The sequence below is a fragment of the Geodermatophilus sabuli genome (genome assembly GCF_010686765.1).
Taxonomy (GTDB): domain Bacteria; phylum Actinomycetota; class Actinomycetes; order Mycobacteriales; family Geodermatophilaceae; genus Geodermatophilus; species Geodermatophilus sabuli_A.
This window is the reverse complement of sequence record NZ_JAAGWF010000023.1, coordinates 1-112,822: the sequence shown is the minus strand read 5'-3', so window position 1 is coordinate 112,822 and position 112,822 is coordinate 1. Positions and strand designations below refer to the sequence as shown.

The following is a 112,822-nucleotide window of genomic DNA, read 5'->3' as shown; positions in this document are numbered from 1 at the left end:
TCACCACGTCGGGCGTGCTCCGCCCCACCACCCGCGCCCCCGTGCTCGTCTGCGCCCGCGCCGACCTGACGGCGTTCGCCGGCGGCCGCGTCCTGCCCGGGCTGGCCCGGGTGACCGGCTCGGCCGGCGGCCCCGGCACCCTGCAGCTCGTCGTCCGGGACGACGTCCCCACCGGGCTGGCCGTGCTCGACGCGCCGGACGTCGACTCGGTGGTGGAGACCAACCGCGAGCTGGCGTCCCAGCTGCTGGCGGCGGCCGACCTCTGGGTCTTCGTGACGACCGCCTCCCGCTATGCCGACGCCGTGCCGTGGGACGTGCTGCGGACGGCGCAGGAGCGGGGCACCGCGCTGGCCGTCGTCCTGGACCGCGTCCCACCGGAGGCCGTCGCCGAGGTCGCGCCCGACCTGAGCGGGATGCTGCACCGCGCCGGGCTGGCCGCGGCCCGCCTGTTCGTGGTGGAGGAGCGGCCGCTGGTCGAGGGCCGGCTGTCCGAGGACCAGGTCGCGCCGCTCCGGCAGTGGCTGCACGCGCTGGCCGCCGACCAGGAGCAGCGCGCCGCCGTCGTGCGCCAGACCCTGACCGGCGCCCTGGCCAGCCTGACCGACCGGGTGGCCGGCGTGGCCGCCGCCGTGGACGAGCAGGCCGAGGCCGCGGCGACGCTGCGCGCCGCCGCGGCGGCCGCCTACACCGCCGCCTACGACGGCATCGACGACGGTGTGCGCAGCGGCAGCCTGCTGCGCGGGGAGGTGCTGGCCCGCTGGCAGGAGTTCGTCGGCACCGGCGAGTGGATGCGCTCCCTGCAGACGTCGATCGGCCGGCTGCGGGACCGGGTGACCGCCGCCCTCACCGGCCGGCCCTCCCCCGCCGACGACCTGACCGGCGCCCTGGAGTCCAGCGTGGAGACCCTGCTGCGCGCGGAGGCCGACCGCGCCGCGGAGCGCACGGTGACGGCGTGGCGCGCCCTCCCGGGCGGTCCGGCGCTGCTCGCGGACACCGACGAGGACCTCGAGCGGGTGTCGCCGGACTTCCCCGAGGCGGCCGCCGCGCAGGTCCGCGACTGGCAGGGTTTCGTGCTCGACCTCGTGCGCGACGAGGGAGCCGGCAAGCGCACCCGCGCCCGGGTGCTGTCCTGGGGTGTCAACGGAGCCGGTGCGGTCGTCATGGTCGCGGTCTTCGCGCAGACCGGCGGGCTGACCGGTGCCGAGGTCGCCGTGGCCGGTGGGACGACCGCCGTGGGACAGCGGTTGCTCGAGGCGGTCTTCGGCGACGCCGCCGTCCGGTCGCTGGCCGTCCGGGCCCGGGAGGACCTGCAGGCCCGCGCCGACGCCCTGCTCCGCTACGAGCAGGCCCGCTTCGACGCGTTGCTCGACGACGCCGGACCGGCACCGGACGCAGCCGCCGCCCTGCGCGCCGCCGCAGCTGCCCTGCCGGCGGGGCGGGCCGGGGCATGAGGGGTCGCACCGAGCCGCTGGCCGACCGGCTGGCGGCCCTGCGGGAGGCCGTCGACGTGGCCGGGGACCGGCTCGAGGTGCCGGAGGTGGGGCAGGCCCGCGCGCTGCTGGCCAAGGCCGGGGCCCGGGAGGCGCTGGGCGACGCCACCGTCGTCGCGCTGGCCGGGGCGACCGGCAGCGGCAAGTCGACCCTGTTCAACGCGCTGTCGGGCGGCGAGGTCAGCACCCCGGGCGTGCGGCGGCCCACCACCGGCGTCGCACACGCCACCGTCTGGGGGGAGGACGGGGCCGACCGGCTGCTGGACTGGCTGGAGGTGCCCCGCCGCCACCGGCACGCCCCGGACCCGACGCTGGACGGGCTGGTCCTGCTCGACCTGCCCGACCACGACAGCGTGCGCCTGGAGCACCGGCTGGAGGTCGACCGGCTGGTCCAGCTGGTCGACGTGCTGGTGTGGGTGCTCGACCCGGAGAAGTACGCCGACGGCGCGGTGCACGAGCGGTACCTGGTGCCGCTGGCCGGGCACGCGGGCGTGCTGCTCGTCGTCCTCAACCAGGTGGACCGGCTGGACCCCGCCGCGGCCCGCGCCTGCCTGACCGACCTGCGGGCCCTGCTGGACCGGGAGGGGCTGGCCGGCACGCCGCTGCTGGCCGTCTCCGCGCGCACCGGCGCCGGCCTGGGGGAACTGCGCGCCGACCTCGCCCGGCGGGTGTCGGCCCGGCGGGCGGCCACCGACCGGCTGACCGCCGACGTCCGGGGCGTGGCCACCGCGCTGGCCGGCCACTGTGCGGCCGACCCGGCCGCCCGGGGCGCCGGCTCCGGGGTCGGCCGGGCCGACCGCGACCAGCTCACCGACGCCCTGGCCGACGCCGCCGGCGTGCCCGCCGTCACCGCCGCGGTGGAGCGGTCGGTCCGCCGCAGCGGTACCGCGGCCACCGGCTGGCCGCTGGTGCGCTGGACCCGGAAGCTGCGCGCCGACCCGCTCGACCGGCTGCACCTGGGCGACGACCGCGCCCGGACCTCGCTGCCCGCGGCCGGCGCCGTGCAGCAGGCCGGCGTCACGCGGGCGGTGCGGCAGGCGCGCGAGGCCGCCGGTGAGGGACTGCCCCAGGCCTGGCGGGACGACCTGCGGCGCACCGTGGCCGACGCCGAGGACCGGCTGGTCGACCGGCTCGACCGTGCCGTCGGCGGCACCGACCTCGGCCCGCAGCGCACTCCGCTGTGGCAGCGCGGGGTCGGTGGCCTGCAGTGGTTGCTCATGCTGGTGGCGCTCGCCGGGGCGCTGTGGCTCCTGGCGCTGGTGGTCCTCGGCCTGCTGCAGCTCGACGACGTCGTCCCGCTGCCCCGGGTGGAGGGCCTGCCGCTGCCCACGCTGCTGCTGGTCGGTGGCCTGCTGGCCGGCGCCCTGCTCGCGCTGGTGGCGCGGCCACTGGTCGGGGCGCGGGCCCGCCGGCGCGCCCGGCGGGCCGAGCAGCGGCTGCTCGCCGCGGTCGACGTGGTCGCGCAGGAGGAGCTGCTGGCCCCGATGGCGGAGGTGCGGGAGGACCACGGCCGCTTCTGCGCCGCCGTGGGCCGCGCCGCCCGCTGACCGCGCCGTCCACAGGGATCCCCCGGGCCTCCCGCGGAGGGGCCCGGGGCACGGGCGCGGGATCAGGGGCCCTTGTTCAGTCGCCGGGCGGAGCCTCCGGCGCGCGTGGCTCGGGGACGCGGTCCTGCGCCGCTGCCAGGGGGCTGCGGCCGCTGGGCAGTCGCGCCCAGACGTGCTTGCGCCCCGGCCGGCCCTCCCAGCCGTAGTCGAGCGACAGCTGGGCGACCAGGTGCAGCCCCATCCCGCCGAAGGCGGGGTCGCGGTCGACGGCCGGCACCGGTGGGCGGTCCGGTGCCTCGTCGCTGAGGTCGAGCAGCCAGCCGTCGGGTCCGGCCACGACCAGCGCCCGGACGGCGCCACCGCCGTGTCGCAGGGCGTTGGAGGCGAGCTCCTCGAAGACGAGGAGCAGCCCGTCGCGGGCGTCCTCGGTGGACGAGGAGCTGACCGAGGGGTGCCCGATGCGGGCCCGGAGGTCCGACCGGACGCGGGAGACGACGTGCATGGCCTCCAGCTGCCAGTGCCACACGTCGCCGGGGACGGAGGGAACGGGTGCGTTCGGCCAGCTCTCCTGGCCCATGGCAACCTCCTCCGCCGGTGCGCGACGAGCAGACCGGCGGCGCCGGGCCAGCTCCATCCTGACCGAAACCGGCCGTCTCCGCAGCCGAGGACGCGGTGGCGTGGCGTGCTGCCACTGCCGGACACCGCCCGCCCCGGTGCAGACTGACCCGATGCAGGACCTGTTGCGCGACCTCAGCCGCGTGGTGCTCGCCGGGCGCAGCCTCGACGAGGCCCTCGGTGACGTCACTGACATCGCGTCGCGCGGCATCCCGGGGGCCGAGTCCACGTCCATCACGCTGATCCGCGGCGAGAAGGCCTTCACCGCCGCGTACACCGGCGAGATGTCGCTCGCGGCCGACGAGCTGCAGTACGACCAGGGGTACGGGCCCTGCATGGACGCCGGTCGCGGCGGCGTCGTGCTGCGGATCGACGACATGCGCACCGAGCAGCGCTGGCCGGACTACGTGTCGCGGGTGGTCGGGGTGGGGGTGCTGAGCTCGCTGTCGGTCCCGTTGCCGTTCCAGGGCACGTCGATCGGTGCGCTGAACATCTACTCCTCGCAGCCCGCCGCCTTCGCCACGCCGGAGTCGCTGGACGCCGGTTCCCAGGTGGCGGGGGCGATCGCCGTCGCCGTCGCGAACGCCGACGCGCACGCCCGCCTCGGGGAGCACGCGCGCAACATGCAGCTGGCGATGCAGTCCCGCGCGGTCATCGAACAGGCCAAGGGCGTGCTGATGGCCCAGCGCCGGGTGGACGCCGAACAGGCCTTCGAGATCCTCCGCGAGGCGTCCCAGCGCTACAACCGCAAGCTCCGCGACATCGCCGTCGGCATCGTCGAGTCGGCCCAGACCCGCTAGCCGACCGCGCGGGCGAGCGACTCCAGCCGGCCGACCAGGAACTCCACCGCCGCGGCGCTGTCCACCGTCTCGGCGACGTCCACGGCGGTGGGGGAGCGGGAGACGGTGCGGCGGTCCACCAGGGTCTGCCCGCGGCCGGCGCCCAGGGTGGTGTCGACGACGACGTCGCGACGCACGGTGCCCAGCGTGCCCGGCACGATCGCCTCGGTGAGGGCCAGCGCGTCGTGGACGACGACGCCGGGGGTGCCGTACGCCGTCCGGGCGTGGTCGAGGTACTGCTGCAGGATGGCGGCCGCCGTCGCGCCGGCCGGGCCCGCCGCGGCGAACCGCTCGATGCCGGCCGCGTCGAGGACGGTGGGCAGGGTGACGTCCAGGCCCACCAGCACCGTGGGCACGGCCGAACCGAGCACCTTCTGCGCGGCCTCCGGGTCGGCCCAGACGTTGAACTCGGCCGCCGCGGTGACGTTCCCCCCGCGCGCGGCCGAGCCGCCCATCAGCACCAGCCGGCCGATCCGTTCAGCGGCCTCGGGATAGGTGGCCAGCAGCAGGGCGATGTTGGTCCACGGGCCGATCGCGGCCACCGTGACCGGCGCGGCCGATGCCAGGAGCAGCTCGGCGAGGGCGACCACCGCGGGGCGGGGGTCGACGGCGGCCGGGGACGGGGGCAGCTGCACCCCGCCGAGCCCGGCGGCGCCGTGCACGTGGCCGGCCCGCTCCGGCTGGCGGTACACCAGCGAGTCCCGGGCTCCGGCGGCGACCGGCACGTCGCTGCGACCGGCCAGGTGCAGCACGCGCAGCGCGTTCTCCGTCGTCTGCGCCAGCTCCACGTTGCCGTGGACGGTGGTGACCAGCCGCAGGTCGACCTCGGGGCTGGCCAGCGCCAGCAGGATCGCCAGTGCGTCGTCGATGCCGGGGTCGGTGTCGATGACGAGGGGGACGGGGCCGGTCACCGGACGCCGTCCTGGGCGGAGGCCACCGGCTCCCGCTCGGGACCCCGCCGCCGGCGGACGGCCTGGGTGCCGGCGTGCAGCAGGATCCCGACGGCCAGCAGGATGCCCGCCCGCAGCCAGGTGCCGGCCTCCTGCTGCCAGAGGAGCAGCACGCACGAGGCGATGGCGAGGACCGGCAGCACCACCGGCGTCCGGAAGTGGTCGGCCTCGACCCGGTCGCGGCGCAGGACGAGCACCGCGGTGTTGGTGCTGAGGAAGACCAGCAGCAGCAGGAGGACGACGGTGTTGGCCAGGGCGGCCAGCGATCCGGTCAGAGTCAGCGCCATGGCCACCGCCGTGGTCACCGCGATCGCCACCCAGGGGGTACGGCGACCGGGCAGCACCCTGCCCAGGGCGGAGGGGAGCAGGCCCTGGTCGGCCATCCCGAACGCCATCCGGCTGGCCATGATCATCGTCAGCAGGGCGCCGTTGGCGACCGCGATGAGCGCGATCAGGCTGAACAGCTGGTCGGGGATGCCGGCGTCCGCGGCCTGGACGACGGCGAGCAGCGGACCGCTGGAGCCGGCCAGCTCCTCGGCCGGCAGCACGATCGCCGCGGCCAGCCCGACCAGCACGTAGACGACCCCGGCGGTGAGCAGCGAGCCGAACAGTGCCCGCGGGTACACCCGGCGCACGTCCCGGACCTCCTCCGCGACGTTGGCCGAGGTCTCGAAGCCGACGAAGGAGTAGTAGGCCAGCAGCGCGGCGGCCAGCACCGCCGACCCGGCGGACACGCCGTCGGGGAACTGCACGGTGCGCCCCAGGTCGCCGTCCCCCCGGCCCAGGACGACCGCCCCGAGCACGATGACGAGCACCAGCCCCGAGGTCTCGACGAGCGTCATCACCATGTTGGCCCGCAACGACTCCTGGATGCCGCGGGCGTTGAGCAGCGCCACCAGCGCGAGGAACACCAGCGCCGCGGGGACGGCCGGCACGTCGAGGAAGACGCCCAGGTAGTCGCCGGCGAAGGCCAGCGCGAGCCCGGCCGCGCTGGTGACCCCGGCTGCCAGCATGCAGAAGCCGACGAGGAAGGACACGACCGGGCGGCCGAACGCGCGCTCGGCGAACACCGCCGAGCCGCCCGCCCGCGGGTACTTGGTGACCAGTTCCGCGTAGGAGGCGGCCGTCAGCAGGGCGAGGACCAGGGCAGCGGCCAGCGGCACCCAGATCGCGCCGCCCACCTCGGTCGCCATCTCCCCGACCAGGGCGTAGACCCCCGCCCCCAGCACGTCGCCGAGGATGAACAGGTAGAGCAGCTTGCCGCTGACTGCCCGACGCAGCTTGGTGTCCGGTTCGGCCTGGTCTGTCACCCGTCGAGTCTGGGCAGCGGCCGGCGACCCGGCAAACCGGGGTGGCCGGACGTCCCCCGGACCGACACGCCGGGTCCGGCGCGGTGTGTCCCGGCATGACCGGCGCCCTGATCAGGGCGTTCCACGCTGAGGGGGCACCGGCTTGTCGACAAGTGATCATCGCCGGGGAGGGGTGACCGACCGGTCCGGCCCATCGGTACAACGGTTCGGTCACGCGGTCTCCAGGAGGTGTCCGGACGGGCCGGTCCCGGCGTCGGCGTTGCCTACGTTTCTCCTCGTCCGCGGCGCCTTCCCCAGCCGCGGCAACTACCTGGAGGAGGACGCCATGGCGCTGGACCGGACCCCCGCTCCCCGCTCCTTCCGCGTGGCCGACGACCTCACGCTCAGCGGTCTGCTCGACGTCCTGGACCGGGCGGAGGAGATCCCCCCGCGCCGCACCCGCCCGGGTCGTCCCGCGGCGCACCGCCCCGGCGGCCGGCGCCTCGCGGCCGGTCCGCTGCCGGTCGCCCGGCCGGTCCCCGTGCCCGCGACCCGTCCCCGGCCGGCCGCGACCGCGCCGGGCACGGCGGCCCCCGTCCTCGCCACGCAGCCGGCCGAGGTCCAGCCGGCCGAGGTGCCGGCCCCGCGGCCGCCGCTGCGCGTCCGACTGGGCGCACTGGTCCGCCGGCTAGCCCTCTGGGGCTCCGGGCCCGGCGGCGCCCACCTCGCGTGGGGACGCCCCGCCGCGCCGGCCGGCCGCACCCCCGCCGTCGCTGCGTCCGCCGCCGTGCCCGCGCCGCGCAGGGACGGCCCGGTGCTGCTCACCGAGCTGCCCAGCACCCCCACCATCCAGCCCGTGGCGCCTTCCCCCGCCGCGGCGCTCGTCCCGGCCCGGACACGCCGGCCGGTCCCCTCCCCCCGCGTCCCGGTGGTCGCCCCGCTCGCCCGGCAGGTGCCGGCACCGCGGTCCCGTCCCGCACCGGTGACCGCGCAGGCAGGGCACCGCCCGCGTGCCGCCCGGGCCTCCTCCCCGGCCCGGTCACGCGGCGACCCGGCCCCGCCCTCGGCCCGGGGATCTCCTCCGAGCTGACCCCGGCGCGACCACGGCACCCGCCGCGGACGCCGTCCTCCGCACCGCCCGCCAGCCCGCCGGCTGACGGTCGCCGCCTCCTCCGGTGACCGCCTCCGTCGCCTCGGCACTGGTCCTCCGCACCTCCTGGCCGACCTCGCACCGCCCCTGGCCGTCCCCGACGGGGTCCTCCCGCCGCCCAGCCGTTCCGCACGACCGGTTCCTCGCCTCGACCCTCCGCCGACTGCCCCGACGCAGCGCGCGGACCCCTCCCGGGAGGCGCAGACGGTCCCGCGGCCCGGCCGGACGGCGAACCGGACCCGTCCTCCGGGACGACAGGTCCTGCCGGTACCCGTGACCTCGGGTCTCTGACCGGCACGACCTGGCCGGGCGCCGTCGAGGGACGAGCCGCCGGTCCACCACCGGCGACCGGGAGACGACGGAGCAGACCGGGCCCGGGCCACGACAGCCGGAGCGCCGACGGACGACGCGACGCTGGACGCCCGCGGAACCGCACCTGGTCCCCGCGCCGCGCACGACCCGCACCACCCGCCGCGCGGCGGGCGCCCTCCGCCGGCCCGGAGGGCGCCCGCCCCGGCCACCGCGCCCGGCCCGGACCTGGCTGCGAGGTTGTCCCGGGCGCCCCGACGTGAGACAAAGGAACTCCCAGTCCTCCCGGTGGCGCCGGGCGGTGCCGACGCGGCGTACCCGCCGGCCCCCGGCCCGACAGATGCGAGGAACCCCCCACCGTGAGCCTGGATCGTTCGCGCCTGCACGGCGTCGACCCGGAGCTCGAGGCGGCGCTGATCCGCTCCGACCTGGCCATCGAGGCGGCCGGCATCGGCAGCTTCGACTGGGACCTGCGTACCGGCCGGCTCACGTGGGACGACCGGCTCATGGCGATCTTCGGCTACGCCCGGGGCGAGTTCGACGAGACGATCGACGCCTTCGAGTCCCGCTGCCATCCCCACGACGTCGACCGGGTGCGCGCGGCGCTGCAGGGCGCCATCGACACCTGCGGCGTGTACGACGCCGAGTTCCGGGTGGTGCTGCCCACCGGCGAGATCCGCTGGGTGCAGGGCCGTGGCCGGGCACTGACCGGCCCGGACGGCACCGCCGTCCGCTTGCTGGGCGCCGGCTTCGACACCACCGCCCACCGGCACGCCGACGCCCGGGTGGCCCGGGTGCTGGAGACGATGACCGCCGCGTTCTTCGCCGTCGACCGGGAGTGGCGCTTCACCTACGTCAACGCAGAGGCCGAGCGGGTGCTCGGCCGGCGGCGGGAGGAGCTGCTCGGCGGCTCCCTGTGGGAGCTGTACCCGGCGGCGGTCGGCAGCGACTTCGAGGTTAACTACCGCGGCGCGGTGTCCACCGGCAGGGAGCGGGTCTTCGAGGCCCACTATCCCGCACCCCTCGACGCCTGGTACGAGATCCGGGCGTCCCCGGGACCCGACGGGTTGTCGGTCTACTTCCTCGACGTCACCGAGCGGCGGGCGGCCGAGCGGCGGGCCCGCGGCAGCGCCGCCCGCCTGGCGCTGATCGCCGCGGTCAGCGCGGTCACCGGGGGACCGCTGAGCGCCGGTGCGGGCGAGGCGGTGGTCCTGCAGCGGCTGGCCGAGGCTGTCGTGCCGGTGCTGGGGGACTGGGCGATCACCAGCCTGATGTCCGAGGACCGCCGGATGCGCGACGTCGGCAGCTGGCACCGCGACCCCGCCGCGCGGACGACGGTCGCCCGGTACGCCGACCTCCGGCTGGCCTCCATCCGGCCGGACGCGCCGGTCCTGCAGGCGCTGGCCTCGGGTCGCACGCTGACCGTCGAGGACGTCGGCGCGGTCGTGGGCAGCACCCTCCCGCCGGGTGAACCGAGCGAGCTGTTCTGGGCCCTCGCGCCGCAGTCCGCGGTGACCCTGCCGCTGGCCGCCCGCGGGCGCACCCTGGGCGCGCTGAGCGTCTACCGCTCCGCCGACCGGCCCCGCGCCGACGCCGACGACGTCGCCGCCGCGCAGGAGGTGGCCGCGCGCGTCGCGCTCGCCCTGGACAACGCCCGCCTCTACGAGCAGCAACGCCGGCTGGCGGAGGGGCTGCAGCGCAGCCTGCTCACCGATCCGCCGTCCCTCGAGGCCGCGGAGATCGTGGTGCGCTACCGGCCCGCGGTGGAGGTCGCCGAGGTCGGCGGCGACTGGTACGACGCGTTCGTCCAGCCGGACGGGGCGACCGTGCTGGTCATCGGGGACGTCGTCGGTCACGACACCGAGGCCGCCGCGGCGATGGGGCAGCTGCGCGGCCTGCTGCGCGGCATCGCCTACCGGCCCGACACCGGGCCGGCCCGGATCCTCACCGACCTCGACCGGGCCGGGCAGGGCCTCGGCATGACCACCATGGCCACCGCGGTGGTGGCCCGGGTGGAGCAGTCGGCGCAGCAGCGGGCCGCCGGGCTGACCAGCCTGCGGTGGTCCAACGCCGGCCACCCCCCGCCGCTCCTGCTGCACGCCGACGGGCGGGTGGAGGAGCTCGCCGGCACCCGGCCGGAGCTCATGCTCGGCGTCGACCCGGCGGCCGCCCGCACCGACAGCGTGGTGACCTTCGCCCGCGGTGCGACCGTGCTGCTCTACACCGACGGGCTGGTGGAGGGCCGCGACCTGCCGCTGGACGACGGCATCGCCGGGCTGCGGGCGGCCCTGGCGGAGCTGGGTGACCAGCCCCTGGACCGGCTGTGCGACGCCGTGATCGAGCGGCTGCGGCCAGCGGGTCTGCAGGACGACATCGCCCTCGTGGCCATCCGGCTGCACCCGCAGGACTGACGGAGGACGCCGAGGAGGACTCCCTCCCCCCACCGCCCACCGCACACCGCCCGCCGTCCGCGGGCCCGCGGCGGCCTGGAGGGCCTCGCTGTCAGCGGGCGAGCACGGCCCACACGGTCTTGGCCCCGGCGCTGACGAACCAGCCGTGGGCGGAGGCCAGCTCGGCGATCAGGTAGAGGCCCAGCCCGCCCTCGCTGGGGTCCCGGCCGACCGCCGGCGTCGGCGGGGTCGCCGCGTTGGAGTCGGAGACCTCGATCAGCCAGCCGTCACCGGTCGGGCCCACGGCCGCCCGCACCGCGCCGCCGCCGTGCCGCAGCGCGTTGGAGGCCATCTCGTCCAGCGCCAGGACCAGCCGGTCGCGCAGGTCGGCGAGGTCGGGCGCGGGGAGGTGACGCCGCAGCTCGGCACGCACCCGCGGCAGCTCGGCGACGTCCGCCAGGTCCCAGCGGAGCGCTTCGTGGGCGGTCGGCGGGGTCGCGGTCGGCCACACCGCCCCGGCCGTTTCCCATGTCACGCCGCTGGTCCCCTCACGTGCTGTAACCGCCCGGAGGCGCGCTCGGCCCTCGGCCCGCCGGCGGGCCGAACACCTGCGTATGCGTCGGGAAGAGGCCGCCTAAACCTCGGTGCGAGCCGCGTCACACCGCGGCCAGCTCGGCGAGCTTCGTGACGGTGTTCCAGTTCCGCGTGGTGCCCGGCACGGCCAGCAGCGTGTCCCACCGCCAGGACGCCAGCGGGGTGTCGGCGATCCCGTCCGGCAACCACAGGAAGAGCTCGCGGCCGACCACCCGGTACGCCCCGAGCTCGGCGGGCGGCAGCGCGGCCACCCTCCCGGGCTCGGGCGGCCGCACCATGAAGGTCACCGTGTAGCGCGCGGGGTCGGTGGCCACCCCGGCGAACGGGTCGGCGGCGACCACCGCGGCGAGCTCGTCGCGGGTCCGCACGACGACGGGGACGTCGAAGCCGAACCGCGCGCGGACGGCCTCCTCCACCTCCCGGACCAGCTCGTCCTCGCCGAGGTCGCTGTCGAGCAGCACGTTGCCGCTGCGCAGGTGGGTGCGCACCCCGGCGTGACCCTGCCCGGTCAGGGTCTCCCGGAGGTCGGCCATGCCGACCTGCCGCGCGCGGCCGAGGTTGATGCCGCGCAGCAGGACGACGTACCGAGCCACGACGGAACCGTATCCCCGCCCCGCTCCGACGGCTCCCGGACCGCGACCGCCCGACCGCCCGCCCGGTCCGGTGTCAGGCCGCGGCGAGCGCGGTCAGGTAGGCCGCCACGATCGACGGGTCCCGCATCACCGGGCCCATGACGGCGATGCCGGCGGCCCCGGCCGCCAGGAGCGCGGGGACGACGTCGGGGAGCACCCCGCCCAGGGCGTACGCCGGGGGCGCCCCGGGCAGCAGCCGGGCGAACCCCTCGACGCCCAGGGCCGGCCCGTAGCCGGGCTTGGACCGGGTCGGGAAAACCGGTGACAGCAGCACGTAGTCGCAGCCCTCGGCCCGCGCCGCGGCCAGCTCCCCGGCCGAGTGGCACGACCGCCCGACCAGCCGTGGCCGGGGGGCGGGGAACGGGTCGCGGGCGGCCAGGTGCACCGCGTCGTCCCCCCGCGGGCCGGCGCACACCAGCTGCCCGCCGACCGGAGCGAGCACCGCCCGCAGCTCCCCGGCGAGGGCGTCCCGCTCCCCGTCGGGGAGGTCCTTCTCGCGCAGCACCACAGCCCGCGCGCCCGCGTCGACCGCCACCGCGACGACGTCGGCCAGCGGCCGGTCGCACTGCGAGCGGTCGGTGAGCACGAGCAGGCCGGGGAGGCTCACAGGTCGGGCAGGCCGAGCATGGGTGTCGACGCCTGGGCGTGGACGCGGCGCGGGATGCGGCCGGCGCGGAGGGCCAGCCGGCCGCCCTCGACCGCCGAGCGCATCGCCAGTGCCATCCGCTCGGGATCGCGGGCCCGGGTGACCGCCGAGGCCAGCAGCACCGCGTCGCACCCCAGCTCCATGGCCAGTGCGGCGTCCGAGGCGGTGCCGATGCCGGCGTCGAGCACCACCGGGACCGACACCGCCTCGCGCAGCAGGGCGATGTTGTGCGGGTTGCGGATGCCCAGGCCGCTGCCGATCGGTGAGCCCAGCGGCATCACCGCGGCGCAGCCGGCGTCGGCGAGCCGGCGGCCGAGAACGGGGTCGTCGGTCGTGTAGGGCAGCACCGTGAAGCCGTCGGCCACCAGCTGCTCGGCGGCGTCGAGCAGCTCCACCGCGTCGGGCAGCAGGGTGTGCTCGTCACCGATCACCTCGAGCTTCACCCACGACGTGCCGAACGCCTCCCGGGCCAGCCGCGCGGTGAGGACGGCCTCCCGTGCGGTCCGGCATCCGGCGGTGTTGGGCAGCAGCCGGACGCCGCACCGGTCGAGCACCTCGAGCATCGAGGCGCTCGAGGAGGCCTCGACCCGCCGCAGGGCCACCGTGACCAGTTGCGTCCCCGACGCCCGCACCGCCCGCTCCAGGACCTCCAGGCTCGGGACGCCGCCGGTGCCCAGCAGCAGCCGCGAGCTGAAGGTCTCCCCGCCGATCGAGAACGGGTCGGCGGCCTCCTGCTGCCCGAGGGCGGGCGCCAGTTCCGAGGTCGTCATCGGTCATCCTCCTGCCGTGGGGGCGAGCACCTCGACGGTGTCGCCGGGGGAGAGCCGGGTCGCCGGCCAGCTGCTGCGCGGGACGACGTCGCCGTTGAGCGCCACAGCGACGCGGTCGTGTCCGCCGCCGCGCTCGGCGACCAGGTCGGCCACCGTCGCGCCGTCGGCCAGCGGCGTGGGCGAACCGTTCACGGTGAGCTGCATCAGGAACGGCTCCTCATCGGGTCGGGCGCCGATCGGTCGGCGGTGAACGGAGCGGCGAGCGCGGGCAGCTCGCCGGTGACCAGGAACTCGGTGACGACCTCGGCGGTCACCGGGGTGAGCAGCACGCCGTTGCGGTGGTGGCCGGTGGCCAGCACGAGGCCCGGCAGGCCGGAGGGCCCGAGCAGCGGCGCGTTGTCCGCCGTGCCGGGTCGCCAGCGGGCCAGGGTCTCGGCCAGCTCCAGCTCGCTCACTCCCGGCACGACCTCGATGGCGTCGTGCAGCAGCTCGTGCACGGCCCCTGCGGTGACGGTCGCGTCGAAGCCGCGGTCCTCGGTGGTCGCCCCGACGACCAGCCGGTCCCCGGCGTAGGGCACCAGGTAGACGTGCCGGCCGCGGACCAGGGCGCGGACGGTCCCCTCGAGCAGCCCCGCGGCGCCGGCCAGCCGCAGGATCTGCCCCTTCACCGGCCGGACGGGCAGCGGGGGGACGCCGGGCAGCCCGGCGCTGTGCGCCCCGAGCGCGAGGACGACGGCGCCGGCCGGGACCTCGCCGCCGCCGGCCAGTCCCACGCCCGCTGCCCGTCCGCCGTCGACCAGGAGGGCGGCGACCCGGGCGGGTACCACCGCCACCCCGGCCGCCCGCGCGGCGACGAGGAGCGCGGCGTGCAGGGCCCGGCCGTCGACCGAGTGGTCGCCGGCGACGAACAGCCCGCCCCGGACCCGAGGCGTCAGCGAGGGCTCCCGCGCCCGGGTGGCCCGCGGCGTCAACCGCTCGGCCGCCAGGCCCAGCTCACGCTGGAAGGCGTGCAGCGCGTCGAGCTCCCGCACGTCGTCGTCGTCGAACCCGACCACCAGCGTCCCGGCCGTGCGCAGCCCCACCGGCAGCCCGCTGGCCCGTTCCACGTCGGCGGCGAAGCCCGGCCAGCGCTGCAGCGACGCCAGCCCCAGCCGCAGCAGGGGCTCCTCGGCGTAGCCGGCCTCGGTGACCGGGGCCAGCATCCCGGCCGCGGCCGCGGAGGCGCCGGACCCGGCCGCGTCGTCCACGACGGTCACCGACAGCCCCCGCTGTGCCGCTCGCCAGGCGGTCGACAACCCGATCAGCCCGCCTCCGGCGACCACCACGTCGGCGGTCATCCGCTGCCCTCGAGCGCCCGCAGCAGCGCGCGGGTGGCGGCTCCCGGGTCGGCGGCCGCGGAGACCGCCCCGACCACCGCCACCCCGGCCGCGCCCGCGGCGAGCAGGGCGGGGACCCGGTCGACGGTGATCCCGCCGATCGCCACGACGGGCACGGCGACGGCCGCGGCCACCGCGCCCACGCCGGCCGGGCCGATGGCGTCCGGCAGCCCGGACTTCGTCGTCGTCGGGTACGCCGGGCCGACGCCGAGGTAGTCGGCCCCCTCGGCCACCAGCCGGCGGCCCTGCTCGGCGTCGCGGGCCGTCCCGCCGATGAGGTGCCCGGGACCGGCGAGGCGCCGGGCCGCGGCCACCGGCAGGTCCGCCGCCCCCAGGTGCGTCCCGGCCGCACCGACGGCGAGGGCGACGTCGACGCGGTCGTCGACCAGGCAGGTCACCCCCGCGGGGGCGCAGATCTCCACCACCTGGCGGGCGAAGTCGTACAGCGTGCGGTCGGTGCAGTCCTTCACGCGGACCTGCACGACCGGCGCCCCGGCGGCCACAGCCGCGCCGACGGCGGCCAGCGCCCGCGGCCCGCCGCGCGCGTCGGTGAGGACGTGCAGCCCGCCGAGGCGTGGGGTCACGGGCGGACCGCCCGGCGCCGGCGCACGAGGGCGGGCAGCACCAGCGGCACGGTGAGGACGGCGGCGACGCCGAGGCTCACCAGCGAGGCCGACCAACCGTTGCCGGGGTCGATGCCCAGGTCGGCCTGGCGCGCGCCCCACCACGCCGTCCAGCCCGCCCCCGGGCCGGCGAAGAAGGTGGGCAGCGTCAGCTGGTAGGCGAGGAAACCGGCGGCCCAGGGCAGCAGGAACAGCAGCCGCGCCGGTGCGGTGTCCGAGGTGTCCCACCCGCCGCGCGGGGTCGACCAGTAGGCGACCACGAAGACGCCGATGAGGGGGACGAACACCGCGCCGATGAGGAAGAGGAACGGCTCGTACGCGGCGATGTCGAACGACAGCGCCAGGCCGGTGGCGAGCACCCCGACGACGACCGCGAGCACCCGCCGGTCCAGCCGCGCGACGACGTTCTGCGCCGACACCGCGGTGGAGTAGACGTTCGCGAAGGCCTCGTCCAGCTCCACGGAGACCAGCACCAGCACGGCCACGGCGCCCAGCGGCACCAGCAGCAGCGCGTCGATCACGTCGAGACCCGTGCTCCCGTACGCGGCCAGCGCGAGCACCCCCAGGGTGAACATCGCGACAGTGGCCAGCCCGTAGCCGACCGAGGCCCCGACGAACGCCGCGCGGCCGCTGCGCACGTGCCGGGTGTAGTCCGCGACGAGGGGGAACCAGGAGACCGGCAGCGCGATCACGATGTCGGCCGCCGTCCAGAACGACGTCGCCCCGCCGCCCTCCAGGGGCGGCAGCGGCTCGGCCAGCACCTGCACGTACAGGTAGCCGATCGCGAGCAGGGCCGCCCACACGGCGTACCGGGCGAGCAGCCGGACGACCCCCAGCGGGCGCAGCGCCATGGCGGTGGCGAGGACGCCGGCGGCCAGCACGAACGGCCAGCGCGGCGCGTCCAGCACGCGCGAGGCGGCCTCGGCGATGATGACGATCTCGAAGGTGGCCCAGCCGACGCACTGCACGAGGTTCAGCGCCGTCGGCAGGTACGACGTCCGGCGGCCGAGCAGGCCGCGCAGCAACACCATGCCGGGGACGCGTTCCCGCGCCCCCGCGGCGGCCCCCAGCCCGAGCAGCACCGCGCCGATCACCGCCCCGACCACGATCGCGCCGAGGGTGGCCGCGAGCGAGCGGCCGGGCAGCACGACGAAGACCGCGGCCACCGGCAGCAGCAGGCTGACGCCGAGGTTGCCCCACAGCCCCAGGGAGTCCCGCAGGCCGAGGGTCGCGGGGGGCGGCGCGGTGAGGGTGAGCGGCGCGTCCGCGGAGGGGGCCGAGGTGGTGGCGGTGTCCGACGTGCTCAAGAGAGGCTCCCTACGCCGGCATTACCCGGACAGGTTCCGACGGTCGGCGGCGCGTCCAGCCGCCCTCTCAGCCCGGTCGCCCGAGCTCCCGCACACGGCACCAGAGCCGTGACGCCGCCACCATAACCACCTCGTACAGTTCCCGCCGTGCCGGTCGCCGAGCTGCTCGAACGCCACGCCGAGGCCTGGCGCCGGGCGACCCGCCACCCGTTCCTCGACGGCGTCCGCGACGGCACGACGACGGCCGCGGCCTTCGACACCTGGCTCGTGCAGGACGCCCGCTTCGTGGCCGACCTGCTGCGCTTCCAAGCGCGGCTGCTGGCCCGGGCGCCCCGGCCGGCGCAGGCGGTGCTGGCCGGCGGAGCGGTCGCGCTGGTCGAGGAGCTGGCCTGGTTCGAGGAGCGGGCGGCCGTCCGCGGCCTGGACCTCGGCGCACCCGCCCTGCCCGCCACCACGGCCTACACCGCGCTGCTCGACCGGCTCGACGCCGCCGACGTCCCGACCGCGCTCACCGCCCTGTGGACGATCGAGCGGACCTACCTCGACGCCTGGTCGGGCGCGCGGCCCGGCGCGCCGGCCTTCCGCGAGTTCGTCGAGCACTGGACGGTGCCCGGCTTCGCCGGCTACGTCGCCGGGCTCGAGACGGCGGCCGACGCGGCCGGCGGAGCGGACGACGCGGTGTTCCTCGAGGTGGTCGCCGCCGAGACGGCGTTCTGGGACATGACCGGAGCCGCGCCGTGACCACGGGTCCGGCCGCCCGGCTCTGGGCGGCCAACGCCGATCTCGCGAACGCGGCGCTGACCTCCCCGTTCGTCGCGGGGATCGCCGACGGCACGCTGCCGCGCGAGCGGTTCACCGGGTACGTCGCGCAGGACGCGTTCTTCCTCGAGGCGTTCGCCCGCGCCTACGCGCTGGGGCTCGCCCGCAGCTCCGACCGCCCGACGCTGGAGGCGTTCGCCGACCTGCTCGCCGGCGTGCGGGAGGAGCTGCGGCTGCACGACGGCTACGCGCGCCGGGAGGGGATCGACCTGGCCGCCGTCGAGCCGGTGCCGGCGACGCTGGCCTACACCGACTTCCTGCTGGCCACCGCCTCGCTGGAGGGCCCCGGCGTGCTCTGCGCGGCCATGACGCCGTGCATGCGGCTCTACGCGTTCCTGGGCCGGTCGCTCGCCGGGCGGTCGGCCGGGCCGTACGTGGACTGGGTGACCGCCTACGCCGACCCCGCGTTCGAGGAGCTCGCTGTCAGGTTGGAGCTGCTGCTGGACCGGCACGCGGACGACGGCCCCGGCGTCGCCCGGGCCTACCGGCGGGCGATGACCCTGGAGCTCGCCTTCTTCGACGCGGCCTGGCGGGGCTGAGCCCGCGGTCTCCCGCCGGGTGGTGGTTACCCTGACCGGCGACACGGGGTGTCCGCCCGCCGGACTGAGAACACACCCGTCGAACCTGCCCAGGTCATGCTGGCGAAGGGATGTCACGCCGTGGATGCCGATCAGCTCCGCGCGGCCCGGACGGCGCTGCGCGACTCAGCACCGCTGGTGCACTGCCTGACCAACACCGTCGTCCAGACGCTCACCGCGAACGTGTTGCTCGCTGTCGGCGCCGCGCCGGCCATGGTGGACGCCCCCGAGGAGGCCGGCGAGTTCGCCGCGGTCGCCTCCGCGGTGCTGGTCAACGTGGGCACCGTGCACGCCCGCACGGCCGAGGCGATGCGGATCGCCGCGCGCGCGGCCGGGGAGGTGGGCACCCCCTGGGTCCTGGACCCGGTCGCCGTCGGCGGGCTGCGCTTCCGCACCGACCTGGCCGGCGAGCTGGTCGCGCTGCGCCCGACCGTGGTGCGCGGCAACGCCTCGGAGGTGCTGGCGCTGGCCGGCGCCGGGTCCGGCGGGCGTGGGGTGGACAGCACCGCGACGGCGGACGACGCGCTGGCCGCCGCCGAGGAGCTCGCCACCCGCACCGGCGGCGTGGTCGCCGTCAGCGGCGAGGTCGACGTCGTCACCGACGGCACCCGCACCGTGCGGATCGGCGGTGGGTCGGTGCTGCTGACCCGGACCACGGGGGCCGGCTGCGCGCTCGGCGCGCTGGTCGCCGCCTACGTCGCGGCCACCGGCGACGCGCTCGGCGGCGCGGTCGCCGCGCACGCGCACGTGGCGCTGGCCGCGGAGATCGCCGCCGACCTCGCCGACGGGCCGGGGACGTTCGCCGCCCAGTGGCTCGACGCCCTGGACGCGCTGGACGGCGACGCCCTGGGCGAGGCCGACGTGCGGACCTCATGAGGGCCGGGTTCGACCCGCGGCTGTACCTGGTGACCGACACCGCGCTGTGCGCGCCCCGGTCGGTGCCGGACGTCGTGGCCGCCGCGGTCGCCGGTGGCGTGACCGCCGTCCAGGTGCGGGACAAGACGGCGAGCCGCCGCGACCTGCTGGCCCTCACCCGCGCCGTCCAGGCCGTGCTCGCCGACCGGCCCGACGTGCGGGTGGTGGTGAACGACGCCGTGGACGTCGCCCTCCTGACCGGCGCCGACGTGCACGTGGGGCAGGAGGACCTGCCCGCCGCCGAGGTGCGGGCGCTGCTCGGGCCGGGGCCGCTGGTCGGGGTGTCGGTGACCGGGGCCGCCGACCTCGCCGCGGTGCGGGCCCTGCCGTCGGGCACGGTCGACCTGGTGGGGCTGAGCCCGGTCTGGGCGACCCCGACCAAGCCCGACGCCGGCCCCGGCCTCGGGCTCGACGGCGTCCGCACGCTGGCTGCGGCCGCGCGGGACGGCGGGTTGCTGGCGGTGGCGATCGGCGGCATCTCCGCCCGCAACGCCGCCGCGGTGGCGGCGACCGGGGTGGACGGCATCTGCGTGGTGTCCGACGTCTGCGCGGCGCCCGATCCGGCGGCCGCCGCGCGGTCCTTGCGGGCCGCCCTGGAGCTGGTGCGCACGTGACTGCGGCGGTGGCCCTGACCGTGGCCGGCAGCGACCCGAGCGGCGGCGCCGGCATCCAGGCCGACCTGAAGACCTTCAGCGCGCTGGGCGTCTTCGGCACGTCGGTGCTCACCGCGCTGACCGCGCAGAACACCCGCGGGGTGACCGGTGTCCACCCGGTGCCGGCGGAGTTCGTCGGCGAGCAGCTGCGCACGCTGTTCGACGACGTGGCCGTGCACGCGACCAAGCTCGGCATGCTCGGCTCGGCGGACGTGGTGCGCGAGGTCGCCCGCGTGCTGGCCGACCGGCCCGGTGGCGCGGTGGTCTGCGACCCGGTGATGGTGGCGACCAGCGGCGACCGGCTGATCGGCGAGGACGCGGTGGACGCCGTCCGCAGCGTGCTGCTGCCGGTCACCGACCTGGTCACCCCGAACGTGCCCGAGGCCGCGGCGCTGCTGGACGTCGCGCCGGCCACCCGGGCCGAGGAGCTGCCGGATCAGGCGACCGCGCTGCTGGCGCTGGGGCCCGGTGCGGTGCTGCTCAAGGGCGGGCACCTCGGTGGGGAGGAGAGCGTCGACGTCCTGGCCACCGCCGCGGGGGTGGTGCGGACCCGCCGGCCGCGGGTGACGACCACGGCCACCCACGGCACCGGCTGCACGCTGTCCTCGGCGATCGCGGCGCTGGTCGCCCGCGACCGGGCCGGTGCACCGGCGGACTGGGCGCCGCCGGTGGAGGCGGCCCGCGACTACCTGCAGGCGGCGCTGGTGGCGGGGGAGTCGCTGGGGGTCGGGTCGGGACACGGGCCGGTGCACCACTTCGCCGGCTGGTGGCCCGCCTGACCCCTGCCGCCGTCCCCACCCGGGCTCGTCCGCGGAAGAGCCCAGGACGACGGTGCTCAGCCGAGGACGAAGCCCAGCAGCAGGTGGCCGTTGAGGCCGATGATCAGCGCGGCGACGACGGAGCCGGCGATCGTGGTGACCCGCCGGTTGACCCAGCCGCCCATGAGGTCCCGGCTGGCGGTCAGCCACAGCAGCGGCACGAGGGCGAACGGGATGCCGAAGGACAGCACGACCTGCGACCACACCAGCGCGGTCGTCGGGTCCCCGCCGAGGACCAGCACGGCCAGGGCCGGGGCCAGGGTGATCAGCCGGCGGGCCAGCACCGGGATGTGCCGGCGGAGGAACCCGGCCATGACCACCTGGCCGGCGTGCGTGCCGACCGAGGAGGAGGCGAACCCCGACGCCAGCAGGGCGAGGGCGAAGGCGATCGCGGCACCGGAGCCCAGCTGGTCACCCAGCCCGGCGTGCACGCCCTCCAGCGTGCCGGCGTCGTCGGACCCGGTGAACAGCTGCGCGGCGATCACGAGCATGGCCGCGTTGACCAGCCCGGCCAGCCCCATGGCCAGCAGGACGTCGAGCCGCTGGGCCTTGAGCAGCCGGCCGCGGCCCGCGGCGGTGCGCCCGGCGGTGACGGAGTCGCCGTACCGGCCGGGGGTCAGGGCCGAGTGCACGTAGATGACGTGCGGCATGACCGTCGCGCCCAGGATGCCGGTCGCGAGCACCAGGCTCTCCGGGCCGTCGAAGGAGGGCACCATGCCACCGGCCATCCCACCCAGGTCCACCCCCGAGCCGACCAGCGTGTAGCCGAAGCCCAGCCCGATCACCAGCAGCAGACCGGTGATCACCCGCTCGAAGGGCCGGTGACCGCGGGACTGCGCGCCGAGGAGCAGGAAGGCGACGACGGCGGTGATCAGCCCCCCGATGGGCAGCGGGACGCCGAAGAGCAGGTTGAGCGCGACCGCTCCGCCGACGATCTCGGCCAGGTCGGTGGCGATGGCGACCGCCTCGGCCTGCACCCACAGGCCCCAGGTGACCGGGCGGGGCAGCCGCTCCCGGCAGAGCGTGGCCAGGTCACGGCCGGTGGCCAGGCCCAGCTTCGCGGTCAGCGACTGGATGAGCATCGCCATCAGGTTCGCCGCGACGATGACCCACAGCAGCGTGTAGCCGAACGCGGCACCGCCGGAGAAGTTGGTGGCGAAGTTGCCCGGGTCGACGTAGGCCACCGCGGCCACGAAGGCCGGGCCCAGCAGCGGCCAGATCCGCCGCCGTCCCGCCGGCTCCGGAGCACGTCTCGGAGTGCCGACCAGGGTGGTCGGGAGGACGGCGGCCTCGGTCTTCGACAGGTACACGGCGGCCTCGCAGGGCGACGGAGCGGGTGGGCGGTCGCTCCTCGTCGTGCCCGGCCGGGGTGACACGTCCGGGCCGTGCTGTGGCCCCCGAGGGCCAAGCTGAGGCTGCCCTTCCGGAGGGGGACGGCGCCAGGCTCGGCCGCGCAGTCCTTGAACTGTCAAGCACTGCGGCGCACACTGCTGGCGTACCCGCACCGGAGCAGGAGCCCGCCATGCCCGTCCAGCGCCTCAACCACGCCGTCCTCTACGTCCGTGACGTCGCCCGCAGCCACGCGTTCTACCGCGACGTCCTGGGCTTCCGCGCGAAGATGGAGATCCCCGGTGCGGCGGTGTTCCTGCAGGCGGAGGGGTCGACCAACGACCACGACCTCGGGCTGTTCCAGATCGGCGCGGGGGCGGGCGCCTCGGAGGCGGGCCGCCGCACGGTCGGGCTCTACCACCTGGCTTGGGAGGTCGACACCCTCGCCGAGCTGGCCCGGATCCGCGACGCGCTCGTGCAGGCCGGTGCGCTCGTGGGGGCGTCGGACCACGTGACCACGAAGGCCCTCTACGCCCACGACCCCGACGGCCTGGAGTTCGAGGTCTCCTGGCTGCTGCCGGCGCAGTTCGTCACGCCGGAGCTCATGGAGGGAGCCACGATGACCGGCCCGCTCGACCTCGACGGTGAGATGACCCGCTACGGCGCGCAGACCCGCGGCGGGGTGGGCGTCTCCACCCCCGCCTGACCCGCGCCCGGGCCTGGAGCGCGGTCAGCAGCCGCAGGTGACCGTCGTCGGCGCCGTGAGCGGGTCCACCTCGGGCCGGGAGACGCCGTCGGCGGTCTGCACCGGCAGGCCCTCCCGTGCCCAGTACTCGAAGCCGCCGATCATCTCCCGCACCCGGAAGCCGAGCCGGGCCAGCGCCAGGGCTGCCCGCGTCGCACCGTTGCACCCGGGGCCCCAGCAGTAGGTCACCACGGGGACCGACCGGGCCAGCTCGGCTGCTGCGCGCCCGGCGATCTCCGTGCCGGGCAGGTGCACCGCCCCGGGCACGTGCCCCTGCGCCCAGGCCGCCGGGCTCCGGCTGTCGAGCAGCACGAAGCCGGGCGTCCCGGAGGCCAGCGCGGCGGCGACGTCGCTGACGTCGGTCTCCACGGCCAGCCGGTGCGCGAAGTGGCGGACGGCGTCGGCGGGGTCGGTCGACCAGTCGAGGGGCACGGTCGCGATCCTCGGTCGAGTCCCCCGCCGGCACGAGACCCCCTGCTGCCAACGACCGCAGCGCCAGCGCCAGCAGCCTCGGCGGCGGACCCCGGCCGCGGCGCGCACCGGTCAGAGCGGGACGGCGAGGTCCCCGCGGTCGAGCGCGGCGCGCAGGTCGGCGCGCTCGGGCGCCAGCCCGGCGCCCGGGAGGACGGCGTCCCGGACGAACGCGTGCCACACCGGCGCCCGCCGCACCATGCTGTGCCCGCCGGCGATGGTGAACCGGGCGATGCGGGCACCCGCGGACCGCGCCCGGGCGGCGAACTCGGCCGACAGCTCGGCCGGCACCCAGCGGTCGCCGCGGCCGTGCAGCACCGTCACCGTACGGCCCCGCAGGTGGTCCACCGGCTCGCCCAGCGGCGTCCACGGGGCCAGCGCACAGACCGCCCGGACCGACGGGTCCCCGCCGGCCCGCAGCACCGCCCGGCCACCCATCGAGTGCCCGACGAGCACGACCGGGACCTCGTCGCCGTGCCGGCCGCGGATGTCGGCCAGCGCCCACCGCACGTCGGCGAAGGCGTCGGCCGCCGCGCCGTTCCAGCCGGCCACCCGGTAGCGCAGCAGGTAGGTGGCCAGCCCACGGTCGGCCGCCGCGCGGCGGACGAACTGCTCCACCGCCCGCATCCGCAGCAGGGAGAGGGCCCGCTCGCGCGGCGGCTCGACGCTGGCCACCGTGCCGCCGTGGCAGAAGACCGCCACGGCCCGGACCGGGCGCGACGGTGGGACGTGCTCGAGGACGGGGGACGAGCCCGCCGTCACCGGCGGCGGCGCCCGCCGCGCAGGGTCGCGCGGGCGCGGTCCCCGAGGTCGCCGGCCTTGAGCAGCGCCCCGCTGACCTGGGTGGGGCCGGTCCGCCGTTCCAGGGCTCGCCCGGCCCGCCGGAGGATGCCGGTGGCCAGGGGGACGACGACGGTCAGGAGCAGCCACATGCGCAGCCGGCGGGTGAGGAAGAGCCACATGTCCGCTCCCTGCCCGCATCCGGGCCATGGCAACCCGCCGGTCGCCGTTCCGCCGGTTCCCGCGCGTGAGCTGGGGGTTGCCTGACGCGCCTACGCTCCCAGCATGTCCTCCACCCGGGTCACGACCCAGCCGGTGGCGGCCGCGGACGCACTGCCGGGCCGCTCCGGGGCGCTGCCGAACGTCCCCGAGGTCCACGCGGTCAACGGCAACCGCATCCAGCCACCGTTCCCCGAGGGCCTGCAGACCGCCGTCTTCGGCGCCGGGTGCTCCTGGGGTGTGGAGAAGGCCGGGCACGGCGAGACCACCACCGAGATCGCGCCGCTCGGCGACTTCCACCACGCCGAGGGGTACCACCAGCAGTACCTCTACGAGCTCCCGAACGGGTACTGCCCGGTCCACTCCACGGGGGTCTCCTGCCCGGTCGCCCTCCCCGGCGTCTGATGAGGGACCCCGTCGTCCCCACCGTCCGCGAGCTGAGGGCGGGGCCCGGGACGGGGCCGCAACAGGCGGCGGGCCCCTGCAGGGGGGCCAGGGCCGGGGCCGTGGCCCCCACCGACCATGACTGAGACGGCTGAGGTCCTCTCCCAGCTCCGGCGGGCTCCCGACGTGGAGGCGCCAGAGCTGGTCGCGGTCGACGCGACCGACCGGCTGCTGCTGGACACCGCCGCCGAGCTGGTCGCCGGCTGCGGACCCGGCGCGGTCGCCGTCGTCGACGACGCGTACGGGGCGCTGACCCTGGGTGCGGTCACGATGGGGGCCCGGGACGTCCGCGTCGCCCAGGACCTGCTGGTGGGGGAGCGGGCGCTGGAGCGCAACGCCGAGCGGACCGGGCTGACCGGCACCTCCCGCCCGGTCCCGCTGGGCCCGGCGCTGGCCGACGGCGCCCGGCTGGTGCTGGTGCAGGCCCCGAAGGGGCTGGAGGCGCTGCGCGAGATCGCCGAGGTCCTCGCCGCTTCCGCGGCGCCCGACGTCACCGTCCTGGTCGGCGGGCGGGTCAAGCACATGACGCACGCGATGAACGACGTGCTGGGGGAGTCGTTCACCGAGGTGTCGGCGACGCTGGCGCGGCAGAAGTCGCGGGTGCTGGTCGCCCGCGGTCCGCGCCCCGGCGTCCGGACGACGTTCCCGCGCCGCCAGGAGCACCCCGACCTCGGGCTGACCGTGTGCGCGCACGGCGCCGCGTTCGCCGGCACGAAGGTCGACATCGGGACGCGGACGCTGCTGCGCTCGCTGGACCGCATGGCGCCGGACGCGGAGGTGGCACTCGACCTCGGCTGCGGCACCGGGGTGCTCGCGGCTGCCCTCGCGGCCGCCCGCCTGACGGTGCGGGTGGTCGCCACGGACCAGTCCGCGGCGGCCGTCCGGTCGGCCACCGAGACGGCGGCCGCCAACGACCTCGGAGACCGGATCGACGTCGTCCGGGACGACGCCGCGGAGTCGCTGGCCGACGGCGGTGTCGACCTCGTCGTCCTCAACCCGCCGTTCCACGTCGGCGCGGCCGTCGTGACCACCGCCGCCGATCGGCTGTTCGCCGCGGCGGCACGGGTGCTCCGGCCCGGTGGCGAGCTGTGGACGGTCTACAACTCCGCGCTGCGCTACAAGCCGGTGCTGAGCCGGCTCGTCGGGCCCACCCGGGTCGCCGAGCAGACCCCGAAGTTCACCGTCACCGTCTCCACACGCCGCTGAAGCCGGGGCCGGGGCCGGGGCCGGGACCGGGCCGGGGGCCGGCACCGGGGTCGGGCCGGAGGGCCCTGGCCCGCGTCGCCGTCGCGGGCCACGGTCGGCGGGCATGACCAGCACCGACCTCCCGTCCGTCACCGCCGGCATCCCCGTTCCCGCCGCACCGCCCGACACGGCCGCCGCGCCGCAGCCCCTGGCCGACCGGCTCGGCGCCGCGGTCCTCGCCAGCCTGGAGCTCGCCGCGGTGCACCTCGGCAGCGAGCTGGGCTGGTACCGGGCGCTGGACGAGGCTCCGGCCACCGCCCCGGAGCTGGCCGCCCGGACCGGCACCGACGCCCGCTACGCCCGCGAGTGGCTGGAGCAGCAGGCGGTCGCCGGCCTGCTCACCGTGGACGACCCTCAGGCGGGGCCGGAGCAGCGGCGCTTCGCCCTGCCGGCGGAGCACCGCCCGGTGCTGGTCGACGAGCTCGACCTGGCGTTCACGCCGCCGTTCGCCCGTGCCGCCCTGGCCTTCACCCGCAACGTGCCGCGGCTGCTCGAGGTCTACCGCAGCGGTGGCGGGCTGGGCTGGGCCGAGATGGAGGACGCGCGGGACGCCCAGGCGGCCGCCAACCGCGCGTACTTCCTCGGGCCGCTGGCCACCCGGGACCTCCCGTCGGTGCCCGGACTCGATGCCGCGTTGCGCGCCGGTGGCCGGGTCGCCGACGTCGGCTGCGGGATGGGCTGGTCCTCGATCGGCATCGCCCGCGCGTACCCGCAGGCCCGCGTCGACGGGTACGACGTCGACGCTCCGTCGGTCGAGGCCGCCCGGCGCAACGCCGAGGAGGCCGGCGTGGCCGACCGCGTCGGCTTCCGCGTGGCCGACGTCGGGCGGCTCTCCGCCGCCAGGGGCCGCTACGACGTGGTCACGGCGTTCGAGTGCGTCCACGACCTGGCCGACCCGGTCGCCGTCCTGGCCGCCATGCGGGCGATGGTCGCGCCCGGTGGCACCGTCCTGGTCGTCGACGAGCGGGTGGCCGAGCGGTTCACCGCCCCCGGGGACGAGGTCGAGCGGCTCATGTACGCCTACAGCCTCACCTGCTGCCTGCCCGACGGGCTGTCCACCCGCCCGTCGGCCGGCACGGGGACGGTGATGCGGCCGGCGGTGCTGGAGGGCTACGCGCGGGCGGCGGGGTTCGCCGGGATCGACGTCCTCCCGGTGGAGCACGACGTCTTCCGCTTCTACCGGCTCCGGCATTCCGGAACAGTTGAGGATTGAAGGTGTGCGGACTTCGGCTGTAGCGACTCCAGTGAGCTGCCGATGAGGGGACCAGCAGTGTGAGGTCTCACACTCGATGGCCCTGTCGCAGGAGTGCCCCATGGCGCGCAACCTCTGGTCCGACCGCCCGCTCGGCGTCAAGCTCGCCGCCCTCGTGGCCGTGGGCGCCGTCGTCCTGGCCGTCTTCGCCGTCATCACGGTGCAGGCCCTGCGCGCGACGGGGGAACGCACCGACGAGCTGCTGGCCACGACGCGCGCCACCGGCGCTGCGCTCGAGGCGGACATGATGCACGACGCGGTGCGGGGGGACGTCCTGGCGGCGCTGCTCTCGGGCGCCGGGCCGGAGTACGCCGCGGCGCGCGGCGACCTGCAGGACCACGGCGACACCTTCCGGGCGTCCCTGGCCGCGGTCCTCGCCGACGGCCTGAGCGCCGAGGTGACCGCGGCCGTGGAGTCGGCCACCCCGGCGGTGGAGGCCTACCTGGCCTCGGCCGCGGACATCGTGACGCTCGCCGGCACCGACCCGGTGGCGGCGCGGGCGGCCTACCCCGGCTTCGGGGCGGCCTTCACGGCGCTGGAGGAGGAGCTGCCGGCCGTCGGTGAGGCCGTCGGCTCCGAGGCGGCCACGGCCGCCTCGGACAGCGCCGAGCAGCGGTCGACGGCGATCACCCTCGCGGTGCTGGTGGCCGTCGTCGGGGTGCTGGTGCTCGGCGGACTGGGCTGGGTCGTCACCCGCTCGGTCGTGCGGCCGCTGAACCGGGTGGGCGCCGTGCTGGCCGACCTGGCCGAGGGCGACCTCCGCGCGACATCGGGGGTCACCAGCCGGGACGAGGTCGGGCGGATGGCCGCCGCGCTGGAGGCCTCGATGGCCACCATGCGGGGGGTGCTCACGAGCATCGGGGACACGTCGACGACGCTGGCCTCCGCCACCGAGGAGCTGTCGGTGACCGCGCAGGACATGACGCGGCTGGCCGACGAGTCCTCGGTGCAGAGCGGCGTCGTGGCCGAGGCGGCGGGGCAGGTCTCGGTCAATGTCCAGACGGTGGCCGCCGGCTCGGAGGAGATGGGGGCCTCCATCCGGGAGATCGCCCGCAACGCCAGCGAGGTCGCCCGGGTGGCCGGACAGGCCGTGCACGTCGCCGACGCCACCACCGCGACGGTCGCCAAGCTCGGGGAGTCCTCCCTGGAGATCGCCAGCGTGGTCAAGGTCATCACCGCGATCGCCGAGCAGACGAACCTGCTGGCCCTCAACGCCACCATCGAGGCCGCCCGCGCGGGAGAGGCGGGCAAGGGCTTCGCCGTCGTGGCCAACGAGGTCAAGGAGCTGGCCCAGGAGACCGCCAAGGCGACGCAGGACATCACCGCCCGCGTCGAGGCCATCCAGGCCGACACCGGCGGTGCGGTGCGGGCGATCGGCGAGATCTCGCAGATCATCGGCCTGATCAACGACTCGCAGGGCACCATCGCCGCGGCGGTCGAGGAGCAGACCGCGACCACCACGGAGATGAACCGCAACGTGGCCGAGGCGGCGATGTCGGCCGGCCAGATCGCCGAGAACATCGGTGCGGTGGCCGGCGCCGCGGGCGCCACGACGGCGGCGATGACCGACGCGCGGACGGCGATGGACGAGGTGGCCCGCATGGCCGCGGCGCTCAGCGCGTCGGTGGGCCAGTTCCGCTACTGACGGCGACTCCCCCTGCCGGCTCGCGGCCGGTCCCTGCAGGGGGCCGGACGCGCCCGTCGACCCCGGGGTGGCGCACTGGGCAGCGGCGTGCCCGGCGGGCAGGCTGGGGGCATGAGGACGACGCGCTCGCTGCCCCCCGCCGTCCGGAAGGCGCTGCCCTGGCTGCTCGGCTGGGGGGCGTTCCAGGCGGTGCTCGCCGTGACCGGCCGGCTGGTCGCCCGCCGCAAGGACGAGGGCGACGAGGGCACCGCGGGCATCCGGCGGGTCGTCGTGGTCGGCGGCGTGCAGCTGAAGCCGACCAACCCGGAGCTGTCGCGGGTCCGACTGGACCTGGTCATGGGCGGCGCCGGGCTCGACCTCACCGCGCTGCCGAGGGTCCCCGGCGGCATCGACGTGACCGTGCGGGCGCTGATGGGCGGCGTGGGGGTGGAGGTGCCGGCCGGCTGGCGGGTGTGGTGGACCCTGCGCGGAGTGGGCGGGGTCGGGCTCTCCGAGGGCGGGCGGACCACGCGCACCGACGACCAGCCCGGCGCCGATCTGCGCATCCACGCCGACGTCCTGTTCGGCGGGGTCGGCATCGACAGCCCCGGTTGAGCCCCGCGGCGCGCCTTCCCGGGGGCTCAGCAGAAGCCCGGCGTCGCCTGCCAGGCGGCCTCCGCGGGCGGGACGTCGTCGCGCAGCACCACCCCCTCGATCAGCCCGTACGGGCGGTCGTCGGCGTGGTAGACGACGTCGGGGTTGTCCAGGCCGAACGCGGACAGGTCCTGGAGGAAGTGGTGCCGGTTCGGCATCGACATGCGCACCTCGGCGACGGCCGGGAAGCGCTGCAGCACGGCCTCGCCCATCGCGTACAGCGTCTGCTGCAGGGCGAGGGAGTGGGTCGCGGCGAAGGTCTCCAGCAGCGTCGTCCGGACGCCGTCGAAGGCGTCGTCCCAGTCCAGGTCGTCCCCGAGGTGGCGCCAGCGGGCGGTCACCGCGGTGGCGAGGATCCGCTCACGGGTCTCGGCCAGCGTCGTGTACTCGTCCCGCGGGAAACCCCAGAACTCCGAGCCCGTGGTCTTGAGGACGACGAGGTCGTGCAGTCCGGACAGCACGTGCACGTCGTCGCCGTCCACCGTCACCACCGCCGTCCGGACCTCTCCGCCGTCGCGCCGGAACGCGTGGTCGTGCGGCCGGCCGCCCACCGTGATCCGGTCCCAGCCGTAGGACTCGACCGCCACGCGGGCGCCGCTGATCCAGTCGTGGCGGCCGGCGAAGTGGCGGGCCAGCCGCAGCCCGAACGCCTCCGGGGAGCCGACCCCGTCGCGGGCGAAGGCGAAGACGGTGTTCTTCTGGGTGTCGGTGGTCAGCACGTGACCGTTGTCGCCGGCGGTGTGCGCGGCGGTGAAGTCGCCCCGCAGGCTGGTGCTGACGTCGAGGTCGACGAGCGTGTGCGCGGGGCGGCTCCGGTCCACCGCGACCACGCGGACCTCCGCCTTGCCGTACTGGTTGGGCCCGAGCCGGATCGCCATGCGGGGCAGCCTCCCTGGCCGTCGGTGCGGTCGTGTTGCACGTGGAACGTCGTCGGTCTCAGGGCAGAGCCGCGGCGACCTCCCGCGCCAGCCGCACGATGCGGCGGGCCGAGACACCACCGGGATCCTGCTCGGGGTCGTAGATGGCCAGGCTCCAGCCCGCGCAGCCGGCGACGCCCAGCGCGGCGAGGAGCAGGTCGGTGAGCTGCGGCCAGGTCAGGCCGCCCGGGTCGTCGGGCACGCCGGGCAGTCCCTGGGCGGGGAACTCGACGGGATCGAGGACGTCCAGGTCGACGTGCAGCCACCACGCCGCGGCCGCCCCCGCGACGTGCGAGGCGGCGGCCCGGCCGGCTCCCCGCGGATCGGCGGCCACCTCGTCGACGTCCCGCAGCCACACCCCCGCGTCCCGGAGCGAGGCGACGCCGAACCGGCGCCGCCAGTCGTCGTCGCGCGGCCCGAGGACGGCGAGCGCGGACGCGTCCAGGGTGCCGAGCCGCCGGCGCAGCGGTCCGGTGAGCAGGTGGCCGGTCCGCCCGAGCAGGAGGGCCAGCTCGGCGTTGGCCGCCTCGCCGTCCTCCGAGACGTCGAGGGGCATGGTGTCCTCGTGGCCGTCGACGAAGACCAGGCCGGCCCGACCGGACGCCGTCCGCAGGCCGTCGACCGTGCCGAGCAGGGTGCTGCAGTCAGCGCCGTGGACGACGGGGAACCGGCCGGCGCCCACCGCTGCGGCCACCCGCCCGGCGAGTGCGTCCACCATGACCGTCAGCGCCGGCTCGTTGAGCAGGCCGGTCGCCGCGCCCCGGCGGGGGTCGGGCGGGGGGAGCTCGAGGACGGTCTCCCCGATGCGGGCACCGGCGAAGGCCCCGGCCAGCCCGGCCCGGAGCAGGGCGTCCGCCGCCAGTGCCTGGTTGCCCGCGCGCCCGAACCCGTCGAACGGGACCCCGATCAGCTCGATCTCGGCCATGGCCGCCCTCCCGGCTCAGGAGCCGCGGTAGGTCGAGTACGCGAACGGCGCCAGCAGCAGCGGCACGTGGTGGTGCTCGTCGGGGTCCCGGACGGCGAAGGTGAGCACCACCTCCGGGTAGAAGGTCTCCCGCCCCTCCCCGGCCGACCACGCCCCGGTGGCGAACACCAGCCGGTGGGGGCCGGGCCCGGTCGCCGCCTCGGTCAGGCGGCAGCGACCGTCGGCGTCGGTGACCCCCTCGGCGACGAGGTCCTCACCGGCCAGCAGCCGGACGGCCATCCCCGCCGCCGGCCGCCCGAGCACCGCGTCCAGCACGTGCGTGCTGACGCTCACCGGCCCACCTCCGCTGCGCCGTCGGTGACCAGCTCCCGCACCCGCAGGGCGCTGATCTGCGCGAGCTGCTCGGTCGCCTCGGCACGCTCGGCCTCCTCGTCGGCGTCCAGCCGCCGGCGCAGTTCGGCCAGGATCTCCTCCGGTGACCGGCCGGCCGCGCGGATCAGGAAGACGTGGCCGAACCGCTCCTCGTAGGCCCGGTTGCCCTCCACCAGCGCGGCGCGCGTGGCGTCGTCCGCACCGCTCACCGCGCTCTGCTCCCGCCGGGAGGCCTCGGCCTCGGCGGAGGACCCCTCGGGGCGGTCGCCGATCCGCGGGTGCGCGGCCAGGGCCAGCGCCACCTCCTCCCACGGCAGGGCCCGGGCCACCTGCTCGGCGCGGGTGACGAGCGCGTCGGCGTCGGGGTAGGGCCGGCCGGCCGTCAGCTCGGCGGCGAACCGCGGGGCGGCGTTGCAGGCCCGCAGCGCCTGCACCACCCGGTCGGCGCCGGCGGCGTTCAGGTCCTCGAGGGCGGACATGGCCGTCAGCCTGCCAGCCCGCGTCGTCGCGGTGCCGCCTCCGATGCGGCAGGGTCGTGCCCATGGTGGACGTGCGCGTGGCCGGCCCGGACGTCGAGCGCGGCGGGGAGGTGCTGACCCCGGAGGCGCTGCAGTTCGTCGCCGGCCTGCACGCCCGGTTCCGCACCCAGCGCGACGCCCTCCTCGCGGCGCGGGCCACCCGCCGGTCCGAGATCGCCGCCGCCCGCTGGATCGAGCAGCGCCCGGAGACCGCCGACGTCCGCGCCGGCGACTGGCAGGTCCCCCCGCCGCCGCCCGGCCTGGTCGACCGGCGGGTGGAGATCACCGGCCCGACCGAGCCCAAGATGGCGGTCAACGCGCTCAACTGCGGGGCGCAGGTCTGGCTGGCCGACCTGGAGGACGCCAACACCCCGCACTGGGGCAACGTCGTCGGCGGCCAGGTGGTCCTCCGCGACGCCGTCCGCCGGACCCTGGCCCACACCGCCGCGGACGGCCGCGAGTACCGGCTGCGCGCGGACGCCGAGTTGCCGACGATCGTGCCGCGGCCGCGCGGCTGGCACCTGCCCGAGCGGCACCTGCTGGTCGACGGCGAGCCGGCGGTCGGCGCCCTGGTCGACGCCGGGCTGTACCTGTTCCACAACGCCGCCGAGCAACTCGCCCGCGGCAGCGGCCCCTACCTCTACCTGCCCAAGCTGGAGGGCCACCTGGAGGCGCGGCTCTGGGCGCTGGTGTTCGACGCCACCGAGCAGGCGCTGGACCTCCCGGCGGGCTCGATCCGGGCGACGATGCTGATCGAGACCATCCCGGCGGCCTTCGAGATGGAGGAGATGCTGCACGCGCTCGGCAGCCACGCCGCCGGCCTCAACGCCGGACGCTGGGACTACCTGTTCAGCGTGATCAAGGTGTTCCGCGAGGCCGGACCGGAGTTCGTGCTCCCCGACCGGTCGGCGGTGACGATGACCGCCCCCATGATGCGGGCCTACACCGACCAGCTGGTCGCCGTCTGCCACCGGCGCGGGGCGATGGCGATCGGCGGGATGGCCGCGGCCATCCCCAGCCGCCGCGACGCCGAGGTCAACGAGCGAGCCCTGGCGAAGGTGCGCGAGGACAAGGCCCGCGAGGCCGGCGACGGCTTCGACGGCTCCTGGGTGGCCCATCCCGACCTCGTGCCGCTGTGCCGCGCGGCGTTCGACGCCGTCCTCGGCGGGCGCGCCAACCAGCTCGACCGGCAGCGCCCGGAGGTGGCCGTCACCGCCGCCCAGCTGCTGGACGTCGCGGGGGTGCCGGGGGAGCGCACGATGGCCGGGCTGCGCGGCAACGTCGAGGTGGCGATCCGTTACCTGGCGGCCTGGCTGGGCGGCACCGGCGCGGTCGGCATCCACGGCCTCATGGAGGACGCCGCCACCGCGGAGATCAGCCGCTCGCAGGTGTGGCAGTGGGTGCACGCGGGCGTGGTGCTCGACAGCGGGGAGACGGTCACCGAGGAGCTCGTCCGCCGGGTCGTCGAGGAGGAGGTCGCCGGCATCGGCCAGCTGGACCGCCTCGAGGACGCCCGCCGGCTGTTCGAGCAGGTCGCGCTGGCCGACGAGTTCCCCGACTTCCTCACCCTCCCCGCCTACGAGCTGGTCGATTGAGGTCCCCGGTGCCCCCGCGAGCCCGGGTCGGGCCCCGGGCCGGGGCCGTACCGTGACCCTGCCCGAGGAGGTGCTGGCCGAGCTGGACCGGAGGCTGGCGCCGGTCGACGCGGCCCGCGCGGCCGGCTACCCGGGCGAGCGACCGGGCCGGCAGCCGGTGCACACCTGCTACGTGCCCGCCGACGCGGTCACCCCCGGCCTCGCGGCGTCCTGGGGGAGGGGCGCGCTGGCCGCCCTCGACGAGCACGGCCGGCCCGATCTCGGTCTCGACCCGGAGCTGGCCGACCAGGTGTGGCCCCGGGTGCGGGCGAAGCTGAGCACCGAGCCGGTGGAGGACCTGCGGGTGGACGCCGAGGACGGCTACCGCGGCACGCCCGACGCCGAGGACGCCGACGTCCTGCGCGCCGCCGCCGCGGTGGCAGCCGACCGGAGCGCCGGGACCCTCCCGCCGTCGGTCGGCATCCGCGTCAGGTCGTTGGAGGCGCCCTCCCGGCGGCGCGCCGTCCGCACCCTCGACCTCTTCCTCGGCGCCCTCGCCGGGACTCCGTGGCGGGTGACGGTCACGCTGCCGAAGGTGACCGACGTCGAGCAGGTGCGCGCGTTCCTCCCCGTGCTGGACGCCCTGGAGGCCGCGCACCTCGTCCGCCTCGACCTCGAGCTGCAGATCGAGACACCCCAGGCGGTGCTGGGTGCCGACGGGACGGTGACGGCGGCCCGGCTGGTGCACGCGGCCGGGCCCCGGCTGACCGGCCTGCACCACGGCACCTACGACTACAGCGCGGCGCTGGGCATCGCGGCCGCGCACCAGTCCGCCGACCACCCCGCGGCCGACCTCGCCAAGCAGGTCATGCAGCTGGCGGTGGCCGGCACCGGGGCGCACGCGGTCGACGGCTCGACCAACGTGCTGCCGGTCGGCACCGGTGAGCAGGTGCACGCCGCCTGGCGGCTGCACGCCGGTCTGGTGCGGCGGGCCCTGGGACGCGGGCTCTACCAGGGCTGGGACCTGCACCCGGCGCAGCTGGTCACCCGGTACGCCGCGACGTACGCGTTCTTCCGGGCCGCGCTGCCGGCGGCCGGCGACCGGCTGGCGGCCTACCTGGAGCGGGTGGACGGCGGGGTCCTCGACGAGCCGGCGACCGCCCGCGCGCTGGCCGCGGTGGTGCTGCGGGGCCTGGACTGCGGAGCGCTGGACGACGCCGAGGTGCGGGCCTCCACCGGGGCCGACCGGTCCACCCTCGACGTCCTCGCCGGGCGTCCTGCCGATCCCGGCCACTCCGGCGGCGGCGACGGCGGGCGACCTACCATCCCCGTGTGATGGCGCCGTGACCGACGACCAGCCCGAGCGGTCGCTCTTCGCCGGGGGCGGTGAGACCGGCCGCGCGATGGCCGAGCGCGACTGGACGGCGACGGCACTCGGGCCGGCGGGGACGTGGCCCTCCGCCCTGCGGCACACGATCCGGATCCTGCTGACGTCCCGCTTCGCCATGTGGGCCGGCTGGGGGCCGGAGCTCAGCTTCCTCTACAACGACGCCTACCGGCACGACACGTTGCAGGCCAAGCACCCCTGGGCGCTCGGCCGGCCCGCCTCCGAGGTCTGGGCAGAGATCTGGCCCGACATCGCCCCGCGCGTCCAGGCGGTCCTCGACACCGGCGTCGCGACGTGGGACGAGGACCTGCTGCTCTTCCTGCAGCGCAACGGCTACTCCGAGGAGACGTACCACACGTTCTCCTACAGCCCCCTGCCCGACGACGACGGCCGGACCGCGGGCCTGTTCTGCGTGGTGACCGAGACCACCGACAGCGTCGTCGGCGAGCGGCGGATGACCACGCTGCGCGACCTGGCGGCGGCCGTGGGCGCGGTCCGCACCGAGGCGGACGTGCTCACCGCCGTCCGCGCGCAGCTGGCCCGCAACCCGGCCGACCTGCCGTTCAGCGCCACCTACCTCCTCGACGGCGAGGGGGACGCCCGGCTGGGCTGCGCCACGGGTGTCGAGCCGGGGTCCGCGGTGCTGCCGTCGGTCCTGGCCCCGGACGGCGCCACGGACGAGTCGCTGCGGCGGGCCCTGGCTGGCGAGCACGTCCTCGCGGAGCTCGACGGCCGCATCCCCGACCTGCCGACCGGCGCCTGGGGCCAGCCACCGGTGCAGGCGGTCGCACTGCCGATCGTCTCCGGGGCGCAGGGGCGCGGCCCGGTGGCCGGCTTCCTCGTGGTCGGGCTGAACCCGCACCGCCGGTACGACGACGGCTACCGCGGCTTCCTGGAGCTGGTGGCCAACCAGATCTCCTCCGCCCTGTCCAGCGCCGCCAGTCACGAGGCCGAGCGGCAGCGGGCCGAGGCGCTGGCGGAGCTCGACCGGGCCAAGACCGACTTCTTCAGCAACGTCAGCCACGAGTTCCGGACGCCGCTGACGCTCATCGCCGGCCCGGTCGCCGAGCTGCGCGCCGCACCCGCCCTCGCTGCCGACCCCCGGATCCGGGAGGAGCTGGAGGTGATCGAGCGGAACACCCAGCGGCTGGGCAAGCTGGTCAACACCCTCCTGGACTTCTCCCGCATCCAGGCCGGCCGGATCGAGGCCCGCTTCGAGCCGGTCGACCTCGCCGAGACGACGGCCGAGCTGGCCAGCGTGTTCCGGTCGGCGGTCGCCCGCGCCGGCCTGCAGTTCACCGTCGACTGCCCGCCGCTCGGGGAACCCGTGCACGTCGACCGCGACATGTGGGAGAAGGTCGTCCTCAACCTGCTCTCCAACGCGCTGAAGTTCACCTTCGCCGGGGGCATCACCGTGCGGCTGGGCCGGGTCGGTGCGGCGGTGGAACTGACCGTGAGCGACACCGGGACCGGCATCCCGGCCGAGGAGCTGCCCCGGCTGTTCGAGCGGTTCCACCGGGTGGTCGACGCCCGGAGCCGCTCCGGCGAGGGCAGCGGCATCGGTCTGGCGATGGTGCGCGAGCTGGTCGACCTGCACGGCGGCACCATCGACGTCGACAGCGCCCCCGGCGTCGGCACCGCGTTCACGGTCACCCTGCCCGTCGGCACCGCGCACCTGCCGGCCGATCGGCTCGCCGACGCCGCGACGGCGGCGCCGGCCGTCTCCGCCGCCGCCGTCCCGTTCGTCACCGAGGCGCTGCGCTGGCTGCACGCCCCCGAGGCCCAGGCCGAGGCACCGGCTCCGGCCGCCGCCCCCGGGTCGCCCGGCCGCGTGCTGGTCGCCGACGACAACGCCGACATGCGCGGGTACCTCCAGCGCCTGCTCTCCCCCCGCTACGACGTCCGCACCGTCCCCGACGGCCGCCAGGCGCTGGACTCGGCGGTGGCCGACCCGCCCGACCTCGTCGTCAGCGACGTGATGATGCCCGGGCTGGACGGCATGCAGTTGCTGGCCGCCCTCCGCGACGACCCCCGGACCGCGCGCATCCCGGTGCTGCTGCTGTCGGCCCGCGCCGGCGAGGACGCCGCGGTCGAGGGTCTGGCCGCCGGAGCCGACGACTACCTGGTCAAGCCGTTCTCCGCGCAGGAGCTGCTCGCCCGCGTCGGCGCGCACCTGCACCTGGGCCGCGCCCGCCGCGCCGCGGAGGAACGGTTCACCGCCATGGCCGACCTCGCGCCGGCCTTCATCTGGGTGGCCGACGCCGCCGGACGGCGGGTGTTCGTCAACCGCGCCTGGACGACCTACACCGGCCGGCCGCAGCGGGACGAGCTCGACGCGGGCTGGGCCGACCGGGTGCACCCCGAGGACCGCGACCGCTACGCCGCCGTCGTGGCCGAGGCCCGGGCGCGGCACGTGGGCTGGGAGGTCGAGTTCCGGCTCCTGCGCAGCGACGGCGCCTACCACTGGCTGCTGGAGCGCGCGGCCCCGATCGGCGCGGGGGACTCCTTCGCCGGGCACGTCGGCAGCTGCACCGACGTGAACGCCCGGATCCAGGAGACCGAACGGCAGACCCTCCTGGCCGACGTGGGCGCGGTCCTGGACGGCGAGACCACCGTCGACGGCCAGCTCGGCGCCCTCGTCCGCCTCGTCGTCGACCGCCGGATGGCCGAGTTCTGCACGGTGCGGCTCGTCGGGGAGGACGGCGGCCTGCGCTGGGCGGGCATCGCCGCCCTGGACGGGCAGACCGAGGAGGCGCTCGCCGGGCTGGACCCCGACGTGGGCGTCGGCCCGGAGGTGGTGGCGACCGGGCGGTCCGCCGTGCACCGGACGCTCGCCGGGGCGACCGGCCTCGGTCCCGACCACCCGGCGGTCGCGCCGCCGCTCGCGGTCGCCTCGGTCCTCGCCCTCCCGCTGACCGTCCGCGGGCGGGTGCTCGCCGTCCTGACGCTGGGCCGTCGGGCGGACGCGCCGCCCTACACCGACGACGACCGGGCGCTCGGCGAGGAGATCGCCGTCCGGGTGGCCCTGGCCGTCGACAACGCCCTGCTGCTCGCCGACGAGCGGGCGGCGGCCCACCGGCTGGCCCTCCTGCAGCGGGCGACCGCCGAGCTGTCGGCCGCCACCACGCCGGTCGAGGTCGCCGAGGTCGCCGCCGGCCACATCAACGCGCTGACCGGCCCCGACAGCCGGGTGGCGGTGTACGAGCTCGACGCGTCCCACCGCGCCCTGGCCGCGCTGACCATCAGCGGCGGCAGCGAGGAGGGGCGCGCGCGCTGGAGCAGCCTGCCGCTGTCGGCCCCGCTGGTCGCGACGACCGCGGTGGTCGAGCGCCGTCCGGTCTGGGTCCAGGACGTGACCGCGCTCCCCCCGGACGAGCGCGAGCTCCCCGCCGAGCTGGCCGCGGCGGTGCAGTCCTACGGACTGGCCGCGAACGTCGGGCTCCCGCTGGTGGTCGCCGGCCGCGTGGTGGGGGTCATCGCCGTCGCCTGGCCCACGGTGCAGCGGTTCACCCCGACCGAGCGCGGCATGCTGCTCGCCGTCGCCGAGCAGTGCGCCCAGGCCCTCGACCGCGCGCGGCTGTACCGCTCCGAGCGGGGGATCGCCGAGACGCTCCAGCTGAGCCTGCTGCCGGCCCAGCTGCCACGGCTGGAGCGGCTCGCCCTCGCCGCGCACTACCTCCCCGGTGCCGAGGGCAGCCAGGCCGGTGGTGACTGGTACGACGTCGTGGAGCTCGAGGGCGACCGGGTGGCCATCGCGGTGGGCGACGTCGTCGGCCAGGGCCCGGCCGCCGCCGCCGTCATGGGCCAGCTGCGCAGCGCGCTGTCCACCGCCCTGCTGAACGGCTGCGGACCGGCCGAGTCCCTGGAGCTGCTCGACCGGTTCGCCGCCCGCCTGCCCGGGGCGCTGGCCTCGACCGCCGCCTGCCTGGTCATCGACGTCGGTGCCGGCACGGTCCGCTGGGCGCGGGCGGGGCACCCGCCGCCGCTGCTGGTCACCGCCGAGGGCGGCCGGCTGCTCGAGACCGGCGGCTCCGGCACCGTGCTCGGCGTGGCCGGCCGCCGGCCCTTCACCGAGGGCACGGCGGACGTCCCACCCGGCACGACCCTGCTGCTCTACACCGACGGCCTGGTCGAGCGACGCGGCGAGCTGCTCGACGTCGGGATCGAACGCGTTCGCGTCGCCGCCGCCCGGCACGCCGCGGCCCCTCCGGGCCGGCTGACCGAGCAGCTGCTCGCCGAGGTGCTGGCCGACGCCGACCAGCCCGACGACGTCGCCGTGATCGCCGCCCGCCTGCTGCCGCCGCCGCTCGGCGAGCGGCTGCCCGCCGACCCGGGCCGGCTGGCCGGCGTCCGCCGACGGGTGACGGCCTGGGCCGCGGCGGCCGGCCTGCCCGCCGACACGGCGGAGGACCTGCAGCTGGCTCTGGGGGAGGCCCTGGCGAACGCGGTCGAGCACGCCTTCGCGGGGGGAACGGGAGCCGGCGAGTGCTCCTACCGGCTCGCGCCGGACGGCGACGGCGCGGTGCGCGTGGAGGTCCGGGACACCGGCGTCTGGCGGCCGCCGCCGGAGGACCGCGGCCACCGGGGGCGCGGCCTGGAGATGATCAGCGCACTGGGCGCCGACGTCACGGTGAGCCACGAGGACGGCGCCGGCACCGCCGTCCGCTTCCGGCTGGTGCCCCCACCCGTCGGCCCGGGTGCGCCGGCACCGCGGCCGGCGCCACGGCTGGGGGACGGCGGCCCGGCCCGGCTGCTCGTGCACGAGGACGCCGACGGGTTGCGACTGGAGGTCACGGGCGAGGTCGACCTGGGCACGGCCGGTCCGGTGCGCGACCAGGTGCTCGCCCGCCTCGCCGAACTGCCGGCGGGGACGCCGGTGCTGCTGGACCTGCGGCCGACGACGTACCTGGCCAGTGCCGGGGTCGGGATGGTGCTGCAGGCCCTCGCCCGCGCGGAGGAGGCCGGTCTGGCGTTGCAGGTGTGCACGGAGCGCGGCACGCCCCCCGCGCGCATACTCGGCTGGGCCGGAGTGGGGGGACAGGTGGTCGAGGAGCCGCCGTCCGCGTGACGACGCGCACACCGCGCCCTGCGGGACCGGGGAGGGCCCGCGTGGCCCAGAATGGCGGATCAGTCGGCCGGGCAGCCCCGGCCATCGAGAGGGCGGGGCCGGTGGAGTCAGCGGAGCGCGGGGACGGCGCGCCGACGTCGGCTCCCCCGGACCGCCGCCCCGTCGCTGCCGGTCGGTTCCGGCACGCCGCTGCGGTCGTGACGTCCGACGCCGAGCTGCTGGCCGTGGCACTGCCGTTCCTGCAGGCCGGGGTGCGGGCGGGGGACCTGGTCGCGATGACCTGCCCGCCGGACGTCGTGGAGCTGGTCTGCGCCGAGCTCGGGGAGGCCGGACCGGGCGTCGAGGCGGACACCGCCCTGAGCCTGCTGGGCGCGCGGGCCCCCGACGTCCTCAGCTCCGCCCGGCGGTTCGTGCAGCGCGCGGAGGAGGCGCCGAGCGGCCGGCTGCGGGTGCTGTCCGTGGTGGACTTCGGCGATCGGCCGGCCGGCTGGCGCGAGGGCCTGCGCTACGAGTCGGCCAGCAACCGGCTGCTGCAGGACGACGCCGTCACGTCGGTGTGCGTCTACGACCGCCGTCGGCTGGTCCCGGAGGTGGTGGCCAGCGCGGGTTCGACCCACCCGGAGCTGGTCCAGGGCCACGCGCTGGTGCCGAGCCCGGCGTTCCGGGATCCCCTGGACTACATCCCGGCGCTGCCGTGGCCGCGGGACCCGGTCGAGGACACGCCCCCGGCCCTGGTCGTGGGTGCGGCGGCCTCGCTGGCCGGCCTACGGCACGCGATCGGTGCGGTGCTCGCCGAGCGGGTGCCCGACCGCGACCAGCGGGAGGACCTGCACCTGGCGACCAGCGAGGTCGCGGCCAACGCGTTCCGACACGGCCGGCCCCCCGTCTCGGCCCGGCTGTGGACCGACGGCAGCCAGATGGTCTGCGCCATCACCGACGCCGGCCGGCAGTTCGGGGACCCGCTGGCCGGCTTCCGTCCTGCCCACGGCGACGACCTCAGCCGCGGCGGGATGGGGTTGTGGCTGGCCCGCAAGCTCTGGGACTCCGTCGATCTGCTGCCCGGGGCGGACGGGCTGACCGTCCGGTTGAGCACGCGGCTGCGCTGACCGGTACGCACTCCTTGACGGCCGGTTACCTCACTGCTGAGGTAACCGGGTGATCGTGGTGACGGCGGCGGCGGGGCAGACCGGCACCGCCGTGGTCCGCGCCCTGCGGAGTCGCGGCGAGACGGTGCGAGCGGTCGTCTCCCGGCGGGAGCCGCGGCCGGAGCTGGTCGCGCTGGGCGCCGAGGTGGCCGTCGCCGAGCTGACCCAACCGCTGCCCTGGTCCGACGTGCTGACCGGCGCCGACGCGCTGTACCTGATCTGGCCGAACTTCGACCCCGACGAGGCCGACGGCGCGCGGGCGCTGTTCGGCGAGGCACGCCGGGCGGGCGTACCGCGGGTGGTCTACCACTCGGTGCTGCGGCCGCAGGCCCGCGCCATGCCCCACCACGCGGCCAAGGACCGTGCCGAGGAGGCCCTCGACGCAGCGGGCCTGGCCTGGCGGGTGCTGCAGCCGTGCGCGTACGCGCAGAACCTCGACGACCAGCTCGCCGACGTCGCGGCGACCGGCCGGCTGCGCAGCCCGTGGGGCCTGCGCACCGGTCAGTCCCTGGTCGACCTGGCCGACGTCGCCGAGGCCGCCGCGGTGCTGCTCACCGAGGACGGCCTGGACGGCGGCACCTTCGAGGCGGCCGGGCCCGAGCCGCTGTCCGCGCCCCGGCTGGCCGAGCTGATCGGGGCGCGGCTGGGGCGGGACGTGACCGCCGAGGACGTCCTGCCGCGCGGGGAGGTGCCGGCCTCGTACGCCGCCCGCTGCCGCCGGCTGATGTTCGACCACTACCGGGCGCACGGGTTCGCCGGGAGCCCGCGGGTGCTCACCGCGCTGCTCGGCCGGCCGCCGCGGGGGTACCCCGAGCACCTCGCCGGGCTGGAGCTCCCGTGACGGCGCCGGAGGACGCCGTCGACCTGATCCTGGCGCAGTGGGCCCGTGAGCGGCCCGACCTGGACTGCAGCCCCATGGGGGTCATCGGCCGGATCACCCAGCTGCAGCGCGAGGTCCACCTCGCCCAGCGGGAGACCTTCGCCCGGCACGGTCTGGACGCGCCGTCCTTCGACGTGCTGGCCGCGCTCCGCCGGGCCGGGGCGCCCTACCAGCTCACCCCGACGGCTCTCATGCGCACGGCCCTGGTCACCTCCGGCGCCATCACCCAGCGGCTGGACCGGCTGGAGGAGAAGGGGCTGATCACCCGGACGCGCAGCGAGGCCGACGGGCGGGCGGTGGTCGTCACGCTGACCCCGTCGGGCCGCGCGGCCCTCGACGCAGCCCTCCCCGACCACCTGGAGACCGAGCGGCGGCTGCTCGAGGCGCTGCCCGGCGCGGACAGGGACCGGCTCGCCGACCTGCTGCGCCGGCTGCTGGTCGCCCTGGGCCGGGTGCCGCAGGAACCCTGATCAGATCCCGGGGACGTCGCCGGGCTCGAGGTCCGGGCGGATCCGCACGTAGCGCAGCGGATGCCGGAACACGCCGGCCTGCAGGGCGGCGTCCGCGCTGACCTCGACGACGACCTCGGGCGCCACCCGGGTCAGGGACACCGAGAGCCGGCCGCCGCCGAAGCGGCCGGTGCCGATCCGGTCGGGCCACGGGTGGTCGGCCGGAGCGGGGCGCAGGACGGCGGCCAGTTCCGCGGACTGCGCCGGGGACAGCGGGCTGCTGCGCCCCACGACCACCAGCTCGCCGTCCCGGTAGCGCCCGGCCACGAGCTGGCCGGGCCGCTCGATCGGGCCGATGACGCCGCCGGCGACCACCTCGGTGGTCTCCCACGACTTGACCTTCACCCACTCCCGGCGACCCGGCGCGTACCGGGTGCCGGCGCCCTTGGCGACCAGCCCCTCGACGCCCGCGGGCCGGTAGTCGGTGGACCACTGCCGGGCCTCCGCCGGGTCGGTGGTCGCGGGCGAGAGCTGCATCGGCGGGGCCCAGCGGCCGGCCAGCTCGGCGAGGGCGGCCCGCCGCTCCCGCAGGGGGCGGCCGCGCAGGTCCCGGCCCCCCAGCGCGAGCAGGTCGAAGGCCACGTAGGACGCCGGCGAGGCGGCGACCAGCGGCCCCAGCCGGCCGGGGGCGGTGACCATGCGCCGCTGCAGCAGCCCGAAGTCCAGCCGTGCGCCGTTCCAGACGACGACCTCGCCGTCGACCACCGTGCCGGCGGGCACCTGGGCGAGCGCGGCGGCGACGACGTCGGGGAACCGGGCGCTGAGGTCGCGGCCCTGCTTGGACCAGACCCGGGTGCTGCTCCCGGTGCGGACGACGACCAGCCGGTAGCCGTCCCACTTGGGCTCGTAGAGGACGCCGCCGGGCAGCGCGTCGGGCCGTGGCAGGTCGCGCACCGGCTTGGCCAGCGCCACCGCGACCGGCCCGGCCAGCTCGGGCGGCACGTCGGGCAACCCGGGTACGGACAGCGGCACGCCGGACAGCCTGCGGGGTCGCCGCCCTCCGCGCAGGCGGCTGAGCTGCCGCTTCACCCTTTCGTGGCAGGTCGCCACGCTCCGCGAGGACGCCGGGCGGGGGCACGTCCCCGGCCCCGGGGTCAAGTCACGATCGGGTCACCGGTGTCACCCTGGAGGAGATGACGGAGCGCAAGCCACCGGGGATGTCGTTCGGCAGCTGGGTGGAGATGCAGATCGGTCGCGCCCAGGCCCGGGGCGACTTCGACGACCTGGCCGGCGCGGGGCAGCCACTCCCGCGTCCGGCCCGGGAGGAGACGGCCTACGACTGGGCGGTGGCCAAGGCGCGCCGCGAGGGCGTGGACACCGGCGCGATGCTGCCGCCCGGCCTGGCGCTGCGGCGGGAGCGGGACGAGCTGCCGTCCCGGGCGGCGGTGCTGGAGTCGGAGGCCGCCGTCCGTGCCCTGGCGGAGGACTACAACGCCCGGGTCGAGGCCTTCTGGCGTCGTCCGCAGGAGAGCCGCTGGGCGCCGGTGCCGGGCCTGGCCGACGTCGACGCGCTGGTCGAGCACTGGCGGGTCACGCGGCCGCCGCCGGCCCCCGTCGTGGAGCCGCCCGCAGCGCCGCCGTCCCGCGGTCGCTGGTGGCGCCGCGGTGGATGATCACGGCATGCGATTCGTGCTGGAGGTCGACCTGGACGCCGGCGCCCTGGCCGGTGCCGACCGGGCCGCGGAGCTGGGCCGGATCCTGCGCTACTGGGGTGGCAGCATGACGCAGGTACCCCTGGAGGCCGGTGCGCGCCAGGAGCTCTACGACAGCGCGTACCGCGCGGTCGGGGAGTGGCGGGTCGAGCCGACCTGACCGGGGGCGCGTGCGGCGCCGGGGGGCTCAGTCGTCCCCGGACTGCTGGCGCGCCTCCAGCTCGCGGGTGGCCATGCCCCCGTGGCCGCCCTCGTCGTACTGGCCCGGGCGCAGGTTGTTCGGCTCCTGCTGGTCCTCGGGCGGGCTGTCCTGCTGCGGTTCGGTCATGCCCCGAGCTTCCTACGCGTTCCGGCGGCGCACCATCTCGGTGATCCAGACGGGCGCGAACGGGGACGTGCAGTTGGGCGGGGTCGGGTGGTCCTCGAGCACCCGGAGGCGCTCGCCGATCTCGATCGCGCGGGCGCGGTGCCCGGCGTGCTCGATGCCGATCTGGGCCAGGCAGTGGTTCATCGCCCACTGCAGGCGGTCCGGGGCGTCGCTCATCTCGGCCTCGATGACGTCGAGCAGGCCGGCGAGGTCGAGGCCCTCGGGGTCCTTCGCGACGCGCTCGGTGGTCAGCGCCCAGCCGGCGCTCGCGACCACCGGGTCCGGGTCGGCGGTCCAGGCCACGCGGAGCTCGTCGGCGTGCGGGTTCCTCTTCACCACGTAGTTCACGAGCCAGTCGTGCACCTTGGGCGTGCGTGCCTCCCGCAGCATGGCGTCCAGCTCGTCGCGCTCGAACGCCTTCGGGCGGCAGATCAGCAGCGCGAGCAGCCTGGCCGCGGTGTCACCGGTGTCCCAGAGCCGGCGGGCGAGGTCCTGCTGCGTCTTCAGCCGCTTGGCGATCGCGCGGAGCTGACCGAGGTTCACCCCGTGGTCGTCACCGTGCCGCTCGTTGACCTCGCGTGCCCTCGGGTCCTCGAGCGCGGCCAGCTCGGCCATCACCTCGTCCACCGTGGGCCCGGCGAGTGTCATGCCGGCCATCAGACCACGTCGAACTCGTTGAACGCCGCCCCGCCGGACAGCGTCGCGTAGCCGGGGCCGCGGTCGAAGAACGGCTCCTCGCCCGTGCGGGCGTCGCGGAGCCGCTGGCGCAGCTGCTCGGTCGCCACCTCGTCCGCCGTGCCGTCGTCCCGGACGACCACGCCGTAGTCCTCGCGGGCGCCGGCGACCGACACCTTGCGCCAGGCGATGTCGCGCAGCACCTCCTCGACGGGGCGGTCCAGCGGGTCGCCCCAGCCTCCGCCGCCCGTCGTCCGGATGCGCACGACGGTGCCGGCCCTCAGCGGCTCGGCGTCGGCCAGGGCGTCGACCTCGTGCTCGTCCGGGCCGCCGGGGTCGACGGTGATCTGGAACGGCTTGCCGGCCTTGCCGCCCTTGACGCCCCAGCAGGCGAGGATCGAGCGGTCGGCGATCGACATGAAGTGCGCGTCGCGCAGCACCCGGATGTGCTTCTCGTAGCCGCAGCCCCCGCGATGGCGCCCGGCGCCGCCGGAGTCCATCGCGAGGCCGAGCCGCTCGACCCGCAGCGGGAAGCGCGACTCGGTGAACTCCGTCGGCAGGTTCCGGGAGTCCGGGACGACGTGGATGGTGTCCTCGCCGTCGGCGTAGTACCGCCCGCCCGAGCCGCCGCCGAGCACCTCCCGCATCAGGTACGGCTCGCCGTCGGCGTCGGTCCCGTAGACGCCGGTGTAGCGGATCGTCTCCTGGTCCGCGGGCATCCGGCCGCCGGTGGCCTTGGCCAGCACACCGGCCAGGACGCCCAGCAGCCGGAGGATCACGAACGTCCGGGCGTTCGTGGGCGCCGGGAAGACCGGGGTCAGCAGGGTGCCCTTCTCGGGGAACCGCATCTCGATCAGCGGGACGACGCCCTCGTTGACGTCGAGCTGGGCCATGCGCTCCGGCGTCTCGGCCAGGTTGCGCAGGATCGGCGCCAGCCACTTCTTGAGGAAGTTCCCGTCGGCGTAGTCGCCGCAGTGGTTGATGGGTCCCTTCGCCTGCGGACCGGTGCCCGTGAAGTCGATGACCAGGGGGACGTCCTTCGAGGAGTCCATGGTCAGCGTGATCCGCTGGCGGTGCAGCTGCGGCTCCTCGACGCCGTCGTGCTCGGCGTAGTCCTCCCAGACGTAGCTGCCGTCGGGGATCTGGCTCAGGATCTCGCGCCGGTAGACCTCGGTGGAGTTGGACAGGATCGCCTCGAAACAGGCCTCGACCGCGGCGACGCCGTACCGGTCGAAGAGCTCGCCCAGCCGGCGCGCACCCGCGAGGCAGGCGGAGCACTCGGCGTCCAGGTCCGCGGCCAGCGAGTCGGGCATCCGCGAGTTGCGGGTCATGATCTTCAGCGCGCTCTCGTTCGGCACGCCGCGGTCCCACAGCTTGATGGGGGGGACCATCAGGCCCTCCTCGTACACGCTGGTCGCCGCGCTCGGCATGGACCCGGGGACGGCGCCGCCGATGTCGTCGTGGTGACCGAAGGCCTGGATGAAGGCGACGACCTTGGGCTCGCCGGTCTCGGCGCTCGCCGCGAACACCGGCACCGTCACGCACAGGTCGGGCAGGTGGCCGATGCCGCCTTCGGACAGGTAGACGTCGTTGTGGAAGTAGACGTCGCCGACGTTCATCGTCTCGATCGGGTAGTCGCGCACCACCGGGTGCACGAGCGCCGAGTACGAGCGGCCGGTGAGCTTGCGCAGCTGCCGGTCGTGGATGCCGGCGCGGAAGTCGTGCGCGTCGCGGATCATCGGCGACCGCGAGGTGCGGCCGATGGAGGTCTCGACCTCCTTCTCGATCGCGGCGAGCGTGCCCGCGACGATCTCGACGAGCACCGGGTCGGCGTCCACCGTGCCGTTCGACGGGCCGAAGTGGCCACTCCGGCCCTGAACGGCGGTCATCGCGCGTCCTCCTTGGTGAGCAGCAGGTTCCCGTGGGTGTCGACGGTGACCGCGAAGCCGGGGTGCACCGGGACGGTGGAGCCGAACTCCTCGATGATCGCCGGGCCGCTGACCACGTCGCCGGGCGCCAGGCGGGGCCGGTCGTAGGTGGGCGTGTCCACCCAGTCGTCGAAGAACACGCGACGCGAACCCGTGACGGCCCGGTCCGTCCCGCCCTCGCGCCCGGGCAGCTCCACGACGTCGGGACGGCGGATCGGCCCGATCCCGCTCACCCGGAGGTTCACCCACTCGACCGCCTGGCGCGGGTCGGTGGCGAAGTCGTAGCCGTAGAGCTGCCGGTGCGCGGCGTGGAAGGCCTGGGCAACCGCTTCTGAGCCCTCGGCGTCCAGTTGGCCGTCGGGCACCGGCACCCGCACCTCGAAGGCCTGACCCACGTAGCGCAGGTCCGCCGTCCGCTGCATGCGCTGCTGGTCGCGGGCGAAGCCCTCGCCGTCCAGCGCCGTCTGGGCCTGGCCCTCGAGGTCGGCGAACACCGACCGCACCCGCGCCAGGTCCAGGTCGACGTGCTTGGAGACGACGGTCTGCACGTAGTCGTTGCGGACGTCGACGGTGAGCAGTCCGAACGCGCTGACGTTGCCCGGGTTCGGCGGCACCAGCGTGCGGGGCAGGTTGAGGATGTCCATCAGCCGGCAGGCCAGCAGCGAGCCGGAGCCGCCGAAGGTCGTGAGCGTGAAGTCGCGGACGTCGAGGCCCTTGGCGACGGTGACCTGGCGCAGCGCGTTGGCCTGGTTCCAGGCGGAGATCTCCAGGATCCCGCTCGCGGTGCGCTCGAGGTCCATGTCGAGCTTCGCGCCGAGCTGCTGCAGACCCTCCCGTGCGGCGTCGGCCGACAGCGGGATCTCACCACCCAGCAGGTGCGGGGGGATCCGGCCGAGGACGACGTGGGCGTCGGTGACGGTGGGCTGGTCGCCGCCGTCCGGGTAGCAGATGGGACCCGGATCGGCGCCGGCCGACTGGGGGCCGACCTTGAGCGTGCCCTCGGGGGAGAGCCAGGCGATCGAGCCGCCACCGGCGCCGACGGTGACGACGTCGATCATCGGGATCTTGCTCGGGTAGTCGCCGACCGAGCCCTCGGTGGTGAGCGCCGGCTCGCCGTCGATGACCACGGTGACGTCGGTGGAGGTGCCGCCGCCGTCGCAGGTGAGCACCCGGTCGAACCCGGCGGTCCCGGCGATCAGCGCGGCGCCCAGGGCTCCGGCGGCCGGCCCGGACAGCATCGTGGTGATCGGCTGGTGCACGACCTCGCCGGCCGAGAGGACGCCACCGTTGCTCTTCATCACGTAGAACGGCACACCGGGGGCGATCTCGTCGAGCCGGGTGCGGATGTTGGTGACGTAGGCGGCGACCTTCGGCTTCACCGCGGCGTCGACCAGCGTGGTGACCGACCGCTCGTACTCGCGGTACTCGCGCAGCACCTCCGAGCTGATGCTCACCACGGCGCCGGGGTGCTCCTCGCGGAGCACCGCGAGCATCCGGCGCTCGTGGGCGTCGTCGGCGTAGGCGTGCAGGAAGCAGACGCCGATCGTCGAGATGCCCGCCTCGCGGAAGAAGCGGGCGGCCGCGCGGGCGTCGTCCTCGTCGAAGGGGCGGACCTCCGCGCCGTGGTGGTCGAGCCGTCCGCGCACGGTGCGCACCAGGTCGGCCGGCACGATCCGCGGCGGCTTGACCCAGAAGTAGCTGTTGCCGTAGCCGTCGGGCACCGACTGCCGGGCGATCTCGAGCACCGACTCGTAGCCCTCGGTGGTGACGAAGCCGATGCGGTCGAGCTTGCCCTCGAGCAACTGGTTGGTCGCGACCGTGGTCCCGTGGCTGACGGCGGTGACCGCCTCGCCGGGGAGGTCCAGGAGGCCGAGCACCTTGCGGACGCCGGTGAGGAAGCCCTCGGCCGGGTCGGCCGGGGTGGACGGCGTCTTGGTGGTGGTGGTCTGCCCGGTCTGCTCGTCCACCGCGACGACGTCGGTGAACGTCCCCCCGGTGTCGATGCCGATCCGGACCCGGCGCGCGCTCATGAGCGGATACCTTAGTGCTGAGGTATCCGCTCGGGAAGCCGCGGCGCGGTCAGGCGGGCTCGACCCCGCCGGCCGCCGAGCCGGTGGGCCCGTCGTGGTCGACGTCGTCCTGTCCGGGGGCGACGGCCGGGCGCTCGACGTCCTCGTCCCCGCCGGGCACGGTGTCCTCCACCCCGTCCCGCAGCGCGTCGTCGGGGGCCAGGAAGGCGTCGTCGGGGCCGGTCATGGCCACTCCTCGGGTCGGCGGGGCGGGACGGGCGGCACGGCCTGCGGAGGGCCGTGCGCCGACAGCATGGCCCCGCTCCCCGGTCGCTGTCGCGCCGGGACCGATCCCCCCGAGGTCGCGGCAGCGCTCAGCGCCCGCGGGACGGCGGCCGGCCGATGCCGAAGGCGTAGAGGACGGCCAGGACGGCGCCCGGCGGACCGGCGACGTACAACCACCAGGGGTGGACGAACTGGCCGGTGGCCAGTGAGACGGTGCCCCAGACGACGAGGTTGATCGCCACGGCGCAGGCCCAGATGATGGTCAGCACCCGCATGGCCGTGCCGGCGTCGTCGCGGGCGTAGACCTCCCACGGAGCGGGGGGCGGCGGCGGAGGCGGGGGCTGCGGCAGGTCGGCGGTCACCCGCACCAGCTCGCCGCGGGTCTTCGCGGCCCAGACGGTCTGCACCCGGGTGTCGAACTCGTGCAGGTCCAGCTGGCCCTCGCCGACCGCCCGGCGCAGCCGTTCCTGCACGACCGCCCGCTCGGCGTCGGACACCCGCATGTCGTCGGGGCGCACGGCATCGGTCACTGCTGGATCGTCGCACCGCGGGCCGTCGGGAGGGGGGTGCGCCGCGGCGAGCGGCCAGGACCCACACCTCCCCTCGACGCGCGCCGGTGTGACCCCCGCCATAGCCTGGCCGCCGGGTGCCGACGAGGGCCCCCGCGGACGAGGAGCGCAGCCCATGACGACCGAGGCCCGCACCGCAGGGACGAGCCGGACGGCGGTCCGCCCCCGCCGCCGCTGGGGGACGGCGGCCCTCGCCCTGGCCACCGGAGCCGTCACCGCGGCCACCCTGGCGCCGACCGCGGCTGCCGCCACGACGCCCACCGGCTGCGCGGACCTGGTGGGCACCGAGGTCCCCGCCGACGCGATCGGGCTGCCGACGTCGGGCGCGGTGGTCGACTCGGCCACCGTGGTGCCGGCCGCGGCGCCACTGCCGGAGTACTGCGACGTCCGGTTCACCATCCGCCGCGTGGACCCCGACGCCCCGGACGTCTCCGCCCGCGTCAACCTGCCCACGGACTGGAACGGCCGCGGGATGCACTTCGGCGGCGGCGGCTACAACGGCGTCGTCCCGGAGGCGACCGGGAACGCGCCGTCGGCTCCCCCGGACACGCCACCCCCGCTGGCCCGCGGCTACGCCACCTTCGCCAGCGACTCCGGGCACACCGGGGGGAACGCCACCTTCGCGCTCAACGAGGAGGCGCTGGTCAACTTCGGCTACGCCGCGCTGAAGAAGACCCGGGACGTCGCCGGTGCGCTCATCCGCGCGCGGTACGGCACCGACCCGCACCACACCTACTTCGTCGGCAGCTCCCAGGGCGGCCGGGAGGGGCTCACCGTCGCGCAGCGGTTCCCCGACGACTACGACGGTGTCCTCAGCCGGGTGCCGGTGGTGCCGTTCACCGCACTGCAGCTGGCGGGCAACCGGGTCGGCGCGGCCGTGGCCGCCGGCGGCTGGATGAACGCCGCGGAGATCCAGACGCTCACCGACGCCACGTTCGCCGCCTGCGACCCGCGTGACGGCGTGCAGGACGGACTGATCGCCCGGTACCCCGACTGCGACCCCGACCCGGCGCAGCTGCTCTGCCCGCCCGACGTCGACCCCGCCACCAGCGACACCTGCCTGTCCGCGGCGCAGGTGGACCTGGTGCGCACCGTCCGGTCCGACCTGGAGCTCGACGTCCACCTGGCCAACGGCGTCCGGTCCTACCCAGGGTGGCCGGCCGGCCACGAGGCGCTGTCCTGGCCGTTCTGGATCACCGGCGCGGCGCCGCTGCCCGAGACACAGGCACCGGGTGCCGTGCAGCCCGGCGGGGCACCGTTCCCCGGCACCAGCGCGGTCGCCAACTTCGGCGCCCAGTGGGTGCGCTACGCGATCGCCCAGGACCCCGACCTGGACACCCGCACCTTCGACCCGGACGACCCGCGGTGGCGTGAGCGCATCCGTGAGGTGTCGGAGATCGTCGACTCGACCGATCCGGACCTGTCGGCGTTCCGCGCCCGCGGCGGGAAGCTGATCATGCAGGAGCACTTCGGCGACTACGCGCAGAGCGGCTTCGCCGGCGCCCGCTACTTCGAGTCCGTCGTCGACGAGCTCGGCCGCCGGAGGACCGCCGACTTCGCGCGGCTCTACGTCTCGCCCGGCGCCGACCACGGCGGCCAGGGTGCGCCGTCGCTGGTCGACTGGGTGAGCCTGCTCGAGACCTGGGTGGAGGACGGCGAGGCGCCCCGGCGGGTCGTCCAGAGCGGCACGGTGGGGACCGTCGCCCGGACGCTGCCCGCCTGCCAGTACCCGGAGTGGCCCCGCTACCGCGGCGGCCCCGTGGAGGAGGCGGCCAGCTACCGCTGCACCGGTTCGCACGGGCACCACCGCTGACCGGCCGGCCGGGGACGCTCAGTCGAGGGCGACCCCGGCCAGGCCGAGGCCCCGGAAGGCGGCCAGCCGCTCGGCCTGCGCGGTGATGCGTTCCCGCAGCGCCGGCGTCGGTGCCCGCCACAGCCGGACCGAGACGGTCACGCGGGCACCGGACTTCTTCGCCCGCCAGGTGCCGGCGACCTCTCCGTCGACGAGCAGGCCGCCGGGGCGGCCCAGGGTGGGCCACAGCGTCTTCGCGAGGTCCCGGTCGGGGACGAGCAGCTCCCGGTCGCGGGCCTGCAGCAGGAGGTCGAAGGGGCCGAGCAGGCCGACGCCCGCCGCGGTGGGCAGGCCGTCGAGCCGGTCGGCGTCCGCGGCGAGCAGCCAGCGGCGCTCGCCGTCCACCGACACCTCGACCGCGTCGTCGGGCCAGTGGGCGCGCACGTCCGCCAGCGGCGCGTCGAGGTAGCCGGCGACGTGCCGGGGCGTGGCGGGTCCGAGCAGCCGCAGGTAGCCGCGGACGACGTCGAGCCGCTCGGGCACCGTGTCGGCCGGGGCGAGGCCGGGGACCGGCTGCAGGACCGGTGGCGACGTGCCCGCCTGCAGTTCCAGGCCGGCGCGCAGGGCGGCCAGCCGGAACGGCATCTCCCACGGGTGCGTGGCGTCGCACGGGGTGCAGTGCCGCACGTGCACCGGGTCCAGCAGTTCGGTCAACCGGCCGGAGACCTCGCCCTTGGCCATGGGGGCGGTCACCAGCGAGCGCATCGTGGCGGCGATGGTGTCCAGCGCCTCGACGGTGCCGATGCCGGCGGCCTTCAGCGGCCCGGCCGCGTCGTAGATCCGCTTGGCCGCGTCGGCCTCGGAGAACGGTGCGGTGGCGGCGAGCACGCCGGGCAGGTCGGACCGGCGGTACAGGTGCGGCGCGCCCCGGATGGTCCAGACGGTGGCCAGCGCGTCACCGGGGAGAGCGGCGACGTCCACCCCGCGCAGCACGAGCGCCCAGAGACCGCCGTCCGGACCGGTGTCCTGCACGCCGAGGTCGAGGACGGCGGTGTCGGCCGGTGTGCCGGCGGTGCGGTCGAGCTGCTGCGCGGCCACCCGCAGGTCGAGCACCTGCCGCCGCTCCAGGGTCGTTGCCACGCGGGCACGGTAGTGGCGGGGGACGACGGTCGGTCGGTCGTTGTCCCGCGGGCCCAGTCGTGGTCTGATCGCCGGAGTGCCGTGGCGGGGGGCCGCGGCCGGAGGAGGCGGGCCGTGCAACCGTCTCTCGCCGCGGAGTTCGTGGCCGCCACCGGTGCCCTGCTGTGCGTCGTGGCCGCCGACGGCCGGATCCTGCTGGCCAACCCCGCGCTGCAGCGGTTCACCGGCCGGCCGGCCGAGGAGCTCGTCGGCGCGCTGTTCTGGCAGGTCTGGGTCGCTCCCGAGCACGCCGAGCTGGCCCGGGACGCCGTCGCCCGCTCGATCGCCACCGGCCAGGCCCATCCCCAGGAGGCCGACTGGCTGACCGGTGACGGCGGGCGGCGGCGGGTGGCGATGCACAACGACGTGCTCCTCGACTGCGCGGGGCGCCCCTACGCCGTCGCCTGCGTGGGCATCGACGTCACCGACCAGAGGCAGCACGAGGCGCGGCTGCACCAGCGTGCGGAGACCGACCGGCTGACCGGCATCCCGCACCGCGGCGCCCTGTTCGACGCCCTGCGCCGGCACCTCGACGGGGGCACCGGTCAGGGGTGTGCGCTGGCCTTCTGCGACCTCGACGGCTTCAAGGTGGTCAACGACGAGCACGGCCACGGCGCCGGCGACTGGCTGCTCCGCGCGGTGGCCACCCGGCTCTCCGGGCTGCTCGGGCCCGGCGAGCTCGTGGCCCGCTTCGGCGGCGACGAGTTCGTGCTCCTGGTGCCCCGGCCCGACCCCGACCGGGTGGCCGCCCTGGCCGCGCTGGCGTCGGCCGCGGTCGCCGAGCCCTTCGCGTCGCCCTGCGGTCCGCTGGCGGTGGGGGTGAGCGTCGGTGTCGCCGTCGGCCGGCCGGGCGAGCTGGCCGACGAGCTGGTCGCCCGCGCGGACCGGGCCATGTACGGCGCCAAGACGCACCGGCGGCGGCGGCTCCGCGGCGAGTAGGCGATGAGTTCGGCCCGGCCGCGCGGTCGGTACGTCGTGATCATCGTGGCGGGCACCCTGACCGTGGCACCGGAGGACCGGGAGGCCTACCTCGACGGCTGCCGAGCCGTCGTCGAGCAGGCCCGCGCCGCCCCCGGCTGCCTGGAGTTCGCCATCGGCCCGGACCTCGTGGAGGACGGTCGCATCACCGTCCTCGAGCGCTGGCGCGGCCGCGCCGAGCTCGAGGCGTTCCGCGGCTCGGGCCCGGACGACGCGCAGACCGCCGTGCTGCTCGCCGCCGACGTCACCGAGTACGACGTCGTCCGGGCGCACGACGGCCCGCCGCTGGCGCTCCCGCCGTCCATCGGGTCACCGGCCGCCAGCGCCCTGCTCGGCAAGGGTGTCCGCGACCTGCGGGACGTCGCCGCACTGACCGAGCGGGAGCTGCTCTCCTGGCACGGCGTGGGCCCCAAGGCGGTGACCCGGCTGCGGGAGGCGCTGGCGGAGGCCGGCCTCACCTTCGCCGGCTGACCCGGGCGGTTGCGCCCGAAACCACCCCTCGCGGGGTCGGGGAGGGTGGTTCCGGGCGCAATCGGCCCTCTCTCAGTCGGCGTCGGCCTGCCAGAGGTCGGGGCCGAACACCTCGTACTGGATGTCGCGGGTGGACACGCCCCGGTCGAGCAGCGCCGAGCGGACGGCCTTCATGAACGGCAGCGGACCGCACAGGTAGTACACGGCGTTGTCGGGCAGGTCGACCTCCGACAGGTCCATGACGCCCTCGTGCACGCTGTCGACCGGCAGGCTGCACTCGGCGCCCTTCTCGAACCAGACGTGCAGGTCCCCGTCGGCCAGCGACCGGACGTCGTCGACCACCTGCTGGCGCAGCGCCCACGACGCCTCGTCGGAGTCGGCGTGCAGGAGGGTGACGTCGAGGTGTGAGCCGGCCGTCACCAGGTGGGAGATCATCCCCGCCATCGGGGTGATGCCGATGCCGGCGCTGGCGAACACCGCCGGCCGGGAGTCGTCGAGGACGACGTCACCGAAGGGCAGCGACATGGTGACGGTGTCGCCGACGTCGACCCGGTCGTGCAGCAGGTTCGACACCTCGCCGTCCGGCTTGCCGTCACCCCGGACCCGCTTGACCGCGAAGGAGCGGTGCTCGCCGTCGTCGGCGCGGGTGAGGCTGTACTGACGCGGCTGCCGGACGTCGTCGGGCATCGACACCCGGACGGTGACGTACTGGCCGGGCAGCGAGGTCTTCACCAGCCGGTCGTCGATGCGCTTGACGGTGAAGACGACGACGTCCTCGGTGTCGCGGCGCTTCTCCACGACCTCCCAGTCCCGCCAGACGGTCTCCGGGCGGACGCCGCGGGCGCTGTAGAGGCCGCGCTCCTGGTTGATCAGCGCGTTCGCCATCAGCCAGTAGACCTCGTCCCACGCGGCAGCCACCTCCGGCGTGACGGCGTCGCCGAGGACGTCGACGATCGCCCAGAAGAGGTGGTCGTGCACCACCTGGTACTGGGCGGCGGTGATCCCCAGCGACGCGTGCTTGTGCGCGATCCGCGAGAGCAGGTGCTCGGGCAGGTGCTCCGGGTGGTTGACCAGCGCGCTGGCGAACATCGCGACCGAGCCGGCCAGCGCCTGCTGCTGGGTGCCCTCGGTCTGGTTGCCCCGGTTGAAGATGCCGTCGAGCAGCTCGGGGTGCTCCCCGAACAGGTGCTGGTAGAAGCGTTCGGCGATCGTGCCGATGTGCTCCCCGACCACCGGCAGGGTGGCCTCTATGACCGGCTTGGACTTCTCCGACAGCACGGCGGGTTCCTTCCCCCTGGGCTCCGTGACGGGACCGTCACACCGGAGCATCCCTAGCCCGGACCACGGGTGGGTACGCATGGATCCGCGCACGGATCACCGGGACGGGGCCGGGCGGCGGCGCAACGGGTGAGCCGGCGGGTCAGTCGTCGCTGAGGGTCCGCAGCAGCCGCGCGAGCGTCGCCCGATCGGTGGGGTCCAGCCGGGTGAACAGGTCCCGGGAGTCCGCGGACCGCGCTGCGGCCGCCTCCTGCAGCACCCGCCGGCCGGCGGCGGTCGTCGTCAGCACGACGGCCCGCCGGTCGGTGGGGTCGGCGCTGCGCTCGACCAGCCCGCGGGCCTGCAGCGCGTCGGCGACCTCGGTCGCCGAGCGGGGCGCGATGTGCAGCGCCTCGGCGAGGTCGGACAGGCGGGTCCCCTCCCGCGCGCCGACGACACGCAGCGCGCGCGCCTGGTGGGGGGAGAGGTCCCACGGGGCCAGGGCGTCGCGCCACCGCCGCCGCTGGGTACGGGCCACCCGCATGAGCAGCTCACCGAGCAGCTCCGCGTCGTCGTCCGGCACGGAGGAATGGTACTACTGGTACTGCGGTTACCACATGGTGAGGTAACCGCAGCATTGTGCAGGAGGTGATCGTCGTCTACTCGATGTCCGAACCCGGTGGTGCCGGCGGCGGTGGAGGTGGCGGGCGTTCGGGGCGCACCGTCGACGCCGCGGACCGCGCCCAGCTCGAGCGCGCCCCCGTGCCGTTGCGCCGGGTCGCCGCGCTGTTCGCGCCCTACCGCTGGCAGGTCGCCACGGTCATGGCGCTCATCGTGGTCAGCTCCGTCGTCGCGCTGGCCACGCCGTTCCTCGTCCGCCAGGTCATCGACGAGGCGATCCCCCGGCAGGACGTGACCCTGCTGGCCTGGACGGTCGCCGGCATGGTCGCCGTCGCCGGCACCACCGCCGTCCTGGGCGTGGTGCAGACCTGGCTGTCGACGACCGTGGGGCAGCGCGTCATGCACGGGCTGCGCACCGCGGTGTTCAGCCACCTGCAGCGGCAGTCGCTGGGCTTCTTCACCCGCACCCGCGGCGGGGAGGTGCAGTCCCGGCTGACCCACGACATCGGCGGCATGCAGTCGGTGGTCACCTCGACGGCGACGTCGCTGGCCTCCAACGCCACCACCGTGATCGGCACGGTGGTCGCCATGGTGGCGCTGTCCTGGCGGCTGTCGCTGCTGTCCCTGCTGGTCCTCCCGCCCGCGGTGCTGCTCACCCGCAAGGTCGCCCGCATGCGACGGGCGGTGACCGCCCAGCGGCAGCGCTCGCTGGCCGAGCTGCACGCCCAGGTGGAGGAGGGGCTCAGCATCAGCGGCGTCCTGCTCGGCAAGACCCTCGGCGCCGGTCCCGTGCAGTCCCAGCGCTTCGCCGACACCTCGGCCGACCTGGTCGGCCTGGAGGTCCGCTCCCAGCTGGCCGGGCGGTGGCGGATGGCCACGATGAGCATCGTCTTCGCCGCCATCCCCGCGCTCATCTACCTGGCCGCCGGGCTGCCGGCGACCTCCGGCGGCATGACGATCGGCACCCTGGTGGCCTTCACCGGCCTGCAGGGGTGGCTGTTCCGGCCGCTCATGGGGCTGCTCGACGTCGGCGTCACCGTCACCGCCTCGATGGCCCTGTTCAGCCGTGTCTTCGAGTACCTCGACCTGCCGGTGGAGATCGACGACCCGGTGACGCCGGTCCCGCTGGACCCCGCGCGGGTGCGCGGCGAGGTCCGCCTGGAGGGCGTGTCGTTCACCTATCCGGAGGGCCACCGCCCCGCGCTGGCCGGCGTCGACCTCACCATCCCGGCCGGCTCGACCCTCGCGCTGGTCGGCGAGACCGGCTCGGGCAAGAGCACGCTGGCCTCGCTGGTCGCCCGGCTGGCCGACCCGACCGCCGGGCGGGTGACGATCGACGGCGTGGACCTGCGCGACCTCTCCCTGGCCACGGTGGCCGGCGTCGTGGGCGTCGTCTCGCAGGAGACCTACCTGCTGCACACGACGGTCCGCGAGAACCTGCGGCACGCCCGGCCCGGCGCCACGGACGCCGAGATCGAGGAGGCCGCCCGCCGCGCGCAGGTGCACGAGGTCGTCGCCGCGCTGCCCGACGGCTACGACACCGTCGTCGGCGCGCGCGGGCACCGGTTCTCCGGCGGGGAGAAGCAGCGGCTGGCCATCGCGCGCACGCTGCTGCGGGACCCGCGGGTGCTGGTGCTCGACGAGGCGACCAGCGCCCTGGACACCGGGACCGAGCGGGCGGTGCAGGCCGCGCTGGACGAGGTCAGCCGGGGCCGGACGACGATCACCATCGCGCACCGGCTCTCGACCGTGCGCGGCGCCGACCGCATCGCCGTCCTCGCCGGGGGGCGGGTCGTGGAGACCGGCGCGCACGACGAGCTCGTCGCCCGCGGTGGCCGCTACGCCGCGCTGGTCGCCGCCGGGGAGCGGGACGTCGTCCTGGCCGCCTGAGCGCGAGGGGCGACGTCCCGGCTCCGACCGTGCGGCGGCCGCCGATGAGAACTGCCGCGCCCGGCCGTCTCAGGGAGGTGTCGTCCCGCTCCCCGCGGGCCGGGAGGAGGCAGCAGTGCGGTCACTCGTCGTCACCGAGTTCACCAGCCTGGACGGCGTCGTGCAGGCGCCCGGCGGGCCGGAGGAGGACCGCTCCGGCGGCTTCACCTCGGGCGGCTGGCTGGTGCCCTTCTTCGACGAGACGCTGGGTGCCCGGATGGTCGACTGGGTCTCCCGCGCCGAGGACTTCCTCCTGGGTCGCGGGACCTACGAGATCTTCGCCGGGTCCTGGCCGCACGCGCCCGAGGAGGGCGACCCCATCGCCACCGCCCTGAACACGAGGACCAAGCACGTCGCCTCCCGTTCGCTGACCGACGTCGGCTGGAGCGGCGCCCGCCTCGTGGCCGGCGACGTCGTGGAGGCGGTGCGGGCCCTGCGGGCGCAGGACGGCGGCGAGCTGCAGGTGCACGGGTCACCCGGGCTCTGCCAGACGCTGCTGCGCGAGGACCTCGTCGACGAGCTCCGGCTGGTCCTCGCCCCGGTCGTGCTCGGGCCGGGCAAGCGGCTGTTCGGGGACGGGATCACCCCCGGCGGCTGGCAGCTGACGGACTCCCAGGTGACGCCGACCGGCGTTCTGCTGCTGTCCTACCGGCGGGCCGGGGACGTGGCGACGGGGGAGATGGAGGTCGCGGTCCGGAGCTGACCGCCGGTCAGGGGACCTCCGCGACCCGGCCGTCCTCCAGGCGCACCACGCGGTCGGCGAGGTCCAGGACGAGCGGGTCGTGCCCGGCCACGAGCACCCCGGCGCCGTCCCGGGCGGCGGCCTCCCGCAGCACGGCGAGCACCCGGCCCGACAGCTCGTCGTCCAGCCGCCCGGTGGGCTCGTCGGCGACCAGGAACGCCGGCCGGACCACCATCGCCCGGGCGATCGTGACCCGCTGCTGCTCGCCGAGGGAGACCTCGTCGGGCAGCCGGTCCGCCAGCGGGCCGAGCCGCAGCTCGTCGAGGCAGGCACGGGCGGCGCCGAGGGGGTCGGGCAGCCCGGCCAGCCGGGCGGGCAGGGCCACGTTGTCGGCGAGGCTCAACTCCTCCACCAGGGCGAAGCGCTGCGGGACGACGGCGAGCTCGCGCCACGACGCGGCCGAGGGGCCGGCCGCTCCGGGGACCTCGACCGTGCCGCGGTCGGGCGTCTCCCAGCCGAGCAGGCAGTTGAGCAGGGTCGTCTTGCCCGACCCCGACCGGCCGAGCAGCGCCACGACCTCGCCGGGGTGGACCTCGATGCTGACCCCGCGCAGCGCGTGCACCTGCTCGGAACCGCGGCGGTGGGTCTTGTGCAGGTCGCTCGCCCGCAGCGCGCTCACGAGGGCGGCCGCAGGACGACGCCGTCGTCGGTCACGTCGATCAGCACCCGCCGCGCGGGGAAGCGGGCCAGCACCGCCTCGGGCAGCTGGACCCGGCCCTCGCCGTCGACGACGGCCAGCCGACGGCCGCCGACCTCCTCGTGCGACACCGCGCCGGAGCGCAGGTGGATCACCTGGTCGGCGGCACCGGCGGCCAGCGGGTCGTGCGTGGCCACCACGACCGTGGTGCCGGTGGCGGTGAGCGCGGCGACGGCGTCGAGCAGGTCGACCGTCGTGGCGGTGTCCAGCTCGCTGGTCGGCTCGTCGGCCACCACCAGCGGCGGCCGCCCGACCACGGCCTGGGCGAAGGCGAGCCGCTGCTGCTCCCCGCCGGAGAGCTGCCCGGGCCGGTGGTCGGCGCGGTGGGCGATGCCGAGCAGGTCCAGCAGGTCGGCCGCGTCCCGGCCGTCGGTCCCGCGCATCCGGGCGGCGGCCGCGAGGTGCTCGCGCGCGGTGAGGTGCGGCAGCAGGTTGTCCGGTGGCCGGGGGAAGACGTAGCCGATCGACCGGCGGCGCAGCGCCCGGCGCCCGCGGACCGACAGCCCGGCGAGCGACTGCCCGGCGACCTCCGCGCGACCGGCCGTCGGTGGGTCCTGCGCGGCCAGGATGCGCAGCAGCGAGCTCTTGCCCGAGCCGGACGGCCCGGTGATCGCGGTCAGCCGGCCGGCCGGGAGGACGGCGTCGACGCCCTTGAGCGCGTGCACCTCCCCGCTGGGTGACCAGTAGATGCGGACCAGCCCCGAGCAGGCGGCGGCGGGCGGCAGGTCATGCCGCATCGCGCATCACCTGCCCTCCGCTGCGCCGGCGGACGGCGCGACCGGTCAGTGCGACGGTGAGGACCGGCACCAGCAGCGCGCCGGCCAGCAGCGCGCCGATGCTGCTCACCGGGGCGGCGAACAGCGGGCCCGGCGGGAGGTCCGGCGCGGGGTCGAGCACCCGGAGCACCAGAGCCGAGGCCGGCAGCGCCACGACCACGGCGACGGCGGCGCCGAGCGCGGTGAGCAGGCCCGTCTCCAGGCCGCTGGCGGCGACGGCGGACCGCCGGTGGAGGCCCATGCGGGCGAGGACCAGGTCGGCGGCGGTCCGGCGGTGCTGCTGGGTGAGCGCGTGCACCGCGACGCCGAGCACCCCGAGCACGCCGGCGGCCAGCGAGACGGCGCGCAGGTAGCCGAAGGACCACGACTGGGCGCGCAGCTCCGGGAGGCCGGTGACCGCGGCCGACGTGGTGACCTGGTCGGGGTTGTAGGACCAGCCGGCCGCGGTCAGCGCCGCGAGCACCTGCTCCGGCTCGCCGGTGGCCCACACCTCCTGCTCGAGCAGCAGCGCCGGGTCCTGGCCCGCCGCCTCCAGCGCCGCGCTGTACCGGTCGCCGTCGGTGACCAGCAGTGCCTCGCGCGAGCGCTGCCCCGGGAACGCGTCGACGCGGGCGACGACCTCCAGGGGCAGCGAGTAGGCGCGGGCGAAGCGGACCGTCAGCTCCCTCTCCGTCAGGGACGCAGCGCCGACGACGACGGCCGGCACGCGGTCGCCGTCGTAGCCCGCCAGCGTGGCCATGAGGTCGGCCAGCGGCGGGCCGGCGAGCGGGTCGAGCGGAGCCGCCACCCCGGCCAGCTCGTCGGGGCGGACCAGCAGGGCGTTGGCACGGACGTCCCCGGGAGCGACGGTGACCCCCGACTCGACGCCCACCACGGTGGCTCCCGCCGGCAGCGGGCCGGGCTCGCCGGTGCGCCGGACCAGCGGCGCGACCACGTCCGCGCCGGCGGCCACCGACGCCTTGGCGGCCGTCGTCCGGTCGGTGGAGTCGGCGAGCACCCCGGCGTAGACGACCAGCCCCAGGGACAGCGCCGTGGTGACGACGACGAGGCGGGCCGCTCCCCGGCCGGCCAGCACGCGGGAGAGCGCGAGGAACAGCGAGGGCGGCAGGCGGCGCAGGCCGCCCCGGGCACCCGAGCCGAACCGGGGCAGCGCGGCCGACAGCACTCCGGCCGCGACCACGGTGACCAGCAGCGGGGCGGCCAGCGGGAGGACGTCGCCGCTGTCCGCCGTCCCCCGGACCACCGGGATGCCGACGACGACGGTGACCGCGGCGGTGATCGCCAGCCAGGGGATGCGGACCCGGGACCGGTGCACCGGTCCGCCGGCCCGGTCGAGCCGGACCAGCAGGGTGGCCGTGACCACGGCGACGACCACGACCGCCACCGCGACCCCGGCACCGAGCAGGGCGAGCGCCCGTGGTGCCACGTCGGCCGGGAGGTCCGCGGAAGGGCCGAGGACGCGGACCAGCACCCAGGCCAGGAGGGCGCCGGCCACCCCGCCGAGCACCACGGGCAGCGCCGCCTCCGCCGTCGCGGAGAGAGCGCCCCGGGCCGGCGACATCCCTCGGGCGACCAGCGCGCGGGCCTCCGCACCGCGGCGGCGGACCCGCTGGGCGGCCCAGGCGCCGATCAGCGCCACCGCGGCCGCTCCGCCGCCGGTCCCGGCGGCCTCGACCGGTGGGGCCAGCAGGGCGACGGTGCGGTCGACGGTCGTCAGGACGTCGGGCAGGCGGGTCTGCGGCACCGGCCGGGGATAGCCGTCGGCCGTGACGGCGGCGGTGACCGCCGAGCCCGGGTCGGCCATGGCCACCTCCAGGCGCTCCACCCGGTCGGCCACCGCCCGCGCCTGGTCCACGGTGGCCTCGGGGCCCAGGCCGAGGGACCACTGCAGGAAGAGGTCCGCGTCCGCTGCCTGGGCCAGGCGGACCGCCAGCGCGGGCGGAGCCAGCACCACCGGCGCGGGCAGCACCGTCGACGCCCGGTCGGGATCGAAGCGGGGGCGGAGCAGGCCGCTGAACGGTTCCCAGTACGGGGGGAGCGGCACCGTCGGCTCGACGTACACGCCGGCGACCGGGAGGACCACCTCCGCGCCGGTCGCCACCGACCGGGTGGGGAGCGACTGACCGGGTCCGATCCCCGTGGCGTCCGCGAGGCGCTGTGGGACGAGCACCCCGTCGTCGGTCATCCGGCCGGCGGTCACCTCCACCTGACCGGCCATCCCGGTGACCGACAGCAGCTGGCTGGTCAGCGGGACGTCGGCGGTCTCGACGACCAGCGGGTCGCGCAGCCGCGTGCTCGACACCGGACGGCCCAGGCCGAGGTCGGCCAGCGCCGCGGTGACGGCCGCGTCGAACGCGGTGGACCGGCCGATCCGGCCGGGCTCCGGGACGTCGGCGCCGGGGAGGGTCGAGGAGGTGAGGACGATGCCGACCGTGCTCGCGGGCTGGCGGGCCCGCTCCTCCTCCCACACCCCCGCCTCGGCGGAGCCGACCATGAGCGGGGCGGAGACCAGGGCGGCGCCGAGGACGACGGCGAGCAGGGCGAGGACCAGCGCCTGCCCGGGAGCGGGCAGGAGCGCGGCTCGGAGGCGCCGCAGCAGCCGGCGGGCGGGCTGGGGCGCACGCACGCGGCGACGGTAGCGGTCCCGGGCGGAGCCGGGTGCCCGCGCCGCGCTGGCCTGATCAGCCGGTACGCGCGCCGACGGCGACCCGGGGCGCGAGGGCCGGGGGAGCGAGCGCCTCGGGCGGGCCCGGCCGGCCGAAGAACCAGCCCTGGCCGAGGTCCACGCCGGCGGCGTGCAGGGCGACGGCGTCCGCCGCCGTCTCCACCCCCTCGGCGACCACGGTCGCGCCGCAGCCGTGCCCGAAGGTGACCAGCGACCGCACCAGCGTGCTGAGCACCGGGTCGGTGCCCAGGCCGGTCACGACGCTGCGGTCGATCTTGATGACGTCGGGTGCGGTGACCACGATGTGCCGGAGCGAGGAGAAGCCGGCGCCGACGTCGTCGATCGCGAGCCGGAGGCCCCGCGCGCGCAGCGGGTCGAGGACGGCGGCCAGCGCGTCGTAGTCCTGCACCGCGTCGTGCTCGGACAGCTCGAGCAGCACCCGCGGCAGTGGCAGGCCGGCGAGCAGGACGCCGAACTCGGGGGTCAGCAGGGTCGCCGGGGAGACGTTCATGGCGACGTAGCCGCCGAGGCGGTCCAGGTGCGCCGCGGCGCGCTGGAGCGCCAGCAGCTCCAGCCGGTGCCCCAGCCCGATGCTGTGTGCCTCGGCGAAGACCTCGTCGGGTGGCAGGCCCCACGCGGCCGGGAAGCGGCTGAGCGCCTCGACGCCGACGCGAGCACCGGAGGCCAGGTCGACGATGGGCTGCACGACGACCGCCGGGCCGCCGTCCTCGATCACCGGGCCGAGCCGGTCCCCGATCGCGACGCGCCGCTGCTGGCTGCGGACCTCGGGCTCGATGACCACGGCGGCGGCGGACGCGAGCACCTGCATGAGGGCCTCGTCGCGCGGGCCCAGCTGCTTGTCCGAGGTGAAGCCGAAGGCGCAGAAGGTGCCGTAGAGGCTGCCGTCCGACAGCCGGACCGGAGTGGACACGTAACTGCGGATCCGCGGGATCCGGGCCGCCGGCAGGGACATCGCCAGCGGGTGCCGGCGCACGTCCTCGATGACCGTCGGCAGCCGGCCGTCGAGGATCGCCTGGCAGAACGAGGTGTCCTGGCGGACCTGGGCGCCCTCCTGCACCAGCACCGGCACGCGGGTGTCCACGACCTCGAGGTGCTGGGTGGTGCCGTCCATGCGGCTGAGGAAGGCCACGCTCAGGTGCAGCGACCTCCTCGCCGTCCGCAGCAGGTCGGCGATCTGCTGCTCGGCGGCCGAACGCTCTCGGGACACCCCGGCTCCTCTCGTCCTCGAGCAGATCGGCCGGCCGGGCGCGGAGCTGGAGCGCGGACCCCCCTTTCGGGGAAGGCTGCGAGCCCGCGACCGGTTGCGCATGACAACACCACCGAAGGGGCTTGTCGCATGAGCGTTCCGTTGTCCGTCCTCGACCTCGCGCCGATCGCCCGGGGGGCCACGGCGTCGGAGAGCATCGCCGCCAGCGTCGCGCTCGCCCAGCGCGCGGAGGAGTCCGGCTACCGGCGGGTCTGGTACGCCGAGCACCACAACATGCCGACGATCGCGTCGTCGGCCACCAGCGTGCTGATCGCGCACGTCGGAGCGCAGACGTCGACGATCCGGCTCGGCGCCGGCGGGGTCATGCTGCCCAACCACGCGCCGCTGACCATCGCCGAGCAGTTCGGCACGCTCGAGGCCATGTACCCGGGCCGGATCGACCTGGGCCTGGGCCGGGCGCCGGGGTCGGACCAGAACACGATGTACGCCCTGCGCCGCGACCCGACGTCCTCCGACCGGTTCCCGCAGGACGTGCTGGAGCTGCAGGGCTACCTGACCGGGCACACGCGGGTGCCCGGTGTCGACGCGATCCCCGGCCGGGGCTCGGACGTGCCGCTCTACATCCTCGGTTCGTCGCTGTTCGGCGCGCAGCTGGCCGCGGCGCTGGGGCTGCCCTACGCGTTCGCGTCGCACTTCGCCCCGGACGCGCTGCAGGCCGCCGTCGGCACCTACCGCCGGGAGTTCCAGCCCTCGGCGCAGCTGGCGCAGCCCTACGTCATGGCCGGGGTCAACGTCGTCGCCGCCGACACGCGCGCCGCCGCCGACGAGGCGCTGAGCCGGGTCCAGCGGACCCTCGCCATCGGGCTGTTCGGCCGGGGACGCAACTTCACCGACGTCGAGGCCGACCAGCTGCTGGCGCAGGGCGCCGGGGCGCACGTGCGATCGATGCTGACCTACACCGCCGTCGGCACGCCGCCGGAGGTGCGCGAGTACCTCCTCGACTTCGCCCGCCGGATCGACGCCGACGAGCTGATCGTCGCCCACCAGTTCCCCGGCGTGGAGGGCCGGCTGCGCTCGGCCGAGCTGACCGCCGAGGCGATGGCGACCGTCCCCGCCTGACGCCTCCCGGCACGTCCGCGGGGAGGCCCGGGCCCTGGGCGCTCCGTGCCGGGCGCGGGCCTGGCGACGCCCGTCACGCGCTGAAGGCCCCCTCCTGGAGTCGGGAGGGGGCCTTCTGTGTGGGTGCGCAGCGTCAGCCAGAGCTGATCGTGACCCGGTTGAACGGCAGGTGCGGCTCGACGGCCGGGAAGACGACGAAGAGCAGCAGCGCTGCGACGGCTGCGAAGAGCACCAGCGACAGGGTGGCTCGGACGGCGGTGTTGCCGGGCAGGTGCCGCCAGATCCAGACGTACATCAGGCCTCCCTCAGGGCATCGGGCCCGTCCGGGTCATCGAGCTTGACCACGGAGCTCTCCAACGTCGCGTGCACGATCAGACGCTCGCGCGCCGTGTACTCCGGATGGCAGGTGGTCAGCGTCAGGAACGACCCCGACGGCGCCCCGTCCAGCGGGCCGCCCGGCGTCGGCGCGACGACCCGGACGTCGGCCGGCGTCGTCACGTAGTTGTCGGTGACCCGGTACACGTACCAGGCGTCCACCGTCTCGACCACGACGGCGTCGCCGTCCTCCAGCAGGTCGAGGTCCTGGAAGGGCGAGCCGAGGCCGACTCGGTGCCCGGCGAGGGCGAAGTTGCCCGGCTGACCCGGCCATGCCGAGCCGACGTAGTGACCCGGGCCGTCCGAGAGTTCCTCGGGTTCTGTGCCCTCGAGCACGACCCGCGGCTCGTAGTCCTCGAACGACGGGATGTGCAGGAAGCCGAAGGACTCGCCGAGCGCAGGCTCGGCGAACTGCGCCGGCTGTGACCAGTCGTCGCGCAGGTCATCGCTGAGGTCCTCCTGCACCTGGTCGGCGAAGAGGTCGGTCACCCACACCTCGTAGACCACGAAGAGCAGGGCGACCACACAGAGCGTGAAGATCGTCTGGGAGATCCCGCTGACGATCCTGCCCAGCGTGAGTTTCCTGGTCGTCGATCGAGCGGCGTGTCGCGCCAATGCTCGTCCTCTCCTCCAGGGTGGCGCCCCGCTCGCCCAGTGGCGAACGGGGCGCTCCCTGGTGTCGCGGATCAGGCGGCGTGGGCGCTCGCGGCCTTGCGGCGACGGCTGATCACGATGCCGGCACCGCTGCCGACCAGGCCGAGTCCGGCGAGCGCGGCCAGCGTCATGACGTCAGCACCGGTGTTGGGCAGCGGCTTGTCCTGGACGCCGCTGCTGACCGGCGGGTTGATGGTGACCGTGCCGGTCTTGGTGCTGCTGAGCGTGCCGTCGGAGACGGTCAGCGTGACCGTGTACGAACCGGGCTGGGTGTCAGCAGGGTAGGTGTACGTCGTGGTCGGGACCTTGAGGTCCTGAGTTCCTCCGTTGCCGAAGTCCCAGAAGTATCGGGTGATGGCATCGCCATCGGGGTCCGAAGAGCCGGTGGCGTCGAAGGCGAAGTCATTGGTGGTCGTCGCCTCGGTGCCCGGCGCGACCGCGAATGCGGCGACTGGCGCGCGGTTGGCCTGGGCCTTCTTGGCGTACTGGAAGTCGAAGACGTTGCAGCCGAACTTGATGCTGTCGATGAGGAAGTCACCCTTGACGCCCGATCCCAGCGAGTAGCCGAAGGACACGATGTCAGCGGACTCGAACTTTGCCGACCACTCCTCGAGCGTGCCGAACCAGTCGCTGCCGCCGCCGCCGCCGGTGTGCGGAGCGCCGTCCTTGACGAACTGTGCGGCCGTGGTGTTCAACCACCAGTTCTGGCCGTAGACGGGTTCACCGATCAGGATCCCGTCGGCGGTGCCGTTGTCGTCGAAGTCGACGACGAGCTGGTAGCCGGGCTGCTGGGCACTGGCAGGGGGCGGAGTGCCGAGGTAGTTGATCGCGTAGTTGGACTGAGCGGTCTGGGCGGCCAGGGGAACCTCGAAGCCGGTGTAGTACGCAGCTGCCTTGTCCGTGGAGGTGGCACCCTCTGTCCAGACGCGAAGAGCCTCGGGGTTCTCGGCAGTGATGTCGTTGTGACCGGTCGCCCGGGTTTCGGACGTGTTGAACGTCGTCCCGAAGATCTCCTGGTCGATGACCTTCGGTCCCGCGCAGTTCGCCGAGGCGACGCCGGGGAGTGCGACGGAGAGAGCAACGGCGGATCCGGCCCCGAGGAGGGCAGCGGTCAGGGCCGAGAAGGACTTGCGCATGCTTCGAGAACTCCTGGAGAGATTCGTGGGGGAACGCTCCCTCACGCCGCCATCAGACGCGTGTGGGTAGTCGAGCAACCCCACGCAGGCGAGACGGTGTTCTCCACCCCCGTGGTGAGTGCAACTACGCAGCGAAACCTCGTCGGGACTCACTGCGAGCACGTTGATACTGCGTGCTCACAACGGTCTTGCAACCCCTCGACCCGGAGAAGCGGAACCGCCGAGAACCCAATACTGCGTGTCGCTACGCAGAGTTGTTACATGTGACGGAATGGTCCCGAACGGGTGAACGGCGGTGACAGACGTCGACGACCTGACCACGCTGGGTCGCGGCGTTCCCCCATCGGAGAACTCGGGCACGGGTCTGGGCCGACGCACACGCCATCGGACCAGGAGTCGTCAGATCCCGTGCCGGATCAGCCGCCGGCCGTCGCCAAGAGGTCCACACTCGGCGCCGTCACCGCTCGATCAGGACAGGAAGGGGAGTCGTCATGGACGTTCGAAGTGGATCCGCGGTCGGTGCGCCTCCCGTGGTCGACGACGGCCGCCGGGCTCGTACGTGGGACCTCGTCGCCGCAGCGGCCGGCCTCCTGCTCATCGCCTTCTTCGTCGCCAGCTTCTTCACCCCCGGCACGCCGTCCGCCGAGAACGCCGGGGACGTCATCGCCTCCGAGCTGACCGCCGACCGCAGCGGCCACCAGTTCTCGCTGTTCCTCGGCTTCCTGGCCGACGTCGCCTTCCTGGTCTTCCTGGCAGGTGTGTGGAGCCGGCTGCGCCGGGGCGAGGGCCCGGGCGGCATGTTCGCCGGCCTGTTCGCGATCGCGGGGGCGGCTTTCGCCGCGCTGCTCATGGTCTCCGAGGGCTTCTACGTCGCGCTCGTGCAGGCGGCGGCGACCGACGCCGTGGACTCCGGGGAGGCGCTCGACCCCTCGGCGTTCCCCCCGCTCGCCGTGCTGAACGACTGGGCCGGGTCGGCCGTCGTGCCCGCCGGGGTCGCGATGTTCCTCGGCGCTGCCGGGGCCGTCCTCGCCACCCGCGCGCTGCCGGCGTGGCTGGGGTGGCTGGCCGCGCTCACCGCGGTGGTGCTGCTGGTGAGCCTCGCCGGGGTCTTCGAGGACCCGTCGGAGGACGGCGTGCTGGGCATCGCCGGCTTCATCGGCTTCCTGCTCTTCCTCGTCTGGGTGCTGGCCGCCAGCGTCGCGCTGCTCCTGAAGGCAGGACGCGGCCCGGAGACGGCACGCTGACCGTCTCCGCGTGAGCCGGCTCAGGGGAGGGGTTCCCGGACGCCTGTTCCCGGAGGTGATGACCGTCGCGTTCCGGAATGGGGGCGACCGCCGGGCCCCTTGCACCTCGCGTGGACCTGTTCTCACCCGTCGCCCTCGGCGACCTCCAGCTGGCCAACCGCGTCGTCATGGCTCCCCTGACCCGGATGCGCTCCGGTGACTCCGGCGTCCCCGGGGACCTCGTCGTCGAGCACTACCGGCAGCGCGCGGGCGTCGGGCTGGTCATCACCGAGGGCACCTACCCCAACCACGAGTCGCAGGCCTTCGTCGGGCAGCCCGGCATCGTCACCGACGAGCAGGTCGAGGGCTGGCGCCGGGTCGCCGACGCGGTGCACGCCCGCGGCGGCCGGGTCGTCATGCAGGTGATGCACGGCGGGCGGGTCACCCACCCCGACACCAACGGCGGACGACGGGTCGTCGCGCCGTCGGCCATCGCGATCGCCGGCGAGGCGCGCACGTCGACCGGGAAGCAGCCCTACCCGGTGCCGCACGCGCTGACGACCGAGGAGGCGCGCGCGACCCTGGCCGACTTCGTCACCGCCGCTCGCCGGGCGGTCGAGGCCGGACTGGACGGCGTCGAGATCCACGGCGCCAACGGCTACCTGCTGCACGAGTTCCTGTCGCCGGCGTCCAACCGGCGCGACGACGTGTACGGCGGATCGCCGGAGAACCGGGCGCGCTTCGTCGTCGAGGTCGTGACCGCGGTCGCCGAGGCGATCGGCGCCGGCCGGGTGGGCCTGCGCATCTCGCCGGAGCACGGCATCCAGGACGCCCTGGAGCCCGACCGGGACGACGTCCTGGCCACCTACGGCACCCTCGTCGACCAGCTGCGCCCGCTGGGCCTGGCCTACCTCAGCGTGCTGCACCGCGAGCCGGCCGGGGACCTGGTGCAGGAACTGCGCCGGCGCTTCGACGGCCCGCTGATCGCCAACAGCGGCTTCTCCTCGGTGACCACCCGCGCGGAGGCCGTGGCGCTCATCGAGGCCGCGCACGCCGACGCGGTCGCCGTGGGCCGTGCCGTCATCGCCAACCCCGACCTGGTCGAGCGGTGGGCCGGCGAGCACCCGGAGAACGCCCCGGACCCGGCGACGTTCTACGCGCCCGGCGCCGAGGGCTACACCGACTACCCCGCCCTGCGAGCCGGCTGACCCCGCCGCCCCCTGGGGCCGATTGCGCCATGAACCCCCTCATCCGGCCTCCGGTGAGGGGGTTCATGGCGCAACGGGTCAGCCGCCGAGCAGGCCGGCCTCGTGGGCCAGGATCGCCGCCTGCGTCCGGTTGGCGAGGTCGAGCTTGGCCAGCAGCCGGGAGACGTAGGTCTTCACCGTCGCCTCGCTGACGAAGAGTCGACGGGCCAGCTCGGCGTTGGACTCCCCGCTGCCCAGCAGCTGGAGCACCTCGCGCTCGCGGTCCGACAGCGCGGCCACCCGCTCCAGCGCGAGCGCCCGGCGCGGGGCGGCCCGCCGCTCGACGTAGGACTCGATCAGCGTCGCGGTCACCTTGGGCGACAGCGTGGCGGTTCCGTCGGCGACGGCCCGCACCGCCGCGGCGATCTCGCGCGGCGGGGTGTCCTTGAGCAGGAAGCCGGCGGCGCCGGCGGCCAGCGCCGCGTAGACGTACTCGTCGAGGTGGAAGGTCGTCAGGACGGCGACCTGCGGCGGTTCAGGCAGCGCCAGGATCTGCTCGGTGGCCGACAGCCCGTCCAGCACCGGCATGCGGATGTCCATCAGGACGACGTCCGGCCGCAGTTCCCGGGCGGCCCGCACCCCGGCGGCGCCGTCCCCGGCCTCGCCGACGACGGTGAACCCGCCGACCGACTCCAGGACCGTCCGGAGACCGAAGCGCACCAGCTCCTCGTCGTCGACCAGCAGCACGCGGACGTCGTCGGTCATGCCGGCAGCACCGCCTTCACCTCGAAGCCGCCGTCCAGCCGAGGTGCCGCGTCGAGCCGGCCGCCGAGGGTGCGCACCCGCTCACCCAACCCCACCAGGCCGAACCCGCCGCCCCCGGCGTCAGCAGGCGCGCCGCCCGCCCCGTTGACGACCGTCACGACCAGGGCGTCCGGCCGGCGCTCGACCGTGACGCAGACGCGCGAGCCCGGCGCGTGCTTGCCGGCGTTGGTCAGGCCCTCCTGGACGATCCGGTAGGCCGCCCGGCCGACGGCGGCGTCGACCGGGCCGGCATCCCCGCGCAGCTCGACGTCCATCCCGGCCTCCCGCGCCGACGCCACCAGCCGGTGGACGTCGTCCAGACCCGGTTGCGGCCCCAGCGGGGCGTCCTCGTCCACCTCGCTGCCGCGCAGGACGCCGACCATCTGGCGCAGCTCGTCGAGCGCCTGCCGGCCCGCCGTCTGCACCTGACCGGCGAGCTGCTCGACGCGGCCGGCGTCGCGGGCGGCCATCTCGATGGCGCCGGCCTGCAGCACCATCAGGCTCACCCGGTGGCCGACGGCGTCGTGCATCTCGCGGGCGATGCGGGTGCGCTCGTCGAGGACGGCCTCCCGTGCCATGAGCTCGCGTTCGGCCTCGGCGCGTTCGGCCCTCTCCCGCAGGGCGGCGAGGAGCAGGGCCCGCGTGCGCTGCCAGATGCCCAGCGCTCCGGGCAGGACCAGCGTGACGGCGACCGCGCCGAGGCCGCCCACCGCCTCGTTCACCGTGTCGATGACCCAGGGCTGTCCGAGGGCCAGTGCCCCGGCGATCCCGGCGACGATGCGCACCGGCCAGCGCGCGACGTACCGCCCGACGGCGTAGGTGGTCAGCATCATCCCGACCGAGACCACCGGGGCGACGGCGACGAGGGCGGCGCTGATCGCGAACGGCAGCAGCGGGGCCGACCGCCGGAAGAGGAACAGCGTGACGACCAGGAGCACGCTGCCGGCGAGCAGGACGGACTCGGGGGTGAGCTCGGCCTCCGGGGTCAGGGTGCCGACGGCGATGACCCCCGAGCCGAGCAGCGCGACGAACGCCTCGAACCAGATGCTGCGCGTGCCGAGGCCCGGCCAGATGCGCGCCCGGAACCCCATGCGACCAGCGTATTTCGCCGGTGGGCCGCCGCGGGTCGCCCGGAAGGAGCCGCCCACGTCGACTTTCGGCTGACGGCCTCCGACCGTGGGTGGACAGGAGGACGGGCCCTGCGGCCGACGCGGGGAGCCCGCCGTTCCCGGCAGATTCCTCGCCGACAGAGCGGACAGCCCCGGAGGTTCTCATGATCAGGGTCAGTGGACTGACCAAGCAGTACGGCGGCCGGACCGTCGTCGACGACGTGTCCTTCGCCCTCGAGCCCGGCACGGTGACCGGCTTCCTCGGGCCGAACGGCGCGGGCAAGACGACGACGATGCGGGTGATGACCGGCCTGGTGCCGGCGACCTCCGGGACGGCGACCGTCGGCGACCGACTCTACGTGGACCTGCCCAACCCGGGCTCCGTCGTCGGCACCCTGCTCGACGCCTCCGCGGTGCACCCCGGCCGCACCGGGCGCACCCACCTCCGGCTGCTCGCCTCGGCGATCGGGGTGCCGGACAGCCGGGTCGACGAGGTGCTGGGCCTGGTCGGGCTCACCGACGCGGCCCGCCGCCGGGTCGGTGGCTACTCGCTCGGCATGCGGCAGCGGCTCGGGATCGCCGGGGCGCTGCTGGCCGATCCGCCGGTGCTGGTGTTCGACGAGCCGGCCAACGGCCTGGACCCGGAGGGCATCCGGTGGATGCGCGACCTGCTGCGCGGGCACGCGGCCCGCGGCGGGACGGTGCTGCTGTCCTCGCACCTGCTCGGGGAGGTGGAGCACACCGTCGACCGGCTGCTGGTGATCGGGGGCGGCCGCATCGTCGCCGACGGCGCGGTCGCCGAGTTGCTCGGTGCCGACGGGACGGTCGTGCGCGCGGCGGACCCTGCTGCCCTGGCTCGTGCACTGCAGGCGGCGCGGTTCCACGTGCAACACGGCTCGGACGGCGCCCTGGTCGTTGCCGGGGCCGAGCCGGCGGCCGTCGGCGAGATCGCCGCGACGGCCGGGCTCGCGCTGACCGACCTGCGGCCGCAGCAGCGGGGTCTCGAGGACCTCTTCTTCCAGCTCACCGAGGCGGCGGCGTGATGACCGTCGCCACCGAGACCCGAAAGGCACCCGTCATGACCGACGTCCTGACCCTCACCTCCCCGCGTTCCGACCTCCCCGTGCGTCGGACCGCTCCGTCACTGCCGCTGCTGGTCGGCCTGGAGATCCGCAAGTCGCTCTCCACGCGGTCGGGCAAGGCGCTGGCCGTGGCGGCGACGCTGCTCGGGCCGGCCGCTGCGGTGATCGCGTCGGCCTCGAGCGACGAGGACCTCGGTTCGGTGACCGGGCCGCTGTCGGTCATGGGCCTGCTGACCGGCTACCTGCTCATCTCGCTCGGCGTGCTGTCGACGGCGGGGGAGTGGAGCCACCGGACGGTGCAGACGACGTACCTGCTGGTGCCGCACCGCGGCAGGGTGCTGGCGACCAAGGCTGTGGCGGTCGCGCTCATCGGGGCGGCGCTCGCTGCGCTGTCGACGGCACTGACCGCCGGGGTGCTGGCCACGATGGTCGACGGCGTCTCGTGGGACGGCGCCGGGCAGGCGGTCGGTGTCGTGGTCGCCGCCGGGGCGGCGTTCGCGGTGATCGGCGCCGGGGTCGGTGCGGCGCTGGCCAACACCCCGGGCGCCCTGACCGGCCTCTACCTGGTGCTGCTGGGCGTGATGCCGGTGCTGTCGAACTCCAAGCCGGAGCTGGCGGAGGACCTCGACCCGGCGAACGCGGTGCTCCACCTGGGCATGGGCGAGCAGGGGACGCAGCCGATCGTGGTCATCGCCGGCTGGGTCGTCGTCAGCACGGTGGCCGGCTGGGTCCTGACCCACCGCCGCGCCGTCTCCTGAGAACACGGATGCACGCTGAGGGCCCTCTCCCGGTCGGGAGAGGGCCCCCGGTGCGTGTGGATCATCCGGCCGCGGGGGCCTGCGCGGCCATCCGCTGCTCCATGCGTTCCCTGCGGAGCCTCGCCGAGACCGGCGAGGGCAAGCCGTAGGACCCGGAGACGCTGACCCTCGGCGCCGAAGCCGCGCGTCTCGGCTGACGCCGTCCCGCGATCCCGCGGGAACGCCTGCGAGTCGCTGGCTCGCACCGACGTCTCCGCGGGAACGCGGCCGGCGGTGCTGAGCCCCGTGGCGCCCGGCCTCTCAGCCGGTTCTCAGCGCTTCCTCGGCGGGCCACCATCTGCTGTCGGTCGTCCCGACAACGCCCCGGACCCTCCGGGGACGACGCCCGTGAGGAACGGCCATGACGTCCACCCGGACACGCTCCACCCGCCCCCTGTCGACCGCAGACCTCGCCACCGAGCTGGCCGCCCGCACTCGGGGCGAGGTCGTCCCGGGTGCGGACGGCAGCGCCCTGCCGGCGGTGACCCCGTTCAACCTGGCCACCGAGCACCGCCCCGAGCTGGTGCTGCTGGCCGCCGACGCCGAGGACGTCGCCGCCGTGGTCGGGCTCGCTGCCGCGGCTGGACGGCGGATCGCCGTCCAGGCCACCGGCCACGGTGCTCCGGCGGCCGGTCCGGACACCGTCCTGGTCTCCACCCGCGCCCTGGACGGCGTCGTGGTCGACCCGACGGCGCGGATCGCGACCGTCGGTGCCGGCGCCACCTGGCAGCAGGTCCTGGACGCTGCGGCCCCGCACGGGCTGGCGGCGCTCGCCGGCTCGGCCCCCGGGGTCAGCGCCGTCGGCTACACGGTCGGCGGGGGCCTGGGTCCGGTGGCGCGGACCTTCGGCCTCGCCGCGGACCACGTGCGCGGCTTCCAGGTGGTGACCGCGGACGGCGAGCTCGTCGACGTCGACGCGGCACACGACCCCGACCGGTTCTGGGCGCTGCGCGGCGGGGGCGCCGCCTTCGGCGTGGTGACCCGGATGACCATCGACCTCTTCCCCGTGGCCACGCTCTACGCGGGCGGGCTGTGGTTCTCCGCCGACGTGGCCCGCACGGTGCTGCACCGGTGGCGGGAGTGGGCCGCCGGGCTGCCCGAGGCCGTCAGCACCTCGGTGGCCCGCCTGGAGCTGCCGCCGGCCCCTGCGCTGCCCCCGCCGCTGCGTGGCCGCTCGGTCGTCCACGTCCGCATCGCGCACGTCGGCGACCCGGCCGAGGGCGCCCGGCTGGCCGAGCCGATGCGCACCGTCGCCACCCCGCTCCTGGAGGACCTCGGGGAGATGCCCTACGCGGCACTGGGGGCAGTCCACGCCGACCCGGTCGACCCGATGCCGGTGGCGGAGCGGGGCCTGCTGCTGCGCGACCTGCCGGTGGACGCCGTCGAGGCGTTCGCGGACGCCACCGCACCGGGACGGTCGCCGATCATGATGGCCGAGCTCCGGTTGATGGGTGGGGCCATCGGCCGCCCCGCCGCCGTCCCCAACGCCGCCGGTGGCCGCTCCGCGGCGCTGAGCCTGCACGTCGTCGGTGTCCTGGCCCCGCCGATCGCCGCGGTCGTCCCGGCCGCCATCGACGACGTCCTGGAGCGCATGGCCCCGTGGTCCACCGGCGGCTCGCTGCTGGCCTTCGCCGGATCAGGTGGCCCGGTGGCCGACGCGCGGATCCGCGCGGCGTTCGGACCGGAGGCCTGGGAGCGGCTGGTCGCGCTGCGCGAGGCAACCGACCCGGACGCCGTCCTCGCACCGGCCGCCCGGTGGACCGCGGACGCCGCTCCGACCGCTGCCGCGGGAGGTGTGTCGTGAGGATCGCCGTGATCGGCGCAGGCATCGGCGGGCTCGCGGTGGCCGGTGGCCTGCAGCGGGCCGGTGCCGACGTGACGGTGCTGGAGCGTGCGCCCGAGCTGCGCCAGGTCGGATCGGGGCTGTCGCTGTTCGGCAACGGCTTCACGGCGCTGGACGCGCTCGGCCTCGGCGACGCGGTGCGCGCGCTGACCGCATCCGACTCGCCCCTTCCCCAGGCCGGCCAGCGACGGCCGGACGGCCGCTGGCTGGCCCGCACCCCCGCCGATGCCATCGAGCGGCTCGGTGTCGTGCACCGCGCGGACCTCCACCGGGTGCTCGTGCGCGCTCTGCGGCCAGGAGCCCTGAGGCTCGGGGCCACCGTCGATGCCGTCACCCCGGACGGACGGGTGCACCTCGACCGAGCCCTTCCGGACCCGTTGCCGGAGGACCGCTTCGACCTCGTGGTCGCTGCTGACGGGATCCACAGCCGGGTCCGGAGGAGCTGGCCCGGCGACCCGGGCCTGCACTACTCCGGCTACACCGCCTGGCGGGGCGTGACGACCCGGCCGGTGGACCTGCGGGGTGCGGCGGGGGAGACGTGGGGTCGCGGGCTGCGGTTCGGCATCGCCCCGCTGGCCGACGGTCGCGTGTACTGGTTCGCCGTCGCCTCGATGCCCGCGGGATCGGTGGTCGCCGACGAGCACGGCACGGTGGCCCGGCTCTTCGGCGGCTGGCACGCCCCGATCGCCGAGCTCGTGGCGGCGACGCCCCCCGAGGCGGTGACCCGGCTGGACGTGCACGACCTGGCCGGTCCGGTGCCCACGTTCCGCCGCGGGCGCTGCGTCCTGCTCGGCGACGCCGCGCACGCCATGACCCCCGACCTCGGGCAGGGGGCCAACCAGGCACTGGAGGACGCCGCCACGCTGACCGCGCTGCTCGCCGGGCTCGCCGGCGCGGCACGTCCGGCGGAGCGCCACCTCTCGGCAGCGCTCGACGAGTACGACCGGCTGCGCCGGCCCCGCACCCAGCGGATCGCCCGACTCGCCCGTGCGGTCGGGGCGGTGGGCCAGACGCGGGGTCCGCTGACGGGCTGGCTGCGGGACACGGCCATGCGCCTGGCACCCGACCGGGCGGCGGCACGTCAGCTGGTCGACCTGCAGGCGTGGCGGCCCCCGGTTGTCCGCGCGGATGCCACCCGGAGCGCGTCGTGATCGCGGACGCGGTCGCCCAGGCCGCCGTCGCCCAGGACCTGGGGGACTGGATCTGGGCCCGGCACACCAACGAGTTCAGCTGGTACATCCGGCCGCTGTTCCTGCTGCCCATGGCCTGGGCCGCCTACCGGCGGAGCGCCTGGGGCATCGCCCTGTCGGTGCTCGGCCTCGTGACGAGCATGGCGTGGTTCCCCGCCCCGGCGGAGCCGGACCCCCAGGTCCTCGCGTTCATCGAGTTCGAGCAGCAGTGGGTGGCCGCCGACTGGAGCCCGAGCAAGATCGTGTTCAGCCTGCTGGCCCCGCTCGCCCTCGTGGCCTACTGCACCGCGTTCTGGCGGCGGTCCCTGACGTGGGGGCTGGTCGTGCTCAACGCCATGGCGCTCGGGAAGATCCTCTGGGCCACGGTGTCCGAGGACGGCGGGGTGGCGGTCGTCGTCCCGGCGCTGGCCGGCCTGGCGGTCGGGAACGTCGTCCTCCTGCTCGCCGTCCGGGAGGTGCGGCGCCGTCGTCGCCGCGAAGGCGCCCACCCGGCATCGATCGCGCGATGACCGGCCCTCAGGACGGGGAGGCCCCGTGTCCGCGGGCATCGGCAGAGCAGCGGGGCAGGGCGCACCCCTGGGACGGCGCCGCGGCCTCGGCACGAGCGCGCCGGCACCACCTGGTCCGCAGGGCCGCCCGGCGAGCCGCGTCCGCCCGGTTGCGGGCGGCGCGGGCCGGTGCCGCCGTGACGTGACCGCGGCGCGGTCAGCCGAGGAGCTCGCGCAGGAGGGCATCCACCTGCTCGCGGCCGAGCTCCCGGCCGGCGGCGGTGGCGCGCCGATGCTCGTTCCGGGGCAGCCCGTTCCGTACGGCGGCGGCCTCGCGGGGGCCGTCGACCGGGTCCATGCGGGCGGGGTCGAACCCGATCCGTCCGCCGTGCTCGGCCACCGCACCGGCCAGCGTCGCCGCCTCGACGACGCGGCCGGTGCGGGCCAGCACCGCGGCGGTGGTGTGCACCAGCACCAGCCAGGAGGTGACGTCGCTGTCGGCCGTCAGCGGCTCGCGCATCCGGGCCGCCGCGGCCAGGGCTCCGGTCAGGTCGTCCGCGTCGACGGCGGCCTTCATGAGCGCCCACGTCGAGGACACGGCCCCCCAGGCGTAACCGGCGCGCTCGGCGGTGTCCACGGCGGCGGCCAGGACCGGCCGGGGATCTCGCTCCGAGCCGGTCGTGCGCAGGGCCATCCCGAGGATCATGAGCGCTTCCGCCTCGATCCAGCCCTCGCCCACCGCCCTGGCCTGGACCACGGCGTCCTCGGCGAGGGCGAGCGCGTCGGCGGCGGGCGCGGTGAAGGACAGCATGTGCGCCCGCCACGCGGTCGCGGTGGCCCGGACGGCCGCGTCCCCGCCCCGGTCGGCGTGCTCGGCCGCCGCGCCCAGCACGGCGGCGGCGGCCCCGGGTTCGCCGGCCAGGTACTGGAGCCCGCCGAGCCCCACCAGCGCGCGGGCCCGCCGCACCTGGCTGCGTGGGTCGGGGCGCTCCACCGTGGCGGCGGCGCGCTCCAGTGCCCGCCGCCCCTCGACCAGGTCGCCGCTGCGGTACCAGTGCCACGACAGCGCCGCGGTCAGGTCGAGCAGCGCGTCGTCGTCCCCCGCGGCGATCGCCGAGGCGAGGGCGGTGCGGTGCTCCGGGGTGTCCCGGCGCAGCCCGGCCAGCGCGGCGGCCGAGTCGGGGCCGCGGACCAGCCGCTCGGCCGCCTGCGCCCGTCGGATCACGTGCCGGCGGTGCAGCGTGCGCACCTCCTCGCGCTCGGTCTCGCTGCTGCGCTCGAGCGCGAAGGCCCGCAGCGTCTCCAGCATCCGGTAGCGGCGGTCGCCCGGACCCGGGCGGACGCTCAGCAGCGAGCGCCGGACCAGTCCCGCCAGCAGCGGCACGGTGGGCGCCGGGCCGGTGGCCGCCCAACCGGCGGACGGCGACGCGACGGCTGCGGCCGCCGTGAGGTCGAAGCTGCCGGCGAACACCGCCAGCCGGCGGAACAGCTCCCGTTCCCGGGGGTCGAGGGTGCGGTAGCTCCAGTCGACGGTCTGCTCGAGCCCCTGCTGGGACCGCGGAGCTCCGCGGGGGGCCTCGCCCAGCAGGGCGAACCGGTCGGCCAGGCCCTCGGCCAGCTGCTCCGCCGACAGGACGCGCATGCGGGCGGCGGCCAGCTCGACGGCCAGGGGCAGCCCGTCGAGCCCCGCGCACACCGCCCGCACGGCGCGCTGCTCGGGGTCGTCCGGAGCCCAGTCGGGGAGGACGGCGCGGACCCGCTGCACGAACAGCTCCACCGCGTGGCCAGCGGGATCGAGTGGCCCGATCTCCCGCACGGTCTCCCCGGCGACGTCGAGGCTCTCCCGGCTGGTGGCCAGCACCCGCACCCCCGCGGTGCGCGCGAGCAGCGTCGTCAGGAGGTCGGCCACGGCGTCGACGAGGTGCTCGCAGTTGTCGAGGACGAGCAGCACGCGGCGGTCGCCGACGACGTCTGCCAGCCGACGGGCGTCGGGGACGCCGGGGATGCCCAGCGCGCTCGCCACCGTGGCGGGCAGGAGCGTGGCGTCGTCCAGGGCGTCCAGCTCGGCGAGGACCACACCGTGCCCCCGTCCGGCCCACCGGGAGGCGACCGCCAGGGCCAGCCGGGTCTTGCCGACTCCGCCCGGTCCGGTCAGCGTGACCAGCCGTGCCTGCTCCAGTGCGGCGTCGACCGACGCCAGTTCACCGTCCCGGCCCACCAGGTCGGTGAGCGGGACGGGCAGTGCCGTGCCGACCGGCGGGGCCGTCGGTGGCGCCGCTCCGGGGTCGGGACGGGGCTCCACGGCGGGGTCGAGGGCGGGGTCGTGGGCACGGACCGCGGCCTCCACCGCTGCCAGCCCCGGCCCGGGATCGAGGCCCAGCTCCTCGGCGAGCACCCGGCGGACCGTGCCCAGGGCGGCCAGGGCGTCGGCCTGGCGCCCCGAGCGGTACAGGGCGAGGGCCAGCAGCTCCCAGCCGCGTTCGCGCAGCGGGTGCTCGGCGGTGTGCTCGCGCGCCCGCCCGACGGCGTCGGCCGCTCGCCCGGTGCGCAGCAGGGCGTCCAGCAGGTCCTCCGTGGCGGCCAGCCGCTGCTCGGTCAGCCGGACCGCGACCGGGGCGAGCCCCTCGGTGTCGACATCGGCGTAGGCGGGCCCGCGCCAGAGGTCGAGGGCCGTCGACAGCAGCTCCACGGCCTCGCCGGCCCGCCCGGTGGCCAGGGCGTCGGCGCCGCGTGCTGCCAGCCGGGCGAAGCGGACGGCGTCGACGGCTTCGGGCGGGACGACGAGTGCGTACCCGGGCCCGCGCCGGACGAGCACCTCGGGCGACGCGCCGCTCGCCCGTCCCGGCTCGAGTGCCGCCCGCAACTGGGACACGTAGTGGTGCAGCGTGCCGACGTTGGGCGCGGTCCCGGCGGGCCACGCGTCGGTCAGGAGCTCCTCGGTGCCCACCATCCGCGGGCCGGCCGCCACCAGGGCGGCGAGCACCGCGCGCTGCCGGGGGCCGCCCAGGTCGACCGGCCGCCCGTCGAGGGTGGCGGTGAGCGGACCGAGAACGGACAGCCGGAGGTTCGCCACGTCCGCCCCCGCTCCTGGTCAGCCGGCCTGCCGTGCGGCGGACGGGGAGTCCGTCCGCGCGGGGCGCAGCCTGGGGATCAGGTGCTCGAGGAGGCCGACCTCCTCGATGTTGTGGGTGATCCACGCGTCGACCATCGGATCGGGGAAGCGCCGCTGCAGCAGCCGGTTGACCCCCGAGAGCCACGGGCTCCGGGCGCCGAGATCGAGCACGCTGACGTAGTGCGTCCGGTCGCGGCCGGCCGACCAGGTGTGCTCGAGCTGCAGCACGACGATGCCGGCCACCCGCTGCACGAGCCGGATGCCGGTCTCGTCCAGCTTCTCCACCCGGTCCACGACGTCGATGCGGTGGTCGGGGCGTCCGGCGAACTGCTCGACGATGCGGAAACGGGCACCCTCGGCCGCGCCACCGCCCGGCGCGGGACGGGCGAGTTCCCAGCGGACGTGGTCGAGCGGGTGCCAGGCGAGGTAGCGCGGCACCACCTCGCCGCCGTACTCCATCGTCTGCCCGATGGAGCCGAACCAGTCCATCAGCTCGGAGGGCGTCACACCGGCCAGCGGCTCGTGGTCGATCGTGACCCGGCGCCGGCCGTGGGGGAAGCGCCGGTGGCTGACCCGGGCGGTGTCGCGGGAGCGGAAGGGGAAGAGCACGGGGAGGGCCATCGCGATCTCCTGGTACACGGCGCCGATGGATACGGAAGCGTTTCTTGCGGGCCGAGACTAGGGTGGCATGCGAAGATACGCAATCGTTTCTCCACCGGGAGGTGTGCGATGACGCAGGTCCGGGCCCCGCGCCGTCGCGGAACGGAGGTGACGGCGGCCATCGAGGCGGCCGTCATGGCGATCGTCGTCGAGAAGGGAGCCGACGCCGTCACGATGGAGGCGGTCGCAGCCCGCGCCGGCACGAGCAAGCCCGTGCTCTACCGGCGGTGGCCGGACCGGGCGGCACTCCTGCGGGACGTCCTGCTGCGCCGCGCCACCGGGGCGATCCCGGCCGAGGACACCGGCAGCTACCGCACCGACATGCTGGCGATCCTGCGCGGCTGGGCCGCCGTCCTCACCGGGCCGGGCAGCCGGGTCATCCAGGCGATCGTCGCGGCGATGGCGCAGGACCCCGACTTCGCCGCCGCCTTCCGCGAGGGCGTGATCGGCTGGCGCAAGCGCGAGATGGCCGACCTGCTGGCCCGCGGCATCGACCGTGGCGACGTCCGGCCCGACGTCCCCGTCGAGATCGCCCGCGAGCTCGGGCAGGGCATCCTCTGGCACCGCTTCCTGATCACCGGTGACCCCATCGACGACGAGGTCGTCGTCCAGATCGTCGACGAGGTGCTGGTCCCCTTCGTGTCGCCGGCCCGGAGCTCCCGGTGACCGGCGGGACGGCGGTGGACGGGTTCGATGCGTTCCAGGCGCAGCGGTCCAGGATGTTCGGCATCGCCTACCGGATGCTGGGTTCGGCGGCCGACGCCGAGGACGCCGTCCAGGACGCCTGGCTGCGCTGGCGGACCGTGGACGCCGCCGGGGTCGCCGACCCCGAGGCGTACCTCGTCCGCACGGTCACGAACCTCTGCCTGACCGCGCTCACCTCCGCGCGCGCCCGGCGCGAGGTGTACGCCGGACCGTGGCTGCCCGAGCCGGTCCTCACCGGCACCGCGTCGCCGGACGCCCTCGGCCCGCTGGACGACGTCGTCGCGCGGGAGAGCGTCTCGGTGGCCCTGCTCGCGCTGATGGAGCGGCTGGCGCCGGCCGAACGCGCGGCGTACGTGCTGCGCGAGGCCTTCGCCTACAGCGCTCGAGAGGTGGCCGAGCTGATCGGGACGTCGGAGGCGAACGCGCGCCAGCTGCACGCGCGGGCCCGCCGGCACCTCGACGTCGACCGCGGCGCCGACGGGGCACGGCCGGTGGACCCCGTGCGGTGGCGCGCGCTCGTGCAGCGGTTCCTCGGCGCCGCGCGCGACGGCGACATCGCCGCCCTGGAGGCGCTGCTCGCCGACGACGTCGTGTCCCGCGCCGACGGCGGCGGTGTCGTCAACGCCGCCCGCCGCCCGGTGCGGGGCCGGTCGACGGTGGCCCGCTACGTCGCCGGGACGTTCGCGAAGTTCACCGACGGGGTCTCGGCGGCGTTCACCGAGGTCAACGGGGCTCCTGCCGTGGTGGCCATGGCCGGCGGCGAGCTCCGGGCGATCTGGTTCCTGCACACCGACGGCGAACGGTTCACCGGGCTGGACATGGTGCTCAACCCGGAGAAGCTCGCCTTCGCCGCGGAGCAGCTGTCACGGATCGGTGGGCTGCCCGGTCCTGGGGGGTGAGGAAGGGAGAACACCCATGAGGACCATCCTGGTCACCGGATCCACCGGCCGGCTCGGCCGGCCCACCGTCGCCGCCCTGCAGGCAGCAGGGCACGACGTCCGAGCACTGAGCAGGCGTGCGGGCCCCGGCCTGACGACCGGGGACCTGCTCACCGGAGAGGGACTGCGCGCGGCCCTGGCCGGCGCCGACACCGTCGTCCACCTGGCCACGGGCAAGGCGGGCACGGGGGACGTCGCCGCGACCGAGCGGCTGCTGGCCGCGAGCGCCGACGCCGGGGTGGCGCACCTGGTGCTGATCTCGATCGTCGGCATCGAGGACATCCCGCTGCGCTACTACCGCGACAAGGTGGTGATCGAACGCCTGGTGCGCGAGTCCGGCGTGCCGTGGACGATCCTCCGCGCCACGCAGTTCCACCCGTTCGTCGCCGAGATGTTCACCGCGCAGCGCTTCTCGCCGGTGGTCGTCGGCCTGACGTTCCCGCTGCAGCCGATCGCCGTCGAGGACGTGGCCGATCGGCTGGCCGAGCTGGCCGGCGGTGCACCCGCGGGTCGCGTGCCGGACATCGGCGGGCCGGAGCGGCGCACCGTGCGCGACCTGGCGCGCGTGTGGACCCGGGCGACGGGCAGCCGCCGCCCCGTCGTGCCGCTGGCGCTGCCCGGCCGGCTCTTCGGCGCCTACGCGGCGGGGCACGCGCTCGTACCGGGACCGGAGTACGGCCGGACGACGTTCGAGGACGCGCTCACCGAGCGGGTGACCCGGTGAAGGGCCTGCTGCGGGCGGGCCTGCTCGGCTTCGCCGCCGTCGAGCTGGTGCTGGGGGTGTGGACGGTGGCGTTCCCGGCGAGCTTCTACGCCGACGTCCCGACCGTCGACCTGACCCCGCCGTTCAGCGAGCACCTGATGCGCGACTTCGGGGGTGCGACCCTCGGGTTGGCGCTGGTGCTCGCCGCCGCCGGGATCTGGCTGGAGCGACGGATCGTCGTGGTGGCCCTGCTGGCCTACCTCGCGTTCGCCGTCCCGCACCTGGCCTTCCACCTGGGGCACCTGCACGGTGCGAGCGACGTGGAGGCCACGGTGCTGGCGGGCACGCTGGTCGCTGCCGTCGTCGTGCCCGCCGCGTTGCTGGTCGTCGCTGCGCTGACCCTCCCCGGCGGGCACGACCCGGCGCCGGCTCAGGCGGTGGACCCGTGGGCGGCGATCGACAGCGGCTCCCACGCGCGCCAGGTGGCCAGCCGGGACTCGTAGTCGCGGGTGGCGATCGTCAGCGGGCCGTCGCCGAGGAAGATCCGGAGCGGCGGGTCCTCGGCGTCGACCACCTGGAGGACGGCGTCCCGCGTGGCGACCGGGTCGCCGGGGTTGCCGGCGCGGGCCTTGCGCTGCTCGGCGGCCTTCTCGCGGTAGGCGTCGTAGGCCGGGTTCGGCTCGGCGTGCCTGGCGGACGAGCCACCCCAGTCGGTGCCGAAGGCGCCCGGCTCGATGATCGTGACCTTGATGCCGAAGTCGGCGACCTCCGCGGCCAGCGACTGGCTGAACGCCTCGAGCGCCCACTTGGAGGCGTTGTAGATGCCGATGTTCGGGAAGGCGCTGATCCCGCCGATGCTGCTGACCTGCAGGAAGTGACCGGAGCCCTGCTCGCGGAGGTAGGGCAGCGCCGCCTGGGTGACGAAGAGGGCGCCGAACACGTTGGTGTCGAACTGGGCGCGGGCCTCGGCCTCGGAGATCTCCTCGATCATCCCGAACTGGCCGTAGCCGGCGTTGTTGACGACGACGTCGAGCCGGCCGAAGCGGTCGTGGGCGTCCGCCACGGCGGCGAACACGGCGTCGCGGTCGCCGACGTCGAGCCGGAGCGGCAGCACCTCGTCGCCGAACTGCTGCACGAGGTCGTCGAGGGCCTGCGGATCACGGGCGGTGGCGGCGACGGTGTCACCGCGCTCGAGAGCGGCGATCGCCCACTCCTTGCCGAAACCGCGGGACGCGCCGGTGATGAACCAGGTCTTGGCCATGGACTTCTCCTCGAACAGTCGGGGGAGGGCGGTCGTGGCCGGCGTCGTCCACCGGCTGCCTCCGCAGGTCGACAGCACGTGGAGCCCGCACCGTGTTCCGTCGGCACCGGCTCGCGCGGCTGACAGGATCGGGCCGATGGCGACGACCGTGCTGGTGACGGGTTCGACGGGCACGCTCGGCAGACCGACGGTCGACCGGCTGCGTGCCGCGGGGCACGACGTGCGGGCTCTGAGCCGGCGCAGTGGACCGGGTCTGGTCACCGGCGACCTGCTCACCGGCGAGGGCGTCGCTGCGGCGGTGACCGGGGCGTCGGTCGTCGTGCACCTGGCGACGGGCCTGCGGCGCAAGGACGCCGTCATCGCGCGCACCCTGCTCGACGCCGCTCGTGCAGCCCGCGTCGAGCACCTGGTGCTGATGTCGATCGTGGGGATCGACGACATCCCGCTCGGCTACTACCGGGACAAGGTCGAGATCGAGGGGCTCGTGGCGGCCTCAGGCGTGCCGAACACGATCCTGCGGGCCACCCAGTTCCACACCCTGGTGGACCAGCTGTTCACCGTCCAGCGCCGGCTGCCCGTCCTCCTGGCGCCGTCCTTCGACGTGCAGCCGATCGCTCCGGCGGAGGTCGCCGACCGGCTGGTCGAGCTGGCGTCGTCCGCGCCGGGCGGTCGGGTGCCGGACATCGGCGGCCCCGCCGTCCGTGCCCTGCCGCAGCTGGCCCGGGTGTGGGCTGCGCACCGGGGCCTCCGGCGCCGGGTCGTCGCCGTCCGGCTGCCGGGCGAGGTCTTCAGCGGGTACCGGGCGGGGCACGACCTCGTCCCCGGTCCGCCGTACGGCCGCGTCACGTTCGAGGAGCACCTGGCCGGCTGATCCTCGGGCGCGGAGCGGGTCAGCCCTCGTGCGTCACGTGCCGCTCGGTGTCCCGACCCACCCGCTCGCCGCAGGTGTCGCACACCCAGGACGCCTGGATCCGGTGGCCGTGGTGGTGCAGCTCCACGGGCGGGACGTCGGCCACGTGCCGGTCGCCCCACTGCATGAGGGCCTGCAGCACCGGCAGCAGGTCCCGCCCGGAGCGGGTCAGGTGGTAGTCCGAGCGGGGCGGGTTCCGGCTGTACTCCCGGCGCTCGAGCACGCCCGCGTCGACCAGCGCGGTCAGCCGCGCCGCCAGCCGTTCCCGCGGTGCGCCGGTGCCGCGGAGGATCTCGCCGAACCTGTGCGCGCCCAGCGACACCTCGCGGACGACGAGCAGCGCCCACCGGTCACCCACCACGTCGAGCGCCCCCGCGATGGAGCAGCGCCGTCCCGGCAGCTCGTCCAGCCGTGTCGTCATGCCTCAAGGTTCGCATGTCGAACTGACTCGGGTACGGTCCTGCGCAATCGGTTCGACTTCCGAACCGTCAGGGAGGCGGGGACCATGGCGGCGACGGAGCAGCGCACCCCGAGCGCCACCCGATCCGGGCTCGTGCTGCTGGTGGTCTCGGCGGCGGTCTTCCTCGCCAGCCTCGACCTGTTCATCGTCAACGTCGCCTTCCCCGAGCTGGGCCGGGCGCTCGACGCGTCCACCGCGGCGCTGTCGTGGGTGCTCAACGGCTACACGATCGGGTTCGCCGCGCTCCTGGCGCCGGCCGGCCGCGTCGCCGACCGCATCGGCCGCCGCCGCGTGTTCCTGAGCGGGCTCGTCACCTTCAGCCTCGGCTCGCTGGGCTGCGCGCTCGCCTGGGGCGTGGGCAGCCTGGTCGCCTTCCGGGTCGTCCAGTCCGTCGGCGCCGCCATGGTGACGGCGACGTCGCTGGCCCTGCTCCTGCACACCTTCCCGCCGGCCAGACGCGCGCACGCCATCGGCGTCTGGTCGGCCGTCGGCGGGGTGGCCGCCGCGCTCGGCCCGCCCATCGGCGGCCTGCTGGTCGAGGCGTCGTGGCGCTGGGTCTTCCTCGTCAACCTCCCCGTGGGGATCGCCGCCCTGGTCGTGGGCCTGCGCGTGCTGCCGGAGTCCCGGGACGAGGCGGAGACCCGCCGGCCGGACGTCGTCGGGACGGCGCTGCTCGTGCTCGCCGTCGGACTCCTGGCCTACGGGCTGGTCGACGCGCCGGAGCGCGGCTGGAGCAGCCGCGTCGTCCTCGTCTCGCTGGTCGCCGCGGTGCTCGCCGGCGCCCTGGTCGTCGTGCGTGCCGCGCGGGCGCCGGGCGGCACCGTGCCGGTGCTCCCGCTGCCGCTCTTCCGGTCGCGTCCCTTCGCCCTGGGCTGCCTGTCGATCGCGGCGTTCATGGCGGCCTTCGCGGCGATGCTGCTCGGCAACGTGCTGTGGCTGACCGGCGGCTGGGGCTGGTCACCGATCACGGCCGGGTTCGCGCTGGTCCCCGGGCCGCTGCTCGCCGCGGTCTCCGCCGTCCCCGCCGGCCGGCTCGGCGCCCGAGTCGGCTGCGGTGTGGTGGCGGCGGCCGGGACGGCGCTGTTCGCCCTCGGGTCCCTGTGGTGGGTGACGCAGGTGGGTGTCGAGGCGCACTACGTCACCGATCTCCTTCCCGGCCAGGTGCTCACCGGCCTCGGCGTCGGGCTGACCCTCACCAACCTCTCGGCGGCGGCCTCCTCGTCGCTCCCGCCCGCCGCCCTGGCCACCGGGACGGCGACCTTCGGCGCGGCCCGGCAGCTCGGCGCGACGCTCGGGGTCGCCCTGCTGCTCGCCGTCGTGGCCGGCGACGGCACCTCCCTGCCCACCGCGGACCGCGGATGGCTGCTCGTCATCGTCCTGGCCGCCGTCGCGAGCGCCCTGGCGCTGGCCGTCGGCCGGGGCCACCACCCGGAGTTGCGGGCCGCCCCGGCACGCACCCGCTGACCGCTACCGCCGGAGGAAGCATGGACCTGAGCTCCACCACCGCCCTCGGCCCACGGCGTCGGGCAGTCGCGGTGACGACGGTGCAGCAGGCCGGGCTGGTCTTCGACCCGAGCTGGCGCTCGTTCAGCAGCATCCAGGGCGGCCTGGTCGTGGGCCACCTCCTCGAGGCGGCCGCGTCGCACGCCGGGGCCTCGCCGCGGGCGGTGACCGCGCACCTGCTGGGCGGCGTGGTACCGGACGAGCCGGTCCGGCTCACCACCAGCTCCGACCGGGACGGCCGGACCGGCAGCGTGCGCGCCGAGCTGCTGCAGGACGGCGGTCTGCGGGCCGTCGCGCAGGTGCTCACCCTGGCGCGCCCGGCCACCCCCGTGGTCGAGCCGTACCCGCCCGGGGACGGCTACCGGCCGGAGGACGGCGTCCCGTTCGAGCTGCCCCGCGACTACGTGCCGATCGCCGAGCACACCGAGATCCGGGCGCTCGGACCGTCGCGGCCGCTGGCGGGTGGGTCGGAGCCGCGGCTGCACGCGTGGGTCCGCGTGCGCGGCGGGCTCGCGCCCCTGGTCCAGTTGGGCGTGCTGCTCGACGCGCTGCCGCCGTCCCTGTTCGCCGTCCGGACGGTGCCGGCGGCCATGCCGACGGTCGAGCTCACCGCCCACCTGGCCGGCCCGCCGCCGGCCACGGGCGCGTGGGTGCGGGTGGACCAGCGGACGGCCTGGGCGGACGCCGACGTCGCGGTGGACGACGTCGAGCTGCGCGCGGTCGACGGCTCGCTGGTGGCGTGGGGGCGGCAGACCCGCCGCCTGCCGGCGCTCTGAGGACCGCGCGCAGCCGGCCGGGCGGGGCCCGGTGGCACCCGCCGGACGTCCCGGAGGAGTGGTTGCGCGAGGAACTCACCGAGCGGGGCGCGCATCTGCTGGCCGGCTGCCGCAAGGCGACCCGGCGCCGCGAGGGGTGACCTGCGCCGCTCCATGCGTGCGCGCCGGTGCTGCGGGAAGGAAGACGAGCGTGGAACTCGACGACGTCCTGCCGAACAGCCACCACGTGACCCGGCAGTCTCGGTGGGTCGACGCGCCGCCGGAGGCGGTGTGGGACGCCCTGCACGAGGTGAAGCTCTCCGGGCTGCCGGTGACCGTGGCCCTCGGCGCGGTCCGCTTCCTGCCGGTGCTGCTGTCGGGCAAGGGTCTCGGCCGGCTGCGCGACCGGCCGTTCCTCGAGGCGCTGCCCGTGCCGGTGCTCGCGTCGTCGGCGCCCGAGTCGGTCGTCTTCGGCGGTGTGCTGCAGGCCTGGCGGCTGGGCGGCGGCGAGCAGCCACCGGCACTGGACGCGGAGGACCTGCAGCGCTGGATCCGGCCGGGCTGGGTGAAGGCGGTCATGGACTTCCGGCTGACGCCGGTCCGGGGCGGCACGGAGCTGAGCTCGGAGACCCGCGTGCTGGCGACCGATCCGACGACCCGCCGGCGGTTCGCCCTCTACTGGCGGTTCGTGCAGCCGGGCAGCACGGCGATCCGCTGGGAGGTGCTGACGGCGGTGCAGGTGCGTGCCGAGGCGCGGGCCGCGTGAGCTGGACCGAGGCGGACATCCCGGATCTCACCGGACGCACCGCCGTGGTGACCGGCGCGAACGGCGGGCTCGGCTTCCAGACGGCGCTGGCGCTGGCGGGGGCGGGCGCGCACGTGGTGGTGGCCGCGCGTGACCGGTCGAAGACCACGGCGGCGGTGGCGCGGATCGCCGAGCGCCATCCGGCGGCCTCGCTGGAGGTGGTGCCGCTGGACCTGGGCGACCTGTCGGTGGTTCGCGCGGCCGCGGAGCAGGTGCTGGCCGGCCACGATCGCGTCGACGTCCTGGTGAACAACGCCGGGGTGATGGCGATGCCGCAGCGGGAGACGGTCGACGGCTTCGAGATGCAGTTCGGCGTCAACCACCTGGGGCACTGGGCCCTCACCGCCCACCTGATGCCGGCGCTGCTGGCTGCTCCGGCGGCGCGCGTGGTGACGGTGACGTCGACCGCCCGGCACCGGGCGAAGCGGTTGGACCCGGCCGACCCGCACCTGCGGCGGGACTACGGCCCGTGGGCGGCGTACGCCCGGTCGAAGATGGCCAACCTGCACTTCGGCCTGGGCCTGCAGCAGCTGTTCGACCGGGCCGGAGTCAGGGCTTCGTCGCTGCTCGCGCACCCGGGGCTGACGAACACCGACCTGCAGGCGCGGACGGTGCGTGAGGGCGGCGGAGGCCGGCTGGGCCCGTTCTTCGAGGTGCTGACGGCACGGTCGGGGATGACCCCGCGCGAGGGCGCGCGTCCCCAGCTGCGGGCGGCCACGGACCCGCGAGCGACGGGCGCTGAGCTGTACGCGCCCCGCTTCGGCTCGCACGGGCCCGCGGTCCGCCGCCCGGTCCTCCGCCGCCATGAGCTGCAGGAGCAGATCGACGTCCTGTGGCAGGTCTCCGAGCAGGAGACCGGGATGCCCGTGCGCGTCGCAGGGTGACCTCGGGGCGCGTGCGGCGCTGTCCCGGCCGCTGCGGTCCGGACCCGTCGTCGGCTCGAGGCATTCTCCGACGGGGCCCGCGATGCCGGGTCAGTGACGGCGGCCCAGGCGGTAGCCGACGAGGACGCCGACGAGGGTCAGGACCGCGCCGCCGACCGCCCCGAGGAGCAGCGTCTTGGCGTCGCCGGCCGGCGCCGGAGCCGCTGCCCTGCCGGTGAACGTCCGACCCGCAGCAGCGACCGGTGCGCCGCCGACCACCAGCGAGGCGTCGCTCGTCGTCGCAGCCGCAGCGGAGGGCGCAGCGCCGATCGGCACGACGGCACCGGTCAGCTCGCCGTCGATGGCCGAGAAGAACTGCCCGGCCATCCGCTTGGCGACGCCGGTGATCATCCGCTGGCCCACACCCGCGACCGGGCCGCCGATCACGGCGTCGGCGGAGTAGGTGAGGTTCGTCGTCCCATGCTCGCCGGGCTCGAGGTTGATGGTCACCGTCGCCCGGGCGTTCCCCGGCGCACCGGCACCCGACGCGTGCATGACGTAGGACTTCGGGTGCTGTTTGTCCGACAGCCGCACCTCGCCGGCGTACGTCCCACGGATCGCGCCGACGCCGACCGAGACGTTCAGCTTGTACTCGTCGTCCCCGACCTGCTCCAGCGACTCGCAGCCCGGGATCGTCCGCGCCAGCACGGCCGGGTCGGTGATGACCGCCCACACCCTCTCCGGGTCGGCCGAGAGCACCGCAGAGCCGTCGAGGTTCACGCCATCACTCCAGTCCCCGCCCGGCGCGCGGCCGTGGCGGTCGTCTCCGAGTCCTCGGAACGCATCAGGTCGTACAGCTCGGTGGGGGAGATGGGCATCGAGGTGATCCGCCGTCCCACCGCGTCCTCGATCGCCGACGCGATCGCCGCCGTCCCCGGGATGACGCCGGCCTCACCGGCGCCCTTGATCCCCAGCGGGTTCAGCGGCGACGGCGTCTGCTGGTGGTCGATGTCGACGTCGGGCACCTCGGAGGCGTAGGGCATGAGGAAGTCCATGTACGAGGCGTTCTGCAGCTGCCCGTCCGCGTCGTAGGCCATCCGCTCGTACAACGCGCCGGCCACGCCCTGGGCCACACCGCCGTGCACCTGGCCCTCGACGATCATCGGGTTCACCACGTTGCCGCAGTCGTGCACGACGGCGTACCGCACGACGTCGATCTCCCACGTCTCCGGGTCGATCTCCACGACCGCCGCGTGCGCGCCGGACGCGAACGTCGACCGGATCGGCGAGTAGTAGTCGCGGTGCTCCAGGCCGGGCGCATCCCCCTCGGCCACCGGCGGCTTGGAGTCGTCGTGCGTCGTGAACTGGGTCGCCTGCTTCGCGGCCTCGTCGAACGCGTAGCGCAGCGGGTTGGAGAGGACGGCGACCGTCCGCAGCGGGATCGAGGCCCCCGGCGTCCCGCGCACCTGCACCAGGCCCTCGTCGATCTCCAGGTCGCCCGGATCGGCCTCGAGGACGTCGGCGGCGATCCGCAGGGCCTTCTCCCGCACGCCGCGGGCGGCCAGCGCGATGGCGTTCCCGCTCATCACCGCGGCCCGCGAGGCGAAGGTGCCGACGGCGTACGCGAAGCGCCGGGTGTCGCCGGTGGTCACCTCGACGTCCTCGATGGGCACTCCGAGCTCCGAGGCCACGATCTGCGCGAACGCCGTCTCGTGCCCCTGTCCCTGCGACGTCAGCCCGGTCGACACCAGCACCTTGCCGCTGCCGAGCACCTGGACGTGCCCGCCCTCGTACGGCCCGGGCCCGGTGCCCTCCACGTACATCGCCATCCCGATGCCGAGCAGCTTCCCGCGTGCCGCGGCCTCGTCCCGGAGCACGTCGGCCGACGACCAGTCCGCCAGCGTCCGCAGCTTGTCGAGCAGCCCCGGGTAGTCGCCCGAGTCGTAGATGACCGGCCGGCCGTCCTGGAACGTCAGGTGGTGGTCGTAGGGGAACTGGTCGGGCTGGATCAGGTTCCGCTCGCGGACGACGGCGCGGTCGAGCCCGAGCTCGTCGGCGATGCGGTCCATCGTCCGCTCCATCGCGTAGCAGGCCTGCGGCCGCCCGGCGCCGCGGTACGGCGTGACGATGACGGTGTTGGTGTAGACGCTGTCCACGCGCACCCGGTAGACGGGGATCACGTACGGGCCCACCAGCTGGGTGGCGGTGATGATCGGCACGATGATCCCGTAGGGGGTGTACGCGCCGTTGTCGTGCAGCACGTGGACGTCGAGGGCGGTGACCCTGCCCTCGTCGTCGAAGCCGACGGTGACGTCCTGGCGCTGCTGCCGCTCGTGGGCCGACGAGATGAAGTGCTCGCGGCGGTCCTCGGCCCACTTCACCTCCTGGCCCAGCGCGATGGCCGCCATCGGCACCAGCAGCTCCTCGGGCCACGGGTGCACGATCTTCACGCCGAAGCCACCTCCGACGTCCGGCGCGATGACCTCCACCGTGTCCAGCGACAGGTCCAGCTTCGCCGCGATCGCCGCGCGCACCGACGTCGAGGCCTGGGTGCTCGAGTAGACCCGGAGTGACCGGTCGTCGGCGTCCCAGCGCGCGTGCACGCCCCGGCCCTCCATCGGCATGCTGGCGCTGCGCTCGATGTACTGGGTGAAGCTCAGCGTGCGGGGGCTCGCGGCCAGCGCCGGCTCGACGTCCCCGGTCTCCTGGTGGTGACGGGCGGCCACGTTGTCCGGTACGTCGTCGTGCACGGCGGCCCGCGCCTCGTACGCGGCGTCGACGCCCACGACGACCGGCAGTTCGTCGTAGGTGACGACGATCCGCTCGGCGGCGTCCTCCGCGACGTACCGGTCGGTGGCGACCACCATGACCACCGGCTCACCGACGTGCCGCACGACCTCGCGGGCCAGCGGGTAGCCGGTGCGCGGCTCGGTCAGCTGCGGGTGCGGGATCAGCACCGGCAGCGGCTCGGCCATCGGGCCGGTCAGGTCCTCGTAGGTGTAGATCGCGACCAGACCCTCGACGTCCAGGGCGCCGTCGACGTCGATCCCGGTGATGCGGGCGTGCGCGTGCGGCGACCGCACGAAGGCAGCGGCCAGGGCGGTGTGCCCGATGTCGTCGAGGTAGCGGCCCCTGCCGACGATCAGCCGGGCGTCCTCGCGCCGGCGGACCGGCTCGCCGAACAGCTTCGTCGTCACGACCGCCCCCCTGTTTCGGGACTTTCGGCGCCGAAAGTCCCCCGGGCTCTTCCGCGGAAACCCCCGAGGGCCGGACTCTCGGCGCCGAAGGTCTCTCGGGGAGTGGTCACCGGGCGTCCTTCATCGTCGCGGCGGCGGTGTGCACGGCCTTCTTGATGTTGGCGTAGCCGGTGCACCGGCAGAGGTTGCCGCCGACCATGTCGTCGACCTCCTCCTCGGTCAGCTCGGCGGCCGGATCGCGCTTCTCCAGCCCCGCCGCGATCGTCATGAGGAAGCCCGGCGTGCAGAACCCGCACTGCAGCGCGTGGCACTCGCGGAACGCCTCCTGGACCGGGTGCAGCACCTGCCCGCCCTGGTGGTCGTCGCGGGCCAGCCCCTCGACCGTCGTCACGGTCCGCCCCGCCACCTGGACGGCGAGCATCAGGCAGGACCGGACCGGGTCGCCGTCCACCAGCACCGTGCACGCCCCGCAGACGCCGTGCTCGCAGCCGACGTGCGTGCCGGTCAGCCCGAGGTCGTGGCGCAGCGCGTCGGACAGCAGGCGGCGCACCGGCACGGTGGCTTCACGGGGGACACCGTTCACGGTGACGGTGATGGTCCGCTCGGTGTCGACGGAGGTCACGCAGCTCTCCCGGTGTCGATGGCTCGGTTCCGCACTCGCTGACGCTCCTCGCTCGCTGGCGCTGCTCACTCGCGGGTCACTGCCGCGGCCGCCTCGGCGGCAGCCTCGGCGAGCGTCCGGCCGGTCAGGACGCCGACGAGCAGGCGCCGGTAGTCGGCGCTGGCGTGGATGTCGCCGTCCGGGTCGACCAGGGTGCGGGCCAGCTCGCCCGCGGCGGTCCAGTCGGCCTTCTCCACGGGCGAGCCGATCACGGCGTCGGTGAGGTCGTGCACCTCGGGGGTCAGCCCGACCGAGACGTAGGAGGCGCGGACGGCGGCGACGCGCTGGTCCTCGTCGAGGGTGACCACCACGCCGGCGCCGCAGACCGCGTAGTCGCCCTTGCGGCGGGCGATCTCGGCGAAGGCCGTGCCCGACCGCGGCGGCAGGGCGGGGAAGAAGGCGGAGGTGACGACGGCCGGTCCCGAGATCGAGGTCTCCAGCGGGCCGACGAACAGGTCGCGCCACTCGACGGTGCTCGGACCGGAGGGCGTGGCGACCGTGACGGAGCCGTCGGTGAGGGCGAGGACGGAGGTCATCTCGCCCGAGGGGTCGGCGTGCGCGATCGAGCCGACGGTGGTGCCCCGGTTGCGGATCGCCGGGTGGGCGACGTTCGCCGTCGCCCGGGCCAGCAGCGGCTGGACCCGGGCGGCGGCGTCGTCGTGCAGGAGTGCGTTGTGCCGGACCAGTGCTCCCACGGTCACGCCGTCCCCGGTGACCTCGACGGCGTCGAGGCCGGGCACCCCGTTGATGTCCACCAGCGTGGCCGGCGCCGCGAGCCGCATGGAGAGCAGCGGGAGCAGCGACTGGCCACCGGCGAGCACCTTGGCGCCCGCACCCTCTGCCGACAGGACCGCGAGGGCCTCGTCGAGGGTGCCGGGGTCGGCGTACCGGAAGGGAGCGGGCTTCACCGGTTGAGCGTGCCCTCTCCACGGTTGTGCGGAACGCCCGGGCGGCCGACCTCGTCGACCGACGACGGGTCCGCGCCGCCGAACTGGTCGTGCGTGTGCCCCAGCGTCGACGCGCTGTCCAGCGACGTGCCCTCGCGGGTGAGCGCGGCCTTCATGTCCGCCGGGGCCAGGGCCCGCGCGAGGTGCCAGCCGGCGACGGCGACGATCGACCCGAGGGCGATGCCCTCGAGGGAGAAGTTGTCGGTGATCTGTAGCCGGACCGGACCGATCCCGATGATGATGCCCGCGGCGAGCGGCACCAGGTTGATCGGGTTGGCGAAGTCGACCCGGTTCTCCTTCCAGATCTTCGCGCCGAGCAGGCCGATCATCCCGTAGAGGACGACGGTGATCCCGCCGAGCACCCCGCCCGGGACGATGTTGATCAGCGCGCCGAACTTCGGCACCAGGCCCAGCAGGATCGCCACGATGGCGGCCACGTAGTACGCCGCCGTGGAGTACACGCGGGTGGCGGCCATGACGCCGATGTTCTCGGCGTACGTCGTCGTCGGGGAACCGCCGACCGAGGTGGCGATCACGGTGCCGACGCCGTCGGCGAACACCGCCCGGCCCATGACCGGGTCCAGGTCGCGCTTGGTCATCTCGGCCACGGCCTTGACGTGCCCGACGTTCTCCGCGACGAGCGCGATGACGGCCGGCAGGACGAGCAGGCTGAAGTTCAGCGAGAAGCTGGGACCGGTGAAGTCGGGGAACCCGAACCAGTCGGCCTGGGACACCGAGTCGAAGTTGATGCGGTCGTGCTCGACCGGGTCCGGGCCGGTGGGCAGCACCGAGGTGATCGGGCCGGCGGTGGCGTCGAGTAGCACCGACAGGAGGTAGCCGAAGACGAGGCCGAGCAGGATGGCGATGCGGGCGAGGAAGCCGCGCAGCGCCAGCGAGGCGACGATGACGAAGGTCATCGTGGCCAGGGCCACCCACTGGTCCTGCGGCCAGTAGGTGCTGGCCGCCACCGGGGCCAGGTTGAAGCCGATGAGCATGACCACCGCGCCGGTGACGGCGGGGGGCAGCACCTTGTTCACCAGGCCGAGGCCGGCGAAGTGGATGAGCAGGCCGACGAGGGCGAGGACGACGCCGGCGACCAGGATCGCGCCGACGACGTCGCTGGAGTCACCGCCGTTGGTGCGGATCGCCGCGACGCCGCCCACGAACGCGGCACTGGTGCCCAGGTAGCTCGGTACCCGGTTCTTCACGATCAGCAGGAAGACGATCGTCGCGACGCCGCTCATCATGATCGCGAGGTTGGCGTCCAGTCCCATGATGATCGGGAAGACGAACGTCGCCCCGAACATGGCGACGACGTGCTGCGCGCCGATGCCGACCGTGCGCGGCCAGGACAACCGCTCGTCCGGAGCGACGGCCTCGCCCAGCGGCGGTGTCTTGCCGTCCCCGTAGAGCTTCCAACCGAACGCCATGAGTGCCTCCTCGACGTGCACCACGAGCTGGCCCACCCGGTCAACGGAGGTTGCCGGCACCAGAGAGGCGTCAATGTGTCACGCACCAGGTGACGGCGGAAGTACCTCAGTGCTAAATCGTTATTGCAGGTGGGTGCCGCCTTCCCCGCCGTCCGTGCCGCCTCCGTCCGAGGTGTCTCACCGCTAAGACGATTGCTCCGGTAGCGTCCCGGCAGGTGAGCGACAGTCCCTCCCGGCACGTCTCCCTCCGCAGCGGCGTCTACGGCGACTCGGTCAAGTTGATGCAGGTCAGCCGGGACGTCGGAGCCCGTGACGGGGTCTCCGCCGTCCTCGTCGCGATGGCCACACCGCTCAACCTGGAGCTGGCCGCGGGCATGGGGCTGGCGCCCGACACCCCGGCCTCGCCCGACCAGTTGCTCATCGGGGTCACGGCCGTGGACGACGACGTCCTGGCCGATGCGGTCGACGCCGTCGACGCGGCCCTCGCCGCCCGCGAGCGCACCGGGACGACGACCGACGCCATCCCGCCGCGCACCATCGGGGCCGGGCTCGACGCCGCGCCGGTCGGCGGGTCGGTCCTGGCGATCGTCAGCGTGCCGGGGCAGTACGCGGTCGCGGAGGCCGCCGACGCGATCGCCGCCGGCCGCAGTGTGCTGGTCTTCTCCGACGGGGTCCCGGTCGAGCAGGAGGTCGCGCTCAAGCGGGCCGCGCACGACGCCGGCGTGCTGGTCATGGGCCCCGACTGCGGGACGGCGATCGTCTCCGGTGTCGCGCTGGGCTTCGCCAACGTGGTCCGGCCGGGCCCCGTGGGGCTGGTCGCGGCATCCGGGACCGGCGCCCAGCAGGTCTCCTGCCTGCTCGACATGGCCGGTGTCGGGGTCTCGCACGTGCTCGGCGTCGGCGGCCGCGACCTGTCCGAGGCGGTCGGCGGGCTGGCCACGCTCGACGCGCTCGCGGCCCTGGACGCCGACCCGGCCACGGAGCGGGTGCTGCTGGTCTCCAAGCCGCCCGCCCCGTCGGTCGCCGCCACGGTGTCGTCGTTCGCGGCCGAGCTCGCCGTCCCGGTGCGCTCGGCCGCCCTGTCGCCGGAGACCCCCGACCTCACCGCCGCGGTCGAGGCGCTGCTCGCCGACCTGGGCGTCGACGTCCCCGCCTGGCCCGCCCGGCCGGGCGACGGCACCGCCGCGCCCGGTGCCGTCCTCAAGGGCTTCTTCTCCGGCGGCACGCTCGCCGACGAGGCGATGCTCATCGCCGCCCCGGCGCTCGGCGACATCCGCTCCAACACCCCGCTCCGGCCCGAGCTGGACCTCGCTCTCGACCCACCCGCCCAGGGCCTGTCCGCCCCGGGACACGTCGTCATCGACTTCGGGGACGACGCGCTGACCGTCGGCCGCGCCCACCCGATGATCGACCCGACCCTCCGCCTGGAGGCGATCAGCGACCTCGCAGCCCGGCGCGAGCCCGCGGTGCTGCTCCTCGACGTCGTCCTCGGTCACGGCGCGGACCCCGATCCGGCGCACTCGCTCGTGCCCGCCCTCACCGCGGCCCGGCGCAGCGGCAGCCTGCCGGTCGTCGTCGCCCTGATCGGCACGGAGGGCGACCCGCAGGGATGGAGCCGGCAGGCCGACGCCCTGGCCGGCGCCGGTGCCGCCGTCTTCGCCTCCAACGCCGCGGCCACCCGCCACGCCCTCGACCTGCTGGGAGCCTCCGCATGACGCTCGCCGACCTGCTGTCCGCGCCGCCGGCCGTCGTCGCCGCCGGGGTCGACGTCTTCTCCGACGCGCTGCGCGCCCAGGGCGCCACGGTGGCCGACGTCGAGTGGCGACCGCCGGCCTTCGGGGACGCCGCGGACCTCGCCGCCCTCGCGCTCGACCCGCGCCGGGCCGCGGCCAACCGGACCGCGGTGGAGCGGCTCATGGCCGCCGGATCCCAGCTGGTCGACGTCCGGCCGGCGCGCGAGGTGCTCGACCTGCCCGACCGCACGCTGCTGCACTCCGGCCCGCCGCTGACCTGGGAGACGGCCTCGGGCCCGATGCGCGGCGCGCTCCTCGGCGCCGTGCTGTTCGAGGAGTGGGCTCCGACGGTGGAGGACGCCGAGCAGCTGCTCGCCTCCGGCGCGGTCACCCTCGACCCCTGCCACCACCACCGCACCGTGGGCCCGATGGCCGGCGTGACCAGCCCGTCGATGTGGATGTGGTGCCTGTCGGACCCGGTCTTCGGCGGCCGGGCGTACTGCAACCTCAACGAGGGCCTGGGCAAGGTCCTGCGGATGGGCGCCTACGACGACGAGGTGCTCACCCGGCTGCGCTGGATGCGCGACGTCCTGGGGCCGGTGCTGCGGGAGGCGGTCCGGTCGATGGCCGAGCCGCTGGACGTCAAGGCCGTCCTCGCGCAGATGCTGCAGATGGGCGACGAGGGGCACAACCGCAACCGCGCGGGCTCGCTGATGACCCTGCGCGAGCTGTCCCCGGCCATCGTGGCGGTCGACGCGCCGTCGTCCGACATCGCGCGCGTGCTGGCCTTCATCGGCGGCAACGAGCACTTCTACCTCAACCTCGGCATGCCGACGGCCAAGCTCGCGCTGGACGCCGCCCGCGGGATCCCCGGGTCGACGATGCTCACGGTGATGTCACGCAACGGCACCGAGTTCGGCATCCAGACCGCCGGCACCGGCGACCGCTGGTTCACCGGGCCCGCGCAGACGCCGGTCGGCCTCTTCCTCGGCGACTACGGCCCGGAGGACGCCAACCCCGACATCGGCGACTCCGCGATCATGGAGACCTACGGCGTGGGCGGGTTCGCCATGGCGGCCGCGCCGGCGATCGTCCGGTTCGTCGGCGGCACCGTGCCCGACGCGCTGGCCACCACCGAGCGGATGTACCAGCTGACCCTCGCCGAGAACCCGGCGATGGCGATCCCGATCATGGGTTTCCGCGGCTCCCCGACCGGGATCGACGTCCTGCAGGTGGCCCGCACCGGCTGGCTGCCGCAGATCAACACGGGCATGGCCGGGCGCGTCGCCGGCACCGGGCAGGTGGGCGCCGGGCTGGTGCAGCCGCCGCAGGAGTGCTTCGAGCAGGCGCTGCGGGCGCTCGCGGAGGAGGCCCGCACCGCCTGACGGACGGCGGACGGCGGACGGCGGACGGCGGAGGTCAGGCCCGGGCGCAGGCCAGCAGCGCGCGGACGGCGGCGGGGAAGGCGCTCGCGCCCGGGAGCGGAGCGGCGAACGGCGTCCGCAGGTCGTAGCACCCGCGCCGGTGCTCCACGCGGAAGAGGACGCCGTAGCGGTCCGCGCCCAGCAGGTGCACGGCGTCGTCGCCGGTCCACGCGCGCACCCGGCCGCACAGCTGCGCCAGCGGGTCCGCGGAGCCGGCGAAGAGCTCCTCCTCGGCCACGCCCACCGGGTCCGGCGCCGCGGCGGCGTAGTCCTCCGGCGTGATCTCGGTGCAGGCGCCGCCTTCGTGCAGCAGCACCTCGGCGACGTCCAGGCGCAGCAGCGTGGCGGTGAGCCCGACGTCGAGGAGGACGTCGGTGGGCCGGGCCGCGGCGAAGTCGAGCACCAGGTCCCCCTCGTCCTCGGCCGGTACGGGGACCAGCCAGCCGGCCAGCTCGAGGCGGGCCCGCAGCGGGTTGCGCAGGGGCAGCGGGGAGCGGGACGTCACCGTCACGCGGGCGGGCAGGTCACCCTGCGGGGCGCGGCGCACCGCGTCGGCCAGCCCGCCGGACCGCGGGACGACGACCAGCACCTGCCCGGCGTCCGTGGTGGCGGCCGCCTGCAGCCGGCTGGTGCCCAGACCCAGGGCGCAGACCGAGACGGCAGGTCGGGTGGCCACCGTCCGCGCCCGCTCGGCGGCGGTCGGGCCCGCCGGTCGGCGGACGAGTGGCGAGGTCGGGCGACCGGTGGTCATGGCGTCCCTCGGGGTCGACGGCGGGTGGTGATGGCGCAGTAAGGTGAGCCTAACCAAACCAGGAGGTCCCCGTGAACACCCCGCGACCCAAGGTCCGGCTCAGCCGCGCGCTGGGCATCCCGCTGACGCCCAAGTGCGTCCAGTACTTCGAGCGCCGGCCCTACCCGCCGGGCGAGCACGGCCGCAAGCGCCGCAAGGACAGCGACTACTCGACCCGGCTCAAGGAGAAGCAGCGGCTGCGCGCGCAGTACGACGTCAGCGAGACCCAGCTCCGGGCGGCCTTCGACCGGGCGAAGCGCTCGGGCGGCAAGACCGGCGAGGCGCTCATCCAGGACCTCGAGTCGCGGCTGGACGCCACCGTCCTGCGTGCCGGGTTCGCGCGGACCATCTACCAGGCCCGTCAGTTCGTCACCCACCAGCACGTGCTGGTCAACGGCAAGCGGGTCGACCGGCCGTCCTACCGGCTCCAGCCCGGCGACTTCATCGAGGTCGCCGAGAAGTCGAAGAGGAAGGAGCCGTTCCTCGTCGCCGCGTCCGGTGCGCACGCCGAGGCGCCGACGTACCTCGAGGTGCGGCTGGCCGACCTCGTGGCGCGCGTCGAGCGGACGCCGGGCCGCGGTGAGGTCCCCGTGGTCTGCGAGGAGCAGCTGGTCGTGGAGTACTACTCCCGCTGAGTCAGCCCAGGTGGCCGCGGAGCATCGCGTTCACCGTCTCCGGGTCCGTCGCGTTGGGCAGGTGCGCCGCCCCGGACACGACCATGAAGTGGGCGCCGGGGATCCCGTCGGCGATTACCCGCACCGTGTCCGGCGGCGTCGCCGGGTCCTCGGCGCCCGCGATGACCAGCGTGGGTGCGCTGATCTCGCCGAGTCGGGCGCGGACGTCGAACGCCCCGATCGCCTCGCAGCAGGCGGCGTAGCCCTCGGTGGGGGTGTCGCGCAGCATCTGCAGCAGTCGGTGGGCGCCGGACGGGTCCCGCTCCGCCCAGGCCGCGGTGAACCAGGTGCCGGTGCGGGAGGCGACCAGCGGCTCGGTGCCCTGCTCGCGCACCTGCTGGGCGCGCGCCGCCCACGAGGGCGGATCGGCGAACTGGGCGGCCGAGGCGATGATCGCCAGCTTCTCCAGCCGGTCGGGCACGGTGAGCGCCAGCTGCTGGCCGATCGCCCCGCCGATGGACACCCCGACGTAGGAGAACCGGTCGACCCCCAGCCGGTCCAGCAGCGCGACGACGTCGCCGGCGAGGTCGGCGATCGTGCACGAGCCGGGGACCACCTCCGAGCCGCCGTGCCCGCGCAGGTCGTAGCGGATGACCCGGTGGGTGCGGGCGAACTCGGCGGCCTGGGCGTCGAAGAGGCCGGTGGTGGTGCCGAGTGACGGGCCGAGCACGAGGACGGGCGCGTCGGCGGGACCGTCCTCGACGGCGGACAGGGTGGCGGTCATGCGCGTGCTCCTCGGGGACGGCGGCGGCCCGGGCGGGCTCCTGGGTGCCGGTCCCATCCAACCGTCCGCCGCCTGCGCCCGTCCTCCGGCCCGGATGCCGGACCATGGACGGCGATGGCGAGGACGGGGCGGGACCGCGGGGACGTCGTCCGGTTGAGCAAGCGGATGGCCTACCTGCTGCGGCACGCCCCGGCGAGTGCGGGGCTGACCCTCGACGCCGCCGGCTGGGTGGACGTCGACGACCTGCTCCTGGCCCTCGGCGTCTCCCGCGCCGAGCTCGACCACGTCGTCGCGACCAACGACCAGCGCCGCTTCGCCGTCGACGGCACCGGTACCCGGATCCGCGCCAGCCAGGGGCACAGCGTCGCCGTCGACCTCGGCTACCCGCCGGAGGCGCCGCCGGCCGAGCTGTTCCACGGCACGGTCGAGCGCTTCCTGCCGGCGATCCTGGCCGAGGGGCTGCGTCCGGGGCGCCGGCACGCGGTGCACCTGAGCGCGGACGTCGACACCGCCCGTCGCGTCGGTGCCCGGCGCGGCCGGCCCGTCGTCCTGCGGGTCGATGCGGCGGCCATGGCGGCAGCCGGCGTGCCCTTCGCCCGCTCGGCGAACGGCGTGTGGCTCGTCGGCGCCGTTCCGCCGGAGCACCTCGCCGTGCGGGACTGACCGTCCGGCCCGGGGGCCCTCAGCTGCGCGGGTGCGGCGTGCGCCGGTAGAGCAGCACCGCGACGGCGGCGATCCACGCCCACCCGGCGACCACACCGACCCACAGGCCCAGGACCGCCCACGACGACGTCCATCCGGTGGCGACACCGAGGAAGCCGCCCAGGACGACCAGCCCGACCGCCCGTGAGGCCCACGCCCACCCGGCGCGACGCTCACGCGCGAAGCGCCGTGCGACGACGAACGTGGTGGCCACCAGGCAGGCGAACCCGACGCCACCGGCCGCCATGTGCAGCAGTCCGGAGAGGCTGGGTTCGCTGGGCGGCCCGTCGGGCGTCCCGAGGGGGAACCCGGCCATCGGGTCCGCGACGAAGACCCCCGCGACGACGAGTGCGAGCCCGTACCCGGCCAGCAGCCCCGGTCCCCACGTCCCCGCGAGGCCGTCGTCCAGGGCGCGGCGCATCCCGACGGCCGCGGCGACGGTCATCAGGCCGGCGACGACCAGGGTGGTGATCTGGATCCAGCCGAGCGGGCCGTTCGCGAGCAGGCTCAGGTCGTGGCGGGTGAGGTCGAATCCGTCGCGGGTCTGCGCCTGGATGAGACCGGAGGTCAGGTAGACCGCACCCGCCAGGGGGCCGTAGCCCAGCAGCGACCGGGTCACGGCGGCGGGACGGTCGAAGCACTCCTGTGCCCTGGTCGAGGCGGTGGGGACGTCGTTCGTCGTGCTGCTGGTCACGGAACTCCCTCTCTTCGGTACTACACTGGACAGTACCCAGACGGCGAGGGGTCGCGGAACTCATCGGAGGAGTGGATCGCGGTGGACCCGGTCGAGCCGCAGGACGACGAACTCCTGGTCCGCGTGCCGCTGCGCACGCCCGGACGGGGCACGGCCGCGCCCGATCGCGACCGCACGGAGGACCCGCGCGTCCTGCGCAGCCGGGCGGCGATCGTCGAGGCCGCCACCGGGCTCTTCCTGGAGCGGGGCTACGTCGACACCAGCGTCGATGACATCGCGGCGCGGGCGGCGGTGTCCAAGCGGACCGTCTACAACAACTTCACGGACAAGGAGCGGCTCTTCACCGACATCGTCCTGGGCGTCACCGCGACGGCCGAGCGGTTCGCCGCCGAACTGGCGGCCGCCCTCGCCGATGTCGACGACGTCTCGGGAGCCCTGCACGACCTGGCCCGGGAGCACCTGGCGTCGGTGACCCGGCCCCAGGTCGTCCGGCTGCGGCGGCTGATCAGCGCCGAGTCCGGACGCTTCCCCGACCTGGCCCGGGAGTACCACCGCCGGGCACCGGAGCGGGTGATCGTCGCACTGGCCGGCGCGCTCGCCGGCCTCGGTGGCCGGGGGCTGCTGCGAGTCCCCGACCCCCGGCGGGCCGCCGAACACCTCGCGTTCCTCGTCGTCGGCGCCACGCTCGACCGGGTCATGTTCGAGGGGGAGGCGGCCGTGCCCCCGGCCGCTGAGCTCGAGGCACTGGCCCGGGACGGCGTCGAGGTGTTCCTGTCGGCGTACACGCCGGCCTGACCGCTCGGGCCGGAACAGCGACCGCCTTGCCGGCCGTCTCCCGCGGCTTCGCCCAAGAGGCCGCCGGCTCGGGCGTCACCGTCGACTCCGCGATCGCCGGGCCGACGGGCACCGGCGCGTCGAGGACTTCGTCCACCCGCTGGTCGGGGGCGACCTGCCCTGGGACGAGGCGCCGCGGGAGTTCATGCGCCGGCACCGGCCGCAGTGCCTGCTGCAGCGGCTGATCGAGCCGGAGGAGATCGCCGACATGTGCGTGTACCTCGCCTCGCCACTGCCGCCGGCGCCCACCGGGGGTGCGCTGCGCGTGGACGGCGGCCACGTGGACGCCGTCCTCCCGCGAGCCGGGTGCGGGGGGCCGGCTCCCCGCACCGGCCGCCGGTCGTCAGCGGGCGAGCGTGCCCAGGTCGACCGGGAGCTGGATGCCGGTGACGTGCCGGGCGTCGTCGGAGGCCAGCCACGCGACGGCGGCGGCCATGTCCTCCGGCTGCGACACCTGGTCGGGCAGCGTCTGCATGAAGATCGGCCCGAGGGTGCTGGCGTACTGCTGCATGAGCGGCTGCATGTCCGGGACGGTCATGCCGGTGGCGACACCGTGCGGGTGCAGCGTGTTGACCCGGATGTTGAACTGCCCCAGCTCGTTGGCCATCGTCCGCGCCAGCCCGACCACGCCGTGCTTGCTGGCCGCGTAGTGGCCCAGGAACGGCAGCCCGCGCAGCCCCGCGACCGAGCTGGTGATGATCACCGAGCCGCCCCGGCCCTGCTCGATGAGCACCGGCACGGTCGCCTTGGCGGTGAAGAAGACGCCGGTCAGGTTGGTGTCGATCGTCTCCTGCCACTGCTCGACGGGGATCTCCCACGAGAGGTTCGCCGAGCAGATGCCGGCGTTCGCGACGACGACGTCCAGCCCACCCAGTTCGGCCACGCCCTCCTCGACCACGGCCGAGACCGCCGCGAAGTCCCGCACGTCGGCCTCACGGGCGATGATCCGCCGGTCCTGCGCCTCGACCAGCCGGACCGTCTCGGCCAGGTCGTCGGCCGTGGGTCCGGGGTAGGCCGTCGTCGGCGCGTCGGCGTTGACGTCGAGGGCGATGACGTCGGCGCCCTCACTGGCCAGTCGCACCGCGTGCGCCCTGCCCTGGCCGCGGGCGGCCCCGGTGATCAGGGCGACCTTGCCCTCGAGTCGGCGTGTGCTCATCCCAGCTGTCTCCTGACGTCATTTACTGCACTGAGTGCAACGAAGAGGGCACTGTAGGGCCGGGACGGCGGTCGCGGGCGGCTAGCGTGCGCGGCGTGGAACGGCTGTCGGCACGGGAGGCGCAGCGGCGGGACAGCTGGCGGGCCCTGCAGGCCGCCGCCGTCGACCTGGTCGGCCGGCGCGGCTTCGCGGCGGTCACGGTCGACGACATCGCCGCGGCGGCGGGCGTCTCCCGCCGGACATTCTTCAACCACTTCCCAACCAAGGCCGCCGCGCTGTTCGACCCCGATCCCGACGACGCGGCCCGGCTGTCCGGGCTGCTCGCCGCCGCCGACGGTGCCACCGACCCGTGGATGGCCCTCGGCGCGGTCTGCCGGGAGTACCTGACCACCCACACCGCCACCCTGGCCGTCCGGCGCCGGCTGACGGCGGACCCGGAGCTCGCCGCCTACCAGCAGGACGCCTACCGGCACATCCAGACGGCGCTGGACGGCTGGGTGCGCCGGGAGTACGCCGATCCGCTGGCCGCCGCGCTCGCGGCCGCCACCACCGGCGCCGTCCTCGGAGCCGCTTTCCGCGCGTGGGACCCCGACGACCCGCCCGACCGGTTCCTGGACCTGGTCACCCGCGGCTTCACCCTGGTGCGCGTCTCGCCCGGCCGAGCCCCCGGTCGGGCACCCGGCCGGCGTTGATCACGGGGTCGTCGCCGGGGGACACGCCGCGGACGGCGCGTCGCGGAGCGACGACCCCATGACCGACGCCAGGGCGGGGCGCTGGTCAGGCCTTGATGATCGCGGCGACCGGGCCGCCGCCCGACGGCCCCTGGTGCACCGCGGCCACGGACACGAAGACGGCCGGGTCGCCGGTCACCGACGCCGTCACGCCGCCGACGGTCGCCTTGATCTGGCGGTGCCACGAGACGTCGGAGTCGTCCAGCATCGCGTTGCGGCGCCCGCGGACCTTGCCGTCCGGCGAGGCCTCGCACTTGAGGAAGACGTTGACCAGGCGGTCGCCGAGGTCGGTGTGGTGGGGACGCTCGGGCAGGTCCAGGCCGGCGTCGCGGATGGCCGCCCAGATGCCGTCCTGGTCCAGGGCGTCCTCCATGACCGAGTGGCCGACGCGGTAGGCGCCGCCGTGCCCGCGGGCGTTGCCGACGACGACGATCTGCGCCCGGTCCAGCTCGACGCCGGAGGAGCAGGAGGCGACGGCGCTGTAGAGGGACAGGTCGTGCATGACCTGCTCCTGCGTCGGCATCTCGATCTCGCCGAGCGCCACCGCGATGCCCAGCGCCGTCGTGCCGTTGGACAGGTCCATCGAGCCGTGCGGCTCCTGCATGTACGTGGTCTTCCCGCGCTCACGCGCGTCGCGGATGGTGTCGATCGTCAGCAGCGGGGTCTTCGTCTGCACGTAGTGCACGTCGGCCGGGTCGGTGATGCCCGCGGCCTCCATGGCCTTCCTCACGCCGTCGGCCACCTTCTCGACCATGGCGAGGCGGCCGATGTCCTCGGGCAGCAGGACGTCGCTCATCGCGTAGCCGACGGTCAGGCGCGGCTCGTCGGTCTTCTCGACGGCGTCCTCGGGGAGCGTCGCGAAGACGGTGGCGTGCGGGCTGATGACGCCGTCGGTGCCGCCCGACCACACGATCGGGATCTGCTTGACCTCATCCAGCGACCGCGAGCCCTTCTCCAGCAGCACCTCGCGGAAGGCGCGGTCGGCGATGATCCGCGTGTAGTCGTTGATCCCGCCGTTGCCCTCGGTCTTGCCGATGACGGCGACGACCCGGTCGGCTTCCATGACGCCGTCGTCGATGAGCTTGGCCAGCTCGGAGGCGTCACTGACGTTGTGCAGCGGGACCTTGCGGACCTCGATCGGTGCGGGCACAGGGGTTCCTCTCGCTCGGAGTTCCGGTTCAGGGGGCTATCACGGTGCCGGCGTCGTCGTCGGTGACGGCGTCGGCGATGTGCTCGAGGGACGTGATGACGGCGCGGGAGGCAGCAGAGCCGTCGACGAAACGGAGGGCCGCCTCGACCTTGGGGCCCATGCTCCCGCGGGCGAACTGGCCGGCCGCGGCGTGCCCGCGCATCTCGCTGACGGTCACCCGACCCAGGGGTCGTGCGGTCGGCGTCCCGAAGTCGACCATCACGTTGGGGACGTCGGTCGCGATCACCAGGGTGTCGGCGTCCAGCTCGCGGGCCAGGATCGCGGCGGTGAGGTCCTTGTCGATGACGGCCTCGACGCCGCGCAGCGCGTCGCCGTCACTCCCGTCGTCGGTCACCGGGATGCCACCGCCCCCGGCGCAGACGACGACGAAGCCGGCCTCCGCCAGCGCGTGGATCGCGGGGGAGTCGACGACGGACCTCGGCTCGGGGGAGGCCACGATGCGGCGCCAGCCCTTCTCGCCCCGGTCCTCCCAGATCTGACCGAGGGCGACGAACCGTTCGGCCTCCTCGCGCGGGAGGAATCGGCCGACGGGCTTCGACGGCTCCCGGAAACCCGGATCGTCGGCGTCGACGAGGGTGCGGGTGACCAGCCCTGCCGTGCGCTGGGACAGGCCCCGGGCCGCGAGCGCCGCGTCCAGCTCGTCGGCGAGCGTGAACGCGATGGTCGCCTGGGTCTGCGCGACGTTCCAGTCCAGCGGCACGGGCGGGACGACGTGCGCGGCCATCTCGTTCTTCACCAGCAGGTTGCCCACCTGCGGGCCGTTGCCATGGGTGAGGACCACTTCGACGCCGGACGCCACGACATCTGCGATGTGGCCGGCTGCCTCGCGGATCGCGTCCCGCTGCACCGTGGGCGTCGCCGAGCCGTCGGGTCCCGTCATCGCGTTGCCGCCGAGGGCGATCACGACGCGGCGGGCGGGGGTCACGGAGGGACCCTATCGGCGGATCCCTTAGCGGTGAAGTATCTGCTGTCCCGGCGCCCTCTCAGGGCTCCAGGTTCAGCGCAGCTCCGCGGGTGGCCCGGTCCGGTCGCCGAGCGGGCGCTGCACCAGCGCGACGTCGTGCCACGCGCCGTGCTTCCAGCCGATCCGCCGCTGGACGCCGATCGGCTCGAAGCCCAGTGCGGCGTGCAGCCCGGCGCTGGCCTCGTTGGGCAGCGTCATGCCGGCGACCGCCATGCGGTGGCCGCGCGCGGCCAGCCGCTCGAACAGAGCCGTGTAGAGCGCGCGGCCGCCCCCGCGCCGCCCCCGTCCGCGCTCGAGGTAGACGGTGACCTCGCACGACCACCGGTAGGCCGCCCGGTCCTTGACGGAGGTCGCGTAGGCGTAGCCCACGACCCGGCCGGCGTCCTCCAGCACCACCCACGCATGCCGCTGCTGCGCCGCGGTGATCCGCCGGGCCATCGACTCGGCCGTCGGCGGGTCGTCCTCGAACGTGATGGCGGTGTCCGTGACGTACGGCGCGTAGATCGCGGCGCAGGCAGCGGCGTCCTCGACCGTCGCGTCGCGGACGGTGCCGCTCACCGGCGCCAGAAGTCGAAGGCGTCCCGGCCGGGACGGAAGCCGGCCGCCTCCACGACGTCCACCGCCAGGTCGAAGTGCTGGCCGACGACCGCCGGGGAGTGGGCGTCGCTGCCGAAGCTCACCGCCTCGCCACCCTCCTCGAAGAACCAGCGGACCTGGTCGACCGACGCCAGGGGGCTGGTCGTGTTGACCTCGAGCGCCCGGCCGGTGCCGGCCAGCGCCCGGAAGACCGCCCGGTACTCCTCCTCGTAGTCCTTCTCCGCGTAACCGTCGCTGCCGCCGGGCCAGTAGCGCCGGGGGAAGTCCACGTGCGCCAGCACCTGGAAGACGTCGCTGCTCTCGACCATGTCGACCACCTCGGCCAGGTAGCGGCGCATCGTGGTGTCGGGGTCGGGGTAGAGCAGCCGGCCGACGCCGTAGAGCCGACCGTCCTCGGGCAGCGAGTGCAGCGACCCGAGGACGCGGTCGACCGGGGCGTCGCGCAGGTGCCCGGCCACGCTGGCCGCGAACAGGTGCGGCTCGCCGGTCTCGACGCCGGACCAGATCCGCAGCTCCGGGAAGCGCTCCCGGCACTCGGTCAGCTCGGCGAAGTAGGCCTCGACGTCGATCGGTGCGTGCCGCGAGGCGTGCCGGTCGACCAGCCCGTCGGAGGTGGCGCGGTCCCCGGGCGCCCAGACGGTGAAGTCCAGGTGCTCGGTGAAGGCGATGGCGGGCAGGCCCCGGGCGATCGCCCGCTCGCAGGCACGGACCATCGTGGCCGAGTCGGGGGTGTCCCAGGACCACCTGGTGTGCACGTGGTTGTCCGGCGGTCGCATCGCCTGTGGATTGTCCTCCTCCGTCCACGGGTCGCGCGCGGCGGCCCGTTCCGTCGTCCCGCCTGCCTAGTGTCGGACCCATGAGCACCGCCGCCCCGACGTCCGAGCTGACCGCCGACGCGCTCGCCGTCCTCCGTGAGCTGACCGGGCGGGCCGACGCCGAGTTCCGCGAGGGGCAGGACGCCGCCGTCGCCGCGCTGGTCGAGCGCTCGCAGCGGGCGCTGGTCGTGCAGCGCACCGGGTGGGGCAAGTCGGCGGTCTACTTCGTCTCCACGGCGCTCCTGCGGCGGCGTGGCGCCGGGCCGACCCTGCTGGTCAGCCCGCTGCTCGCGCTGATGCGCGACCAGGTGGCCGCCGCCGCCCGCGCCGGGATCCGGGCCGTGGAGATCTCCAGCGCCAATGCCACCGAGTGGGACGACGTCGCCGCCCGTCTCGCCGCCGACGACGTCGACGTCCTGCTGGTCTCCCCCGAGCGGCTGACCAACCCGCGGTTCCGGGAGGAGCAGTTGCCCGGCCTCGTCGCCCGCTGCGGGCTGCTGGTGGTCGACGAGGCGCACTGCGTGTCCGACTGGGGGCACGACTTCCGGCCCGACTACCGCCGGATCCGCGACCTGCTGGGCACCCTGCCGGCCGGGACGCCGGTGCTCGCGACCACCGCGACGGCCAACGAGCGGGTGGTGGCCGACGTCGCGGAGCAGCTGGGTGCCGGCGGGGTGTCGGTCACCACCGTCCGCGGTCCCCTGGCCCGCGACTCGCTGCGCCTGGGCGTGCTCCGGCTGCCCACCGATCGGGCCCGGCTGGCCTGGCTGGCCGCCCACGTGGGCGACCTCCCGGGCAGCGGCATCGTCTACACGCTCACCGTCGCGGCCGCGGAGGAGACCGCCGCGCTGCTGCGCGACGCCGGCCACGAGGTGCGCGCCTACACCGGCCGCCTGGACGACGCCGACCGCAAGGACGCCGAGGAGGCGCTCCGGGGCAACCGGGTGAAGGCGCTGGTCGCCACGTCGGCGCTGGGCATGGGCTTCGACAAGCCCGACCTGGGCTTCGTCGTCCATCTCGGGGCGCCGTCGTCACCGGTGAGCTACTACCAGCAGGTGGGCCGCGCCGGGCGGGCCGTCGAGCACGCCGACGTCCTGCTGCTCCCCGGACCTGAGGACCTCGCGATCTGGCAGTGGTTCGCCACGTCGTCGATGCCCCGGGAGGACCACGCCGCCGCGGTGCTGTCGGCGATGGCCGACGGCAGGGCGTGGTCGGTGGCCCGGCTGGAGACGGTGGCCGACGTCCGCCGGTCCCGGCTGGAGCTGCTGCTCAAGGTGCTGGCGGTGGACGGCGCGGTGGAGCGGGTGCAGGGCGGCTGGCGCTCGACCGGCCGGCCGTGGGTGTACGACGCCGACCGCTACGCGCGGGTCACCCGGACCCGCGAGGCCGAGCAGCGGGCCATGATCGCCTACGCCCGGCCCGTCGACGAGGCGCAGTGCCGGATGGCGTTCCTGCAGGAGGCGCTCGACGACCCGACCGCGGCCCCGTGCGGTCGGTGCGACGTCTGCGCCGGCCCCTGGTACTCCGCGGAGGTGCCGCCGGCCGCCGCCGACGCCGCCTCGGCCGCGCTCGACCGGCCGGGGGTGGAACTCGCGCCGCGCGCGCAGTGGCCGACCGGTGCCGACCGGCTCGGCGTGTCCGTGAAGGGGAAGATCGCGGCCGGCGAGCTGCTCGAACCTGGCCGCGCCGTCGCCCGGCTGACCGACCTGGGGTGGGGCCAGCGGCTGCGCACCCTGCTGGGGGACGACGGGGTGGGCGGCGTGGTCGACCTCGAGGCGCCCGGAGTGGAGGAGGACCCGGACGCCGCCTTCGACGTGCCGGTGCGGCGGGCGCCCTCCGACGTCCCGCCGGACGAGGAGCTGCTGCGGGCCTGCGCGCGGGTGCTGGGCGCCTGGGACTGGGCCGAGCGCCCGGCCGCGGTGGTCGCCGTCCCCTCGCGTCGCCGTCCCCGCCTGGTCACCGGGCTGGCGCAGGGGCTGGCGGGGCTGGGCCGGTTGCCCTACCTGGGCGAGCTGTCGACGGCGCACGGTGGTCCGGCCGGCGGCCCCGGTGGCAACAGCGCCTTCCGGCTGGCCGGGGTGTGGCAGCGGATCGTCGTGGGAGCCGAGCTGCGCGATCGGCTGGCCGCGCTCGGCCCCGTCCCCGTCCTGCTCGTCGACGACCTCGCCGACTCCCGCTGGACGATGACGGTCGCCGGGCGGGAGCTCCGCCTGGCCGGCGCCTCCCGGGTGCTGCCGTTCGCGTTGGCCCTGACCGCCTGAGGCTCCGTCGACCGTGCGCGACGCGGTGGCGCGCGCCCGTGCGCGAGCTCCTGCGGCGACCGGAGGCGGTGTCGGCCCCGACCTCGGCGACGTCCCGAGGGACTTATGGCACTGGTCGTCGCACGGGCCTGACCAGGACCTTGGCGACGGCCCGCCCGGGCCCAGACCAACGGGGGGTCACAGTGGCGAGACGGTGGCAGCGCTGGGGGCGGCTCCTCGGCGTCGCGGTCCTCGCGGCGGGACTGACGACGATCGGTTCGGCGGCGCAGGCGGCTCCCGAGCCGCCACCGCCGCCGGAGCCGCTGGTCGAGGGCCCGCCGGAGCCGCTGGTCGAGGGCCCCTGGCCGCCGTCCAGCGTCCTGGCGGAGGACCCCGCGGCGGTGACCCCGCCGGACGTCGTCACCACCTTCGCGACCAGTTGCCCACCGGCCCCCGCTGGCGTGATCCGCACCGCACCCGGGGCGGGCAGGAGGGTCGCCCTCACCTTCGATGACGGCCCGGGCGCCAGCACGGGGGCGATCGTCCGCATCCTGCAGGACGAGGGCGTCACCGCCACGTTCTTCCAGATCGGCGTGAACTCCACGACCCGGCCCGGGCTCGTCCAGGCCATGGCCGCCCAGCGCTTCCTGCTCGGCAACCACACCTGGTCGCACCCGGACATGTCGACGCTCTCCTCGGATGCCCAGGCCACCGAGATGGACAACGCCACCAACCAGCAGATCAGCCTCGTCGGTGACCCGCCGTGCTTCTTCCGGCCGCCGTACGGCGCGTCGAACAGCACCACCCTGGCACTGGCCCAGGCCCGGAGCATGGCGGTCTACAACTGGTCGGTCGACACGGAGGACTGGCTGGCCGGTGGGTCGGGCGACGCGTTCTGGGTCAACCGGATCATCACCCTGGCGCAGGCCGGGGCCAGCCAGACCGACCCCGTCGTCCTCCTGCACGACCAGCCGACCGCGATGCCGGCCACCGTGGCCGCGCTCCGCCCCATCATCGACTTCTACCGGGACCGCGGGTACGTGTTCGTGGACCTGGCCGGCCGGACGCTCGAGGGACAGGTGGCGGGCGACTGGGACGGCAACGGCACGGTCACGCCCGGCGTGCTGCGGGGCAGCACGTGGTTCCTGCGCAACAGCACCAGCACCGGGGTCTCGGACGTGGCGTTCGGATACGGGGACCCGTCGGACCGGCCGGTGGTCGGTGACTGGGACGGCAACGGCACGTCGACGCCCGGGGTGGTGCGGGGCAACACCTGGTTCCTGCGCAACAGCACGAGCAGTGGCGTCTCGGACGTGGCTTTCGCCTACGGGGACCCGTCGGACCGGCCGGTCGTCGGTGACTGGGACGGCGACGGGACGGTCACGCCCGGGGTGGTGCGGGGCAACACCTGGTTCCTGCGCAACAGCAC

Annotated in this window: 109 protein-coding genes and 1 riboswitch (1 of these 110 cut by a window edge); of the genes, 54 read left to right on the top strand and 55 right to left on the bottom strand. The window is 75.5% G+C overall.

Annotation, left to right across the window (positions count from 1 at the left end; genetic code table 11):
• Positions 1–1,451, top strand: partial view of a GTPase domain-containing protein gene (locus GCU56_RS19810; protein ID WP_163483508.1) — the 3' portion only. The gene continues 247 nt to the left of window position 1, outside the view; the window shows 1,451 of its 1,698 coding nt (coding positions 248–1,698); its start codon lies off the left edge, out of view; it ends in the stop codon at positions 1,449–1,451.
• On the top strand, positions 1,448–3,037 hold the full coding sequence (locus GCU56_RS19805; RefSeq protein WP_163483506.1) for a GTPase: 1,590 nt from the start codon (positions 1,448–1,450) through the stop codon (positions 3,035–3,037). The genes GCU56_RS19810 and GCU56_RS19805 overlap by 4 nt, the downstream gene beginning before the upstream one ends.
• 76 nt (positions 3,038–3,113) lie before the next feature.
• Here GCU56_RS19805 and GCU56_RS19800 read toward each other — a convergent pair whose 3' ends face one another.
• Positions 3,114–3,614, bottom strand: a complete 501-nt coding sequence (locus tag GCU56_RS19800; RefSeq protein ID WP_163483505.1) for an ATP-binding protein — start codon at positions 3,612–3,614, stop codon at positions 3,114–3,116.
• Between the two features lie 151 nt (positions 3,615–3,765).
• On the opposite strand from GCU56_RS19800, the gene GCU56_RS19795 reads away from it, so the two are divergent.
• Positions 3,766–4,452 (top strand): GAF and ANTAR domain-containing protein, encoded by a 687-nt coding sequence (locus tag GCU56_RS19795; protein ID WP_163483503.1) that lies wholly within the window; start codon positions 3,766–3,768, stop codon positions 4,450–4,452.
• Here the strand turns inward: GCU56_RS19795 and GCU56_RS19790 are convergent.
• Both GCU56_RS19790 and GCU56_RS19785 read right to left on the bottom strand, forming a co-directional pair.
• Positions 4,449–5,402 (bottom strand): nucleoside hydrolase, encoded by a 954-nt coding sequence (locus tag GCU56_RS19790; protein WP_163483501.1) that lies wholly within the window; start codon positions 5,400–5,402, stop codon positions 4,449–4,451. The two genes, GCU56_RS19795 and GCU56_RS19790, sit on opposite strands and share 4 nt — an antisense overlap.
• Complete coding sequence (locus GCU56_RS19785) at positions 5,399–6,751, bottom strand: amino acid permease (protein ID WP_163483500.1); 1,353 nt, start codon at positions 6,749–6,751, stop codon at positions 5,399–5,401. The genes GCU56_RS19790 and GCU56_RS19785 overlap by 4 nt, the downstream gene beginning before the upstream one ends.
• A gap of 325 nt (positions 6,752–7,076) precedes the next feature.
• Between GCU56_RS19785 and GCU56_RS19780 the strand changes: the two genes are divergently transcribed.
• The gene (locus GCU56_RS19780; RefSeq protein ID WP_163483498.1) at positions 7,077–7,820 is read left to right on the top strand and encodes a hypothetical protein; all 744 of its coding nucleotides are present in this window, start codon (positions 7,077–7,079) and stop codon (positions 7,818–7,820) included.
• Between the two features lie 728 nt (positions 7,821–8,548).
• Positions 8,549–10,600, top strand: coding sequence for a SpoIIE family protein phosphatase (locus tag GCU56_RS19775; RefSeq protein ID WP_163483497.1), 2,052 nt, complete (start codon positions 8,549–8,551; stop codon positions 10,598–10,600).
• Between the two features lie 91 nt (positions 10,601–10,691).
• On the opposite strand, the gene GCU56_RS19770 is transcribed toward GCU56_RS19775, so the two are convergent.
• The 8 genes from GCU56_RS19770 to GCU56_RS19735 form a co-directional block, all read right to left on the bottom strand.
• Complete coding sequence (locus GCU56_RS19770) at positions 10,692–11,114, bottom strand: ATP-binding protein (protein ID WP_163483495.1); 423 nt, start codon at positions 11,112–11,114, stop codon at positions 10,692–10,694.
• 121 nt (positions 11,115–11,235) lie between these two features.
• A complete protein-coding gene (locus GCU56_RS19765) occupies positions 11,236–11,766 on the bottom strand; it encodes a DUF1697 domain-containing protein (RefSeq protein WP_163483494.1) in 531 nt (176 codons plus the stop codon).
• Between the two features lie 73 nt (positions 11,767–11,839).
• Entirely contained in the window at positions 11,840–12,412 is a 573-nt protein-coding gene (locus tag GCU56_RS19760) for a thiamine phosphate synthase (protein ID WP_163483492.1), read from the bottom strand.
• Complete coding sequence (locus GCU56_RS19755; RefSeq protein ID WP_163483491.1) at positions 12,409–13,221, bottom strand: thiazole synthase; 813 nt, start codon at positions 13,219–13,221, stop codon at positions 12,409–12,411. The genes GCU56_RS19760 and GCU56_RS19755 overlap by 4 nt, the downstream gene beginning before the upstream one ends.
• Before the next feature lie 3 nt (positions 13,222–13,224).
• The gene (thiS, locus tag GCU56_RS19750) at positions 13,225–13,425 is read right to left on the bottom strand and encodes a sulfur carrier protein ThiS (RefSeq protein ID WP_163483490.1); all 201 of its coding nucleotides are present in this window, start codon (positions 13,423–13,425) and stop codon (positions 13,225–13,227) included.
• On the bottom strand, positions 13,425–14,558 hold the full coding sequence (gene thiO / locus GCU56_RS19745) for a glycine oxidase ThiO (RefSeq protein ID WP_163483488.1): 1,134 nt from the start codon (positions 14,556–14,558) through the stop codon (positions 13,425–13,427). Before thiO ends, thiS begins: the two co-directional genes overlap by 1 nt.
• The gene (thiE, locus tag GCU56_RS19740; RefSeq protein ID WP_163483487.1) at positions 14,555–15,181 is read right to left on the bottom strand and encodes a thiamine phosphate synthase; all 627 of its coding nucleotides are present in this window, start codon (positions 15,179–15,181) and stop codon (positions 14,555–14,557) included. Before thiE (GCU56_RS19740) ends, thiO begins: the two co-directional genes overlap by 4 nt.
• The gene (locus GCU56_RS19735) at positions 15,178–16,527 is read right to left on the bottom strand and encodes a purine-cytosine permease family protein (RefSeq protein WP_163483485.1); all 1,350 of its coding nucleotides are present in this window, start codon (positions 16,525–16,527) and stop codon (positions 15,178–15,180) included. Before GCU56_RS19735 ends, thiE (GCU56_RS19740) begins: the two co-directional genes overlap by 4 nt.
• Before the next feature lie 147 nt (positions 16,528–16,674).
• On the opposite strand from GCU56_RS19735, the gene GCU56_RS19730 reads away from it, so the two are divergent.
• The 5 genes from GCU56_RS19730 to thiD all read left to right on the top strand — a co-directional run bounded on the left by GCU56_RS19730 (position 16,675) and on the right by thiD (position 20,271).
• Positions 16,675–17,268 (top strand): TenA family transcriptional regulator, encoded by a 594-nt coding sequence (locus tag GCU56_RS19730; protein WP_163483484.1) that lies wholly within the window; start codon positions 16,675–16,677, stop codon positions 17,266–17,268.
• Positions 17,265–17,885, top strand: a complete 621-nt coding sequence (locus GCU56_RS19725; protein WP_163483482.1) for a TenA family protein — start codon at positions 17,265–17,267, stop codon at positions 17,883–17,885. The genes GCU56_RS19730 and GCU56_RS19725 overlap by 4 nt, the downstream gene beginning before the upstream one ends.
• Before the next feature lie 34 nt (positions 17,886–17,919).
• Positions 17,920–18,013: riboswitch (TPP riboswitch) on the top strand.
• Positions 18,006–18,800, top strand: coding sequence for a hydroxyethylthiazole kinase (thiM, locus tag GCU56_RS19720; protein ID WP_345771958.1), 795 nt, complete (start codon positions 18,006–18,008; stop codon positions 18,798–18,800). Its footprint overlaps the riboswitch before it by 8 nt.
• Positions 18,797–19,453 (top strand): thiamine phosphate synthase, encoded by a 657-nt coding sequence (gene thiE, locus GCU56_RS19715; protein ID WP_163483479.1) that lies wholly within the window; start codon positions 18,797–18,799, stop codon positions 19,451–19,453. The genes thiM and thiE (GCU56_RS19715) overlap by 4 nt, the downstream gene beginning before the upstream one ends.
• A complete protein-coding gene (gene thiD / locus GCU56_RS19710) occupies positions 19,450–20,271 on the top strand; it encodes a bifunctional hydroxymethylpyrimidine kinase/phosphomethylpyrimidine kinase (protein WP_163483478.1) in 822 nt (273 codons plus the stop codon). The genes thiE (GCU56_RS19715) and thiD overlap by 4 nt, the downstream gene beginning before the upstream one ends.
• Before the next feature lie 56 nt (positions 20,272–20,327).
• Here thiD and GCU56_RS19705 read toward each other — a convergent pair whose 3' ends face one another.
• Positions 20,328–21,620, bottom strand: a complete 1,293-nt coding sequence (locus GCU56_RS19705; RefSeq protein ID WP_163483476.1) for an Nramp family divalent metal transporter — start codon at positions 21,618–21,620, stop codon at positions 20,328–20,330.
• A gap of 212 nt (positions 21,621–21,832) precedes the next feature.
• Between GCU56_RS19705 and GCU56_RS19700 the strand changes: the two genes are divergently transcribed.
• The gene (locus GCU56_RS19700) at positions 21,833–22,345 is read left to right on the top strand and encodes a VOC family protein (RefSeq protein ID WP_163483474.1); all 513 of its coding nucleotides are present in this window, start codon (positions 21,833–21,835) and stop codon (positions 22,343–22,345) included.
• Positions 22,346–22,369: 24 nt separating this feature from the next.
• Here GCU56_RS19700 and GCU56_RS19695 read toward each other — a convergent pair whose 3' ends face one another.
• The 3 genes from GCU56_RS19695 to GCU56_RS19685 all read right to left on the bottom strand — a co-directional run bounded on the left by GCU56_RS19695 (position 22,370) and on the right by GCU56_RS19685 (position 23,817).
• Positions 22,370–22,816, bottom strand: coding sequence for a rhodanese-like domain-containing protein (locus GCU56_RS19695; RefSeq protein ID WP_163483473.1), 447 nt, complete (start codon positions 22,814–22,816; stop codon positions 22,370–22,372).
• A gap of 111 nt (positions 22,817–22,927) precedes the next feature.
• A complete protein-coding gene (locus GCU56_RS19690) occupies positions 22,928–23,557 on the bottom strand; it encodes an alpha/beta fold hydrolase (RefSeq protein WP_239522569.1) in 630 nt (209 codons plus the stop codon).
• Between the two features lie 56 nt (positions 23,558–23,613).
• On the bottom strand, positions 23,614–23,817 hold the full coding sequence (locus GCU56_RS19685; protein WP_163483470.1) for a hypothetical protein: 204 nt from the start codon (positions 23,815–23,817) through the stop codon (positions 23,614–23,616).
• Between the two features lie 103 nt (positions 23,818–23,920).
• Here GCU56_RS19685 and GCU56_RS19680 point away from each other — a divergent pair, with 103 nt between their 5' ends.
• The 5 genes from GCU56_RS19680 to GCU56_RS19660 all read left to right on the top strand — a co-directional run bounded on the left by GCU56_RS19680 (position 23,921) and on the right by GCU56_RS19660 (position 29,034).
• Entirely contained in the window at positions 23,921–24,259 is a 339-nt protein-coding gene (locus GCU56_RS19680; RefSeq protein WP_163483468.1) for a peptide-methionine (S)-S-oxide reductase, read from the top strand.
• Positions 24,260–24,376: 117 nt separating this feature from the next.
• Positions 24,377–25,504 (top strand): class I SAM-dependent methyltransferase, encoded by a 1,128-nt coding sequence (locus GCU56_RS19675; protein WP_163483467.1) that lies wholly within the window; start codon positions 24,377–24,379, stop codon positions 25,502–25,504.
• 103 nt (positions 25,505–25,607) lie between these two features.
• Positions 25,608–26,756, top strand: a complete 1,149-nt coding sequence (locus GCU56_RS19670; protein ID WP_163483465.1) for a class I SAM-dependent methyltransferase — start codon at positions 25,608–25,610, stop codon at positions 26,754–26,756.
• 100 nt (positions 26,757–26,856) lie between these two features.
• On the top strand, positions 26,857–28,440 hold the full coding sequence (locus GCU56_RS19665) for a methyl-accepting chemotaxis protein (RefSeq protein ID WP_163483464.1): 1,584 nt from the start codon (positions 26,857–26,859) through the stop codon (positions 28,438–28,440).
• A gap of 111 nt (positions 28,441–28,551) precedes the next feature.
• Positions 28,552–29,034, top strand: a complete 483-nt coding sequence (locus tag GCU56_RS19660; RefSeq protein ID WP_163483462.1) for a hypothetical protein — start codon at positions 28,552–28,554, stop codon at positions 29,032–29,034.
• 26 nt (positions 29,035–29,060) lie between these two features.
• Here GCU56_RS19660 and pucL read toward each other — a convergent pair whose 3' ends face one another.
• From pucL to uraD, 4 genes are read right to left on the bottom strand one after another with little or no spacing between them, the layout of a single operon-like run.
• The gene (gene pucL / locus GCU56_RS19655) at positions 29,061–29,951 is read right to left on the bottom strand and encodes a factor-independent urate hydroxylase (protein ID WP_163483460.1); all 891 of its coding nucleotides are present in this window, start codon (positions 29,949–29,951) and stop codon (positions 29,061–29,063) included.
• A 58-nt stretch (positions 29,952–30,009) separates the two neighbouring features.
• Entirely contained in the window at positions 30,010–30,915 is a 906-nt protein-coding gene (locus GCU56_RS19650; protein WP_163483459.1) for an arginase family protein, read from the bottom strand.
• A gap of 15 nt (positions 30,916–30,930) precedes the next feature.
• Positions 30,931–31,248 carry a hydroxyisourate hydrolase gene (gene uraH / locus GCU56_RS19645; RefSeq protein WP_163483458.1) on the bottom strand — a complete coding sequence of 106 codons (318 nt, stop codon included), beginning with the start codon at positions 31,246–31,248 and terminating at the stop codon, positions 30,931–30,933.
• Entirely contained in the window at positions 31,245–31,766 is a 522-nt protein-coding gene (gene uraD, locus GCU56_RS19640; protein WP_163483457.1) for a 2-oxo-4-hydroxy-4-carboxy-5-ureidoimidazoline decarboxylase, read from the bottom strand. Before uraD ends, uraH begins: the two co-directional genes overlap by 4 nt.
• 62 nt (positions 31,767–31,828) lie before the next feature.
• Here uraD and aceB point away from each other — a divergent pair, with 62 nt between their 5' ends.
• From aceB to GCU56_RS19610, 6 genes are read left to right on the top strand one after another with little or no spacing between them, the layout of a single operon-like run.
• Positions 31,829–33,400, top strand: coding sequence for a malate synthase A (aceB, locus tag GCU56_RS19635; protein ID WP_163483455.1), 1,572 nt, complete (start codon positions 31,829–31,831; stop codon positions 33,398–33,400).
• Positions 33,401–33,452: 52 nt separating this feature from the next.
• Entirely contained in the window at positions 33,453–34,715 is a 1,263-nt protein-coding gene (locus tag GCU56_RS19630) for a DUF6986 family protein (RefSeq protein WP_345771957.1), read from the top strand.
• Positions 34,716–34,722: 7 nt separating this feature from the next.
• Complete coding sequence (locus GCU56_RS19625; RefSeq protein ID WP_163483453.1) at positions 34,723–39,834, top strand: SpoIIE family protein phosphatase; 5,112 nt, start codon at positions 34,723–34,725, stop codon at positions 39,832–39,834.
• Positions 39,747–40,940, top strand: coding sequence for a sensor histidine kinase (locus GCU56_RS19620; RefSeq protein ID WP_345771956.1), 1,194 nt, complete (start codon positions 39,747–39,749; stop codon positions 40,938–40,940). The genes GCU56_RS19625 and GCU56_RS19620 overlap by 88 nt, the downstream gene beginning before the upstream one ends.
• A gap of 49 nt (positions 40,941–40,989) precedes the next feature.
• Positions 40,990–41,820 carry an NmrA family NAD(P)-binding protein gene (locus GCU56_RS19615; protein WP_163483450.1) on the top strand — a complete coding sequence of 277 codons (831 nt, stop codon included), beginning with the start codon at positions 40,990–40,992 and terminating at the stop codon, positions 41,818–41,820.
• Positions 41,817–42,329, top strand: coding sequence for a MarR family transcriptional regulator (locus GCU56_RS19610; RefSeq protein ID WP_163483449.1), 513 nt, complete (start codon positions 41,817–41,819; stop codon positions 42,327–42,329). Before GCU56_RS19615 ends, GCU56_RS19610 begins: the two co-directional genes overlap by 4 nt.
• Here the strand turns inward: GCU56_RS19610 and GCU56_RS19605 are convergent, their stop codons facing one another.
• Positions 42,330–43,340 carry an ATP-dependent DNA ligase gene (locus GCU56_RS19605; RefSeq protein WP_163483448.1) on the bottom strand — a complete coding sequence of 337 codons (1,011 nt, stop codon included), beginning with the start codon at positions 43,338–43,340 and terminating at the stop codon, positions 42,330–42,332. It abuts the gene before it with no gap.
• A gap of 161 nt (positions 43,341–43,501) precedes the next feature.
• On the opposite strand from GCU56_RS19605, the gene GCU56_RS19600 reads away from it, so the two are divergent.
• Both GCU56_RS19600 and GCU56_RS19595 read left to right on the top strand, forming a co-directional pair.
• The gene (locus GCU56_RS19600) at positions 43,502–43,981 is read left to right on the top strand and encodes a J-domain-containing protein (protein ID WP_163483446.1); all 480 of its coding nucleotides are present in this window, start codon (positions 43,502–43,504) and stop codon (positions 43,979–43,981) included.
• A 7-nt stretch (positions 43,982–43,988) separates the two neighbouring features.
• Positions 43,989–44,180: a hypothetical protein gene (locus GCU56_RS19595; protein ID WP_163483445.1), complete on the top strand. Its 192-nt coding sequence runs from the start codon at positions 43,989–43,991 to the stop codon at positions 44,178–44,180.
• 27 nt (positions 44,181–44,207) lie between these two features.
• Here the strand turns inward: GCU56_RS19595 and GCU56_RS23560 are convergent, their stop codons facing one another.
• The 6 genes from GCU56_RS23560 to GCU56_RS19570 all read right to left on the bottom strand — a co-directional run bounded on the left by GCU56_RS23560 (position 44,208) and on the right by GCU56_RS19570 (position 49,814).
• Positions 44,208–44,348, bottom strand: coding sequence for a hypothetical protein (locus GCU56_RS23560; protein WP_204332473.1), 141 nt, complete (start codon positions 44,346–44,348; stop codon positions 44,208–44,210).
• Positions 44,349–44,360: 12 nt separating this feature from the next.
• Positions 44,361–45,035: a DNA alkylation repair protein gene (locus GCU56_RS19590; RefSeq protein ID WP_239522568.1), complete on the bottom strand. Its 675-nt coding sequence runs from the start codon at positions 45,033–45,035 to the stop codon at positions 44,361–44,363.
• A gap of 8 nt (positions 45,036–45,043) precedes the next feature.
• A complete protein-coding gene (locus tag GCU56_RS19585) occupies positions 45,044–46,951 on the bottom strand; it encodes a hydantoinase B/oxoprolinase family protein (protein WP_163483442.1) in 1,908 nt (635 codons plus the stop codon).
• Positions 46,948–49,020 carry a hydantoinase/oxoprolinase family protein gene (locus GCU56_RS19580; RefSeq protein ID WP_163483441.1) on the bottom strand — a complete coding sequence of 691 codons (2,073 nt, stop codon included), beginning with the start codon at positions 49,018–49,020 and terminating at the stop codon, positions 46,948–46,950. Before GCU56_RS19580 ends, GCU56_RS19585 begins: the two co-directional genes overlap by 4 nt.
• A 49-nt stretch (positions 49,021–49,069) precedes the next feature.
• The gene (locus tag GCU56_RS19575) at positions 49,070–49,246 is read right to left on the bottom strand and encodes a hypothetical protein (protein ID WP_163483440.1); all 177 of its coding nucleotides are present in this window, start codon (positions 49,244–49,246) and stop codon (positions 49,070–49,072) included.
• Between the two features lie 127 nt (positions 49,247–49,373).
• Positions 49,374–49,814 (bottom strand): DUF1707 domain-containing protein, encoded by a 441-nt coding sequence (locus tag GCU56_RS19570; RefSeq protein WP_163483438.1) that lies wholly within the window; start codon positions 49,812–49,814, stop codon positions 49,374–49,376.
• A 154-nt stretch (positions 49,815–49,968) separates the two neighbouring features.
• Between GCU56_RS19570 and GCU56_RS19565 the strand changes: the two genes are divergently transcribed.
• A complete protein-coding gene (locus GCU56_RS19565) occupies positions 49,969–51,666 on the top strand; it encodes a tannase/feruloyl esterase family alpha/beta hydrolase (protein WP_163483436.1) in 1,698 nt (565 codons plus the stop codon).
• Positions 51,667–51,684: 18 nt separating this feature from the next.
• On the opposite strand, the gene GCU56_RS19560 is transcribed toward GCU56_RS19565, so the two are convergent.
• Positions 51,685–52,785, bottom strand: a complete 1,101-nt coding sequence (locus GCU56_RS19560; RefSeq protein WP_163483434.1) for a DNA glycosylase AlkZ-like family protein — start codon at positions 52,783–52,785, stop codon at positions 51,685–51,687.
• Between the two features lie 114 nt (positions 52,786–52,899).
• Between GCU56_RS19560 and GCU56_RS24845 the strand changes: the two genes are divergently transcribed.
• Both GCU56_RS24845 and GCU56_RS19550 read left to right on the top strand, forming a co-directional pair.
• Positions 52,900–53,763: a GGDEF domain-containing protein gene (locus tag GCU56_RS24845; RefSeq protein ID WP_345771955.1), complete on the top strand. Its 864-nt coding sequence runs from the start codon at positions 52,900–52,902 to the stop codon at positions 53,761–53,763.
• 3 nt (positions 53,764–53,766) lie between these two features.
• Complete coding sequence (locus GCU56_RS19550) at positions 53,767–54,273, top strand: antibiotic biosynthesis monooxygenase (RefSeq protein ID WP_204332472.1); 507 nt, start codon at positions 53,767–53,769, stop codon at positions 54,271–54,273.
• 72 nt (positions 54,274–54,345) lie between these two features.
• Here the strand turns inward: GCU56_RS19550 and GCU56_RS19545 are convergent, their stop codons facing one another.
• Together GCU56_RS19545 and GCU56_RS19540 are read right to left on the bottom strand one after the other, a co-directional pair.
• A complete protein-coding gene (locus GCU56_RS19545; protein ID WP_163483431.1) occupies positions 54,346–55,551 on the bottom strand; it encodes a globin domain-containing protein in 1,206 nt (401 codons plus the stop codon).
• A gap of 142 nt (positions 55,552–55,693) precedes the next feature.
• Positions 55,694–56,113 carry a MarR family winged helix-turn-helix transcriptional regulator gene (locus GCU56_RS19540; RefSeq protein WP_345771954.1) on the bottom strand — a complete coding sequence of 140 codons (420 nt, stop codon included), beginning with the start codon at positions 56,111–56,113 and terminating at the stop codon, positions 55,694–55,696.
• Positions 56,114–56,169: 56 nt separating this feature from the next.
• On the opposite strand from GCU56_RS19540, the gene GCU56_RS19535 reads away from it, so the two are divergent.
• Together GCU56_RS19535 and GCU56_RS19530 are read left to right on the top strand one after the other, a co-directional pair.
• Complete coding sequence (locus tag GCU56_RS19535; RefSeq protein WP_345771953.1) at positions 56,170–58,041, top strand: ABC transporter ATP-binding protein; 1,872 nt, start codon at positions 56,170–56,172, stop codon at positions 58,039–58,041.
• Between the two features lie 115 nt (positions 58,042–58,156).
• Positions 58,157–58,783 (top strand): dihydrofolate reductase family protein, encoded by a 627-nt coding sequence (locus tag GCU56_RS19530; protein ID WP_163483430.1) that lies wholly within the window; start codon positions 58,157–58,159, stop codon positions 58,781–58,783.
• Between the two features lie 7 nt (positions 58,784–58,790).
• On the opposite strand, the gene GCU56_RS19525 is transcribed toward GCU56_RS19530, so the two are convergent.
• Genes GCU56_RS19525 through GCU56_RS19510 form a run of 4 tightly spaced genes read right to left on the bottom strand, consistent with a single transcriptional unit; the run spans position 58,791 to position 64,188 of the window.
• Entirely contained in the window at positions 58,791–59,441 is a 651-nt protein-coding gene (locus GCU56_RS19525) for an ATP-binding cassette domain-containing protein (protein WP_163483428.1), read from the bottom strand.
• On the bottom strand, positions 59,438–60,256 hold the full coding sequence (locus GCU56_RS19520; protein WP_163483425.1) for an ABC transporter ATP-binding protein: 819 nt from the start codon (positions 60,254–60,256) through the stop codon (positions 59,438–59,440). Before GCU56_RS19520 ends, GCU56_RS19525 begins: the two co-directional genes overlap by 4 nt.
• Entirely contained in the window at positions 60,246–62,921 is a 2,676-nt protein-coding gene (locus GCU56_RS19515; protein WP_163483423.1) for a hypothetical protein, read from the bottom strand. The genes GCU56_RS19520 and GCU56_RS19515 overlap by 11 nt, the downstream gene beginning before the upstream one ends.
• A 55-nt stretch (positions 62,922–62,976) precedes the next feature.
• On the bottom strand, positions 62,977–64,188 hold the full coding sequence (locus GCU56_RS19510; protein ID WP_163483422.1) for an EAL domain-containing protein: 1,212 nt from the start codon (positions 64,186–64,188) through the stop codon (positions 62,977–62,979).
• Between the two features lie 129 nt (positions 64,189–64,317).
• On the opposite strand from GCU56_RS19510, the gene GCU56_RS19505 reads away from it, so the two are divergent.
• Complete coding sequence (locus tag GCU56_RS19505; protein ID WP_163483420.1) at positions 64,318–65,307, top strand: LLM class flavin-dependent oxidoreductase; 990 nt, start codon at positions 64,318–64,320, stop codon at positions 65,305–65,307.
• A 133-nt stretch (positions 65,308–65,440) separates the two neighbouring features.
• Here GCU56_RS19505 and GCU56_RS23555 read toward each other — a convergent pair whose 3' ends face one another.
• From GCU56_RS23555 to GCU56_RS19495, 3 genes are all read right to left on the bottom strand, one after another.
• Positions 65,441–65,602, bottom strand: coding sequence for a hypothetical protein (locus tag GCU56_RS23555; RefSeq protein WP_204332469.1), 162 nt, complete (start codon positions 65,600–65,602; stop codon positions 65,441–65,443).
• A complete protein-coding gene (locus GCU56_RS19500) occupies positions 65,602–66,297 on the bottom strand; it encodes a class E sortase (protein WP_239522567.1) in 696 nt (231 codons plus the stop codon). The genes GCU56_RS23555 and GCU56_RS19500 overlap by 1 nt, the downstream gene beginning before the upstream one ends.
• Positions 66,298–66,368: 71 nt before the next feature.
• Positions 66,369–67,472: a PKD domain-containing protein gene (locus GCU56_RS19495; protein WP_163483419.1), complete on the bottom strand. Its 1,104-nt coding sequence runs from the start codon at positions 67,470–67,472 to the stop codon at positions 66,369–66,371.
• Positions 67,473–67,963: 491 nt separating this feature from the next.
• Here GCU56_RS19495 and GCU56_RS19490 point away from each other — a divergent pair, with 491 nt between their 5' ends.
• Both GCU56_RS19490 and GCU56_RS19485 read left to right on the top strand, forming a co-directional pair.
• Complete coding sequence (locus GCU56_RS19490; protein WP_163483417.1) at positions 67,964–68,716, top strand: hypothetical protein; 753 nt, start codon at positions 67,964–67,966, stop codon at positions 68,714–68,716.
• A 110-nt stretch (positions 68,717–68,826) separates the two neighbouring features.
• Complete coding sequence (locus tag GCU56_RS19485) at positions 68,827–69,903, top strand: oxidoreductase (RefSeq protein ID WP_163483415.1); 1,077 nt, start codon at positions 68,827–68,829, stop codon at positions 69,901–69,903.
• 78 nt (positions 69,904–69,981) lie between these two features.
• Here GCU56_RS19485 and GCU56_RS19480 read toward each other — a convergent pair whose 3' ends face one another.
• On the bottom strand, positions 69,982–70,647 hold the full coding sequence (locus GCU56_RS19480) for a response regulator transcription factor (protein ID WP_163483414.1): 666 nt from the start codon (positions 70,645–70,647) through the stop codon (positions 69,982–69,984).
• Positions 70,644–71,777, bottom strand: coding sequence for a sensor histidine kinase (locus GCU56_RS19475; protein WP_163483413.1), 1,134 nt, complete (start codon positions 71,775–71,777; stop codon positions 70,644–70,646). The genes GCU56_RS19480 and GCU56_RS19475 overlap by 4 nt, the downstream gene beginning before the upstream one ends.
• Before the next feature lie 182 nt (positions 71,778–71,959).
• On the opposite strand from GCU56_RS19475, the gene GCU56_RS19470 reads away from it, so the two are divergent.
• The 5 genes from GCU56_RS19470 (at position 71,960) to GCU56_RS24840 (ending at position 77,216) form a co-directional block, all read left to right on the top strand.
• Positions 71,960–72,838, top strand: a complete 879-nt coding sequence (locus GCU56_RS19470) for an ABC transporter ATP-binding protein (protein WP_163483412.1) — start codon at positions 71,960–71,962, stop codon at positions 72,836–72,838.
• 35 nt (positions 72,839–72,873) lie between these two features.
• Positions 72,874–73,635, top strand: coding sequence for a hypothetical protein (locus GCU56_RS19465; RefSeq protein ID WP_163483411.1), 762 nt, complete (start codon positions 72,874–72,876; stop codon positions 73,633–73,635).
• A 400-nt stretch (positions 73,636–74,035) separates the two neighbouring features.
• Complete coding sequence (locus GCU56_RS19460) at positions 74,036–75,478, top strand: FAD-binding oxidoreductase (RefSeq protein ID WP_163483410.1); 1,443 nt, start codon at positions 74,036–74,038, stop codon at positions 75,476–75,478.
• On the top strand, positions 75,475–76,668 hold the full coding sequence (locus GCU56_RS19455; RefSeq protein WP_163483409.1) for an FAD-dependent monooxygenase: 1,194 nt from the start codon (positions 75,475–75,477) through the stop codon (positions 76,666–76,668). Before GCU56_RS19460 ends, GCU56_RS19455 begins: the two co-directional genes overlap by 4 nt.
• Positions 76,665–77,216: a hypothetical protein gene (locus GCU56_RS24840; protein WP_163483408.1), complete on the top strand. Its 552-nt coding sequence runs from the start codon at positions 76,665–76,667 to the stop codon at positions 77,214–77,216. Before GCU56_RS19455 ends, GCU56_RS24840 begins: the two co-directional genes overlap by 4 nt.
• Positions 77,217–77,412: 196 nt before the next feature.
• Here the strand turns inward: GCU56_RS24840 and GCU56_RS19445 are convergent, their stop codons facing one another.
• Both GCU56_RS19445 and GCU56_RS19440 read right to left on the bottom strand, forming a co-directional pair.
• Positions 77,413–80,268 carry a BTAD domain-containing putative transcriptional regulator gene (locus tag GCU56_RS19445; protein ID WP_163483407.1) on the bottom strand — a complete coding sequence of 952 codons (2,856 nt, stop codon included), beginning with the start codon at positions 80,266–80,268 and terminating at the stop codon, positions 77,413–77,415.
• Positions 80,269–80,286: 18 nt separating this feature from the next.
• Positions 80,287–80,946 carry a hypothetical protein gene (locus GCU56_RS19440; protein ID WP_204332467.1) on the bottom strand — a complete coding sequence of 220 codons (660 nt, stop codon included), beginning with the start codon at positions 80,944–80,946 and terminating at the stop codon, positions 80,287–80,289.
• A 90-nt stretch (positions 80,947–81,036) separates the two neighbouring features.
• Here GCU56_RS19440 and GCU56_RS19435 point away from each other — a divergent pair, with 90 nt between their 5' ends.
• From GCU56_RS19435 to GCU56_RS19420, 4 genes are read left to right on the top strand one after another with little or no spacing between them, the layout of a single operon-like run.
• The gene (locus GCU56_RS19435; RefSeq protein ID WP_163483406.1) at positions 81,037–81,633 is read left to right on the top strand and encodes a TetR/AcrR family transcriptional regulator; all 597 of its coding nucleotides are present in this window, start codon (positions 81,037–81,039) and stop codon (positions 81,631–81,633) included.
• Positions 81,630–82,571 (top strand): RNA polymerase sigma-70 factor, encoded by a 942-nt coding sequence (locus GCU56_RS19430; RefSeq protein WP_204332466.1) that lies wholly within the window; start codon positions 81,630–81,632, stop codon positions 82,569–82,571. Before GCU56_RS19435 ends, GCU56_RS19430 begins: the two co-directional genes overlap by 4 nt.
• A 16-nt stretch (positions 82,572–82,587) precedes the next feature.
• Positions 82,588–83,334, top strand: a complete 747-nt coding sequence (locus GCU56_RS19425) for an SDR family oxidoreductase (RefSeq protein WP_163483405.1) — start codon at positions 82,588–82,590, stop codon at positions 83,332–83,334.
• Entirely contained in the window at positions 83,331–83,816 is a 486-nt protein-coding gene (locus tag GCU56_RS19420) for a hypothetical protein (protein ID WP_163483404.1), read from the top strand. Before GCU56_RS19425 ends, GCU56_RS19420 begins: the two co-directional genes overlap by 4 nt.
• On the opposite strand, the gene GCU56_RS19415 is transcribed toward GCU56_RS19420, so the two are convergent.
• Positions 83,744–84,574 (bottom strand): SDR family oxidoreductase, encoded by an 831-nt coding sequence (locus tag GCU56_RS19415; protein ID WP_163483403.1) that lies wholly within the window; start codon positions 84,572–84,574, stop codon positions 83,744–83,746. The two genes, GCU56_RS19420 and GCU56_RS19415, sit on opposite strands and share 73 nt — an antisense overlap.
• A 136-nt stretch (positions 84,575–84,710) precedes the next feature.
• Between GCU56_RS19415 and GCU56_RS19410 the strand changes: the two genes are divergently transcribed.
• Complete coding sequence (locus tag GCU56_RS19410; RefSeq protein WP_163483402.1) at positions 84,711–85,445, top strand: SDR family oxidoreductase; 735 nt, start codon at positions 84,711–84,713, stop codon at positions 85,443–85,445.
• A gap of 19 nt (positions 85,446–85,464) precedes the next feature.
• On the opposite strand, the gene GCU56_RS19405 is transcribed toward GCU56_RS19410, so the two are convergent.
• On the bottom strand, positions 85,465–85,905 hold the full coding sequence (locus tag GCU56_RS19405) for a winged helix-turn-helix transcriptional regulator (RefSeq protein WP_163483401.1): 441 nt from the start codon (positions 85,903–85,905) through the stop codon (positions 85,465–85,467).
• Positions 85,906–85,989: 84 nt separating this feature from the next.
• Between GCU56_RS19405 and GCU56_RS19400 the strand changes: the two genes are divergently transcribed.
• From GCU56_RS19400 to GCU56_RS19385, 4 genes are all read left to right on the top strand, one after another.
• Entirely contained in the window at positions 85,990–87,408 is a 1,419-nt protein-coding gene (locus GCU56_RS19400) for an MFS transporter (protein ID WP_163483400.1), read from the top strand.
• Between the two features lie 20 nt (positions 87,409–87,428).
• Positions 87,429–88,223 (top strand): thioesterase family protein, encoded by a 795-nt coding sequence (locus tag GCU56_RS19395; RefSeq protein WP_163483399.1) that lies wholly within the window; start codon positions 87,429–87,431, stop codon positions 88,221–88,223.
• A gap of 190 nt (positions 88,224–88,413) precedes the next feature.
• Complete coding sequence (locus tag GCU56_RS19390; protein WP_163483398.1) at positions 88,414–88,968, top strand: hypothetical protein; 555 nt, start codon at positions 88,414–88,416, stop codon at positions 88,966–88,968.
• A complete protein-coding gene (locus GCU56_RS19385) occupies positions 88,965–89,891 on the top strand; it encodes an oxidoreductase (protein WP_163483397.1) in 927 nt (308 codons plus the stop codon). Before GCU56_RS19390 ends, GCU56_RS19385 begins: the two co-directional genes overlap by 4 nt.
• Positions 89,892–89,981: 90 nt before the next feature.
• On the opposite strand, the gene GCU56_RS19380 is transcribed toward GCU56_RS19385, so the two are convergent.
• The 5 genes from GCU56_RS19380 to GCU56_RS19360 form a co-directional block, all read right to left on the bottom strand.
• Positions 89,982–90,650, bottom strand: a complete 669-nt coding sequence (locus tag GCU56_RS19380; protein ID WP_163483396.1) for an SRPBCC domain-containing protein — start codon at positions 90,648–90,650, stop codon at positions 89,982–89,984.
• Positions 90,647–93,067, bottom strand: coding sequence for an aerobic carbon-monoxide dehydrogenase large subunit (gene cutA, locus GCU56_RS19375; RefSeq protein WP_163483395.1), 2,421 nt, complete (start codon positions 93,065–93,067; stop codon positions 90,647–90,649). The genes GCU56_RS19380 and cutA overlap by 4 nt, the downstream gene beginning before the upstream one ends.
• Positions 93,068–93,173: 106 nt before the next feature.
• Positions 93,174–93,689 (bottom strand): 2Fe-2S iron-sulfur cluster-binding protein, encoded by a 516-nt coding sequence (locus GCU56_RS19370; RefSeq protein WP_163483394.1) that lies wholly within the window; start codon positions 93,687–93,689, stop codon positions 93,174–93,176.
• A gap of 65 nt (positions 93,690–93,754) precedes the next feature.
• Positions 93,755–94,636, bottom strand: a complete 882-nt coding sequence (locus GCU56_RS25355) for an FAD binding domain-containing protein (protein WP_163483393.1) — start codon at positions 94,634–94,636, stop codon at positions 93,755–93,757.
• Entirely contained in the window at positions 94,633–96,141 is a 1,509-nt protein-coding gene (locus tag GCU56_RS19360) for a uracil-xanthine permease family protein (RefSeq protein WP_345771951.1), read from the bottom strand. Before GCU56_RS19360 ends, GCU56_RS25355 begins: the two co-directional genes overlap by 4 nt.
• Positions 96,142–96,320: 179 nt before the next feature.
• Between GCU56_RS19360 and GCU56_RS25350 the strand changes: the two genes are divergently transcribed.
• Positions 96,321–97,820 (top strand): FdrA family protein, encoded by a 1,500-nt coding sequence (locus tag GCU56_RS25350; protein ID WP_163483392.1) that lies wholly within the window; start codon positions 96,321–96,323, stop codon positions 97,818–97,820.
• On the top strand, positions 97,817–99,223 hold the full coding sequence (locus GCU56_RS19350; protein ID WP_163483391.1) for a DUF1116 domain-containing protein: 1,407 nt from the start codon (positions 97,817–97,819) through the stop codon (positions 99,221–99,223). The genes GCU56_RS25350 and GCU56_RS19350 overlap by 4 nt, the downstream gene beginning before the upstream one ends.
• Positions 99,224–99,257: 34 nt before the next feature.
• On the opposite strand, the gene GCU56_RS19345 is transcribed toward GCU56_RS19350, so the two are convergent.
• Positions 99,258–100,013 carry a DUF2470 domain-containing protein gene (locus tag GCU56_RS19345; RefSeq protein ID WP_163483390.1) on the bottom strand — a complete coding sequence of 252 codons (756 nt, stop codon included), beginning with the start codon at positions 100,011–100,013 and terminating at the stop codon, positions 99,258–99,260.
• Positions 100,014–100,084: 71 nt separating this feature from the next.
• Between GCU56_RS19345 and rpsD the strand changes: the two genes are divergently transcribed.
• Positions 100,085–100,687, top strand: a complete 603-nt coding sequence (gene rpsD / locus GCU56_RS19340) for a 30S ribosomal protein S4 (protein WP_163483389.1) — start codon at positions 100,085–100,087, stop codon at positions 100,685–100,687.
• A 1-nt stretch (position 100,688) separates the two neighbouring features.
• On the opposite strand, the gene pcaD is transcribed toward rpsD, so the two are convergent.
• Positions 100,689–101,450, bottom strand: a complete 762-nt coding sequence (gene pcaD, locus GCU56_RS19335) for a 3-oxoadipate enol-lactonase (RefSeq protein WP_163483388.1) — start codon at positions 101,448–101,450, stop codon at positions 100,689–100,691.
• 114 nt (positions 101,451–101,564) lie between these two features.
• Here pcaD and GCU56_RS19330 point away from each other — a divergent pair, with 114 nt between their 5' ends.
• Positions 101,565–102,113 carry an RNA 2'-phosphotransferase gene (locus GCU56_RS19330; RefSeq protein WP_163483387.1) on the top strand — a complete coding sequence of 183 codons (549 nt, stop codon included), beginning with the start codon at positions 101,565–101,567 and terminating at the stop codon, positions 102,111–102,113.
• A 19-nt stretch (positions 102,114–102,132) separates the two neighbouring features.
• On the opposite strand, the gene GCU56_RS19325 is transcribed toward GCU56_RS19330, so the two are convergent.
• Positions 102,133–102,846 carry a DUF998 domain-containing protein gene (locus tag GCU56_RS19325; RefSeq protein WP_163483386.1) on the bottom strand — a complete coding sequence of 238 codons (714 nt, stop codon included), beginning with the start codon at positions 102,844–102,846 and terminating at the stop codon, positions 102,133–102,135.
• Between the two features lie 81 nt (positions 102,847–102,927).
• On the opposite strand from GCU56_RS19325, the gene GCU56_RS19320 reads away from it, so the two are divergent.
• Positions 102,928–103,641: a TetR/AcrR family transcriptional regulator C-terminal domain-containing protein gene (locus tag GCU56_RS19320; RefSeq protein ID WP_204332465.1), complete on the top strand. Its 714-nt coding sequence runs from the start codon at positions 102,928–102,930 to the stop codon at positions 103,639–103,641.
• 382 nt (positions 103,642–104,023) lie between these two features.
• On the opposite strand, the gene GCU56_RS19310 is transcribed toward GCU56_RS19320, so the two are convergent.
• Positions 104,024–104,836: a mycofactocin-coupled SDR family oxidoreductase gene (locus GCU56_RS19310; protein WP_163483385.1), complete on the bottom strand. Its 813-nt coding sequence runs from the start codon at positions 104,834–104,836 to the stop codon at positions 104,024–104,026.
• A 95-nt stretch (positions 104,837–104,931) separates the two neighbouring features.
• Between GCU56_RS19310 and GCU56_RS19305 the strand changes: the two genes are divergently transcribed.
• Complete coding sequence (locus tag GCU56_RS19305) at positions 104,932–105,528, top strand: TetR family transcriptional regulator (RefSeq protein WP_163483384.1); 597 nt, start codon at positions 104,932–104,934, stop codon at positions 105,526–105,528.
• An 85-nt stretch (positions 105,529–105,613) separates the two neighbouring features.
• On the opposite strand, the gene GCU56_RS19300 is transcribed toward GCU56_RS19305, so the two are convergent.
• From GCU56_RS19300 to GCU56_RS19285, 4 genes are all read right to left on the bottom strand, one after another.
• The gene (locus GCU56_RS19300; protein ID WP_163483383.1) at positions 105,614–106,717 is read right to left on the bottom strand and encodes a ring-opening amidohydrolase; all 1,104 of its coding nucleotides are present in this window, start codon (positions 106,715–106,717) and stop codon (positions 105,614–105,616) included.
• 28 nt (positions 106,718–106,745) lie between these two features.
• Positions 106,746–107,702 (bottom strand): carbamate kinase, encoded by a 957-nt coding sequence (locus GCU56_RS19295; protein ID WP_163483382.1) that lies wholly within the window; start codon positions 107,700–107,702, stop codon positions 106,746–106,748.
• Between the two features lie 72 nt (positions 107,703–107,774).
• Positions 107,775–108,299, bottom strand: a complete 525-nt coding sequence (locus GCU56_RS19290) for a GNAT family N-acetyltransferase (RefSeq protein ID WP_163483381.1) — start codon at positions 108,297–108,299, stop codon at positions 107,775–107,777.
• Positions 108,296–109,114, bottom strand: a complete 819-nt coding sequence (locus tag GCU56_RS19285; protein ID WP_163483380.1) for a PHP domain-containing protein — start codon at positions 109,112–109,114, stop codon at positions 108,296–108,298. The genes GCU56_RS19290 and GCU56_RS19285 overlap by 4 nt, the downstream gene beginning before the upstream one ends.
• An 80-nt stretch (positions 109,115–109,194) precedes the next feature.
• On the opposite strand from GCU56_RS19285, the gene GCU56_RS19280 reads away from it, so the two are divergent.
• On the top strand, positions 109,195–111,414 hold the full coding sequence (locus GCU56_RS19280; RefSeq protein ID WP_163483379.1) for a RecQ family ATP-dependent DNA helicase: 2,220 nt from the start codon (positions 109,195–109,197) through the stop codon (positions 111,412–111,414).
• 182 nt (positions 111,415–111,596) lie between these two features.
• Positions 111,597–112,822 (top strand): polysaccharide deacetylase family protein (locus GCU56_RS19275; RefSeq protein ID WP_163483378.1); only part of this gene is annotated, 1,226 nt, incomplete at its 3' end.

Coding starts and splice junctions, on each gene's coding strand:
- GCU56_RS19805 (WP_163483506.1), top strand. CDS start 1,448: ATGAGGGGTCGCACCGAGCCGCTGGCCGACCGGCTGGCGGCCCTGCGG.
- GCU56_RS19800 (WP_163483505.1), bottom strand. CDS start 3,614: ATGGGCCAGGAGAGCTGGCCGAACGCACCCGTTCCCTCCGTCCCCGGC.
- GCU56_RS19795 (WP_163483503.1), top strand. CDS start 3,766: ATGCAGGACCTGTTGCGCGACCTCAGCCGCGTGGTGCTCGCCGGGCGC.
- GCU56_RS19780 (WP_163483498.1), top strand. CDS start 7,077: ATGGCGCTGGACCGGACCCCCGCTCCCCGCTCCTTCCGCGTGGCCGAC.
- GCU56_RS19755 (WP_163483491.1), bottom strand. CDS start 13,221: ATGACGACCTCGGAACTGGCGCCCGCCCTCGGGCAGCAGGAGGCCGCC.
- thiS (WP_163483490.1), bottom strand. CDS start 13,425: ATGCAGCTCACCGTGAACGGTTCGCCCACGCCGCTGGCCGACGGCGCG.
- thiO (WP_163483488.1), bottom strand. CDS start 14,558: ATGACCGCCGACGTGGTGGTCGCCGGAGGCGGGCTGATCGGGTTGTCG.
- thiE (WP_163483479.1), top strand. CDS start 18,797: ATGAGGGCCGGGTTCGACCCGCGGCTGTACCTGGTGACCGACACCGCG.
- GCU56_RS19700 (WP_163483474.1), top strand. CDS start 21,833: ATGCCCGTCCAGCGCCTCAACCACGCCGTCCTCTACGTCCGTGACGTC.
- GCU56_RS19685 (WP_163483470.1), bottom strand. CDS start 23,817: ATGTGGCTCTTCCTCACCCGCCGGCTGCGCATGTGGCTGCTCCTGACC.
- GCU56_RS19680 (WP_163483468.1), top strand. CDS start 23,921: ATGTCCTCCACCCGGGTCACGACCCAGCCGGTGGCGGCCGCGGACGCA.
- GCU56_RS19675 (WP_163483467.1), top strand. CDS start 24,377: ATGACTGAGACGGCTGAGGTCCTCTCCCAGCTCCGGCGGGCTCCCGAC.
- GCU56_RS19670 (WP_163483465.1), top strand. CDS start 25,608: ATGACCAGCACCGACCTCCCGTCCGTCACCGCCGGCATCCCCGTTCCC.
- GCU56_RS19665 (WP_163483464.1), top strand. CDS start 26,857: ATGGCGCGCAACCTCTGGTCCGACCGCCCGCTCGGCGTCAAGCTCGCC.
- GCU56_RS19660 (WP_163483462.1), top strand. CDS start 28,552: ATGAGGACGACGCGCTCGCTGCCCCCCGCCGTCCGGAAGGCGCTGCCC.
- pucL (WP_163483460.1), bottom strand. CDS start 29,951: ATGGCGATCCGGCTCGGGCCCAACCAGTACGGCAAGGCGGAGGTCCGC.
- GCU56_RS19650 (WP_163483459.1), bottom strand. CDS start 30,915: ATGGCCGAGATCGAGCTGATCGGGGTCCCGTTCGACGGGTTCGGGCGC.
- uraD (WP_163483457.1), bottom strand. CDS start 31,766: ATGTCCGCCCTCGAGGACCTGAACGCCGCCGGCGCCGACCGGGTGGTG.
- aceB (WP_163483455.1), top strand. CDS start 31,829: ATGGTGGACGTGCGCGTGGCCGGCCCGGACGTCGAGCGCGGCGGGGAG.
- GCU56_RS19600 (WP_163483446.1), top strand. CDS start 43,502: ATGACGGAGCGCAAGCCACCGGGGATGTCGTTCGGCAGCTGGGTGGAG.
- GCU56_RS19595 (WP_163483445.1), top strand. CDS start 43,989: ATGCGATTCGTGCTGGAGGTCGACCTGGACGCCGGCGCCCTGGCCGGT.
- GCU56_RS23560 (WP_204332473.1), bottom strand. CDS start 44,348: ATGACCGAACCGCAGCAGGACAGCCCGCCCGAGGACCAGCAGGAGCCG.
- GCU56_RS19590 (WP_239522568.1), bottom strand. CDS start 45,035: ATGACACTCGCCGGGCCCACGGTGGACGAGGTGATGGCCGAGCTGGCC.
- GCU56_RS19585 (WP_163483442.1), bottom strand. CDS start 46,951: ATGACCGCCGTTCAGGGCCGGAGTGGCCACTTCGGCCCGTCGAACGGC.
- GCU56_RS19580 (WP_163483441.1), bottom strand. CDS start 49,020: ATGAGCGCGCGCCGGGTCCGGATCGGCATCGACACCGGGGGGACGTTC.
- GCU56_RS19575 (WP_163483440.1), bottom strand. CDS start 49,246: ATGACCGGCCCCGACGACGCCTTCCTGGCCCCCGACGACGCGCTGCGG.
- GCU56_RS19565 (WP_163483436.1), top strand. CDS start 49,969: ATGACGACCGAGGCCCGCACCGCAGGGACGAGCCGGACGGCGGTCCGC.
- GCU56_RS19550 (WP_204332472.1), top strand. CDS start 53,767: ATGAGTTCGGCCCGGCCGCGCGGTCGGTACGTCGTGATCATCGTGGCG.
- GCU56_RS19520 (WP_163483425.1), bottom strand. CDS start 60,256: ATGCGGCATGACCTGCCGCCCGCCGCCGCCTGCTCGGGGCTGGTCCGC.
- GCU56_RS19505 (WP_163483420.1), top strand. CDS start 64,318: ATGAGCGTTCCGTTGTCCGTCCTCGACCTCGCGCCGATCGCCCGGGGG.
- GCU56_RS23555 (WP_204332469.1), bottom strand. CDS start 65,602: ATGTACGTCTGGATCTGGCGGCACCTGCCCGGCAACACCGCCGTCCGA.
- GCU56_RS19495 (WP_163483419.1), bottom strand. CDS start 67,472: ATGCGCAAGTCCTTCTCGGCCCTGACCGCTGCCCTCCTCGGGGCCGGA.
- GCU56_RS19490 (WP_163483417.1), top strand. CDS start 67,964: ATGGACGTTCGAAGTGGATCCGCGGTCGGTGCGCCTCCCGTGGTCGAC.
- GCU56_RS19480 (WP_163483414.1), bottom strand. CDS start 70,647: ATGACCGACGACGTCCGCGTGCTGCTGGTCGACGACGAGGAGCTGGTG.
- GCU56_RS19475 (WP_163483413.1), bottom strand. CDS start 71,777: ATGGGGTTCCGGGCGCGCATCTGGCCGGGCCTCGGCACGCGCAGCATC.
- GCU56_RS19470 (WP_163483412.1), top strand. CDS start 71,960: ATGATCAGGGTCAGTGGACTGACCAAGCAGTACGGCGGCCGGACCGTC.
- GCU56_RS19465 (WP_163483411.1), top strand. CDS start 72,874: ATGACCGACGTCCTGACCCTCACCTCCCCGCGTTCCGACCTCCCCGTG.
- GCU56_RS19460 (WP_163483410.1), top strand. CDS start 74,036: ATGACGTCCACCCGGACACGCTCCACCCGCCCCCTGTCGACCGCAGAC.
- GCU56_RS19435 (WP_163483406.1), top strand. CDS start 81,037: ATGACGCAGGTCCGGGCCCCGCGCCGTCGCGGAACGGAGGTGACGGCG.
- GCU56_RS19425 (WP_163483405.1), top strand. CDS start 82,588: ATGAGGACCATCCTGGTCACCGGATCCACCGGCCGGCTCGGCCGGCCC.
- GCU56_RS19415 (WP_163483403.1), bottom strand. CDS start 84,574: ATGGCCAAGACCTGGTTCATCACCGGCGCGTCCCGCGGTTTCGGCAAG.
- GCU56_RS19410 (WP_163483402.1), top strand. CDS start 84,711: ATGGCGACGACCGTGCTGGTGACGGGTTCGACGGGCACGCTCGGCAGA.
- GCU56_RS19405 (WP_163483401.1), bottom strand. CDS start 85,905: ATGACGACACGGCTGGACGAGCTGCCGGGACGGCGCTGCTCCATCGCG.
- GCU56_RS19400 (WP_163483400.1), top strand. CDS start 85,990: ATGGCGGCGACGGAGCAGCGCACCCCGAGCGCCACCCGATCCGGGCTC.
- GCU56_RS19395 (WP_163483399.1), top strand. CDS start 87,429: ATGGACCTGAGCTCCACCACCGCCCTCGGCCCACGGCGTCGGGCAGTC.
- GCU56_RS19350 (WP_163483391.1), top strand. CDS start 97,817: ATGACGCTCGCCGACCTGCTGTCCGCGCCGCCGGCCGTCGTCGCCGCC.
- GCU56_RS19345 (WP_163483390.1), bottom strand. CDS start 100,013: ATGACCACCGGTCGCCCGACCTCGCCACTCGTCCGCCGACCGGCGGGC.
- pcaD (WP_163483388.1), bottom strand. CDS start 101,450: ATGACCGCCACCCTGTCCGCCGTCGAGGACGGTCCCGCCGACGCGCCC.
- GCU56_RS19330 (WP_163483387.1), top strand. CDS start 101,565: ATGGCGAGGACGGGGCGGGACCGCGGGGACGTCGTCCGGTTGAGCAAG.
- GCU56_RS19310 (WP_163483385.1), bottom strand. CDS start 104,836: ATGAGCACACGCCGACTCGAGGGCAAGGTCGCCCTGATCACCGGGGCC.
- GCU56_RS19285 (WP_163483380.1), bottom strand. CDS start 109,114: ATGCGACCGCCGGACAACCACGTGCACACCAGGTGGTCCTGGGACACC.
- GCU56_RS19280 (WP_163483379.1), top strand. CDS start 109,195: ATGAGCACCGCCGCCCCGACGTCCGAGCTGACCGCCGACGCGCTCGCC.